This window comes from Vibrio sp. 10N.286.51.B11 (assembly GCF_041469245.1).
GTDB lineage: Bacteria > Pseudomonadota > Gammaproteobacteria > Enterobacterales > Vibrionaceae > Vibrio > Vibrio crassostreae_C.
This window is the reverse complement of sequence record NZ_JBFRKI010000043.1, coordinates 1-107,939: the sequence shown is the minus strand read 5'-3', so window position 1 is coordinate 107,939 and position 107,939 is coordinate 1. Positions and strand designations below refer to the sequence as shown.

At 44.0% G+C, this 107,939-nt stretch carries 90 protein-coding genes, 2 tRNA genes and 2 pseudogenes; 44 read left to right on the top strand and 50 right to left on the bottom strand.

Annotation, left to right across the window (positions count from 1 at the left end):
- Positions 1 to 8,623 (bottom strand): hypothetical protein (locus AB4154_RS20810; RefSeq protein WP_372124017.1); only part of this gene is annotated, 8,623 nt, incomplete at its 3' end.
- Between the two features lie 258 nt (positions 8,624 to 8,881).
- Between AB4154_RS20810 and AB4154_RS20805 the strand changes: the two genes are divergently transcribed.
- The 3 genes from AB4154_RS20805 (at position 8,882) to AB4154_RS20795 (ending at position 12,408) form a co-directional block, all read left to right on the top strand.
- Complete coding sequence (locus AB4154_RS20805) at positions 8,882 to 9,853, top strand: peptidoglycan DD-metalloendopeptidase family protein (RefSeq protein WP_372124015.1); 972 nt, start codon at positions 8,882 to 8,884, stop codon at positions 9,851 to 9,853.
- Between the two features lie 311 nt (positions 9,854 to 10,164).
- Positions 10,165 to 11,100, top strand: a complete 936-nt coding sequence (gene ylqF, locus AB4154_RS20800; protein WP_009845440.1) for a ribosome biogenesis GTPase YlqF — start codon at positions 10,165 to 10,167, stop codon at positions 11,098 to 11,100.
- Between the two features lie 282 nt (positions 11,101 to 11,382).
- Positions 11,383 to 12,408, top strand: a complete 1,026-nt coding sequence (locus AB4154_RS20795) for a GGDEF domain-containing protein (protein ID WP_017070587.1) — start codon at positions 11,383 to 11,385, stop codon at positions 12,406 to 12,408.
- A 169-nt stretch (positions 12,409 to 12,577) separates the two neighbouring features.
- Here the strand turns inward: AB4154_RS20795 and AB4154_RS20790 are convergent, their stop codons facing one another.
- Positions 12,578 to 13,123, bottom strand: a complete 546-nt coding sequence (locus tag AB4154_RS20790) for an N-acetyltransferase (protein WP_017062600.1) — start codon at positions 13,121 to 13,123, stop codon at positions 12,578 to 12,580.
- A gap of 166 nt (positions 13,124 to 13,289) precedes the next feature.
- On the opposite strand from AB4154_RS20790, the gene AB4154_RS20785 reads away from it, so the two are divergent.
- Together AB4154_RS20785 and AB4154_RS20780 are read left to right on the top strand one after the other, a co-directional pair.
- Positions 13,290 to 14,432 carry a fatty acid desaturase gene (locus tag AB4154_RS20785; protein ID WP_137002044.1) on the top strand — a complete coding sequence of 381 codons (1,143 nt, stop codon included), beginning with the start codon at positions 13,290 to 13,292 and terminating at the stop codon, positions 14,430 to 14,432.
- A 239-nt stretch (positions 14,433 to 14,671) separates the two neighbouring features.
- A complete protein-coding gene (locus AB4154_RS20780) occupies positions 14,672 to 14,962 on the top strand; it encodes a putative quinol monooxygenase (RefSeq protein WP_372124013.1) in 291 nt (96 codons plus the stop codon).
- Between the two features lie 231 nt (positions 14,963 to 15,193).
- Here the strand turns inward: AB4154_RS20780 and manA are convergent, their stop codons facing one another.
- The 4 genes from manA to mngA all read right to left on the bottom strand — a co-directional run bounded on the left by manA (position 15,194) and on the right by mngA (position 22,406).
- Positions 15,194 to 16,381, bottom strand: coding sequence for a mannose-6-phosphate isomerase, class I (gene manA, locus AB4154_RS20775; RefSeq protein WP_017070588.1), 1,188 nt, complete (start codon positions 16,379 to 16,381; stop codon positions 15,194 to 15,196).
- Positions 16,382 to 16,383: 2 nt separating this feature from the next.
- Positions 16,384 to 17,550, bottom strand: a complete 1,167-nt coding sequence (locus AB4154_RS20770) for a glycerate kinase (RefSeq protein ID WP_102320779.1) — start codon at positions 17,548 to 17,550, stop codon at positions 16,384 to 16,386.
- A gap of 45 nt (positions 17,551 to 17,595) precedes the next feature.
- The gene (gene mngB / locus AB4154_RS20765) at positions 17,596 to 20,235 is read right to left on the bottom strand and encodes a mannosylglycerate hydrolase (protein WP_372124011.1); all 2,640 of its coding nucleotides are present in this window, start codon (positions 20,233 to 20,235) and stop codon (positions 17,596 to 17,598) included.
- 236 nt (positions 20,236 to 20,471) lie between these two features.
- Positions 20,472 to 22,406 (bottom strand): PTS 2-O-a-mannosyl-D-glycerate transporter subunit IIABC, encoded by a 1,935-nt coding sequence (gene mngA / locus AB4154_RS20760; protein ID WP_017070591.1) that lies wholly within the window; start codon positions 22,404 to 22,406, stop codon positions 20,472 to 20,474.
- 318 nt (positions 22,407 to 22,724) lie between these two features.
- Between mngA and AB4154_RS20755 the strand changes: the two genes are divergently transcribed.
- From AB4154_RS20755 to dcuC, 4 genes are all read left to right on the top strand, one after another.
- Entirely contained in the window at positions 22,725 to 23,441 is a 717-nt protein-coding gene (locus AB4154_RS20755) for a GntR family transcriptional regulator (RefSeq protein WP_009845448.1), read from the top strand.
- Between the two features lie 232 nt (positions 23,442 to 23,673).
- Complete coding sequence (locus AB4154_RS20750; RefSeq protein WP_080582262.1) at positions 23,674 to 23,874, top strand: hypothetical protein; 201 nt, start codon at positions 23,674 to 23,676, stop codon at positions 23,872 to 23,874.
- 23 nt (positions 23,875 to 23,897) lie between these two features.
- The gene (locus AB4154_RS20745; RefSeq protein ID WP_133151380.1) at positions 23,898 to 24,149 is read left to right on the top strand and encodes a hypothetical protein; all 252 of its coding nucleotides are present in this window, start codon (positions 23,898 to 23,900) and stop codon (positions 24,147 to 24,149) included.
- Positions 24,150 to 24,526: 377 nt separating this feature from the next.
- The gene (dcuC, locus tag AB4154_RS20740) at positions 24,527 to 25,894 is read left to right on the top strand and encodes an anaerobic C4-dicarboxylate transporter DcuC (protein WP_017062608.1); all 1,368 of its coding nucleotides are present in this window, start codon (positions 24,527 to 24,529) and stop codon (positions 25,892 to 25,894) included.
- Between the two features lie 202 nt (positions 25,895 to 26,096).
- Here dcuC and AB4154_RS20735 read toward each other — a convergent pair whose 3' ends face one another.
- Positions 26,097 to 26,729 (bottom strand): response regulator, encoded by a 633-nt coding sequence (locus AB4154_RS20735; protein WP_017062609.1) that lies wholly within the window; start codon positions 26,727 to 26,729, stop codon positions 26,097 to 26,099.
- The gene (gene narQ, locus AB4154_RS20730) at positions 26,716 to 28,446 is read right to left on the bottom strand and encodes a nitrate/nitrite two-component system sensor histidine kinase NarQ (protein ID WP_372124010.1); all 1,731 of its coding nucleotides are present in this window, start codon (positions 28,444 to 28,446) and stop codon (positions 26,716 to 26,718) included. Before narQ ends, AB4154_RS20735 begins: the two co-directional genes overlap by 14 nt.
- Before the next feature lie 253 nt (positions 28,447 to 28,699).
- Between narQ and napF the strand changes: the two genes are divergently transcribed.
- From napF to AB4154_RS20700, 6 genes are all read left to right on the top strand, one after another.
- Positions 28,700 to 29,179, top strand: coding sequence for a ferredoxin-type protein NapF (napF, locus tag AB4154_RS20725; RefSeq protein ID WP_017067052.1), 480 nt, complete (start codon positions 28,700 to 28,702; stop codon positions 29,177 to 29,179).
- Between the two features lie 23 nt (positions 29,180 to 29,202).
- Positions 29,203 to 29,508, top strand: coding sequence for a chaperone NapD (locus AB4154_RS20720; protein ID WP_008219286.1), 306 nt, complete (start codon positions 29,203 to 29,205; stop codon positions 29,506 to 29,508).
- The gene (gene napA, locus AB4154_RS20715; protein ID WP_017062613.1) at positions 29,505 to 31,994 is read left to right on the top strand and encodes a periplasmic nitrate reductase subunit alpha; all 2,490 of its coding nucleotides are present in this window, start codon (positions 29,505 to 29,507) and stop codon (positions 31,992 to 31,994) included. The genes AB4154_RS20720 and napA overlap by 4 nt, the downstream gene beginning before the upstream one ends.
- 125 nt (positions 31,995 to 32,119) lie before the next feature.
- Positions 32,120 to 32,581 carry a nitrate reductase cytochrome c-type subunit gene (locus tag AB4154_RS20710; RefSeq protein ID WP_017062614.1) on the top strand — a complete coding sequence of 154 codons (462 nt, stop codon included), beginning with the start codon at positions 32,120 to 32,122 and terminating at the stop codon, positions 32,579 to 32,581.
- A 29-nt stretch (positions 32,582 to 32,610) separates the two neighbouring features.
- On the top strand, positions 32,611 to 33,192 hold the full coding sequence (locus tag AB4154_RS20705) for a NapC/NirT family cytochrome c (RefSeq protein WP_009845456.1): 582 nt from the start codon (positions 32,611 to 32,613) through the stop codon (positions 33,190 to 33,192).
- A gap of 11 nt (positions 33,193 to 33,203) precedes the next feature.
- Entirely contained in the window at positions 33,204 to 33,341 is a 138-nt protein-coding gene (locus tag AB4154_RS20700) for a TIGR02808 family protein (protein ID WP_010430103.1), read from the top strand.
- Between the two features lie 127 nt (positions 33,342 to 33,468).
- On the opposite strand, the gene phaC is transcribed toward AB4154_RS20700, so the two are convergent.
- From phaC to AB4154_RS20675, 5 genes are all read right to left on the bottom strand, one after another.
- Positions 33,469 to 35,295: a class I poly(R)-hydroxyalkanoic acid synthase gene (phaC, locus tag AB4154_RS20695; RefSeq protein ID WP_017072236.1), complete on the bottom strand. Its 1,827-nt coding sequence runs from the start codon at positions 35,293 to 35,295 to the stop codon at positions 33,469 to 33,471.
- 75 nt (positions 35,296 to 35,370) lie between these two features.
- Positions 35,371 to 35,718: a phasin family protein gene (locus tag AB4154_RS20690; protein ID WP_017062616.1), complete on the bottom strand. Its 348-nt coding sequence runs from the start codon at positions 35,716 to 35,718 to the stop codon at positions 35,371 to 35,373.
- A 130-nt stretch (positions 35,719 to 35,848) separates the two neighbouring features.
- Entirely contained in the window at positions 35,849 to 37,060 is a 1,212-nt protein-coding gene (locus AB4154_RS20685) for an acetyl-CoA C-acetyltransferase (RefSeq protein WP_029236542.1), read from the bottom strand.
- Positions 37,061 to 37,086: 26 nt separating this feature from the next.
- The gene (locus tag AB4154_RS20680) at positions 37,087 to 37,827 is read right to left on the bottom strand and encodes an SDR family oxidoreductase (RefSeq protein WP_017062618.1); all 741 of its coding nucleotides are present in this window, start codon (positions 37,825 to 37,827) and stop codon (positions 37,087 to 37,089) included.
- 529 nt (positions 37,828 to 38,356) lie between these two features.
- Positions 38,357 to 39,040 carry an SH3 domain-containing protein gene (locus AB4154_RS20675; RefSeq protein ID WP_017072234.1) on the bottom strand — a complete coding sequence of 228 codons (684 nt, stop codon included), beginning with the start codon at positions 39,038 to 39,040 and terminating at the stop codon, positions 38,357 to 38,359.
- Positions 39,041 to 39,136: 96 nt separating this feature from the next.
- Between AB4154_RS20675 and AB4154_RS20670 the strand changes: the two genes are divergently transcribed.
- Together AB4154_RS20670 and AB4154_RS20665 are read left to right on the top strand one after the other, a co-directional pair.
- Entirely contained in the window at positions 39,137 to 39,712 is a 576-nt protein-coding gene (locus AB4154_RS20670; protein WP_102394558.1) for a hypothetical protein, read from the top strand.
- A gap of 269 nt (positions 39,713 to 39,981) precedes the next feature.
- Positions 39,982 to 40,224, top strand: coding sequence for a hypothetical protein (locus AB4154_RS20665; RefSeq protein ID WP_017062621.1), 243 nt, complete (start codon positions 39,982 to 39,984; stop codon positions 40,222 to 40,224).
- 169 nt (positions 40,225 to 40,393) lie between these two features.
- Here the strand turns inward: AB4154_RS20665 and AB4154_RS20660 are convergent, their stop codons facing one another.
- Entirely contained in the window at positions 40,394 to 40,852 is a 459-nt protein-coding gene (locus tag AB4154_RS20660) for an Lrp/AsnC family transcriptional regulator (RefSeq protein WP_017062622.1), read from the bottom strand.
- A 149-nt stretch (positions 40,853 to 41,001) separates the two neighbouring features.
- On the opposite strand from AB4154_RS20660, the gene AB4154_RS20655 reads away from it, so the two are divergent.
- Positions 41,002 to 41,931: a DMT family transporter gene (locus AB4154_RS20655; protein ID WP_017064490.1), complete on the top strand. Its 930-nt coding sequence runs from the start codon at positions 41,002 to 41,004 to the stop codon at positions 41,929 to 41,931.
- A 158-nt stretch (positions 41,932 to 42,089) separates the two neighbouring features.
- The gene (locus tag AB4154_RS20650; protein ID WP_017062624.1) at positions 42,090 to 42,554 is read left to right on the top strand and encodes a hypothetical protein; all 465 of its coding nucleotides are present in this window, start codon (positions 42,090 to 42,092) and stop codon (positions 42,552 to 42,554) included.
- A 48-nt stretch (positions 42,555 to 42,602) separates the two neighbouring features.
- Here AB4154_RS20650 and AB4154_RS20645 read toward each other — a convergent pair whose 3' ends face one another.
- From AB4154_RS20645 to AB4154_RS20620, 6 genes are all read right to left on the bottom strand, one after another.
- Positions 42,603 to 43,976 carry a HAMP domain-containing sensor histidine kinase gene (locus tag AB4154_RS20645; protein WP_017062625.1) on the bottom strand — a complete coding sequence of 458 codons (1,374 nt, stop codon included), beginning with the start codon at positions 43,974 to 43,976 and terminating at the stop codon, positions 42,603 to 42,605.
- Positions 43,977 to 44,042: 66 nt separating this feature from the next.
- On the bottom strand, positions 44,043 to 44,774 hold the full coding sequence (locus AB4154_RS20640; protein WP_017067448.1) for a response regulator transcription factor: 732 nt from the start codon (positions 44,772 to 44,774) through the stop codon (positions 44,043 to 44,045).
- Between the two features lie 81 nt (positions 44,775 to 44,855).
- Entirely contained in the window at positions 44,856 to 45,536 is a 681-nt protein-coding gene (locus tag AB4154_RS20635) for a spondin domain-containing protein (RefSeq protein WP_017072230.1), read from the bottom strand.
- A gap of 9 nt (positions 45,537 to 45,545) precedes the next feature.
- Entirely contained in the window at positions 45,546 to 46,229 is a 684-nt protein-coding gene (locus AB4154_RS20630) for a spondin domain-containing protein (RefSeq protein ID WP_065583911.1), read from the bottom strand.
- Complete coding sequence (locus tag AB4154_RS20625; RefSeq protein WP_017067451.1) at positions 46,222 to 46,362, bottom strand: hypothetical protein; 141 nt, start codon at positions 46,360 to 46,362, stop codon at positions 46,222 to 46,224. Before AB4154_RS20625 ends, AB4154_RS20630 begins: the two co-directional genes overlap by 8 nt.
- A 266-nt stretch (positions 46,363 to 46,628) precedes the next feature.
- The gene (locus AB4154_RS20620; RefSeq protein ID WP_017062629.1) at positions 46,629 to 46,970 is read right to left on the bottom strand and encodes a YggL family protein; all 342 of its coding nucleotides are present in this window, start codon (positions 46,968 to 46,970) and stop codon (positions 46,629 to 46,631) included.
- Between the two features lie 254 nt (positions 46,971 to 47,224).
- Here AB4154_RS20620 and AB4154_RS20615 point away from each other — a divergent pair, with 254 nt between their 5' ends.
- Positions 47,225 to 49,252: a PhoX family phosphatase gene (locus tag AB4154_RS20615; protein WP_372124007.1), complete on the top strand. Its 2,028-nt coding sequence runs from the start codon at positions 47,225 to 47,227 to the stop codon at positions 49,250 to 49,252.
- 256 nt (positions 49,253 to 49,508) lie between these two features.
- Here the strand turns inward: AB4154_RS20615 and AB4154_RS20610 are convergent, their stop codons facing one another.
- From AB4154_RS20610 to AB4154_RS20600, 3 genes are all read right to left on the bottom strand, one after another.
- Entirely contained in the window at positions 49,509 to 50,129 is a 621-nt protein-coding gene (locus AB4154_RS20610; protein WP_017064486.1) for a LysE family translocator, read from the bottom strand.
- Between the two features lie 164 nt (positions 50,130 to 50,293).
- Entirely contained in the window at positions 50,294 to 51,580 is a 1,287-nt protein-coding gene (locus tag AB4154_RS20605; protein ID WP_017062632.1) for a DEAD/DEAH box helicase, read from the bottom strand.
- Positions 51,581 to 51,762: 182 nt separating this feature from the next.
- Positions 51,763 to 52,746, bottom strand: coding sequence for a GTP-binding protein (locus AB4154_RS20600; protein WP_017069160.1), 984 nt, complete (start codon positions 52,744 to 52,746; stop codon positions 51,763 to 51,765).
- Between the two features lie 552 nt (positions 52,747 to 53,298).
- On the opposite strand from AB4154_RS20600, the gene clcA reads away from it, so the two are divergent.
- A complete protein-coding gene (clcA, locus tag AB4154_RS20595; RefSeq protein ID WP_017064484.1) occupies positions 53,299 to 54,705 on the top strand; it encodes a H(+)/Cl(-) exchange transporter ClcA in 1,407 nt (468 codons plus the stop codon).
- Positions 54,706 to 54,911: 206 nt separating this feature from the next.
- Complete coding sequence (locus AB4154_RS20590) at positions 54,912 to 55,892, top strand: TDT family transporter (protein WP_104216296.1); 981 nt, start codon at positions 54,912 to 54,914, stop codon at positions 55,890 to 55,892.
- A 158-nt stretch (positions 55,893 to 56,050) separates the two neighbouring features.
- On the opposite strand, the gene hmpA is transcribed toward AB4154_RS20590, so the two are convergent.
- Positions 56,051 to 57,247 carry an NO-inducible flavohemoprotein gene (hmpA, locus tag AB4154_RS20585; protein ID WP_065583915.1) on the bottom strand — a complete coding sequence of 399 codons (1,197 nt, stop codon included), beginning with the start codon at positions 57,245 to 57,247 and terminating at the stop codon, positions 56,051 to 56,053.
- A gap of 369 nt (positions 57,248 to 57,616) precedes the next feature.
- Here hmpA and norR point away from each other — a divergent pair, with 369 nt between their 5' ends.
- Together norR and AB4154_RS20575 are read left to right on the top strand one after the other, a co-directional pair.
- Complete coding sequence (gene norR / locus AB4154_RS20580; protein ID WP_017062637.1) at positions 57,617 to 59,209, top strand: nitric oxide reductase transcriptional regulator NorR; 1,593 nt, start codon at positions 57,617 to 57,619, stop codon at positions 59,207 to 59,209.
- 89 nt (positions 59,210 to 59,298) lie between these two features.
- Entirely contained in the window at positions 59,299 to 59,658 is a 360-nt protein-coding gene (locus tag AB4154_RS20575; protein WP_372124005.1) for a glutaredoxin family protein, read from the top strand.
- Between the two features lie 109 nt (positions 59,659 to 59,767).
- On the opposite strand, the gene AB4154_RS20570 is transcribed toward AB4154_RS20575, so the two are convergent.
- On the bottom strand, positions 59,768 to 60,403 hold the full coding sequence (locus tag AB4154_RS20570; protein WP_029235219.1) for an OmpA family protein: 636 nt from the start codon (positions 60,401 to 60,403) through the stop codon (positions 59,768 to 59,770).
- 258 nt (positions 60,404 to 60,661) lie between these two features.
- Between AB4154_RS20570 and AB4154_RS20565 the strand changes: the two genes are divergently transcribed.
- The 6 genes from AB4154_RS20565 (at position 60,662) to AB4154_RS20540 (ending at position 66,275) form a co-directional block, all read left to right on the top strand.
- Complete coding sequence (locus AB4154_RS20565; RefSeq protein WP_017062641.1) at positions 60,662 to 61,288, top strand: thioredoxin domain-containing protein; 627 nt, start codon at positions 60,662 to 60,664, stop codon at positions 61,286 to 61,288.
- Positions 61,289 to 61,364: 76 nt separating this feature from the next.
- Entirely contained in the window at positions 61,365 to 61,838 is a 474-nt protein-coding gene (locus AB4154_RS20560; protein ID WP_017062642.1) for an FKBP-type peptidyl-prolyl cis-trans isomerase, read from the top strand.
- Between the two features lie 188 nt (positions 61,839 to 62,026).
- Positions 62,027 to 62,617, top strand: coding sequence for a TetR/AcrR family transcriptional regulator (locus tag AB4154_RS20555; protein ID WP_017062643.1), 591 nt, complete (start codon positions 62,027 to 62,029; stop codon positions 62,615 to 62,617).
- A 143-nt stretch (positions 62,618 to 62,760) separates the two neighbouring features.
- On the top strand, positions 62,761 to 63,792 hold the full coding sequence (locus tag AB4154_RS20550; protein ID WP_372124003.1) for an NADP-dependent oxidoreductase: 1,032 nt from the start codon (positions 62,761 to 62,763) through the stop codon (positions 63,790 to 63,792).
- A gap of 35 nt (positions 63,793 to 63,827) precedes the next feature.
- The gene (locus AB4154_RS20545; RefSeq protein ID WP_050634257.1) at positions 63,828 to 64,448 is read left to right on the top strand and encodes a glutathione S-transferase family protein; all 621 of its coding nucleotides are present in this window, start codon (positions 63,828 to 63,830) and stop codon (positions 64,446 to 64,448) included.
- Between the two features lie 150 nt (positions 64,449 to 64,598).
- A complete protein-coding gene (locus AB4154_RS20540; protein ID WP_017062646.1) occupies positions 64,599 to 66,275 on the top strand; it encodes an RluA family pseudouridine synthase in 1,677 nt (558 codons plus the stop codon).
- A 166-nt stretch (positions 66,276 to 66,441) separates the two neighbouring features.
- Here the strand turns inward: AB4154_RS20540 and AB4154_RS20535 are convergent, their stop codons facing one another.
- From AB4154_RS20535 to AB4154_RS20525, 3 genes are all read right to left on the bottom strand, one after another.
- Positions 66,442 to 66,735: a YkgJ family cysteine cluster protein gene (locus AB4154_RS20535; protein ID WP_080582263.1), complete on the bottom strand. Its 294-nt coding sequence runs from the start codon at positions 66,733 to 66,735 to the stop codon at positions 66,442 to 66,444.
- Between the two features lie 175 nt (positions 66,736 to 66,910).
- A complete protein-coding gene (locus AB4154_RS20530) occupies positions 66,911 to 68,095 on the bottom strand; it encodes a serine hydrolase (RefSeq protein WP_372124001.1) in 1,185 nt (394 codons plus the stop codon).
- Positions 68,096 to 68,273: 178 nt separating this feature from the next.
- Positions 68,274 to 68,861 carry a DUF4136 domain-containing protein gene (locus AB4154_RS20525; protein ID WP_017064475.1) on the bottom strand — a complete coding sequence of 196 codons (588 nt, stop codon included), beginning with the start codon at positions 68,859 to 68,861 and terminating at the stop codon, positions 68,274 to 68,276.
- A 268-nt stretch (positions 68,862 to 69,129) separates the two neighbouring features.
- Between AB4154_RS20525 and AB4154_RS20520 the strand changes: the two genes are divergently transcribed.
- Positions 69,130 to 69,384 (top strand): YgjV family protein, encoded by a 255-nt coding sequence (locus AB4154_RS20520; RefSeq protein WP_017068159.1) that lies wholly within the window; start codon positions 69,130 to 69,132, stop codon positions 69,382 to 69,384.
- A gap of 135 nt (positions 69,385 to 69,519) precedes the next feature.
- On the opposite strand, the gene AB4154_RS20515 is transcribed toward AB4154_RS20520, so the two are convergent.
- Positions 69,520 to 70,983: a diguanylate cyclase domain-containing protein gene (locus tag AB4154_RS20515; protein ID WP_372123999.1), complete on the bottom strand. Its 1,464-nt coding sequence runs from the start codon at positions 70,981 to 70,983 to the stop codon at positions 69,520 to 69,522.
- A gap of 294 nt (positions 70,984 to 71,277) precedes the next feature.
- On the bottom strand, positions 71,278 to 74,445 hold the full coding sequence (locus AB4154_RS20510; RefSeq protein WP_372123998.1) for a chitinase C-terminal domain-containing protein: 3,168 nt from the start codon (positions 74,443 to 74,445) through the stop codon (positions 71,278 to 71,280).
- A gap of 476 nt (positions 74,446 to 74,921) precedes the next feature.
- Between AB4154_RS20510 and AB4154_RS20505 the strand changes: the two genes are divergently transcribed.
- The gene (locus tag AB4154_RS20505; RefSeq protein WP_372123996.1) at positions 74,922 to 76,508 is read left to right on the top strand and encodes a BCCT family transporter; all 1,587 of its coding nucleotides are present in this window, start codon (positions 74,922 to 74,924) and stop codon (positions 76,506 to 76,508) included.
- A gap of 128 nt (positions 76,509 to 76,636) precedes the next feature.
- On the opposite strand, the gene AB4154_RS20500 is transcribed toward AB4154_RS20505, so the two are convergent.
- Complete coding sequence (locus AB4154_RS20500) at positions 76,637 to 76,999, bottom strand: RidA family protein (protein ID WP_372123994.1); 363 nt, start codon at positions 76,997 to 76,999, stop codon at positions 76,637 to 76,639.
- Between the two features lie 281 nt (positions 77,000 to 77,280).
- Between AB4154_RS20500 and AB4154_RS20495 the strand changes: the two genes are divergently transcribed.
- Complete coding sequence (locus AB4154_RS20495; RefSeq protein WP_017064470.1) at positions 77,281 to 77,727, top strand: DUF417 family protein; 447 nt, start codon at positions 77,281 to 77,283, stop codon at positions 77,725 to 77,727.
- A gap of 115 nt (positions 77,728 to 77,842) precedes the next feature.
- Here the strand turns inward: AB4154_RS20495 and AB4154_RS20490 are convergent, their stop codons facing one another.
- The 6 genes from AB4154_RS20490 to AB4154_RS20465 form a co-directional block, all read right to left on the bottom strand.
- Entirely contained in the window at positions 77,843 to 78,361 is a 519-nt protein-coding gene (locus tag AB4154_RS20490) for a GNAT family N-acetyltransferase (RefSeq protein ID WP_017062656.1), read from the bottom strand.
- A gap of 69 nt (positions 78,362 to 78,430) precedes the next feature.
- The gene (locus AB4154_RS20485; RefSeq protein ID WP_017062657.1) at positions 78,431 to 78,895 is read right to left on the bottom strand and encodes an acyltransferase; all 465 of its coding nucleotides are present in this window, start codon (positions 78,893 to 78,895) and stop codon (positions 78,431 to 78,433) included.
- 118 nt (positions 78,896 to 79,013) lie between these two features.
- Positions 79,014 to 79,163, bottom strand: a complete 150-nt coding sequence (locus AB4154_RS20480; RefSeq protein WP_017062658.1) for a hypothetical protein — start codon at positions 79,161 to 79,163, stop codon at positions 79,014 to 79,016.
- Positions 79,164 to 79,257: 94 nt separating this feature from the next.
- Positions 79,258 to 79,614 (bottom strand): hypothetical protein, encoded by a 357-nt coding sequence (locus tag AB4154_RS20475; protein ID WP_017062659.1) that lies wholly within the window; start codon positions 79,612 to 79,614, stop codon positions 79,258 to 79,260.
- Between the two features lie 213 nt (positions 79,615 to 79,827).
- A complete protein-coding gene (locus AB4154_RS20470) occupies positions 79,828 to 81,075 on the bottom strand; it encodes a RidA family protein (RefSeq protein WP_017064467.1) in 1,248 nt (415 codons plus the stop codon).
- 569 nt (positions 81,076 to 81,644) lie between these two features.
- Entirely contained in the window at positions 81,645 to 82,529 is an 885-nt protein-coding gene (locus AB4154_RS20465; RefSeq protein ID WP_017067592.1) for an AraC family transcriptional regulator, read from the bottom strand.
- Positions 82,530 to 82,722: 193 nt separating this feature from the next.
- Here AB4154_RS20465 and AB4154_RS20460 point away from each other — a divergent pair, with 193 nt between their 5' ends.
- The 6 genes from AB4154_RS20460 to AB4154_RS20435 all read left to right on the top strand — a co-directional run bounded on the left by AB4154_RS20460 (position 82,723) and on the right by AB4154_RS20435 (position 88,664).
- On the top strand, positions 82,723 to 83,871 hold the full coding sequence (locus tag AB4154_RS20460) for an iron-containing alcohol dehydrogenase (protein WP_048615371.1): 1,149 nt from the start codon (positions 82,723 to 82,725) through the stop codon (positions 83,869 to 83,871).
- A 225-nt stretch (positions 83,872 to 84,096) separates the two neighbouring features.
- Positions 84,097 to 84,843, top strand: a complete 747-nt coding sequence (locus AB4154_RS20455; protein ID WP_029224268.1) for an amino acid ABC transporter ATP-binding protein — start codon at positions 84,097 to 84,099, stop codon at positions 84,841 to 84,843.
- Positions 84,843 to 85,640, top strand: a complete 798-nt coding sequence (locus AB4154_RS20450; RefSeq protein ID WP_372123992.1) for an amino acid ABC transporter permease — start codon at positions 84,843 to 84,845, stop codon at positions 85,638 to 85,640. Before AB4154_RS20455 ends, AB4154_RS20450 begins: the two co-directional genes overlap by 1 nt.
- Before the next feature lie 12 nt (positions 85,641 to 85,652).
- Positions 85,653 to 86,462 carry a transporter substrate-binding domain-containing protein gene (locus AB4154_RS20445; RefSeq protein ID WP_017067595.1) on the top strand — a complete coding sequence of 270 codons (810 nt, stop codon included), beginning with the start codon at positions 85,653 to 85,655 and terminating at the stop codon, positions 86,460 to 86,462.
- A gap of 138 nt (positions 86,463 to 86,600) precedes the next feature.
- On the top strand, positions 86,601 to 87,527 hold the full coding sequence (locus AB4154_RS20440; RefSeq protein ID WP_102428564.1) for an amino acid ABC transporter permease: 927 nt from the start codon (positions 86,601 to 86,603) through the stop codon (positions 87,525 to 87,527).
- Between the two features lie 192 nt (positions 87,528 to 87,719).
- Positions 87,720 to 88,664 carry an ADP-ribosylglycohydrolase family protein gene (locus AB4154_RS20435; protein ID WP_017071527.1) on the top strand — a complete coding sequence of 315 codons (945 nt, stop codon included), beginning with the start codon at positions 87,720 to 87,722 and terminating at the stop codon, positions 88,662 to 88,664.
- A gap of 63 nt (positions 88,665 to 88,727) precedes the next feature.
- Here AB4154_RS20435 and AB4154_RS20430 read toward each other — a convergent pair.
- A pseudogene (locus tag AB4154_RS20430) lies at positions 88,728 to 89,509 on the bottom strand (LysR family transcriptional regulator).
- Between the two features lie 102 nt (positions 89,510 to 89,611).
- Here AB4154_RS20430 and AB4154_RS20425 point away from each other — a divergent pair.
- A pseudogene (locus AB4154_RS20425) lies at positions 89,612 to 90,216 on the top strand (LysE family translocator).
- A gap of 68 nt (positions 90,217 to 90,284) precedes the next feature.
- On the opposite strand, the gene AB4154_RS20420 reads toward AB4154_RS20425, so the two are convergent.
- The 6 genes from AB4154_RS20420 to AB4154_RS20395 form a co-directional block, all read right to left on the bottom strand.
- On the bottom strand, positions 90,285 to 91,472 hold the full coding sequence (locus AB4154_RS20420; RefSeq protein ID WP_102333476.1) for a DUF1501 domain-containing protein: 1,188 nt from the start codon (positions 91,470 to 91,472) through the stop codon (positions 90,285 to 90,287).
- A gap of 8 nt (positions 91,473 to 91,480) precedes the next feature.
- On the bottom strand, positions 91,481 to 92,842 hold the full coding sequence (locus tag AB4154_RS20415) for a DUF1800 family protein (protein ID WP_372123990.1): 1,362 nt from the start codon (positions 92,840 to 92,842) through the stop codon (positions 91,481 to 91,483).
- 140 nt (positions 92,843 to 92,982) lie between these two features.
- Positions 92,983 to 93,414: a GNAT family N-acetyltransferase gene (locus tag AB4154_RS20410; RefSeq protein ID WP_372123988.1), complete on the bottom strand. Its 432-nt coding sequence runs from the start codon at positions 93,412 to 93,414 to the stop codon at positions 92,983 to 92,985.
- A 93-nt stretch (positions 93,415 to 93,507) separates the two neighbouring features.
- A complete protein-coding gene (locus tag AB4154_RS20405) occupies positions 93,508 to 94,002 on the bottom strand; it encodes a GNAT family N-acetyltransferase (protein WP_017081498.1) in 495 nt (164 codons plus the stop codon).
- Between the two features lie 71 nt (positions 94,003 to 94,073).
- Positions 94,074 to 94,412, bottom strand: a complete 339-nt coding sequence (locus AB4154_RS20400; protein WP_004731484.1) for a zinc ribbon domain-containing protein YjdM — start codon at positions 94,410 to 94,412, stop codon at positions 94,074 to 94,076.
- 178 nt (positions 94,413 to 94,590) lie between these two features.
- Complete coding sequence (locus AB4154_RS20395) at positions 94,591 to 95,754, bottom strand: threonine/serine exporter family protein (protein WP_004731486.1); 1,164 nt, start codon at positions 95,752 to 95,754, stop codon at positions 94,591 to 94,593.
- 525 nt (positions 95,755 to 96,279) lie between these two features.
- Between AB4154_RS20395 and AB4154_RS20390 the strand changes: the two genes are divergently transcribed.
- The 3 genes from AB4154_RS20390 (at position 96,280) to AB4154_RS20380 (ending at position 97,049) form a co-directional block, all read left to right on the top strand.
- A tRNA-Gly gene (locus AB4154_RS20390) sits at positions 96,280 to 96,354 on the top strand.
- Positions 96,355 to 96,392: 38 nt separating this feature from the next.
- A tRNA-Gly gene (locus AB4154_RS20385) sits at positions 96,393 to 96,467 on the top strand.
- Between the two features lie 324 nt (positions 96,468 to 96,791).
- Entirely contained in the window at positions 96,792 to 97,049 is a 258-nt protein-coding gene (locus tag AB4154_RS20380) for a hypothetical protein (RefSeq protein WP_372123986.1), read from the top strand.
- A gap of 161 nt (positions 97,050 to 97,210) precedes the next feature.
- Here AB4154_RS20380 and AB4154_RS20375 read toward each other — a convergent pair whose 3' ends face one another.
- The 6 genes from AB4154_RS20375 to AB4154_RS20350 all read right to left on the bottom strand — a co-directional run bounded on the left by AB4154_RS20375 (position 97,211) and on the right by AB4154_RS20350 (position 105,386).
- Positions 97,211 to 97,696 (bottom strand): hypothetical protein, encoded by a 486-nt coding sequence (locus AB4154_RS20375; RefSeq protein WP_372123984.1) that lies wholly within the window; start codon positions 97,694 to 97,696, stop codon positions 97,211 to 97,213.
- A 112-nt stretch (positions 97,697 to 97,808) separates the two neighbouring features.
- Positions 97,809 to 98,381: a cupredoxin family protein gene (locus AB4154_RS20370; protein WP_372123982.1), complete on the bottom strand. Its 573-nt coding sequence runs from the start codon at positions 98,379 to 98,381 to the stop codon at positions 97,809 to 97,811.
- Positions 98,382 to 98,485: 104 nt separating this feature from the next.
- Entirely contained in the window at positions 98,486 to 101,629 is a 3,144-nt protein-coding gene (locus tag AB4154_RS20365; RefSeq protein ID WP_372123980.1) for an efflux RND transporter permease subunit, read from the bottom strand.
- Positions 101,626 to 103,368: an efflux RND transporter periplasmic adaptor subunit gene (locus tag AB4154_RS20360; RefSeq protein WP_372123978.1), complete on the bottom strand. Its 1,743-nt coding sequence runs from the start codon at positions 103,366 to 103,368 to the stop codon at positions 101,626 to 101,628. The genes AB4154_RS20365 and AB4154_RS20360 overlap by 4 nt, the downstream gene beginning before the upstream one ends.
- 11 nt (positions 103,369 to 103,379) lie before the next feature.
- Positions 103,380 to 104,822, bottom strand: coding sequence for a TolC family protein (locus AB4154_RS20355; protein WP_372124019.1), 1,443 nt, complete (start codon positions 104,820 to 104,822; stop codon positions 103,380 to 103,382).
- Between the two features lie 99 nt (positions 104,823 to 104,921).
- Entirely contained in the window at positions 104,922 to 105,386 is a 465-nt protein-coding gene (locus tag AB4154_RS20350) for a hypothetical protein (RefSeq protein ID WP_017102898.1), read from the bottom strand.
- Positions 105,387 to 105,619: 233 nt separating this feature from the next.
- On the opposite strand from AB4154_RS20350, the gene AB4154_RS20345 reads away from it, so the two are divergent.
- Positions 105,620 to 107,939 (top strand): VCBS domain-containing protein (locus AB4154_RS20345; protein ID WP_372123976.1); only part of this gene is annotated, 2,320 nt, incomplete at its 3' end.

Sequence of the window (107,939 nt, the reverse complement as noted above, 5' to 3'; positions counted from 1 at the left end):
GACCAGAGACGTCTAACGTCGCGTTCCATTTACCCAATGCAGCCACTGTCGTGGTTTGCGTGACTTCTTTATTGTCCGTATCGACCGCTTTGATGGTCAATGTGTCGGTGGTTTCGAAGCGTGTGCTATTACCACTGACTGCAACGCTTGCAGCGCCCGCTTCGTTAACATCACTGATAGCTTCAACGGTTAAGGTTGGGGTCATCGCTAGCGCTTTGCTAGAAGTGAATGCCTCACCGGTATTGCCCGTTGCATCACTAAAGCCTTGCAGCGTTAACGCCACACTCTTCACCGAATCCGCAACCGACGCTACTTCTGCTGTACCCACCCATTGGGTTTGAGTACCCGATTGGGCTGTCCAGTTGATCGCCGCTGTACCCAGCGCCGAACCCGTTGGCGTTGTGACGCCTTTGTCGAATGTAGCGGTAACTGTCACGCTCTCACCCGCCGCTGCGTGCGTCGGGTTAATCGACGTTTGGCTGTCGTCCACCGTTGGCTTAGTTTGCGTCAACGTAAATGTCGTCTCCGCTTCTGCTGCTGGCGCATTCAACTTGTTTGTTCCGTTAACCGTCACTCTAATGGTGCCATCTTTAAGACCAGACACGTCGAGCTTTGAACTCCAATCACCGTCAGCGTTTGGATTTGGATTTGGGTTTACGGTTACTTCGCTCCCTTCCGAGTCCCTTGCCTTAATCGTAAAACTATCACCGATTTCAAAGCGTTTACTGCCGCCACTGACTGTAACGTTAGCAACACCCTCTCCGTTAACATCACTGATAGCTTCAACAGTTAACGTTGGCGTGATTGGCAATTCATATGACGTGTTATCCTCGCCCACATTGCCTACTAGATCTTTATATTGGCTCACCACTAAGCCAACACCGAGATCTGGTACGTTCGGGACTTTCACGGTTCCGGTCCAAACTTTCTTATTTTCAGTATCAGCAATCATAGTAATATTGTTCGCGCCTAATGTAGCCTTGGCCTCTTGCAACTCTTTGTCAAACTTAAGCTCAACTTGAACATCCTTACCGATTTCTTGATAAGTAGGATCAAACGTCACTTTGGTCAGCGTTGGCAGTACACCCTCGACCCCCATAACTAAACTATCCCCTTTTCCGGGGATAGTATTTACGCTTTCGTAACTATTATCACCGACCCGTATGGTTATGTTTTTATCTTGTTTTTCAGGCGCTCTGTAATTGACCGTCCAAGTTATGTTGTCTGTTGTACTCCATGATGCTTGCTTCAGCGCGCCTATATCATTGTCATCATCTGCTTTAATTTCGACATCTGAAAATTCAAACTTATTAACCTCTTCAGTAAAGGTAAATGAAATAGGAATTTCGACTCCACCAGCCAAAGGCATTAACGCTATCGTTGATATTGTTAACTCAGGAATACTTGCAGCTTCAACTTTTGCATTTAGTGACTTCTCGGTCTTGTGTTCAACTAAATCGTCTGCTGTTACCGTTATTAGATAATCGCCAGGAGATAAAAGATAACGTATCAAGTAAGGGTCACCGTCTTTGATAGGTTCTTCAATTAACTGTGGGGTTACCGGGGCATCGGTACCATTGTTTGCAGTAGAATTAACACTGCTTAGATTTTTATCGAAGACGTATGCTCTTACATCCAAATAATATTGCCCTTCCTCCGGAATCATCGAATCCTGAGTACTGGTGATACTTGAAATGACCGGTGCTTGGTAATCAACAATGGATGCGATGCCTTCAGCATCGTAAGTCTTGTTGAGCACATTAAAGTCAGTAATAACTCGCCCGATAGAATCGGTTACGGTTACTTTTTGCATATACTCAGCTTGAGCATCGATATCAAAAGTCATCGTATCTGAAGCTGTTGAAGAGGCTATTTTCCCAGAAAACTTAATCGTGTTACCTGAAACTGGAACCAAATCTATAGCATAGGAAGCAGCCTTTACATCCTCTCCCTCTTCAGAGGTAATGGTGAACGCTTGGCTATCATTAGTAAAAGCAAGCTTACCCCCTTGTAAACTCGTTATTCCATCAAAAGCCAAATCAATAGTTGGTATCCTAATGTCAATATCAATCGTCTTATTTTGAGTCCAACCTACATTGTCAGTTGCTTCGACATTGACTCGTATCGAATTCAACTCTTCTAACTCAGTTTTTGGAAGATCAAAATAAAGGTGTGAATTGTCGCCAATGTCATCTTTATCAAATACATATTTAGGATTAACTATTGTGTACTTAACCTTTGCTATACCGCTACCTTCATCCCACACAGAAAACTGAAATCTAACTAAGCTAGAATCATCCGGAGATTCATTGAGGGATACAGTGTCGTCAACATTTGGTAGGCTATTATCGACCATTACGCTGACTTCATCGCTTATAGACTCTCCCCATACATCAATAATTTGAATTTTAGGCTTGATAAATTGACCATCTAGTTTGTCATCTAATGGCGCGGTAAACGTCGAGCAAGAATAGTCATCCTCACACTTAGTGAAAGGGCCAAAGTTCTCTGGGTTATCATTCAAATTATATGACGCACCATCTAGAGTTGCGACGACATTTTCAAGATCAGAATTTTGTCCAACCTTCACCTTGAATTTCATTTCAAGGGTCTCACCTCGAATAATAGTATCTTCAGCAGGGCTGGTAATAGCGATTTCTAAATCGCCTTGGGCTGGAAGCAATAATTCTAACGCATGATCCGAACCTAAGTTTCCGGCGACATCAGACAAGTTCTTAATCGTGTATAAGTGCTGTAACGCCCCCGGAGAGAGGATATCGGCATACAACTCTCTATACGTACATGTCGTTATACCCAATTTAGAGCTACAACTATTTGGTTCAAAAGACACATTTAATCGATTTCTTACCAATAACGGTTCGTTACCATCACTAATATCCACACCAGAAAGATTGTCTTTGAAGCTCAATGTTAAGCTCAGAACTTTCTTACCTTCGGCGTTCAAACCAACGTCATTGCCAGTAAATTGATATGTGTCTTGTTCAACCGTAGGGGCATCGATATCCATCATATTAAAGCTGAATTTATTGACTGTTTCAGTATCATTCGTTCCTACTGTTTTCGTTATCAAAACCACAGGTGAAACAGACATATTCACATCAGTTGTAATGCTACACTTATAATTTTCTTGAGGATTAGTTATAACACCTGAATAAGCATTGTTCGAACCATCTTCCGGCACACCGTCTGAGGTGTAATTCTCTCTAACCCAACATTCTAATGTTTTTGCTTTTACCTCACCCGCAGGGCCAAATTCAACATTAAGGGTACTTCCCGATATATGACTTTGGAAGTCAGTCGGTTTTACGATTGACAGAGCAACACCTTGACGTTGCACATTGATACTTTCTGACCGTTCGGAAACAGGCCTTTCTTGTTCAGAGCTATAGCGAACGTTATTATATACTTTGAATTCCAACTGATAGGCACCATCTTCCGTTAGATCTGCCTCTGTCAACCTAGCTTCCCAAAGGCCACCTTTCTGAGAAAATGAGATATTGTTGGTTTGTTCCCCATATTTATAAGTACCTTCAACTAGCGGGATCCCGCTCTCATCTTCAGCATCAATACTTATAATTACAGGTTCAACACGAGTAATTTGTATCTGGCCACCAGAAGAAACTGGCGTGCCATCTTCATATGTGAAAGTAGCCGAGTTAATAGTGGGCTTTGAGTTTTGAACTTTAACCACATAATCTATGCTTGTCGTATTTCCTCTAATGTCGGAACCACCTAATCTGATTGTGCGAGTCGCACTATCGCCATCGCTTTCGCCTCCTAAAGGAATCTTCATATCTTCACCAACTAAGGTGCTTGCATCAGAGGGGTTTTCTTTGAAAGTCCAATACTCTAATGTTTCTTTGTTAACACCCTCTGACGATGGTGTTCCCCTGTCATTTAAGTCTTGAGCAGAAAGGTTGAATACATAATTACCAAGATAGAAACTTTCCGGATCAAACCCATTTAACTTTAGTGATGGCCCTTCACGATCTAGCAGAACAGTTCTAATTTCTGTTTTAGATTCAAATCCATATTCGTCTACAGCTTTAAGGTACAGGTTCGCCTTTTTGTCTTCGCTAATTACGATAGCGTCACTTTGTGTTTCTGTAATTACGATATCAAAAGGCTGCGTTGGATCTTTGGGGTCAATTGAACGTATTGCAGCCACTTGATCTTGTTGCCAAAGTTCAACTTTAGATACATCAGAATCGTCAGATACTGACGTAAGCTTCACCGTAAAGTTGGTACCAAGAACATAGCTTTCGCCGGAGTTTGTATCTATTACCCACGGGTCAGCAAGTTCAATTACTGGCCCCACATTGTCGACTAAGAATTCAAATTCACCACTGTGTGTACCTGATGGAAAAGAACTGTCTGTTGCTGTTACGTAAAAGAAGTTTTTCTCATTATATTTAAATGCTTCGGCAACTAGTCTCACCTCTACGTTAGGCTGTATGCCTAATAGATACGGCTCAGTACTCTCTTCAGGTGCGGTTTCATAATGCTGTAAAGTAAAACGCCTTCCAGACTCTGGCTTCATATCGACTTCAACCAAACTCCCTGGACTTAAGCTCCAAGTAATATCAGGAACCCAGGTAGTATTGCCACCTAAGTGGTTAGTAATTTTAGAGCCGTTTACTACCGGACCTTTGGAATCAAGTAACACACTAAATTGAGGGGCATTAGTCGTCTGACGGTTAACTATATTAGACAGTTTGTCTTCAGCATTAACATATACCGTCCAATTACCATCTTCTGGACTAATTATATTACCTTGGCTGCTACACTTGTCTCCAGAGCACAGTTTTACCTTAAAATCATCCTCTGTATTGCTCGAAAAATGCGAGTTAGCGTCATATTCATTGGTAGCACCTGTTGCCGGGTTATAAAAAGTTAACCCTCGCTCGTCCAATTTATCTCCTACAATATCGTCAATTTTGAAAGTGAGTTCTTGGACATAATTAGTATTCAAATAGACATTTTCGTCAATTGGGTCACCATTACCATCTCTCGGGGGGATATAAGTCGCTAAAGGATAATCATTATCCACATATAAGGTTTCTATATGTGGATCCTCCCCATTGTAACCATAGCTATTTCCATGCTCATCCATTGCACTCGTTATAAGCTCAAACTTGGCAATATCTGTGAGATTTGAAGACTCGGTATTAAGGGTAAATAAATACTCCTTTTTATAACTATCACCATCTGACTCTCGAATATTTAGGTCAAGTGGGGTTCCCGTATTCGGTTCAGTTTTCTCATACCACATAGTAACAAAAGATGGCTGGTTGCCTTCTTCCACAACAATGCCAGACGGATCTTCCAAAAGAATCCGCGAATCTAAAACACCAGCAACGTAATGTTTATTTCCAACCCATGTTTCTCGGCCATTTTCGATACTTAACGAAGGTTGAGGCGGTGATTTATCAATACTTTCGCCATCACCGTCTATAATTTGTTCGCCATCTAGGCTTGGGTTCGCCATTGATATTTGGTCGGCATATCTCTGAGCTAAGTTAGCTTCAACACCATACTTTTTAGTCATAATGTTATAGTACGATTGCGCTAAGTCATTACGGTAAGACTTTGAGTTAAACTCATATGAATCTAGAACTATTTTTTTACCCCCACTACCGACACCGTTAGCTTGGCCATCGTATTGCAAGTCATCATAGATAGCTGAAGCAAAATCAACAGAGTTACTTAATAGCATACCGTTTATTTGGGTGATGTCGTAAATTGCTTCGACTAAAAACCTATGAATATAATTATTAGGTAGTTTTTCCGGAATAGCACCTTTCAACATTTCATTCGTTGCATACGAAACGATCGTTGGGTCGAAGCCAAAGAATGAATCGCTTCCACCAGCGAGAGCATATTGTACGTCGTCTAAAATTCGTGCGGCATTCTCAGGAGTCTTATTTCCCGCTTCAACTTGATTCCATTGAGAGTCAAACAGTCCGGTTTGGTATGTTGCAAGTTCAGTAATATAAAAAGTCTTAGAACCATTAAGTTTAAAATAGGCTCCTATATTAGCGCTATTTAAGTTCACTTGTTCTGATTGTGTGCCTGGATCACTCTCCCACTTGTAGTAATGCGGTTGCGTATTACTATCAATACCGATTAATCTAACTCGCATAAAGTCGTAGTTAACTACATCGGTTGTTGTTTCACATCCAGCAACATCTAGTGCTTTATTAGTTCCATTACTTTCTAGGTGTTGAATCGTGGTGCATCTTCCTAGCGACGTGAACTCTCCCTTCGAGTTTAATCCCTCCAATTGAACACTAGCTCCGATAAATGGAGTAACAATCGTCATTGTCGGCAAATCGAAACTACTACGAAAATAGACTTCTTGCTCAGCACTTTCATTTTCAGACTCGTCAATAGTTTGAATCACTAGTTTTTGACTGCTGTTCTCGGATGTAGAATCGAAGTTGTCACCAAGTATTTCTTTTACAAAGGGAACATAATAGATGACCTCATTTACGTGCCCTTCAGTATCAGAGATAGCTTCGTGAGGTATATTGGCGGCAGAGGCTACGGTGTCGGTTACCTTCTGAAGCACGTAGCTATTATCGTTGTTTGCGCTTACTAAATACTTAACAACTAGCTTAAGTTTGTCGGCACTAGATCCTAATCCCATATCCCCGTTGCCATCTGAGACTCTGATACGAACATATGGAATTTTGTTATCTTTGAGGGCGTTGACATTAAAGTCACTAAAATCGACATCTGGAATTGAGCTTAAAATCCCCTTGCTCGCGTAAATGTAATCAATTTTCAAATAATCACGAGTGGACTGAACCGTTTCTGATGTGTAGGTGTCTTGCGTATAAACATCTTCTTTAGTTACTCGCTCCCCATCAACACTAACATTGACATAATTCATTGGAGCATTCTCTGGATAGCTAATCACTTGCGCCGGCGCTTGGTCATCACGAACGACTTCGTGAACTTTCTTACCAATATTCCCATTGCTATCGGTGGCTTTAATTTCAAATGTTGTTATTGATACAAATTCATCGGTTGAATATTTTTTGCTGAATTCACAGTAGGTACCAGAACAAGCAACACTGTCATCTAAACCTCCTTTAAATGAAACAGTTACCGAATCAATTTCTTGTGATTCTTCTTTTACAGTACCTTTAAGCACATACTCTTTTGCACTGTTGTTTATAGAACTAGCCGAAGTTACGTCAATTACCGGCGCATTGTTGTCCCATTCAAAGTTGATATAGTGGCCAACATCTCGCCCTTGAACTAATTCGTTGCCTAACACATCAGTCGTATAAAAAACCAAACGTGCCGCAGTGACATTTGAGAGTTCCGTATCCGAATCAACTTCTACCGCGTCAATGGCTTTTGTGTCTACACTTACTTTAATACTTGTTTCTCTAAGACCAGATTCAAAGCCGTCGAACTCCAAGAAACAAAACTCACTATCCGAAGTTTGTTCATCGTCACACTGACTCTCGAGAGACCAGACACCGTCCAGTTGGTATTCAAGGTACGCTGAAACACCTTGAACACCAATTTCATCATTGAGCTTAATATCCACTTTATCGAGACCTGCCAATACATCACTGTCTGTTCTAGACACTGTAGGCGCTTCGGTATCAATTTCGGTTTCATCGCGAGGAGGGATCACACCGCCAGTACCGCTATTGGTGCCTTGGTCATTAATCTTACGGCTAAACTCAACATAGTCGTCTGCGTCTGTTCCTGAAATATTTAAGTTAGGATCATTGACGACAATTAGAACATGCTGTGCCAAATCGTTAGTGTAAATATCACTAGAGACTTTTTGTTGACCGAAGGTTAAAGGGGTTACCCCTCCCGACACAGTACTTATTTCCAGCCCATCAAGAAGACCATCGGCAATGACATCTCGATATTGGATATCAGCCAAATGCATCGATGTGTAAATATTACTCTGAGTATCACCGTATTTTTGAATTAGGTCGTACGAATAAGAAGAATAAGCGGTTAACAAAGCACCATATTGGTGACCGGATGTAGCAAAACTACTTTGACCACCTTTGGTTATGTCTATCGGTGTAGTTTCATTGACATCGAAACCATACATATCATTAATGCTATTTAATGCTTCTGAGATAGCAGTAGAGCCTGACACTCCCTTGCCTACTTTGTATTGAGTTAAACCTGAAACTATGTTGGTTAAAGGGGTCAACATTAAGCTTTTATCTTGGCCTTCCTTATAGTTAATCATGGCTTCTAAACGGAGAGTTTTACCATTACTAACGGACACTGTGTCGTTAGTCAGTGGATCAGTATAACTGCCCTCTTTTGCGACGATGATAAGTGGCATCGATGAAGACTCGAATTCGACCTTGTAGTCGCCAAAAGCATCAGAAGTCGTGCTAGCTAACTTCCTGCCTAGGTTCCCATCTTTGTATTCAAATACCTCGATTTTCGCACCACTAACAGGAGCGTCAAAAACGTTACCTGAGATGCTCCCGGTATTTCTTGCTGGCGGTGTATTATCACCACCACCTTCCCCACCACCACATGCGCTCAAGATAAGCGACGTAACAATAAGACCTAATATTGATTTCAGCGTGTTTTTAGTGAACATAGTTTTCTGGCAAAGTATATTTTTCCGCGATTATATTATCGTCCAAGATTTTCTCAACGTGACGAAATGACTAGTTGCGAAGTACAATTTCGCTAAATTAAAAGGTGAAAAGTTTGTTTTTTATCACCGTAAAAAAACAGCCTATACTTTTAACTAGTCATTAAGCAGGAATTAAATAAAATAACATGAAAAAAAAACAAATAAATATTATGATCCAATCCTTACTTTTGTCCATTCACTAAAACTTATTGATAATTTATGTATTTGAAGAAAAATCACCATTTGAGTTTTAACGCCTTAACATATGGTTTTTTTATGGTTTTTTTGATCACTGCCGTAGCTATGGCCTTAGGTCATTTCCGCTCAAGTACTCAAAAAAAACAAATTATTAAGATTACAGAACCCCAACACCACCTAACCACAACACCTACACCTACACCTACACCTAGATCCGCAATGGTCTCAGGGGTTGTTAAATACTCTTTTATCAGTTCCATATTGTCTTCAGGTCTAACAAACGATGAATTAAAATCTTTGTTGAATTTATTAGGTGATAATTTTGACATTATAAAATCGGTTAATAATGGTGATAAATTTTCAATAAGGACACAATATGACGGTTCTAATACAGAATATGTTAGTGCTTTTTACTATTTAGGTAGTGACGTAGAGTTTTTTGCCATGAGAGGGGCTGATGATAATATTTACAATGAGAATGGATATAAGTTAAATAATGACTATGTATTCCCTCTTCCTCAGCATTTTCGCGTAAGTTCACCGTTCAATTTAAGCAGAAAACACCCAATAACGAACCGCATTGCCCCCCACTTTGGAACAGATTACGCAACACCAATAGGTACAAAGGTTCATTCATTGTCAGATGGCATCGTTTTGAAGTCCCGGTATAACCGTTTTGCAGGTAACTACTTAACCATAAAACACACTGATGGAAACTATGCGCGCTACCTTCATCTTTCAGAAAGACATGTCTTAGCTGGGGAATACATCACTAAAGGTCAGATAATCGGTCTTACTGGGAATTCAGGCCGAACAACTGGACCTCACTTGCATTTAGAGCTTTCGGTTGCTGGAGTACCAGTTAACTTCGAACAATATATCAACGCAGACAAAAGCTACAACGACCAATTTATATACATTGCTCAAGCTGAACGTAAGCAGCTAATAAAAAGCCTAGCTCAATCTGTACAATCAAACCAACCTCCAACATAGAGTTCCCCTAGTAATATTCGATTTGCCTTTGAGGCAAACCAAGCAAATACTCGCATTATTTATCTCTGAATAGGAGACTCAGATAACGCGTTGTCTCACTAACTCATTTCAAGTTGTTAGCAGTTGAATCAAAGGCTTAGCCGCATAAGTACCGCGTTCTAAATTGTAACTTAATAGTCAATTTCAATTGAACTCCCAAGAATCTTTGCGCAAATGTCTTTTTCTGTAGTTCTTCTAGGCGATATAGCGCTTTACACGCCCTATCGAACCCTTACAATGTGCAGCAAATATATTTATCAAGGTTTATCTCTATGTCTATTCAATGGTTTCCGGGTCACATGCATAAAGCCCGTAAAGAAATCGAAGAAGTTATCCCACAAGTTGATGTGATCATCGAAGTACTGGACGCTCGTATCCCGTTCAGTAGTGAAAACCCAATGATCTCTTCACTGCGCGGCGATAAGCCTTGTGTAAAAGTGTTAAACAAGCGCGATCTTGCAGACCCTGAGCTAACTGAGCGTTGGATTGAGCACTTCGAAAAAGAGCAAGGTGTTAAGGCTATTGCGATTACCACCAGCGCTAAAGAAGAAGTTAACCACGTTATGGAGCTAGTGCGTAAACTGGCACCGCACCGTGAACAGATGGGCAAGAATATTCGTACAATGATCATGGGCATCCCGAACGTGGGTAAATCGACCATTATCAATTGCTTGGCTGGACGTACGATCGCGGTTACTGGTAACCAACCTGCGGTAACTCGTCGTCAACAACGTATCAACCTGCAGAATGGCGTGATCCTTTCAGACACTCCAGGAATCCTTTGGCCTAAAGTAGAAAACCCACACAGTGGCTTCCGCTTGGCTGCAACAGGTGCTGTAAAAGATACAGCAATGGAATACGATGAAGTGGCATTCTACACAGTAGAATACCTAGCAAAGCAGTACCCTAACCTTTTGCAAGAGCGTTACCAAATTGAAGAGCTGCCAGAGTCTGACATCGAATTGATGGAAGCAATTGGTCGTAAGCGTGGTGCACTTCGTGCCGGTGGTCATATCGACATTCACAAATGTTCAGAAATCCTGCTTCACGAATTGCGTAATGGCACTTTAGGTAAGGTAACGCTTGAGTTGCCAGAAATGATCACACAAGAGCTGATCGAAGTTGAAGAAGCGGCTGCGCTGAAAGCGGAACAACAGATTAAGAAAAAAGAAGAGCGTCGTAAGCGTTACCTGAAGAACAAGCGTTAATCGCGATTAGTTTTTATAATCTGCTTTAATTTCTGTTTACCACTCTTACACCAGCCTCTAGATATTCACGCTCTATCGATAATAGAGCGTGAATATTGCCCGCTACCGTTTGTTGATCTAGCTAACATACTGACAAATCTATAGAAATGGTCGTTTACAATCCCAAAGACTGTGACATACTACGCAAATTATTGTGTATCAATCTCGGCTAATTTCTCAATGCGCTCTTATTCTGGGTTCAAGAATCAAAGATTTAAAACCTATTTCGATAATGAAATTTATTTGCCGTACATAAATTTCATCTACATCCCTATCTCAATATTCTGTGCTTTTATCGTCACCGACTACATCCACTTTGGTAGCGAGTGCATTACGCCTATCATTTTCCGAGTCATACTTTTTTTATTGATGATGGCCGCCGCCAGATACTGTATTACAAACAAACCCAACGTTTTGGAACTCGTAGAAAGTGCCTTCCTTGTAATTAGCTCACTTTTCTTGGTCTATGTCGGTCGACTAGCCATCGAGCTGAACAACTTCGATTACCAAGGTGGCATCATTTTAGTGATGATCTACATTGGTACGTTTTCAAGATTGTCAGCCAGATACAGTATATCTACGCTGTCGTTTATCTTTTTGGCTTATCTCATCGGCCTTGCGCCACTGCTTTATGAAGCGGAGCCAGAGCATGAAATAGAAACAATTTCCGTTTATATCTCGGCTTACATCCTAATCTCAGCGGCCTGTGTTAGACGTGACCTGGAAGTACACAAACGTTTCGCTCAATCCGAGCAACTCCGCAAACAAGCGATTCAGCTTCGCAAGCAATCTAATATGTTCGAGGCCCTTTCCTATCAAGACGCACTAACGGGCTGCTACAACCGCCTTTATCTTCATCAGGTGATAGAACCGAGCATAGACCGTCAGCGATCCATTACATCGCTCATGATAGATATTGATCATTTCAAATCGATTAACGACACCTACGGCCATCAAATGGGTGACATGGTGATTAAAGAACTGGCCGATGAGATTCAAAAACGACTACCGACTAGCAGTAACTGCTTTCGATACGGCGGTGAAGAGTTTTTGGTGCTGGTCCAAGGAGAAACCGAGGCTTCAATTGAATCGCTGGTTAATGCCCTTTTAGAATCCCCTACTCGCCTTAGATTAGAAGTAACAATTTCAATCGGTGTGAAACATGCCCCTCAAGCCCTTGGTTCTGTCGAGCAGCTTATCGACGACGCTGACCAAGCACTCTACATTTCGAAAAAAGGCGGTAGGAATAAGATCACATGGTGTGATTAATCGCCCAATATTTCACGCATCTTTGCGAATCATTAAAACGACCACTAATTCAATCAAAAAAGCCCCGAGCAACTTAATACTCGGGGCTTTTGTCTTTGTTCTTCTGCTTTAAAATAGCTTCGTTAAGAACCTGCTACTCAGCAAAAAAACAGTATTCAACAAGAATCGACTAAGAATACACAACGCTCGCTGTTTTCTGTTCAAGTTCAACGGGAGAGCTCCAAGAAATCACTTTTTCATTCACTTGGCTGCCACATGGTGCGTTCCAAACTTGCTCTAGTTCTTCTTTGCCACCAATCGCCTGATAAAAAGCAATCGCTTGGTGGTTCTCAGACATCACCTCTAGGTAAAGCCCTGAGTCCGAATAGTATTGCTGCAACCACTTCGACAATTCAGACAACAGACGCTTGCCTACACCTCGTCCACGATAATTATTATCTACATGTAACGCATCGATGAACGTACCACGCTCAAAGTTGTGATTACCGAACGCGCAGACAAAACCAACCAGTAAACCGCCTTCCTCAAGCAATAAAACATGTTGGTTGAAAGGAGGATTAATCAAACGAGTCTGCCAAATAACAGATCTGTCCTCCAAAACATCATGTTCTAGGTAATCATCAGCAAGAATGCCACGGTAATATAGCTTCCAGCTATCCGCGTGTAATTGGGCAATCCGCTCATAATCTTTATATTCAGCTACCTTAATTTCCATTTATTAGCCCTTAGTACTTCCATTTATGACTTGCTACTACATTTCACACTACCTTTATACAATATTTAAGCAAAACATACTAATACACGTTTACACTTTCAATATTGACTTACACGTGTACGCTGATATTCTAGCGCACAGATGTAAGCCCAATGGAAATTTGCTAATGAATAGTGCCGACAAACAATCTACAAAAAAGCCGCCATTAATCTGGCTCAATATTTTTGTGTTCTCTTTTAGTATGCTGCTTGCTGTTGTAGCGGCTCCCGTTTATGGCTACTTTTTTGGCTATGGCATGGAGCACTGGATATGGCTAGCAATCTGCTTTACGTTCTGTAACCTTTCAATCACGACAGGTTATCACCGCTTATGGTCACATAAAGCGTTTGAAGCGCATTCAAGCCTAAGATTCCTGTTTGCATTAGGTGGTGCATTTGCCCTGCAGAACAGCGCGCTACACTGGTCTTCTGATCACCGTGTTCACCACAAGCATGTCGATAACAACGACAAAGACCCATACTCTGCAAAACGTGGATTTTGGTACTCACACATTGGCTGGATGGTTCGTAATTACAGCACCTCAATGTACGAAAACTACGAAAACTGCCGTGACCTTAAAAAAGATAAGATTGTTATGTGGCAGCACAAGCACTATGTTCTGTTAGCATTACTAATGAATTTCGGTGTTCCTATCGCTTTAGGCGTGATTTACGGTGACGTGATTGGCATGTTGTTAATCGTAGGTGCAGTTCGTTTGGTACTTAACCACCACACAACATTCTTTATTAACTCTCTTGCTCACATCTGGGGTAGCCAACCTTTTACTGACAAAAACACAGCGCGTGATAACGGTGTGTTAGCAGTACTCACTTTCGGCGAAGGCTACCACAACTTCCACCACATCTTTGAGAACGACTACCGTAACGGCATCTACTGGTGGCAATACGATCCAACAAAATGGTTGATTAAGAGTGCTTCGTTGATGGGACTGGCAAGTAAGCTTAAGAAAACCCCTCAAGCTCGTATTGAGAAAGCTGAAGCGTCAATGTTACTTAAACGCACTCAGCAAAAAATCATGCATCGTGCCGACAAGCAACAAATCGCAGAGAAGCTTCAACAAGAGTTTGATGCTCTAGTATCAAACATGAACGAATATTACGAAGTTAAAAAACAGCTACTTGAAAGCAAGCGCGAAGACGTTGTGAAGAAGTACGAACACTCTGTTCTTAAGGTTCGTTATCAGCAAATCAAAATGAATTTCGAACAACAGAAGAAAAATTGGGCAATGACGGTTGAGCAATACGCTTAAGGTAAGACAGTACGCTTAACACCCCAGTAACAACACAGTTTGATTCTTATTCAAAAGCCCTCATATTGCTATGAGGGCTTTTTTTAATAAGCATAACCTACTCGGCTCTGGCCCTATGCTCTCGAGTTTGAATTGTGGATGGTAAGAACCATAGTTATTGGATTTCAGAACTCTTTCTTCATTCTGAATTTATACTTATATTACTTAAACTTACCGAGTTTAAAGCGAAGGAATTGAAAATGAGCAAACTGACTATTATTGCAACGATCGTCTCTAAAGAAGACAAAACTGAGCTTGTAAAAGCTGAGATGATTAAATTGATCGATAAAACCCGTGTTGAAGACGGCTGTATTAACTACGATCTGCACCAAGATAACAGTAACCCTGCTCACTTCGTTTTTCATGAGAACTGGGAGTCTGAAGTTCATCTAGATAAACACTTAGCGAGCCAACACATCGCTGACTACATGGCTGCGACTGAAGGTTGTATTGAAACCTTTGTGCTTAATAAAATGACGCACATTGCCTAACCAGTCACTCAGTACTAATTCAATAAAAAGCCCTGCTCTGATCGCAGGGTTTGTCTTTTCTACAAGCTTATATCTGCTCATTCTAATAATGAAAAAACCCGCCAGAGTAGCGGGTATGGTCAATAATCATGACTGTCAAAGACAGATAGGTAACAACCATCAATCCAATATTGAGTACCACTTTACAGTGGCACTCTGACATTTCTTTTGCTGATCGCTAGCACGGGGGCACTAGTTAAAAGCACGAGCCAAAATGCCATTCCCTTGATATTGGTAAACACTTGAATTACTACTTACAAAGACCGATTCTCCGGGCTTAAGAGAAACTGACCGCCCTTCTGAAGTGACGGTCGCCTCTCCTTCCACACAGAACAAGATCTCCGCGCTACGTAGATACTGTGACTTGCTCTCATCAGTCGCAGACAAGATATCAAAGCCAAAGTCATCCACTGGAATCGGATAACTCATCTTGCCCTCTTTCAATACAGGCTTAAGGCGGATATCTTCTGGCTTAATCGGCTCAAAGATTGTGTTGTCGATAAGCTCAGGGACATCGATATATTTGGGAGTGAGACCGGCACGCAGCACATTGTCTGAGTTTGCCATAATCTCTAAACCCGTACCTTGAACATAAGCATGTGGGGTTTCTGCGAACAGGAACATCGCTTCACCGGGCGCCAGCTCAACCGTGTTAAGCATTAATGGCGCAAATAAGCCAATATCACCTGGATAATGCTGTTTGAATTCGATGCTGTATTGAAGAGCTTCACGCCCCATGACCGTTTTGGCTGGTCGCGCATGTGCAGCATAAAGCTCATTAAGCGCAGACGCTTTGCGGTCACCTTCAAGAGACATAATGGCGCTAAAGAACGACTTCAAAGAATCACTGTCGGCATTGGCTTTTAGTACATTAAGCTCAATCGCTAACGAAGGAATATCCGCTTCTTCGAACAAGGCAATAATGTCGTCGATTGGACGAAAGCCATTCATCGCTTTGTAGAAGGTCAACGCATAAACCAACTCAGGTTTATGGTTTGGATCTTTGTAGTTGCGATTAGACGCATTCAAAGGGATACCAAGTGCATTCTCACGCTCAAAACCTAATTCTGATTTTCGCTTGTTCGGGTGAACCTGAATCGATAACGGTGTTTCAGCGGCCAACACCTTAAACAAGAAAGGCAATTCACCGAAACGAGCCGCCGTGTATCCGCCTAAGACATCGATTTTGTTTTCATCAATCATGTGAGAAAGCGATTCACCGGTATCGCCTACCTTTGAACAACCATTTGGATGAGCACCCATCCAAATTTCTGCTTGAGGTTCCTGGTTTGGGTTCACAATACCAAACAATTGGTTAATGGAGTCTTTGCTTCCCCATGCGTAGTTTTGAATAACGTTGTCGAGTTTAAATAGAGACATAATTACTTCTCATTAAAAATCTGGCTACCAAGCTTGAGCGTGGCGGCGATATTACGGGCAGTGCGAGTCAGGTTTTGATTCGCTTCTGATAAAACTTGGTCTAAAGACTGAGGTGAACGTACGGTTCCAAATAAGCTAGACATTGAGCCGTAAAGTTTTTCAACGTCTTGCCCCAAAGAGCCCGCAATTCCAATGGTTGGAATACTCAACTTTTGAGCTCGCTGAGCGATGCCGAAAGGTGTTTTACCTTGCAGGGTTTGGTTGTCCATCTGCCCCTCTCCGGTCACGACCAGTGAAGCACCTTCAAGAACCTTATCTGCATCCAAGGCATCTAATACCATCTCAATACCCGCTTTAATTTGGATATTGAATGCAAGACTTAACCCCAGAGGTGTACCACCAGCAGCACCAAATCCAGCTGTGTCGCGATGATTAGTACCCGTATGTGCTTGAGCGATATCGGCAAAGTGCCCGATCGCAGTATCAAGTTGTTCAACTTGAGCTTTTGATGCGCCTTTTTGCGGACCAAACACAGTACTGGCTCCGCTTTCGCCACATAATGGATTATTCACATCACACGCGACCACGAACGTCACTTCTTTGCATCTAGGGTGCAGTCCTTCAAGATCGATGCTTGCTAACCGGCTTAATTCGGCGCCGCCACCAGATAGCTCGTTGCCTTGCTTGTCTAATAACTTGCCTCCCAACGCTTGTAAGATGCCAGCACCTGCATCATTGGTTGCGCTGCCGCCCAAACCAATAATGATTTGTTCAACACCTTGATCTAGTGCATCTTTGATCAATAGCCCAGTACCAAACGAAGATGCGGTTAACGGTGCTCTTTCTTCTACGGTTAATAGGTCTAAACCCGATGCTTGAGCAAATTCCACCAAGGCAGTTTTTACGTTGGCGCCATCAACAGTCTGTTCCAACGAAGCCCAATAAGCCGTACATTCACGCCCGATTGGATCCGTCGTGTGCAGCCGTTGCTTCTTACCATTGAGCGCCTCTAGCAACACGTCTACCGTGCCTTCTCCGCCATCGGCGAGTGGCATTTTCACAAACTCTGCGTAAGGGAAAACATCGGCAAATCCACGCTCAATGCAAGACGCAACTTGATGAGCGTCGAGTGATTCTTTAAATGAATCAGGGGCAATTACAATTTTCATTGTCGTTCACCATTCCCGCCCACCAAGGTGAGCGGGTTATCGAAATTAGAATTTGATTTGGAATGTTTTTGCTTGGCAAGGTGCTATCTGGCCGAACTCTTCAGATGCTACATCACCTTCGCGTACGCGCTCGTCCATGCTTGTCTCTTTCCAGCTTGAAACCGCTTGAGTAAAAGAGATTGAATCCGATACTGAACCCGATTCTGCCGGGTTGTAGACACGCATGATCAGTGCATCTTCGTCTTCCGCTTTCTTCAGCACACTCAACACCGCGCCTGATTGTTGCTTAGACAGAAGGCTAAAACTCATAGGTAGGTTCTGCTCACCCACGTTGAGCTTCATCGCGTTGTAAGGGATCTTGTTGTAGCATTCGATTTGAGTGACATTGTCACGTGCTTGCGCCATGATGTTCGCGTCAATATGGTTACCAGAGAAACCGCACAACGTGAATTCACACACTAACTTACCGCGCACTTGCGAATCTGGTGTCGGAATCTTGATGCCTGATGGACGGCCTGGGCGAAGCAATAGCTCTTCTTTACCCAACACGCCGATACCACGGAACAGTGTCAGTGCGAAGGTATCTCGGTTTTCGTCACCTTGAGATGCAATCACCTCAAATTCACGTAGACCATTCGACATAATCGCCATGCCCGCTTTGCCGTTTTCTAATGCAGCGAAGTTCATCAGTTGGTAAACCGGAACCGGTGCTTCTTTCCACTTCTCTTCTTCCCAAACCGCCATAGCAGGGTCATTGGTTGGTCGAGTAATACAACCGAACTGGTTGTCTGCAACCACAGTTTCAGAAACGAATGGCGTTGGTACTAAGACACGTACACGGTGGTCGTCGGCTTGGTTGTCTAGTTCCATACGTACTTCAATGCGGCGAGAACCTTGCTTCAATACCACTTGGCATTGCGCTTCAACGAATCCGTTTTGACCCGTGCGTTCTTCACGCTCTGCAAGGTTTGCAGGTACGTTCATTCGGAAAGCGATGTTCGCTACCGATTGGAAGCCTTGGTGGTCAATCGATGTTTCGACTGGGAACTCGTCTGAATACAGTAACCATTCTTGACGAGATGGAGAGTAATCGTACTCATCACCGTCATCAGAACCGTCTTCCAAACGAAGTACTTGGTCGAATACTTGCTCTGTCTCTTTATCGAAAATAGTCAGAGTACCGTTGTCGTTTACATTGATTCGGTAGTACTCGTTCTCTAGTAAGTAGTCTTTTTGTTCTGCAACTTTTACTGCACCCTTCTCGTTACCTTGGATGTGTAACGTGGTGAAGCCCATCGCTGGCACAGCGCGTTTGATTTGAATATCAAACTCCATGAACGGGTCGTAGTTACCGTAATGAACGATTTGACGGTCTACTTTACCTGGGTCAATTTGGCGCTTGTCTTGGATGAAGTACTCAACTGGGTTTTCGTTTTCATCAAAGATAGAGAACTCTTGAGCACGGATAGTGATCGTCGTGTTAACCACTTCTTCACGCTCGTATGGTGAAAGGTTGAACATCGCCAGTTTGTCGCAACCTTCGCGATCCGGCATATGGTCAACAATCTTACGCTTGTAGAAATGAATCAGGTTGGTTGCCATGTCGTCCGCGAGGATGTAGCGGTTTAGGATTTCAGCGTGAACCTTGTCTGAACAGCAGCAACCAATCGAGTCATGAGCGTGGTTCTTCATGCTCTCTTTCCACATTTTCTCAATCAAACCGTGGTGATATTCAAAGCCTAATGTCCAAGCGATAGACGCTAGCGGTTCTAAGATATTTACAATCTTGTTTTCGATTTCTGCGTGGATCAGTTTGATATCCATACGCGTAGAAGAGATCGTACGGTGAACACGCATGTATTTACCGTCGTTGAACTCGCCTTTAATTGTGTCGAGTTGGTCGCGCGCCGCTTCTACTTTCTCGAACACTTCTTCGTAACGGCTCATTGAGAATTCACGATCTGGGTAGATTTCGCGAAGCTTGTCCATTACTTCAAAGATGTCTTTTTGAATCGGCATTTGGTCGTGGCCGTTCGGTAGCAAGATATCTTTAGTCACCGATGGCTTTTCTAGCACTGGGAAGTACTTATCTAAACGAGCACGCAAGCCTTCTTCGTCTTGTGGAAGGTATTTACCAATCGCGTAACCTAGCGGAAGCACTTGTGCCGTCACTTCACTGCCGTCATTAGACTGCCATAAGAATTCTGTTTTGTTGGTGCCATGACGCTCTGAACAACCACGCCAGAACATTGCACGCGTGATGTCGAAACCGTTGTAGATCATCGGCAGCTGCGAGCTCATGCTGAATGAATCTGGTAGGTAACCAATCTTCATTGCATCGCCAAACTTCATGCAGTCACGAATGCCATACATCATGTTACGTACAATTGACTCACCAGAAACTTGCATTGTGTCGGTTTGAGAATACCAAGGGCCAATAATAAGCTTGCCCGCTTCAACCAATGCTTTTACGCGTTCTGTGTTTTCTGGTTTTATTGCAAAGTAATCTTCTAGAACGGCGGTTTGACCATCTAGAACGTAGTATTTGTATTCTGGATCGCTTTCCAGACGGTTCATGATTTCTTCCATGTTGTTCACAAGAAGAATACGAGACTCTTCTGTTGTGAAATACCATTCACGATCCCAGTGCATGTGAGGAGTAATGTGTACGCGTGATGTAGTCATAATCATTTACCTAAATGTGTCGCTTCGAGTAAAACTAAAGTTCGAACCCAAATACGACTAAATTAAATTTTTTCAAGGGGTTAAAATTGGCTGCCACTAAATTTAGGGTGCAGAAAACCACGCCCAGAATCTGTGTGAATAAAACCGTTAGGAGCACAGGTATTTAGGACAGCCAGTTGTTTGTTATTTTTTATATATTGATTTCGCAGTGAGTTAGGAGCTAACTCAAAATTCAGTTAGTTCTGTGTTGCAGTACTTGCTTCAAACTTACCCTTTTTTACAGCGTGACCACGCCACATCAGAAGAGTAATGGTTGAAATCACTGTGCCGACAATCGCAGCACCGAACCAGATTGCAGCAGCAGAGAATGCGCCCAAACCAGAATCGTGTAACAAGAAGATAGAGAAGATACCTGCGCCCGGAGTGGATAGACCAATACCTGCCGCACCCACCATTGCACCTGTTACTACAGAGCCTAGTAAGAATGAGCCGATTACACGGATTGGATCTTCAATCGCCATTGGGATTGCACCTTCAGTAATACCCGCAAGACCAAGTAGCCATGTAGATTTACCGGTTTCAATCTCAAAGTCTTTGAATAAGCGTGGAGCAATCATGGTAGAAGCCGTTACCGTGAACGCCGATACCATTTTTACTGAGCCAAAGATTGCGTAAGGACCATAAACACCGTTTGCCATTGCACCTAAACAGAATGCGTAAGCAGCTTTGTTTACCGGACCACCTAGGTCGAATGATACAAACAGACCTAAAATTGCACCCAATAACAACGCATTGGTGCCTGACATACCGTTCAACCAGTCCGTTAAACCTTGGTTTAAGAACGCAACAGGTTTACCGATAACAAACAGCATCAAGCTACCCGCTACCAAAGTACCAATCACCGGGTAAAGGTAGAAAGTAAGGAAGCCGTTAAATGCAGGGCCTAAGCGAACATGCTCTTTCACCCAGCGCATCACGTAACCCGCAATCAAACCACCAACAACACCGCCTAGGAAACCTGAACCAATGATGTTTGCAGCAATACCCGCAGCAAAACCAGGACCAAGTGCCGGTTTGTCGGCTAATGAGTAAGCAGTGTAAGCTGCCAGTACTGGCACCATTAATGTACCTAATAGGCCGCCACCTAATTTACGATACATCCACAGCCAAGAATCTTTTGTTGCGTAAAGCTCTTGCAGGTCAAAAATTTGCGCGATAAGAACAGCAACCGCAAGAACAGTACCACCAGCAACGATAAGAGGAACTGCGTAAGAAATACCAGAAAGCAGCGCTTGTTTAAGCTCAGTTTTCAGTGGCAGTTTTTTCGGTTTGTCATCAGTAGCCACTGTGCGTTCTGCACCGTTACCTTTTTTCGACTCTTCAATCGCTTCATTTAGAATGCGTTCACCGTGTTTAATCGGTTCTGCAACTGGCGTTTCAACACGAGGGATTCCGTTAAAACGATCCACTTCTTTAATCGCGACTTCAGCAGCAAAAACACACGCCACAGCATTGTTTAATTGCTCAGCCGTCAAACGATCTTCAATGCCATTTGCGCCCTGCTTTTCAACATGAACCTTGTAGCCAAGCTTTTTGCCCGCTTTTTCAAGGTATTCTGCAGCCATATAGGTGTGAGCAATGCCTGCAGGGCAAGCAGTAACACATACAATTGTCGGCGCATTTGTATCTAAGTTGTCTTGTTTTTCTTCTTGCTGATTATCGCCATCAAGAAGCGCGAAGATTTCATCAGCGGTTGTTGCTTTTAATACTGCTTCACGAACATCGTCATCAACCAATGTGGTTGTCAGTTCGGTCAGCAGGTGCATGTGGGTAGAACCCGCTTCTGCATTTGGAATGGCAATTAGGAAGATAAGATTCACATCTTCGTCTTCATCTAGGCCTTTCCATTTCATGTCTTCTTTCAATGTTGCAACAGCGAAACCAGCTTCTTTAACCGCGTCAGTCTTGCCGTGCGGTACTGCTAGGCCTTCGCCAAGCGCTGTCGGGCCTTGCTCTTCACGAGCAAATACTGCATCAAGATACTCTTGTTTGTTGTGCAGTTTGCCTTGCTGATTCAGTTGGTCAGCAAGTGCGTAAATCGCTTCTTCTCGACTGCTAAACGTAGTTTGCAGATTTACGAGCGACTTATTCGTTAGAGTAGTAAGTTTCATAACCTTTGTCCCATAGTCACAGATTAGTACGACAGTCGTCCCTGTCGACGAGATGAATAATACAACCTCAAGACATTTAATCCGTGATCACGATCTCACCAATACATATTTGTATTTAATTTGTATTTAAAACTGTATTGGTAAATCCTTTAAGAAAGCTTGTTATGTATCGTTTAATTTGTATTATATGTACTACAAAACGCCGATACGATGCTCACACTAACCTTTAAAGCAAAGCTTATATAGAGCAAATTTACGTATTTAAGGTACAGGTTGTTAATCAAAGTCTAGTTGTCCTAGCGCACAAATGAGGCAAAAATGGCAAGACTCCCTATGTATCGCCAAATCGCCGATGCAATAAGAGAAAAGATCAGTTCTGGAGAATATAAAGTTGGAGAAGCACTCCCAACGGAAGCGCAATTGCGTGAAGTATTCTCGGTAAGCCGCGTAACGGTTAGGCAAGCACTGAAACTACTGATCGAAAACGATGAGCTTGAAAGCGTTCAAGGCAGCGGCACTTACGTAAAAGAGAACAAGATCAATTACGACATCTACAAACAGTCGAGCTTTCAAGAAAAGTGGGCGCATTTGGATGTGGTTACACACAGTGAAGTTCTGGCCTTCGAAATGAAGCCGTGTTCTTTGGCGATGTCTGAACATTTAGATATCAAAGAAGGCGAATTGGTTTTCTACGTAAAACGTGTTCGTTTCATAGACAACAATCCAATCACGGTTGAAGAAACTTGGTTACCTGTTGCTCTATTCCCAGATCTCACCTATCAAGTGATGCAGACATCAAAATACGACTTTATTGAGAACACCAAAGGCATGGTGATTGATCGAAGTGAGCAGGAATTGGTACCGATTCTTCCGCCTGAAGACGTTGCTAAACAGTTAGGTATTGACCCAGCTCAGCCTATCATTGAAAAACGTACTCGCGGTTACCTCGCCAATAACACTGTATTTGAATACAGCCGCAACTACTTCACGTCTAACGATTACCGATTCACTTTGGTCGCAAGACGCCAGAGATAATGCTCATCAGCGAGTTTCGATAATAGCAAAATGACCAACACAGAGAGCGCCTTGTTCTCTGTGTTTCTATGCTGTTAACTCAATCATAAAACCAACTTTCCTACCCAAATATTCCTAAACCAATATCAAGTAACCTCACGAAAGATCATTCACATTCATTTAAATACTGTTCTGGCGCTTTGACCATAAACTAAGCGCCAAATTACAAGAACAACAGTCGACAGGAATGTAGATGAATACCAAACAACTTGAGGACGCTGTAAGTGAAGTGAGCTTATTCAATCAGCACCTCCACTTAATCCAATCCGTGCATACCATTCCGACCCCAAAAATGAATTGGGAGTCGATTGCGATGGAACCTGCGCCGACAATGCCAACGGTTCGATTCGATCACTGTCTACTCATCAGACTAACACTTAGTTCGTCGTGTTAAATCACTTTATATACAAAACCATTATGTCGAAACACACTATCTCACGAACATCGCACCCATTAGCAAATACAATTTCATACACACGATTCCTACCAAAGCTACCTTTAGTTCTAATCGCTTTCTCTATGCCCCTATTCGCAGAAGAAGTTGAAGAAGTGGTACTCGAGGACGAAGTCGTATTAAATGAAGGTTCTGAGTTAAACGAAGAAGCTGAAGAATCGCCTTATTATAACTTGTGTTTTAGCGCTTACTTATGGGAAGTAAGTAGGCGTTAAACATAAGTAATCTTTAAATGTAAGTAAGCTTAAAAGCTAAGATTCTCACCTCTTTACTCCGATAAATACCCACTTCGTTACACGTTTCCTTCCAAAGTACAAAAAATACTCGCGATTTATAAAATAACACCACCATATGCAAATAGAACAACCAAAGGTGATCCAAGTTATATTCTAACAAGCCACAAAATTTGTTTATTAACATCTAAACAACAGTAGTTATTCACGATTTACAACCACAATTAACATCGAAAAAAATGTTTGTCTTAGATCATATCAACCTCAACTATGCCTCGTGCCACAGTGCAGTTTTCTGTACATTCATTGTCATATTCTGAAACACTTTCTTATATTTTTTAAACTTTGTGGAGATTTCTATGTTAGAGCTCTTGATCGGATTAGTGATTACTATTGCTGTTGGTTACTTTATTGTAAAAGGCTATAAAGCGGCGGGTGTATTACTAACTGCTGGCCTTGCCCTACTTCTTATCACCGGCCTTATTGGTCACACAGTCTTACCAGCTAAGGTAGCTTCAACAGGTAACATGGTTACCGACTCACTAGAATTTGTTAAATACATGCTTCAGTACCGCGGGGGCGGCCTAGGCATGCAAATCATGCTTCTTTGTGGTTTTGCTTCTTACATGACGCACATTGGTGCTAACAACGTGGTAGTGAAACAGTTCTCTAAACCGCTTGCTGCGATCAAATCTCCCTATGTACTTCTTGTTGCGGCTTACATCGTAGCGTGTCTGATGTCTCTAGCAGTAAGTTCTGCAACGGGTCTTGGTGTGCTATTGATGGCAACCCTATTCCCAATGATGACGGCAATGGGTATTTCTCGCCCAGCGGCAGTTGCAGTTTGTGCGTCACCTGCAGCCATCATTCTTTCACCAACGTCTGGTGATGTGGTTATCGCGGCAGAAAAATCAGGCATGTCTCTTGATGTGTTTGCTGTTCAAACGGTACTGCCTGTTTCTATCTGTGCGATCATCGTGATGGCGGGTGCGGCTTTCTTCTGGAACAAATACCTAGATAAGAAAGAAAACACACCAATGGAAAAAGTAGACGTTTCTGAAATCGAAACAACGGCGCCGGCTTTCTACGCTGCACTTCCATTCCTACCTATCATCGGCGTTTTCCTATTCAACGGTCGTACGATTCCAGGGCTTTCACTTGATATCTACACTATTGTGGTAGGTTCTATCTTCGTAGGCGCAGTTATCGATTACGTTGTTAAGAAGTTTGACGGCGAGAAAACACTAGAAGATCTAGACTCTTGCTACCAAGGCATGGCTGACGCGTTCAAAGGCGTGGTAATGCTGTTGGTTGCGGCGGGCGTATTTGCTCAAGGTCTAATGTCTATCGGTGCAATTGATAACCTAATCGGTCTTGCCGAATCTGCAGGCGCAGGCGGCATCGCATTGATGCTTATCCTCACAGGTCTAACGGTTGCTGCGGCAATTGCGACAGGTTCAGGTAATGCACCTTTCTATGCATTCGTAGAACTGGCTCCATCATTAGCGGCGAAAATGGGCTTGAACCCAGCGTTCCTAATCATCCCAATGCTTCAAGCATCGAACCTAGGTCGTACAATTTCACCAGTATCTGGCGTAATCGTAGCGACTTCTGGTATGGGTAAAATCAGCCCATTTGAAGTCGTAAAACGTACGTCTGTACCCGTAATCTGTGGTCTTATTACGGTTATCTTCGGTACGCTTGTATTGGTTCCAATGTCGGCGTAAGCCTTAAGTTTCTAATCTCAAAGAACGAAGAACAAACGAACACCAATACTGAATATAAAATGCGTAAACAAAAAGGCGCTGAACTTAATAAGTTCAGCGCCTTTTTTAATGTCACTTTCTCAACATCGTTAAAACTATCGAGACATGTACAAAATGTATAAACAGTCAGGCTTGAAATAGTGTTATCTCAAAGGAACAAGCCCTACTTCATTTCACCATAGCGTTCTAGATACAGAACCGTTGCAGCGGTACGGGAAGGCACTTGCAGCTTTTTCAACAAGCTTTTCATATGTACCTTAACTGTCGATTCAGAAATAAACAGGTGATCGGCGATCTGCTTATTACGGTAACCTTTCGCGACTTCTTGAAGGATCTGCATTTCACGTTCAGTCAGTTGTTCGAAGATATCATTGCGGCTTCCAGCATCATTTAGGTAACGAGCAACCACACTGCTGTAAGCCTTGTCACCGCTGTGTGCTTGCTTAAGCAGTTCAATTAACTCATCGGGTTCAGTGTCTTTCAACAAGTAGCCATCAGCGCCTGCTTTTACAATCGCTTCAATGTCTGCAGGGCTATCAGAAACCGTTAGAATAACAATGTTTGCGCTAGAACCGTCAGTGCGAAGTGCTTTCAAGGTATCTAAACCAGACATGCCCTTCATATTGAGATCCAAAAGGATCAAATCAGGTTCTTCTTCATGAGCAAGAGCAACCGCTTCAGTGCCGTTACTTGCTTCTGCAATCACTTCGAATTCGTCTTCAAAGCTCAGTAATTGGCTTATACCTCTGCGCATCAATGGATGATCATCAACCAGCATTACTTTACAAATCGTCAACTTTAACTTCCTTCAAACTTTTATATTTCAATATGACTGTACAGCCTTCACCTTGCGCCGCTTCAATCGTCAAGTCGCCATTCAGTCTTGCCGCACGCTCCTGCATAATGCTCATCCCGTAGTGGTTCACCTTGGAACTACTTGAGTCAAAGCCATCTCCATTATCTTTTATCACGACTAATACTTCACCGTCCTCATCGATACAGCATACATCTATCAAGTCGGCATTGGCGTGTTTTATTGCATTTATTGTTGCTTCACGAATCAATTGAAGCAAGTGAACCTGACTATGCGCATCAAGCTCGATCGATGAGAGATTATTAGTGAGGTTAATCTTCGCATCGGTTCTCTCGCTGAGCGCCTCAAGCATGGTACTTAAGGCGTCTCCAAAGTTGCCCTCTTTAATGGTCAACCTAAATGTGGTGAGTAGCTCTCTTAACTGGGTATAAGCGTCGGCTAAGCCGTTTCCGATCTCAGACGCGATTTGTTCAGATTGCTCTCGGTGCTGTTGCTCTGGCAGTTTGCCAATCACACGCTTTAATAGTGTAACTTGAATTTTCAAGTACGACAGTGATTGAGCCAATGAATCGTGGAGTTCACGTGCAATCGTGGCACGCTCTTCCATGATAATAAGCTGTTCAGCTTTCTTTTGAGCACGATTGTAGTAGATCGCTCTCGATAGCAGTTGAATGAAGCTTTCGATCAGAGCTTTAGTTGAGTGCCCGTGGTGATATGAACAGTATAAATAGCCGAGAATAAGTTCGTTATCGTCGAGTTTCATCTCGAACTTTTCGTAGTCTAAATTCGAATCGTAACCTTCATCCATAATCAATGAACGGCCTGAGTTATCGACAATCTCGAGCCTCAGTGATCCAATCCCTTCCAAGCTCACGAGATGCTGCAAGATAGCTCGGAAGTTTTCAGGAGCAATACGCGTCACCGTGAGCTCTTGTGACGAGTTATAAAGTGCCTGCAGCGACTGGTTCGCATTTTGCAACTCAATCGTCTTTGCATCCACCACATCTTCAAGGTTTCGATAAAGCACGCCTAAATCTTTGGCCATCGAGTTGAAGGTTTTGGTCAAAATGCCCATTTCGTTGTTACTGGTCACCTTGAGTTCTACCTCGAAGTCGCTGTTTTTGATTCTTTGGCTCGCACCGACAAGAGCATGTAGCGGTTTAACAACCTGTTTACGTACAAAGTGAACAACAAAAAGAGATATGACCAGAATCCCACCAAAGCCGATACCACCAGCCCACGCTAACTTTATTAACTTGTCTTCAGAGAACTCTTGCAGCTTATAAACGAAGCCATCGATTTCAGCCACGAAGTTTTCAACCAACACGAGATAGTGATCGCGCTCTTCGCTATTCAAGACCTGTTTTAGCTCATGCCAACGGCCGATAATTAAATAGTAATCTTCTGTGATGTCTGTCGGAACATTCCAACTGACCAAATTAGTCATGGATGGCGAGTAAAGAGAACTTTCGAATTCACGAATATGAGATTCATAATCGACAGATTCTATTTGAATATCATGGGCTAAACGGTAGCTTTGCATTCGCATTGAACCGGCCACGTTAACCGCTTCCGCATCATTCAAACTTGAAGCCAAAGTAAAGATGGCAAAGCCAGTCGTAGCAACCGACAACAGCAGTATAGAGAGCAAAGATTTTGCTATCGTACTTGTCACAGATGAAACCGGTTTCATAAGCAAAAGTGCCTTCCTATTGATAAATGACTTGCCAGCGATATCGTATTGTCACACATCAAAAATCATAGCTCCATTCAATATGTGATCACTCGCTCCGTAATTTATTGATCTAAGACAATATATGCCCCCAATTAGCCCTTAGGGGGTATTTATACAATTGTTTCTAAAACTACACTACTTGTGAGGACTCATTACAAGATATTAATAGAATAATGACCTACAATTACAACATCTTAGTAACATCTATAGGTATCTAGTGGTAGATCTATCAAAACGCCGTCTTTTTTCTAGACGAAAAGTTGACTCAAGCCAGATTCGTTTGCCTTGGATTGACAGCCTAGAAAGCTTTACAGATGACTGTACTCGCTGCGGTAAATGCATCGAGAGTTGTGAGACTAAGATAATCATTGTAGGCGATGGTGGTTTTCCCACTGTAGATTTCTCTATTGATGAGTGTACGTTCTGCTATCAATGTGCAGATGTTTGTCCCGAACCCATTTTTAAGCCAAAGCAAGGAGAGCCTTGGCAAGCAAAAGCACAAATCTCTGATAAGTGTTTAGCGCAACAAAATGTTGAATGCCGAAGCTGTGGTGACATGTGTGAACCTATGGCCATTCAATTTCAACTTAGAGCAGGCAGTGTTGCTCTACCAAAAATCAAGTTAGATGAGTGTAGCGGTTGTGGCGCCTGCGTAGCAATTTGCCCTACTTCGGCTATTCTTGTGAGTAATGCATAAAACAAAAATAACGAGAGCAATTTATGGCACTAAATGAAGTGCATATATCAAGTTTAGTCGTGCATGTGAGCCCTGAGCATCTAAATGAGATCAAAGCGGAGATCGAGCAATTCGATAACGCTGAAATCTACGGAGATAGCCCTGAAGGCAAAATCATCGTGGTCCTAGAAACTGAAAACCAAGGTTTTGTAACGGACACCATCGAAGCAATAAACAACATTAAGAACGTTTTGGGGACAGCTTTGGTTTATCACCAAATCGAAACTGGACTCGACGAAACGGATTTAGAAACTGGAAGCAACAATTCTCAACTTGAGGGTGAAGTATGAAAATGACAAGACGTGCGTTTGTGAAAGCAAACGCAGCTGCATCAGCGGCAGCCGTTGCAGGTGTAACTCTACCGGCAACAGCAACCAACCTGATTGCTAGCTCTGATCAAACAAAAATCACGTGGGATAAAGCGCCTTGTCGTTTTTGTGGTACGGGCTGTTCGGTACTAGTAGGTACTCAAAACGGCAAAGTGGTTGCGACTCAAGGTGACCCAGAAGCACCGGTAAACAAAGGCCTCAACTGTATCAAAGGCTACTTCCTTTCAAAAATCATGTACGGCAAAGACCGTCTAGAACAACCTCTTCTTCGTATGAAAGATGGCGAGTTCCATAAAGATGGTGATTTCGCACCCGTATCTTGGGACAAAGCGTTCGACGTGATGGCTGAGAAATGGAAAGCTTCACTGAAGAAGAACGGTCCAACAGGTGTTGGTATGTTCGGTTCAGGCCAATGGACAGTAATGGAAGGCTACGCAGCCGTTAAGATGATGAAAGCGGGTTTCCGTTCAAACAACATAGATCCAAACGCTCGTCACTGTATGGCTTCTGCTGTAGTAGGCTTCATGCGCACTTTCGGTATTGATGAGCCAATGGGTTGTTACGATGACTTTGAACACGCAGACGCATTCGTACTGTGGGGTTCAAACATGGCAGAAATGCACCCAGTACTATGGACTCGTATTACAGACCGTCGTCTAAGCCACCCACACGTTAAAGTAAACGTACTGTCTACTTACTACCACCGTTCTTTCGAGCTTGCAGACACGGGTTACATCTTCAACCCTCAGTCTGACCTTGCGATCGCAAACTTCATCGCAAACTACATCATCCAAAACGATGCGGTTAACTGGGACTTCGTGAACAAGCACACGAACTTCAAGCAAGCAACGACAGACATCGGTTACGGTCTGCGTGACGATGATCCACTACAGAAAGCAGCCGCAAACCCTAACTCAGGCGAAATGACTGCTATCTCTTTCGAAGACTACAAAGCGTCTGTTGCTGAATACACAGTTGAGAAAGCGTCTGAAATGTCAGGTGTATCTCAAGAAGACCTTATCAAGCTGGCTAAGCAATATGCCGATCCAAACATCAAAGTAATGTCACTTTGGACTATGGGTATGAACCAACATACTCGTGGCGTATGGATGAACAGCCTTGTGTACAACATCCACCTTCTTACAGGTAAGATTTCTACTCCAGGTAACAGCCCATTCTCACTAACTGGCCAACCGTCAGCGTGTGGTACAGCGCGTGAAGTTGGTACATTCGCTCACCGTTTACCTGCCGATATGGTGGTTGCTAACCCTAAACACCGTAAAATTGCAGAAGATATCTGGAAACTTCCAGAAGGCACCATTCCACCGGTACCCGGCGCTCACGCTGTTCTTCAAGACCGTATGTTGAAAGACGGTAAAATCAACGCTTACTGGGTAATGTGTAACAACAACATGCAAGCGGGTCCAAACATCAACACTGAACGTCTGCCAGGTTACCGTAACCCAGATAACTTCATTGTATGTTCTGACCCGTACCCAACGGCAACAGCTCAAGCGGCTGACCTCATCCTTCCAACAGCAATGTGGATTGAGAAAGAAGGCGCTTACGGTAACGCAGAGCGTCGTACACAAGCATGGTACCAACAAGTGAAAACTGTAGGTGAAGCTAAGTCTGACCTATGGCAAATCATGGAATTCTCTAAGCGCTTCACTATTGAAGAAGTTTGGGGTGAAGAACTGGTTGCGAAAATGCCTGAGTACCGTGGCAAAACCATGTACGACGTGCTTTACAAAAACGGCAACGTTGATGCATTCCCACTGTCTGAAGCTCAAGAGCTTAACGACGATGCACAAGCTCAAGGTTTCTACGTTCAAAAAGGTCTATTCGAAGAATACGCAGCCTTTGGTCGCGGCCACGGTCACGATTTAGCACCATACGATCGCTACCACCAAGTTCGTGGTCTACGTTGGCCTGTTGTTGACGGTAAAGAGACACTATGGCGCTTTAAAGAAGGTTCAGATCCATATGCTAAGAAAGGTTCTGATTGGGACTTCTACGGCAAACCAGATGGTAAAGCACTGATCATCAATGCACCATACGAAGCGCCACCTGAAGTACCAAACGATGAATACGATATGTGGCTATGTACAGGTCGTGTTCTTGAGCACTGGCACACAGGTACTATGACTCGTCGTGTACCAGAACTTTACAAAGCAGTACCGGATGCACTTTGTTACATCCACCCTGCTGATGCTAAAGCTCGTGGTCTTCGCCGTGGTGATGAAGTTCTTATCGAAAACAAACGTGGTGAAGTACGCGTTCGTGTTGAAACTCGTGGTCGTAACCGTCCACCACAAGGCTTGGTATTCGTACCATTCTTTGATGCAAGAATTCTGATCAACAAGTTGATCTTGGATGCAACGGATCCTCTGTCTAAACAGACGGATTACAAGAAGTGTCCAGTTAAGATCACTAAGGTCGCTTAAGGACAATATGTTCTTACCACTTAGCTCGTAGATCTGACGTTTTTAATATTGCGACTGCTTTTTTCGTTACTTTTTGAAAGAAGTAGTCCACTCAAAGAATTAGCCTTTAGGCGGAGAAATTAACCATGAAAAAACTGATTACTGCCCTACTATCAGCTGGTCTTTTGCTAGCTGGTGCAGTTCAAGCTGAAGCTGAACTGGATAACCCAGGCGGCATTGGTGGCGTAGAATCTCTACGTGGTGCAAGTGAACTTGAAGCAACTCGCGCAGCAGATGACTTCAAAAAGTTCCCTCGTGACCAAGTACTTGAGAGTGACTACGTATACCAACCACCTCTAGTGCCTCATACTATTCGTAGCTATGAAGTTTCTCTTAACGCTAACAAGTGTCTTTCTTGCCACAGCTGGAAAAACGCAAAAGAAATGGGTGCTACTAAAGTGAGTGTAACTCACTACATGAACCGTGAAGATGCGGTACTTGCAGACGTATCACCTCGTCGTTACTTCTGTCTACAGTGTCACGTACCTCAAGCTAATGCTAAGCCACTAGTTGAGAACGAGTTCAAACCTGTAGATTCACTGCGTTAATCGTAGCCGGACTGTAAGAGAGGCTATATATGATAAAATTACTTAAAGCGTTTTGGAAAAGACTTGCGACACCAAGCAAAGCAGCCGTAGGCGTTGTTTTGTTCTTGGGTTTCTCGGGTGGTCTTTTGTTCTGGGGTGCATTCAACACGGGTATGGAGGCAACCAACACGGAAGAATTCTGTTCTGGCTGTCACGCACCTATCGTTGCTGAAATCCAAGAGACAATTCACTACTCTAACCGTTCTGGTGTTCGTGCTATCTGTTCAGACTGTCACGTTCCTCATGAATGGACAGATAAAATTGTTCGTAAGGTTCAAGCATCTAAAGAGCTATACGCACACTTTATTGCGAAAACCATCAATACTGAAGAAAAGTTCAAAGCACGTCGTGCTCACCTAGCGGAACGCGAATGGGCTCGATTGAAGAAGAACGATTCACTTGAGTGTCGTAACTGTCACCAGTTCGATTACATGGACTTCTCAGAGCAGAGCCCCCGTAGTGCGAAACAACACTCGACTGCGCTAGCTTCTGGTGAAAAAACGTGTGTAGACTGTCACAAAGGTATTGCACACAAACTACCAGACATGCACGGCGTTGAAGGCTGGCAATAAGGAGCGATTGAATGAGTACTTTAGAAAGCGTAATTTGGCACATCCTAGGTTACAGCGCTATGCCAGTTATCATTCTTGGTGGCTTTGCAGGTGTTGCAGCCGTATCTCTTTGGATTTTATCTATGGGTAAAGACAAAGAAATCGATTAACAATCGAGATTCCATCAACTTCTACCAGATAATTCTGATATGAGTTGATACGAAAAAGCCACTGATTTCAGTGGCTTTTTTATTATCTGACGTTGTGTATCTTTATAATTGAATGTGACTTAACGCCCTAAGCTTCGTTTTCTGGTGCTTCTTTCTCTGCGGTCTCTTTATCAACCTGCTCTTGATCGACAATCGGCAGCACCTGTTTTACATAGTTGCCTGGCGCTTTGCCAATCACAGGATTAAGCTCTGAGCCTTGATTGAAAGGTTCGATTTTTTCGTCAGTTTCAAAACCTTGTAGCCACTGATTCCAGTGTGTCCACCAAGACCCCTCATTATGAGTCGCATTAGTTAGCCACTCATCCGCCGAGTCGTCTAGGTTGTCATTCAGCCAGAACCCGTACTTCTTCTTATCTGGATGGTTAACAATACCCGCGATATGACCAGATTCACCAAGCACGAACGTCTTGTTGCCACCGGTATTCAAGGCACCACGGTAAGTCCCCTGCCAAAGCGCGATATGATCTTCTTTCGCTGAAATGAAGTAGCTTGGTATTTTTATCTTATTGAGATCAATCCAGACACCGCCTACTTTCACGCCTTTGTCTTGAACAAGTTTATTCTCAAGGTAAAGCTCACGCAGCAAGAAATTATGGCATTTAGCTGCAACGTTAGTGCTGTCACTGTTCCAGTACAACAGATCAAACTCCATTGGGCTGCTGCCTTTTAGGTAGTTATCAATGTAGTAGTTCCAGTACAGGCTGTTTTCACGAAGCAAACTGAATGTCACGCTTAATGAACGACCATCCATGAATCCTTTAGCATCGTTCTGTTTCTCAATGGCGTTAATGATCGTTTCATTGATATATGCGCCAACCTCTCCCGGCTGAGAGAAGTCTAATAGAGTCGTAAAAAAGGTCGCAGTTTTAATGCGTTTCTTCATTCTTTTAGCAGCATAGTAAGCGACCGTTGAAGCGAGAACAGTACCACCAATGCAGTAACCTGCAGCATTGATTTGCTCTTTACCCGTGATATCTTCAATTGCCGTCACGGCTTTCGCTACGCCTTCCGTGACATAGTCACCGAACTCTAAGTCTTTTTGCGCTTCACCTGGGTTGCGCCAAGACATCATGAAGACGCTGTGCCCTTGCTCAAGCAACCAACGAACCATTGAGTTCTTTTCACGAAGGTCGAGAATGTAGTACTTATTGATGAATGGAGGAACGATCAACAAAGGCGTGGCGTTCACCTGAGGTGTTTTTGGGTAGTATTGAATAAGCTCGAACAGATCATTTTGAAAAACGACATCACCTTCCGTGTTCGCAACATCAACACCTAATCGGAAGGCATTATTGTTGGTCATACGGATCTTGAGGATATCCGCGCTCGCTTCAACGTCAGCTTGTAGCTGCTCTAGCCCATCTAGCAAGTTCTCACCATTGCGCTCAAGCGTTAGCTTCATCAACTCTGGGTTAGTCGCAATGAAGTTACTAGGAGAAAGAGCATTGATAGCCTGACGTGAAAAGAACGCCACACGTTCCTTGGTTTTCTCGTCTATGCCTTCGATTGAATTAATGGTGTCTATATAGCTTTTGCTGAATAACAAATAAGACTGCTTGATAAAGCTGTAAAACGGGTCATTTTTCCACGCTTCATCAATAAAGCGTTTATCACTGCGCTCTTCAGTAATGACGCTTTCGGTATTACCCATCAGTGCGGCATTTTGCCAAATCTTAAGTTGCTGTTCCCACCACTGGGATTGTAACTGAAGGAGAACGGCGGGTTGGTTAGCGGCTTGCTCGAAGATTTTTGACGCATCATCAAAATTCAACTCTTGCATCGCTTGGTTTAGGGGAGATTGCGCGGCTTCCTTGTTTTGTTCAAAGTTTTCCCACCATTGCTGGTTTGTTTGTTGAAGTTTAACAAGGTAGTCCGAAAAGAAGTGTTGAAACATAACATGACTCCAATAATCGGAAAATCGCCACCGAGCCTCACAGTAAACACTGTGCTGACTCGATGGCGATTTTATTTATGCAGGTGTAACTGTTTTCAAGTTTTCAGTTGTTAGTGTTTCAACATCTTCTTTGAACTCTTTTGCAGCAGCTTGCATTTTTGAGCTATCACTCATCATCTGTTGAGACAATTGAGTTAGCGCTGCTAGTTGCTGGCTGTTGAACGCCGTTAGGCTAGTCACGTCTTTGATTTCAGTCACTGCTTTCATTTGCGCAAGACCCATGTTCGTGTAAGTCTGCATTGCATTCATTTGCAGTTCTGTCATCGTTTGGACGTTCTTTGCAACCAACTTGTTGAACTTTAAGTACGGTTCAAATTGCTTTTCAGTTTGGTCAGTAATTGTTTTGAAAATATCCGTGTACATAAGTAACTCCTGATGAATACATAGTTTAATAAATTTGTGTCACTATCGTTTCAGCCAACGCTCATCGATTAACTCGCGATGCTTTGAAAAGCTGATCCGATATTTAAGCTTGCTACCGATATATCAGGCTCTAACCTTCAATACCTTTTAGCAAAACAGCGGTTCCCATTCCCCCACCCACACAGAGTGAAGCAACGCCATAAGTCGTTTTCTGTTCAAGCATTTCATGGATGAGTGAAACAATAATTCGATTGCCTGAAGCACCTAAAGGATGGCCAAGCGCGATTGCACCACCATTCACATTGACCTTTGGCTTGAACTCATCAAGCGGTAAGTCATGCTGCTCTGACAATTGGTACATTACGCCAAGAGCTTGTGCTGCAAACGCTTCATTCAATTCAAACAAATCTACTTCTTCTAGAGTGAGATTCGCCTTATCAAGCGTTTTAGAAACGGCTTCTACTGGGCCTAAACCCATAATCTTTGGATCTAATCCAGACTGTGCGTAGCTCGTTAGCTCTACCAGTGGTGTCAGTCCGTATTTCGCTACTGCACTCTCTGAGGCTAAGATGATTGCACTCGCGCCATCATTGATGCCCGAAGCGTTACCTGCCGTAACAGACCCTTCACGGTCAAAAGCTGGACGAAGCTTTTGCAGACCTTCGAATGTCGCGTCTGACTTCGGATACTCATCGGTATCAAAAGTGACGGTTTGTCTGCGCTGCTTAACTTCTACAGGCACGATTTGCTCGTTAAACTTACCCGCCTCAATCGCAGCAACGGCTTTTTGTTGGCTTTCTAAGGCATAGTTATCTTGAGCTAGGCGCGAAATATTCAACGTGTTCGCGATATTTTCAGCGGTCATGCCCATGTGGTAGTGATTAAACGCATCGGTTAAGCCATCACCAACCAGTAAGTCTTTCATTGAGATGTCACCCATTTTGTGACCATTACGAACGCTCGCTGGTACCACAAAAGGAATTTGTGACATCACTTCAACGCCAGCAGCAATAACCACTTCAGCATCTTGTGCTTTGATGTGCGCCGCTGCGTCCATCACTGATTTCATTCCGCTGCCGCAAATCATGTTCACGCCGTATGCTGGTGTTTCCTCAGGAAGCCCTGCATAGATGGAAGCCTGACGAGCAACCCCCATGCCTTGACCTGCCGAAATCACGTTGCCGACGATTACTTCATCAATCGCATCTAACGAAAGATCGACAGACTCAAGTGCACCTTTGATCGCAACGCCAGCCAGTTCACCCGCAGATACGTTTTTTAGCGACCCGGTAAATGCACCAATAGGAGTGCGCTTAGCCGCAACAATAAATACTTTTTCCATCATTCCAACCCCTTCAGTTTCGCCAATTACTGCATGTACAAGCCGCCATTCACAGACAATGTTTCGCCTGTAATGTACGCGCCAGATTCACTCGCTAAAAAGCCCACTGCGTCTGCAATTTCAACAGGTGTTGCTAAGCGTTTCATCGGAATTTGGTTCTTGATTGAATCCAGTACTTCAGGCTTCATTTGCTCAACCATAGGAGTTGCTGTGTAGCCAGGGGCAATCACGTTCACGGTTACGCCGCTACGAGCGCCTTCTGCAGCCAAAGCTTTAGAAAAACCAATCATTCCAGCTTTCGCTGCTGAGTAGTTAGTCTGTCCAAATTGACCTTTAAGACCATTGACGGAAGAGATGTTGATGACACGGCAGTTACCCTTTTCACACATAGGAGCGAACAAAGGTTGAGTCACGTTGAACAAACTGTTTAAGTTCGTTTCAATCACATCTTTCCACGCTTCGGCATCCATCTTTTTAAAGACGCTATCACGTGTAATACCTGCGTTATTGACCAGCACATCCACCGTGCCTTCTTCTTCTAACAACTTGCTTAAGCTCAGCGCACATTCCGCAGTATTGGTAACATCTAATTCAAACAATCTCACTTGATCTTCGGTGAATTGTTTTTCGTTAAACCAATCCAAGGCACATTGGTAATTTCCAGTAAAATAAGTCGCGATAACACGATAGCCGTCTGCAACTAATTTAGAGGAAATTGCTGAGCCGATACCGCCTTTTGACCCTGTAATTAAAGCAAGCTTTTTCATTAATGGTTCCATCCCTTACAAGCAATTAAATAACAATGATGTTAATAAGATAATGTCTTAGTTGATAATTAAACTTTACGTTTTGCTTTAATTAAACCCTACAACTCAAAATCAAAAATTATTATTACAAATATAAAATATTTTCGTATTATGATTAAAAACTAGACTTGCATCCCAAAACCAATGAAATGTTACGATTATGTAAATCAACGCAAGACTCTGATATTAATAAGGTTTGTTTAATTTTACTTTTATCACCAAGCAGATAAGCCTTTGTTAATACGAGATAAATCTATATCTCTCAGCTTGTTTCAAGAATAATGCAATGTGGGAATTTGAAATGATTGATCACGAGAATAATAACAAAACTCTTATTAGCCATTAATAAATGGTTCCTAATGATTCTATATAACCTTCGATATAATTAACGTTCTAAATGGGAAAGATGAACATTATGGATAGACAAAAAAGCCCACTCAACCTATGAGTGGGCTTTAGTAAATAGCATTATTAAATAGAGCGTGGGATCTTACTTCGTAAATATTTCATTTGTATTTACATCAAGATAAATTTTGTTTTCAAGGGACAACCCACCACAATAAATAAAATATACATCTCGATTGCTGTACTTAACAGATTTCACCCATCCGCCTAATTCTTCAAAATCACTTGGGGCACACTCCCCCTCAGAGATCAGTTTAGCCACCGAATTACGGAATTTTTCTTGATGGATCTTGAGATCATCAGACTTAACCAAATAGGAATCCAATATCTCTTTGCTTTCTTTTTCCGAAATAATGACTTCATCATTCGATAAGCCTGACATAGAGACCCATTCCGCCGTCTGTGGGCCGCCATCTTTAAGGACAATATAGTCTGAGATACGAGCCCATTCTCCCTGTTTCTCGAGTACCTCCACCTTTTCCCCTTTGTAGAGGTAATCCGTTATCAAGCCATCAATTTCAGGTTGCTCGACCACTTCTAGCTTTCTCTCCAAAACGTAAAATTCCGTCTGCTCTGGTTCAGGCTGAAGATCCATGATGGGTACGAGGTCAGATTCAGATTGCTCGGTAGCTTCTAACGCCGGCTCTTCCGTTTTCTCTTGTGGGATTGGGTCTTTATTCATGACTAAGAAGTAGTATGCCGCTCCTCCCCCTCCGCCCAATATCAACAACACAAGTAAAGCGATCAGCGCTTTTTTCATCAAATCCACCAGCTCTTCCGTTATAGGTATGTCTCAAGTGTACATCAACTCATGCTGCTGCTCATCTATACTCTCAATAGAGCGCACGGTAAGTAGAGGAAAGTCATGAGTTTTTGGGGGAAAGTTATCATTGTAAGCGTAACTTTGAGTGCCAATGTCGCTCTAGCGAATCATTGTGACCGTGAAAACTGGCAAACACTGTTGGATCGTCAGCTCTCTTTTGAAGGTCGCTATAGTCAGTACACCAAAGAGTTCAACCAAGTTCTTTCAACCTATGAGTCACAGACATTGTTATCTAAACACTTTAATGAAAAGCAGATCATTGAGCTTTGGGCAAAGTACGAAGAAAGGTTTAATGTGCAGCTCAATAGTCATATGAATACCGCGTATGACGTCTCCGAGGTTTTGCTACAACAGGCGTATGTTGTGTCTAGTGAACTTGAAGGCGCTGACTCTCTAGCGTATTCATGGCAAGCCGTCGCCAAACACTGCACCAAAGCAAGACTCCCGCGCCAGGCAGAAAGCGCAAAGGTGCACGTACAAAGCTCACAATCACTCTCCCGAGATCTCCATACACTCAGTGAAAAATTCCGTCAGCTGTCTTCAAAATACCGCAGAGAAGCGACGATGATTGATGAAGCGCGCCACATAAACCAACCAGCAAACGATGCATCAAACTGAAATCACCATTAGATTCTCTCACTCGTTCGACTGGACTTTTCCGATAAATATGCTCAATCCCATTCATAATATTCTAAGAACTCGTTAATCAAAGCTTTATCAATAGGTTGTAAAAGTAATGTGCTATCTATCAACAATGAAGTTCAATTTCCGACCAATGCAAGCGATTATGTGAGATATTCATCACAAAATAGATTTACAAACGCCAGAAAATTGTTATCATGAATCTTCATATAACTTAATAACAAGAAACATTTTGGCTAGGTAATATGCAAAAGACTATGGCTTTCAACTGCTTGAGTAACACGGAATGGACTGCAGAGATAAGAGGTAAACTTTTATCTGTAGCTAAACACATGGAAGAGTTCGGTTCAGTAAGTGAGCTAGAGCTATGTAAGATATTTGGAGAGACAATTTGGAATGACGGCGTGGATTACCATTCACATGCTTTTTCATTCAGAATTAATGCACAAACTGGGGATTGTTCAATCTCTAACTTTAAGTATCACTAAGTTTTGCACCTATCATATACGGAGTACCTTTCACGAGGTGCTCCGTTTTTTATTGCCTGAAGCCTGACACTTAATGGATGATTTTTGATATTGACCGCGCTTCTACTTCAGGAGTAAACCATTTCGTTTTCAGCTCATTCTGCCTTCGTGTTACTGCTCAGAGTTTGGCTTAATCGGTATAAATTGGCAGTGGTGCATTGCCTTTTACTTGTCTTATCGCAAGGTGGGTATGAATATCTTTGACGTTAGAGAGCCTTTGAAGTTTTCTTGTAAATGCCTCGTAGGCCATCAAGTTCGGGCTAACCACTTCTAGCAAATAGTCATAAGCCCCAGATACAACGTGGCAACTGATCACCTCTTCCATCTCTACAACAGCCGCCTCAAACTTATCTATCGACACTTCTTGGTGGTTGTTTAGGCTCACCTCAACAAACACACTCATTGCGATGCCGACTTGTTCTCGTGACAAGCTCACACGATAACCGTCAATAATGCCCTTTTCTTCTAGCCTTTTGACTCGTCTTGCACAAGGCGAAGGTGATAAACCCACTTCATCAGCAAGTTCAGCCGTGGTTAACCTGCCATCTTTTTGTAGCAGTTCGAGAAGATGTCTATCAATTCTATCCATAGTAAATGCCAAACATTAGTTAAATCCGTTAATTATTTGGTGAATATTAGCAGAAATCATCAACGATAGTTCAAGTTAGGCCAAAACTTGCCAACCTGTGGCACAACAACTGTTCCATAATGAGTCATCACCCACTCTCCTTCAATATTATGAATCTTGGCTACTTATCTATTACTGTCACCCTACTCATTTGGGCGAGCTTTTTCCTGTCTCTTAAAGGCGGCGCAAATTCAGATTTAACACCTGCCGATATCGCTCTCACAAGATTTCTCATACCGGCTTTGGTGTTATTGCCTTTGATGTGGAAAGCACGCAGCGCAATTGCCGTCGTCCCTAAACGGTATCTAACGGGTATGTTTGTCGGTAGCGGATTGCCTTATCTGCTTGTTGCGGGAACGGCCATGCAGTTTGTTCCGGTCTCACATGGCAGTGCTCTTGTTCCGGGCACGCTCCCTCTGTTCGTCACAGGAATTGCGGTACTCTTTTTTAAGCAACCACTCAGCCGACACCGTGTTGTTGGTTTAGGTTTGGTTTTACTCGGTATACTGTTGTTTTTAGGAAGTAGCTTAAGCAGCTTCAACTTTGAATACACCAAAGGTCATTTATTGTTTTTATGCGGAAGCTTAATGTGGGCGATGTTCACCATCTCAGCCCGTGTCGCTAATCTTAATGCGTTAGTCAGTGCCGGTTTTATTTCTCTCTGTTCTACTTTGCTTTTACTCGTCCTAATTCTGACTGGAACCCTCCCAAGCCACCTAATGGACACACCAATCGCTAATTGGCCCTTCACGGAGCTTGCCGTTCATTCAACAGTGCAAGGCGTTGGGGCGGGTTTAATCGCTGCGTTCACTTACCTTTATGCGGTTAATACCTTAGGGGCTGAACGCTCTGCCGCTTTTGGCAGTGCAACACCCGCAGTGGCGACCTTGTTGGCGATCCCACTATTCAACGAGATTCCTGATGCGATGACTTGGCTCGCCCTTGGTTCTATTTGCATCGGCAGTTTGGTCGCGAGCAACATATTCATGAGAAACGACCAGTCGATGCAGTACCAACCGCCAAGCCACAGCAAAGCCTGATACTGCGTTCAAACCTAAATACAGTTCCCCTAAGCATCGATTTTAGGGCTTGTAGTACACAGATAAGCCCACAAACGTAGGCTTATCTAAAATCTGCTTTTTCTGAGCTCGCTTCTCCATTAAACTGTCCGACCTTTTTGCAGATCCAAGAGAACACCATGCAACGCGACTACACCTTAAATTGCTTAATCACCATGCCTCGCCATGAACTAGAAGAATTTAGTTTAAGAATGATTCATCGCCTTGTACCTGAAGATGCAATGACGGAATTGTTTACGTTCGAGCAAGAAGAAGTCACCAGCGAAGAACGCATGCAATCAGCGAAATTTGACGCAATGCTTCGAATGACAGCTATCGCGCTTGGTGAAGTAAACCTAGCCTTCTCAGAGTCGGATAACTCGCAACAGAACATCGAGCGAATGACTCGCCTACTGCTTTGGCACTTCTACTCAATTTCTTTCAACCTTGAAGAAGCAATCGCAATCGAAGTGCACTGTGAGAAAGTAGAAAAGATCTTAAAGAACGCACCTAAAGATGCGTTTGGCTGGGTTAAAGAATTAACTGAGCTACTTCACTTCTACGCGAAAGTGAACGAAGGCAACGAAGACAGTAAAGACGCTTAACGTTAGTTCTACGTAAGTATACATCGAGCTAAACGAAGGCAGACAGAGCTATACCGAAGGCAAATAAAAGCTTTGCTGAAAGGAGTTCTCTGCCTTTGTTGTTTCTAGCACGCTGTGATGTAACATCAGTATCGACTGCGCGATCTTGGTTCCTATTCCCAAAGAACCATTCGGCGCTTCCAGTTCAACCTCATTATGAATCACCACCTTCACCCGTTTGGAATCCGCTTCAAAACCAACATCTAACGACACCACAGTGCCACTTGGGCTATGCCTCAATGCATTATCTAACAGATTCAAAATCAACCTCTCAAGCAGATCACTGTCACCCACAGCCTTGATTCCAATAGGCATATTAATGTTCAACTCAACATTTTTATGGCGATATTTGCTTTGTATCGTTTCTAAGCATTCGCTCATCAGCCCATTGAAATCGATTGAAGCGTATTGATATGTGGGTACCGGGTTATCTTTCTTGGCGCTATCTAACAGCGAATGGAGCTGTTCAGATAACTTGTTGCCATTGCGATATGCCACATCTATGAGTGGATCCGAATGTGGGTTTTGAATCCTCCACGTTTCTAGATACCCCAATACACTCGACAATGGCGTTTTCAAATCATGACTGAGCTGTAATAAGCTTTGTCTTCGATGTGACGACTGATATTCAAGTTGCAAAAATTGCTGTTGAATGTGCTTCGCCATCAACTGATACGAGCGTGCAATCGGCACCAATTCTGGTACTTGATGAATGAAGTTCGGGTCCAATCGAAAATCTTGCTCTGCTTGTTGTTGCAGCTTGTTTGTAACTTCTTCGATAGGGTTTAAGAGGCTGCGCTTCACGAGCAGGTAAGCCCCAATCGCAAAACCTAAGATAGAGATCAGCATAAGTCCTGCTAGCGCCATATAAGGTGTGTCGACTTGCGAATTAGCAATCACGGTATGGCGATTACTGCCAATCAACACATACAGATACCCAACTGTTGAACCCAACTCTTCAATCGCAGCAACGGAAAACACCTTACGAGAATCAGGATTGATAGGGTCTTCGCCAAGAATCGGATAAGGCTCGTCATTTAAAAATTGTCTAATGGGTGCTAAGTCTATCTGGCTTGCCAACACAGTGCCTTCTGGCGCAGCGTGCGTCGTGATATTTCCTTGGCTGTCGAGAAAATAAATGTCGAAATCGGGACCAATCAACATCAAGGTATGAAATATGGATTTAAGGGCTTTGGGGTTGTAGTCAGTCCCTATCATCAGAGGGTTATCATCGCGCATATGAACCGCGAGCTCTTTGTGTAAGCTCTGCTTAGTTCTTTGTTCTATGGTCTCTTTTTGCCAATTATAGGTATAAGCAATCACCACACTCACGAGCAGAAACCACAAACTGGTGAACAACACTAAACGCGATTTGAAACTCATGTTCTCTCCTCGATGGCTCTTAGGTCTTACTGGCCTTTTAGTAAACTTCGGACGCGACACATAGGCCTAAGCTTTCGACTCAAACTTATAACCAACACCCCAAACGGTTTTAATGAAATCATCATCACTATTCGGCATCGCAAGCTTGGTTCTTAGACGGTTGACTGTGCTACACACGGTATGGTGATAGCCAGAGTGATGAGTATTCCAAACATGATCGAGCAGCTCGTCTTTGCTATACACACGCCCCGGGCGGGTTGCTAAGAAATGAAGTAAGGTAAACTCGGTAGCTGTCAGCGGTACGTCTTGGTTATTGAGTGACACCTGATGGCGTTCAGGTTGAATAGTGAGCACACCAAAATTCATAATCGATTCTGCTGTCACAACCTCTTGAGTCGCTGATTCGACATGGCTTAAACGGCGAAGCACGTTCCTCACTCTTGCTTGAAACTCGAGAACGCTGAAAGGTTTCGTTATGTAGTCATCAACACCGGCTTCTAAGCCTGACACCTTATCTAACTCAGCGTCTCTTGCGGTTAGCATGAGTACTGGCGTCCAATCCTCTTGCTGACGCAACATTCGACAGAAATCGAGTCCGTCACCGTCTGGTAAGCCACGATCCAGTACGATCAAATCGAAATGACCCTCTTTATAGAGCGCCTGAGCCTTTTCAATCACATTAGCTCTGATTACGTTATGCCCTTGGAACTTAAGATGCATCTGCACCAGTTCAGCCAAGTCATCATCGTCTTCAACCAACAATATGTTTGCCATCAAATTTACCGCAGCACTATTCATGATCCCTGCTCTATTCTGAGTCCGCCCACCTTTCAATTGACCGGAACAGAGCAGGAATTCTTTCATCGTGCTTTCAACCTGTTACTGAGTTCGAGTAATGGTGATTCTTGCACCGGGGTTAAGGAAACGATGATTTGCACTTAAAGTAGAAGTCGTAAGGCCATCATCTTGGCTGATTACGCCAGAGTGAAAACTCACTATATCGGTGTCGTCTCGTGTGGTATTAAAACCTTCACCACCGCCTGCTGGTCCCGGAATGGTTGCAGCAAGCTCATCGTTCAGCTCAGTTCCCGAATCCCAAACATTCATGTTCATGGTAAAGGTATCACCCACCGCTAATGACTTGAGCGATAATCCGGATTCGCCGACAAACGCATCATTGGTGTTCACCAACATGGAAGCAACTGAGATATACCCTTCTTGATTTGGGTCGACACGAATCGACACCGTGTCTTGCTCACCTGAAAGAATCAGTCCATTGCCTGAGATGCCTTGATAAACATTGGCGTCACTGTCACTGAGCGCAAGCAATTGTGCATTACTACCCCCTTCCGCCAAGTATTCCAGATCGACAGAGGCACTTTGCCCAACTTCAAACAGATCAAAATTCGTATTGTGAGTCAACACCGCGAGTGGTGACATTGGTTGATTGGGGGTGAGGTTAGTAACACTCACATCATAGCGATAGTAATCGTCGTCATCGTCCGGACAACCCGCTAACACAGCTACTGATGCAGCGATAAATAGAATTCTAGCTTTCATACATCCCCCTTACTTCACAACAATGGTGATAGTTGCAACAGGGTTTAACCATCGATGGCTACTGCTATCGAGGTCACTGATGCCGCCCGCCGCATCACCATCACCAATGTTACCTGGATGAATATGAACCTTAGCGTTTGATACTGCCGTTTCTACACCTGTGCCACCAGCGCCAAAGGTAATGAATGGAGGGTTCGGCATACTGCCCGCCAGCTCATCATTGGCTTCTGTGCCTGCGTCATAACCATTTAGAGTCGCTTTGTAGGTGCCCGCTTGAGTTGGGATCTTCCAGCTATCTAGACCAACAAAGCCGTCGTTTGTCGGCAGCAACATTGCACCCAATGATAGGTACTCTAAATCACCAGTACTGATATCAAACGTAGTTGCGACGCCTGGATTGAGGATGCCGGCCGCTGGGTTCTCAACCACCACGCCTCCCGCGTTGGCAATGACACCAGATAAACCTGAAATATCGCCACCTTCGGCCATGGACTCTAGTTCCGAAGAAGCCGTTTCACCCGTTCTAAACATGAACAAGCTTGAGTCATGAGCCGCCGCTAAGATAGGCGTAAAGTAGATCCCTTTCGTTGCATTAGTGACAGTGACTTCAAGCTCAGCAGCCTGAACTTGAGCCGCTCCGAAGGCCAACATAGCCGAGCTGATCACTAAGCTGATTTGAGTACGTTTATTCATTTTGATTCCATCCTTTATCGAGTCCTATCGTTGCCAACAAAACGAATAACAGCGATATACCGTTACCTTTGCCAGAACGAACTGTGGTGTTGTTGACTCTAAGAATGACGATCAAATCTATCAGCAACTTCATTGAATTCTCATAAAACTCTCACAAGTTTATCCAAACTTATTACTGCAAATAAAAATAGCGATAAAGTACTAATATTTAATCGAAAAATATCAATTTATCATTTACGTCAGAAGGGATAGAAAAGAAGATAAAGAATAGAAATGGAACGAATAAAACGCAAAAAGGCCGAATCGATTTAACGATTCGGCCTTTATTCTAGCGTACTGTTGTTACTCTTTCCTAAGCCGTATTTGGCCTTTCAATCGAGCTAACAACACAACATCAAATTAGAACGCGTAGTTTGCGTCAATCAGTTCGCTAACTTCCACTTTGCTTACTTCAGCACGAGCTTCAAGCCATTGAGCAACTTGCAGTTGTTCTGCTTCTGTTACTGAACGGTAGCGCTCAATTGAGCATAAGAAACCTTCAAACAGCTCAAGGCCGCCGCCACCAAAGCACAGACCGATGCTGTCGATGAAATCAATGAACTCATCAATGAACACATCGTATTGATCAAAATCAGTAATCGATGTCTTGCAGCTTACTTCAAAACCCAGAATCGCGAATTCACCTAGGTATAGCTTTTTGCGTAGGCGACGATTTTTGTTTTCGATTTTATCTAATTTCATAACTGCCTCTCTTTTCGTTTGATAAAGCATTTATACACAGTTCCACATCAATCCCCAAGAGTTTTGTATTACACAAGGGTGTTAATGGCAAAAATCGTGCTACAGAAACAAAACCTTAATCAAATCTATAAAAATCTGTCACTTAACTGCTTCACGATTAGTCACACATTGACCCAACTTATTAACCAATTAGTTAGTAGGTGGGTAAGTCATGAATAACGAATAATAAAATCAGCCAATAGGAAGCAGTAAAGATGAGCAAGGAAACATTTGATAGCACTCGTTTTAATAAGAGCAAAAACAAACCCTTCGAAGAAGTTTTAGATGCGAACCTTTCAAGAAGAAATGTTCTCAAAGGCGGTTTAGGCATCAGTGCAATGACGGCGTTTGGTGCTTTTGGTTTAGCAGGCCACAGCACAGCGCACGCGGCGACAGCATCATCTAGCGCACCGCAAAAAAGCACTGCTACACTTGCATTCGAATCGGTTAAAGGCTCACTGACAGACAGTGTCGTTGTGCCAAAAGGCTATACAGCACAAGTATTGGTTCCTTGGGGTACTCCACTTAACAAGCAAGGCAATGCTTGGTTAAAAGATGGAACCAACAACGCACAAGATCAAGCAAACTCACTGGGCATGCACCACGACGGCATGCACTTCTTCCCGCTTAATGGCAACAGCAACGACGGTTTGTTGGTGATTAATCACGAATACATCGACCAAAAAGCACTGCACGCTAATGGTCCTACATACGATGAAGGCAACCGCCCTAGCCTTGATGAAGTACGTAAAGAGATCAACGCACACGGCGTGAGTGTGGTTCGTGTAAAACTTGAAGGCAACCAATGGGTGATGGTCGATAACGATCCTCTGAACCGCCGCTACACAGGCGCGACCGTAATGGATCTGTCTGGTCCTGTTGCACACAGTGAATTTACCAAAACCAAGTTCTCACAAGACGGCAGCCAAGCTCGTGGCACGTTGAACAACTGTGGTAATGGCTACACACCATGGGGCACTTACCTAACGTGTGAAGAAAACTGGCCGGGTTATTTCGTTAACAAAGGCGAGACAACACCAGCGCAAGAACGTATTGGTATCGCTACCGACAAAACACGTTACGGTTGGGACACGCTTTCTGGTGACAAACAAGAACGCCTAGACGAATTTGCTCGCTTTGACGTAACACCAACAGGTGAGTCAGCAATGGACGATTACCGTAACGAAGCACACGGTCACGGCTACATTGTTGAAATCGACCCATACACAGCAAACTCTCGCGCTAAGAAACGTTCTGCACTGGGTTGTTTCCGTCACGAAGGCTGTACGTTTGGTAAGTTGACCGAAGGCGAGCCGATCGTATTCTACTCTGGTCACGATTCTCGTTTTGAATACCTATACAAATTCGTTTCTGAAGAGAAATGGGACCCGCGTGACGCAGAGCCGAGTAATCGCCTAAGTGCGGGTGACAAGTACATGGATAAAGGCACGCTGTATGTGGCTAAGTTCAACGATGACGGTTCAGGTACGTGGCTACCACTAACGTTGGGCAGCAAGACTACAAACGGCGGCAAGCTAGGTGATTCATTTGACTCTCAAGCAGCGCTTATCATCAATACAGCGGGCGCTGCCGACCTTGTTGGTGCAACGCCAATGGATCGCCCTGAATGGTGCTCTGTTGACCCAATGACGGGTACGGCTTACCTAACGCTGACTAATAACAACAAGCGTAAAGAAGCGAACTCTGCGAACCCTCGCGTAGACAACAAGTTCGGTCATGTTATCCGTTGGGATGAAGGCAAAACGGCAAGCGAGTTCGATTGGGATATCTTCGTATTTGGTTCACCAGCAGTGGAAGACAAGTCTATTAACCGCTCTGGTCTAACAGACATGAACCAGTTCGCGAGCCCTGACGGCTTAGCGTTTGATGCTCGTGGCATCTTGTGGATTCAGACAGATAACGGCGCAGACGAAGTAACTGGCTACACCAATGACCAAATGCTGGCAGTGGTTCCATCTCAGTTAACGGATGACAACGGCAACAGTGCGGTGATTGATGCAAACAACCAAGCACAGCTTAAACGCTTCTTTGTGGGTCCAAACGGTTGTGAAGTGACTGGCTTTACCATCAGCCCAGATTTCAAGTCACTGTTTGTGAACATTCAACACCCGGCAAACTGGCCATCGTCTGAAGATGCAACCGCACAAACTCAAGGCAAAGTCCGCCCAAGAGCATCTACGGTTGTGATTCGTCGAGAAGACGGCGGTGAAATCGCGGTTTAAATATACAACGCAGGCTAAGATCAGAAACATTTCTGTTATCTAGTCTCTGTTCGTTAGCTAAGTAAAATCAAAAAGAGCGATAAGGCCAAATGCCCTATCGCTCTTTTTATATTCTATGCATTCTTCGGTTTAAGTAAGAATCCGAATTTTCAAAACTCACCGTAATCCTAAGTCGTCATCATCCCACGTACGCGTCACCCTCGAGAAGGAGGAACGACTGAGTCGGGGATCTCTGCTCGTTGTAGGCTAACCAGAATTAGCTCACGAACAACCAAACACCAACGCCCATCATCAACGTACCTGCAATGCGGTTCATCAACTTAACATTGTCGGCTTTGCCCAGCATATGCTTTAAGCTCTTTCCGCCTGTCGCGTATAAGGTCATGCAAACAAACTCAGAAACCAGAATGATTGACACGAGAATGAACAACTGCGGTGCTAAGTCTTTATTGCTGTTAATAAAAGGAGGCAGCAAAGAAATCATAAACGCCCAGCCTTTTGGGTTCGCAATTGCAGTGACAAAACCTTGAACCACCAAGTCCCAATCATTGCTGACTTTTGTTGTTTGGTTGTCAGTACTGATCGCCAGTTTGCCTCTCGAACGCCACATCTGAACGCCTAAATAAAACAGGTAACCCGCACCAACAAATTTAAAGCCCGTAAATAGCCATGGGTAATTCAACATGATCGAAGCGATACCCAATACCGCGGCAATAGAAACCACAGCGACACCAGCCAGTTCACCGATCATCATCCATAATGTACGCTTGTATCCAACACTCATTCCAAGTGTCAACGCCAAAGTCATACACATACCGGGCGTGATTGACACGAAGAAAAACGTGGGAATAAAAGCCCAAAGTAGTGCGCTATCCATATTATTACCTTATCGACTTGTTTTTATTTATTAGTTCTTGTTTCTTGATCGGGCTTGAAATGAAGCGAGGTTGAAACGAAGCAGTAATGACAATAAACAATATTGCGATCAATACAAACAAAAAGAGCCACATAACAGTGGCTCTTTTCAATCACCAACCGTAATTACTTACGACGGTTTTTAATTCGCTTCATCATAGTCAAACGACGTTCAGCGCTTGCTTGATCTTGTGGCTCTTCGTTCGCGTTGTTCTTACGACCCTGACGGTTTTTGTAAGCCGATTTAGTGTTCAGCTTCTCGATGTAAGCATCACGTTTCTTCGGTTCATAACCCGGTTGTTCAACACGACGAATGCGCTGTTGAATCAGTTTTTCAACTTGAACGACAGTCAGCTCTTCTTCGCGGTTAACGAAAGAGACAGCGTGACCTTGCTTACCTGCACGACCTGTACGGCCAATACGGTGAACATAGTCTTCTGCTAGGAAAGGCATGTCGTAGTTAATTACGTGTGGTAAGTCTTCGATATCAAGACCACGAGCCGCAACGTCGGTTGCTACCATTACACGCGCTTTACCTTCTTTAAAATCGTCTAGAGCACGACGACGAGCACTTTGCGCTTTATCACCGTGACACAGTACTGCTTTAATGCCATCTAGCTTAAGCTCTTTAACTACATCGTTCGCTGTTTCTTTGTAGTTAACAAAAACAAGCACTTGGCGCCAGTTTTTACGACCAATCAGCTCAGAAAGCAGTTCTGTTTTACGCTCTTGATCCACTGGGTAAACCACGTGGCCGACAGTAGCAGCCGTTGAGTTTTCGCGCTCAACACTAATACGTTTTGGTTTACGCAGAATATCAACAGACAGTTGGTTTAACTGAGTAGAAGTCGTTGCAGAGAACATCATGATTTGCGGTGATGTTTCTACATCCAACATGATCTTACGAACGGCATTGATAAAGCCCATATCAAGGATACGGTCAGCTTCATCAAATACTAGAAATTCTAGGTTAGCAATAGACACGTTACCCGCTTCTAAGTGCTCTTCTAAACGGCCAGGTGTTGCAACCAAAATATCCACACCCAGTTCTAGTTGACGAACTTGTGAAGACATCTTGTTACCACCGTAAACCGCAGAAACACTTAGATCTGTGTATTTAACGTAGTCTTTAATGTTTTGAGCGATCTGCGCAGCAAGCTCACGAGTTGGAGCAAGAATAAGGCCGCGAGCCGTTCCTCTAGACGCCTTTTTACCGCTGTTCAAAAGGTGTTGGATAACAGGCAATGAAAATGCCGCTGTTTTACCCGTACCGGTTTGAGCAGTAGCAAAAATATCATGGCCTTTACGAGCCATTGGAATCGCTTTTTGTTGAATTGGAGTGAGTTTTTCATAACCACACTCAGTCAACGCTTTGACTAATTCAGGAGCAAAACCTTGAGAGGAAAATGACATTGTTACGGGTTCCTTAAGCAGACAGCCTACATTCTTATTTCAGCCGAGCACTATAAAGTAATTAGAGTGATTTATCTCACATTTATCGTGATATAACGCAAACTTTCTCATTTAATCTGGTGTTTATCCCGCCTTCAACGAGGTAAACACCAAGATCCTTGGTTCAAACAGCAAAAACAGGGCTATTTGATGCCACACAGCTTGAGTAGAATCTGCTCGAGATCGCCCCATGGCATGAGCTGCGAGTCGATCACTTCCAGTCGAGATTCAAAGCCATCAAGCGTAATTTCGTTCACAGACACGACTTGATTCGCCACATTGAATGCGTAGCAACCTTGGTCGGTGTTCACGACAGCTTTTACACGCTCGGCCGTTAGATCTGACAACATAGAGAATAGCGCATCGAAGTCGAACTTATGCTCTGCGCCAAACAACCAACCACAACTGAAATAGCCCTGTCCTTTATTCTCTTTACGGATGAAAGCTTCACCAGGAGGAAGTTGGAATTGAGGCTCTTGTTCAGCGTGATCGTGATGATGCGCTTCAATATGAGATGAAGCACTGCCGTATACTCTTTCAATGTCTAACACTTCCAATGGCACTTCACCATCGTGAATTAGCTTATGGAAGACTTTTGCTGGCGTTTGATCCGTCACCCAATCATTGAACACATCGATGTCTTCAGAATGAACAAGGTCAACCTTAGTACCAAGAATCACATCTGCACTATTTAGTTGATCATTAAAATTCTGATTCGAGGTGTACTTTTCATTAGACAGATTTCGTGGGTCAACCAAACCAAGCGTCGCTTTTAAATCGACATATGGTGTGTACTGATCGGAAGTCAGTGTCGCTATAACCTGTTTAGGGTGACCAAGCCCTGTCGGCTCAATCAATAAACGGTCTGGCTTTTGGCGAAGTAAGGCATTAATACCCACTGACATAGGCACGCCCGCAGTACAGCACATGCATCCACCCGGCACTTCTTTAATCAAAGCGCCTTGATCTGTCATCAATGCACCGTCAATGCCGATTTCCCCGAATTCATTAACCAGAACAGCCCAGTTTTCATTCTCAGGTTTATTTTTTAGCAGGTTCAAGATGGCTGTCGTTTTACCAACACCCAAGAAACCCGTAATGATGTTTGTAGGAACTTTTTTAGTCATATCAGTTCTCCTTTTTAAGGGAGTATATACTCAATCACCAAAAAGTTGACCCCAATCGATTGTTTACACTGAGATTCGTTAATAGAGGTTGGCGCGAAAATAATCAGAAGAGATAAAGCAGTAGAAGCGGAATGAGGAAATGGGATGCTCCAGACGAACTAAAGGCGTACTTACTCAGTACGCCTCACCCTCGTTACTCAATCGTGAGTTCGCGAATCAGGAAGCCTTAAATATCGACCTGAACATTTAACGAGGAACTAAAACTTTGTTTCTGAATCCATCCAAATTGTGTGTAAAACCTCACTTCTCCTTGCGGTTCGTTATGTTGCTTTACGATTTAACTATGGTTCATTTTTGGGGATATTCAAGCCGCCGCCAGAGAATCGATCAAAACTGTGACGGTGATTCCACTATTGACCATAGATTCCATTTATGTAACACGCACATTCCATAAATGAAATTCAACTTTTCATCTTTGTTGCTATAGGATATGCAGAGGAAGCGTATAATTTAATGCAACCCCGCCTTAACTCATTCAGGAAACTTATTTCTATGACCAGAAGAGAGAAAATTAAGCAGTCCTTATTAGCCAAAATGCCAAGGGATGCTATCAATCAATTTCTCTCAAGAGATAAGACCCCAGCCTCCGTTCTCTTTCTTTCTTGTATTGTGGGTGTACTTGCGGGCGTTGTGGGTACTTATTTCGAAGTTGCGGTTCATTTCATCACAGAAACTCGTACCGATTGGCTGAAAGATGAAATCGGTAGCCATTTACCATTGTGGCTTGCTGCTTTCCTTATTAGTGCGGCATTTGCCTTTATTGGCTATTTCCTCGTTCACCGATTTGCTCCAGAAGCTGCTGGCTCAGGTATCCCTGAAATCGAAGGTGCAATGGACGGCATGCGTCCTGTTCGATGGTGGAGAGTATTACCCGTAAAATTCTTTGGCGGCATGGGCGCGTTAGGCTCTGGTATGGTTTTAGGCCGCGAAGGGCCAACCGTTCAAATGGGCGGCAGTATTGGTCGCATGGTCACCGATATCTTTCGAGTCAAAGATGATGACACTCGCCACTCACTGTTGGCTTCAGGTGCCGCTGGTGGCTTAGCCGCCGCATTCAACGCACCACTGGCAGGCATCATGTTTGTAGTCGAGGAGATGAGACCGCAGTTTCGCTACTCACTCATATCAATCAAAGCCGTCATCATCTCAGCAGTTTCAGCCAACATTGTATTTCGTTCTATCAATGGCCAATCTGCCGTTATCACAATGCCTCAGTACCAGCCGCCTGAACTCGACGCACTTTGGTTATTCTTATTATTAGGTGTGTTGTTCGGCCTGTTTGGTGTGATTTTCAATAAACTGATTACGCTTTCCCAAGACCTGTTTGTGGCGATCCACAAGAATGACCGTAAACGCTACTTGATGACAGGCACCCTACTTGGCGGTTGCTTTGGCTTGTTGCTCCTTTATATACCTGAATTAACTGGTGGTGGTATTGGTATCATCCCGAACATCACGAATGGCAGCTACAGCGCCAATGTGTTGTTGTTGATTTTCTTAGGCCGAGTCCTCACTACCCTGCTTTGTTTCGGCTCTGGTGCGCCAGGCGGTATCTTTGCACCAATGCTTGCGCTAGGAACACTCTTTGGTTATGCGTTCGGGCTTATCGCAGCGGCATTCTTTCCCGAACTGAATATTGAACCGGGTATGTTTGCAATTGCTGGCATGGGAGCATTATTTGCCGCCACCGTGCGAGCGCCTATCACTGGCATACTGTTGGTTATCGAAATGACCAATAACTACTACCTGATCCTGCCGTTGATCATCACCTGCTTAGGTGCGGTAATCATTGCTCAAATGTTAGGTGGGCAGCCAATTTACAGTCAACTGCTTAACCGTACGCTGAAAAACGAAAAACTAAGACAACAAGATCTCCCTCAACAAGAGGAAGTACGTTAATTACAAATGACTCATGAAACAAAAGCACACATTCAACGTGCTTAATCTCCCGATTCCGTATCAAAATCAAAAAAGCAAACGTTAAACTTGGTATCATCCACTCAAAATTAGTTGAGTGCCCTCAAAATCTATTGATGGAAGACCTACACACTCTAACTAAGGCAAATAGTCCAATATTCTGTAATTAACTAAGTCGGAGCAAGTCGTTGAACTGGAGAAGATTAACCCAAGTAAAAAATGTGCCGCCATCTCAGGCGTCTTTAGCACTTGGCGTTATTGGGTTAGGACAAGCTTGGGCGTTATATATCCCGGGCATTGGTGAGATAATTCGTCCCTACCTCGCTGCATTCGGCGCGCTATTATTGCTGCCTGTTTTACTGCGCTATTTAACGAGCTTTAATACCTTCCTTAATGATATTCGCCACCCGTTAAGCGGAAGCTTGATGGCACCAATGAGCATGGCTTTACTGATTCTGTGCGACTATTTAGCCGAGATATCGCCAGCTATCGCCTACCCAGTTTGGTTCTGCGCGCTATTGCTGCACTTTACCATGATGGTGTTGTTCTTCAGTTTTCAGATCATCAACTTCAAAATGTCGAACATTGTACCGAGTTGGTTTCTGTATCCGGTCGGTTTGATCAGCAGTTCCTTAGCTGGCACACAGTTCGGGCACACCGTATTTTCAGAAACACTTGCGGTCACTTGTATTGGTATCTATTTCCTTATGTTGCCAGTGGTGTTGTACCGCTTGGTGTTCGAAGGCAATCTTCCTCGCCGAGCAAGACCAACACTCGCTATCATGGCAGCTCCGGTTAACTTATCTTTAGCCGCTTACTTGGTTAACTTCGACAACCCAGACCCGATTCTAACAGGTGCATTGGCGGGCATTGCCATCACCATGACTTTGTTGATTTACTTGTGTTACATCCGCCTGATGCGTTTGAAGTTCCAACCTTCGATTGCTGCCGTCACCTTCCCATCTGTGATCAGCGCTATTGCCATGCATCGTCTAACTACATTTTTCGGCGCGGAATACCCACAATGGTATTGGCTACACAAGTTTGGTTTCTTTGAGCTAACCATCGCCACCATTCTAGTGATTTGGGTTGCCGGTGGTTACGTAAAAATGTACTGGCCTGAGTTTTTCGATTCCGACTACATGTCCAAGAAGATGAAACGTTCTTAGATAGAAGCGAAAAGATCTTAGCTGAACCATCGTGTTCTGCAGTAGTCGATGATGTCAGACAAAACCAACCAAACCCAAAAAGGCCTCACACTGTGAGGCCTTTGAATAGGCAAGGTATTAATAGTTCAGGCGAGTGTTACTAGAAATGCCGAGACCTATTAGAAGTTAGCGTGAGGGCCGAATACTTCGTAGTGAACGCGTGAACGGTCAACTTTCATTGCATCTAGCTGCTCTACGATGTTCTTCATGAAACCAACAGGACCACAGATGTAGAAATCGCTCTCTTCAAAGCCTTTAGTATCAGAGATAGACGCTAGATCCATTTGACCTTGATGCGTGTTTTCACATGCAGATTCATCTTTGTTCATGTACCACGTTTTCGCTTCCCAACCTTTGTCGGCAACAATATCTTTAACACGAGTCGTGAAAGAGTGTTGGCCTACGTTCTCACAAGCGTGAAGGTAAAGTACTGGCTCGTTTTTATCTTCCGTGTTTAGGAACTCAAGCATAGACTGCATTGGCGTTACACCAACACCTGCAGAGATAAGTGTTACTGGCTTGCTGCGCTCTTGATACATGAAGTCACCCGCTGGTGCGTATAGGCTAACCTCATCACCAACAGCAACCTTATCGTGTAGGTGGTTAGATACAACGCCTTGTGTCTCTTGGCCTTGTCCTTCACGTTTAACAGAAATACGGTATTGCTTGCCGTTTGGCTTATCAGACAGTGAGTATTGACGAATCTCGCTGTATTGAGAGCCTTCTGGTTTCACTTCGATACCGATGTATTGACCTGGTGTGTAATCCAGAACTTCACCGCCGTCTTTTGGCTGAAGGATAAAACTTGTTACTAGCGCTGACTCTTCGATTTTGTCTGCAATCACAAACGCACGCGCTGCTTCCCAACCACCAACAGCTTGCTTACGCTGTAGGTAAAGTTCAGCTTCACGATCGATGAATACTTGCGCCAAGAATAGGTAAGCGGCTGTCCATGCTTCTTCCACTTCTGGAGTAAAGGCGTCAGCAGCTAGTTCACGTAATGTCTCAATCAGGTGCAAACCAACAATTTGGTAGTGCTCTGGTTGAATGTTAAAGCTTGTGTGTTTCTGAGCAATACGTTCAACGGCAGTTGTTAACGCTGCTAGATTTTCAATGTTCTTTGCATATGCCGCGATAGCTTCAAACAGTGCTACGCCTTGGCGACCTGTTCTTTGGTGAGTCATATTGAAGATATCTTTCAACTCAGGGTTATGCGTGAACATACGTTGATAAAAATGCTGAGTTAAAGCTGGGCCTGCGCTCTCAAGTAGAGGAATAGTAGATTTGATGATTTCGATATGTGCATTGTTAAGCATGAATTTACTCCGAACACTGAGCCTTATGACCTATATGTCATTTTGACTACTAAAAATTAAGAATGACTTATCGATTTTCTGAAACCTTAGTTATTTTTAGAAACTGAGTTATTTTGACTCGTTTTCATTTCAAAAAATCGCGAAACCTGATTAATACAACCTGATTGATTGAGATCAAGAATAGTCTGTTTAATCAGCGCTATAATTGGGCTTCTCTGTATCTTCTGCACAATCAGTGCCAACTTTATCAATCCCCCGTCATTACTGGTTTTCTTCTCAAAACTCATCTTATAAAAATGTCAAAAAGACCTTTTTTTTAAGTCAATAAGACTCTATTATGTAGATAAACACACACAGTTAGAGTTTTTTATGCAAGATATCTCCGCATCTACCCTCATGGAAATGACCATTGGCCTCGCAAGTGGTGTCAACGATCAAGATCGTTTCAATCGCCTGATCGATGCCATTCGCAAAACCATAACGTGTGATTGTGTCGCGCTTTTAAGCCTTCAAGGCGACACGCTAGTACCTATCGCAATGCAAGGGCTCAGCCGAGATACGTTCGGTCGTCGCTTTATCATTTCAGAACACCCACGGTTTGAAGAGATCTGCGCGTCTCGCTCTCCTGTTCGTTTCGATGCTGACAGCTCCTTACCCGATCCTTTCGATGGTTTGCTTATTGACCATGATGGCGATTTACCAATGCATGCTTGTATGGGCTTGCCTTTGCTATTTGGCGATAAGCTCTTAGGTATTCTGACTCTAGACAGCTTGAAACCTGATGTCTTCGCGAATATTCCGGCGCGTAACCTTGAAGTACTGGCAGCTATTGCAGCCTCAACCATGCAGATGGCACTGACCTTCTCGCAACTTGAGCATCAAGCAAAACAGTCAAAGCAATTACTCGAAGAATTGAACGTAGAAGCGTGGGAACGTGACGGCGGTGAGTTGATTGGTAACAGTGACACCATGGTCGCGCTTAAGAACGACATCGCTGTTGTAGCTCCATCTGAGTTTAATATCTTGATTCATGGTGACACCGGGGTTGGTAAAGAGCTTGTGGCTCGCACCCTGCACCACCAATCTCAACGTAAACGTAACCCACTCGTCTACGTAAACTGTGCTGCAATTTCTGAAAACTTAGTAGAGAGTGAACTGTTTGGTCACGTTCGTGGCGCGTTCACTGGCGCAGACAAAAACCGCTTAGGTAAATTTGCTTTAGCCGATGGTGGCACACTGTTCCTTGATGAGATTGGTGAATTGCCTTTGGCCGCTCAAAGTAAGCTCCTACGTGCGCTGCAAAACAACGAAATCCAACCGGTTGGCCAAGACAACATTCAAACCATTGATGTGCGAGTATTGGCAGCGACAAACCGAGATCTAAAACAAGAAGTTGAAGACGGTCGATTCAGAGCCGATTTGTACCACCGATTGAGTGTGTATCCTATCGCGGTGCCAGCACTGAAAGATCGTGGTGACGACATCAGCCTATTAGCGGGTTTCTTCTTAGAACAAGCGCGTCGTAAGCTTGGTATCAACCAAGTTAAGTTCCGCTCCGACGTTCTTTCTTTCCTAAACCGTTATGGTTGGCCGGGTAACGTGCGTGAACTTGAGCATGTGATCAGTCGTTCCGCATTGAAAGCGTTAGCGCGCAGCACCAATAAAAACCTGGTGACAATCACTAAGGAAGATTGTGGTCCTCTAGACCAAGATCAGCCAATTGCGACGACTCAGGTGAAAAACACACCATTATCGACACCAACGATCGACCTTTCTGCAGGGCTACGTGGTGCAACGGACGATTTTCAACGCAGTATCATTACTGAGGTGTTGGAAGATGCCAACTTTAACTGGGCACAAGCAGGGCGAGTTCTGAAAACAGACCGAGCAAATCTGACTCGACTGTCTAAGCGTTTAGGGCTAAATGTGGCTAAGTCTCATACGATCGAACGGACAAAATAGATATTAGCGGTTTGTTGCGAGCATCTGACAAAACTTGTGTATATAATGCTGCAAATTGTAACGCTAATTTTAAATATGTAGAGAGAGTTATGAAGTTTATCCGTTGGTTATTAGGTCGTGTCATCTTGTTATTGAATTTTGTTTTCAGCCCACGTGGTGTGAAGCGTTCTCAAGAAGAACAAAGCAAAGTAAATGAGCAAGCAAAAACGCACACGTTATACCAATTCGAAGCGTGCCCATTTTGTGTGAAAGTGCGCCGCGCGATGAAACGTCAGTCGGTTCAATTTGAACTTCGTGATGCAAAAAACAACGAGCAACACCGTGCTGAGCTTGAAGCTGGCGGCGGTCGTGTGAAAGTGCCTTGTCTACGTATCGAAAAAGACGGTAAAACTGAGTGGATGTACGAATCTTCAGATATCGTGACTTACTTAGAAAAGCAGTTTGCATAAGCAATAAAGCAACAAAAGTCAGATACAAAAAATCCCTCGAATGTGAGGGATTTTTTATGTCTATTATTTGGCGTTAATCGCTTCAAATTGGGCGCGAAAGTTCAAACGACTACTTCGTGACAATCAGCATCAATTCAACACGGCGGTTACACGCCTTGCCTTGCGCAGAAGCGTTCGTACAAGCTGGAACATACTCACCGAAGCCACGAGTATAGATGGAACGACTTGATACGTAGTTACTCTCTAATCGAGCCTTCACTTCTTTTGCTCGCTGCTCTGAAAGCGGATCATTGATTCGATCTGTGCCCGTGTTATCGGTGTGCCCTTCAATCACCACATCAATATCTTGGCGTTGAGCAAGGTAGCTGCCTAGCGTATCTAGCCATTGATTATACGCTGGCTCAGGGAATGCTGAACCTGTTTTAAAGTTCACGTGCTGCTCAAGCTTTACCATCACATGGTTACCCGGCAACACTTCAAAATCGATGCGGTTTTGTCTTAAAAAGACTTCCAGTGGGTCGTTAGTCGAAACGCCACGTCCGTAGTTGGTCGTGATGGTTCTGTGTTGATGAGTGCTACTCTGGATAGAGTACCCACGATTGCTTGCTACATGAGTCGTTTGAACCACACCCCATTCAGGATGCATCAAGTCGTAATCGGTTTGTGGTGCAGTCTCTAGCATGTCACCGCCAAGTAAGTCAGTTGGTGACGTGGCTTCACACCCAGCCAAAGCTATGCTTAACATTATCGCTAAATATCTCATTACTTCACCAACCACTCATGCAGATAAACCATTCACTAATGTCTATATCGGCACCGAGGGAAAAACTTTAGACGAAAAGAAAGCAGAACCCAAAAAAGTGCTGTTGATCACAGTTAACCGTCTACTAGCTTGTCTTCAGCCGCTAGTTCGAACTGTTTGCATTTATTTACCTTATAATTGTTTTCCAATTCGTACTAAATAGTTAGAATCTCACGACTTCTCAACGCTAGAGCAAACATTATGTTTAAACCATTTACTAAATTCATCACAGCACTCGCTGCCGTACTCATTATCGCGGGTTGTAGTGAAACAGACGAGCCACAAAAAGGCGTTCAATACGAAGCGCTTCCTACTGCTCTAACAGAATTTAACTTGTCTCCGATCACTGAAATCTTCTCTCTTAACTGTGGTCACTGCCGTCAAATGGAAAGTGCCATTCCAGAGATTGAATCTCTAACAGACCAAACTATTGGCAAGATGCACGTGACGTTCAACGAAAGCGCTCAAATCAGCGCAATGATCTACTACACAGCAGTGATGCAGCTTGATGCGACGCCTGACCACGCATTCATGGACGACCTATTTGGTGCCGTTCAAATGGGTGCAGATGCAACACCTGAGCAGCGTCAACAAGCACTAGAGACAGCGTTTACTTCTCGTGGTTTGGTTAGCCCATACCAGCTGAATAAAGAACAGCAAGTCGCTCTTTTCGACTACGTTAAGCAAGCAGAAGAGATCTCAGTAAAAGGTCAGATCAACTCAGTACCAACCTTTATCATCAACGGTAAATACCAAGTACTAACAGCAGGTCACCAAGACGTTGCTGGCATTGCAAAAACGATCAACTACCTTTTGACTCAACCATAATCACGGCTTTAGTCAACTGATTAACACATTTTGTATTAACTACGAAATTCAGCACTCAATATAAATAGGTTTTACTATGTCTAAATTTGTCATCCCGGTCATTGTCTTTCTTTTGGCGGGTTTCATGATTTACCGTACTTGGACGAATCATAAGTCTGGCGGAGAAAACTTCGAACAAGGCCAACAATTTCTAATTGAAAACGGCACTAAAGAAGGCGTGATTACGACTGAAAGCGGTCTTCAATACCTTGTTCTTGAAGAAGGTACAGGCACAGAGCACCCAACTAAGAACAGCAAAGTAACGGTTCACTACCACGGTACGCTAATCGACGGCACTGTTTTCGACAGCTCTGTTGAGCGCGGCGAGCCAATCTCATTTGCTCTTAAGCAAGTAATTAAAGGCTGGCAAGAAGGTTTGACTTACATGGTTGAAGGCCAAAAAGTTCGTCTATTTATTCCAAGCACTCTAGCTTACGGTAAAGGCGGTTCAGGCCCTATCCCACCATCATCGACTCTGATTTTTGATGTAGAACTCATCTCTATCAAATAATCGAAGTGATTGATTTAAGCCCCAACATACGCGCTATGTCGGGGCTTTTTTATACCTGAACATTTGAAGCCTCTTTAGATATTGAGCTATTTAGCTATTGAGCTATTTAGCTACTGTAACAACGACCAAATATACCCTCGAAAACCGACCACTAGACGACTGGTCTAATTTAACTTATAGTACCGCCCATGAACGAAAAAACGAATGACACACGCCTGCATGTTTTAGATGTTGGCTACCAATTAATAGTGAACAACGGCTTTAACGGCGTTGGCTTATCGCAATTGCTTAAAGAAGCGGACGTGCCGAAAGGGTCGTTTTACCACTACTTTAAATCGAAAGAGCAATTTGGCGAGGCTCTGATCCAGCACTATTTTGAGACCTACATCAGCAGAGTTGAAACTATTTTGGTTCATGGTGAAGGCAACCATTACCAGAGAATTGTCAGTTATTTCACTCGATGGTCACAGATTGAAAACGGCACCTGCAATGCTCATAAATGCTTGGTCGTTAAACTCAGCGCGGAAGTTTCTGATCTTTCTGATCCTATGCGCCAAGCGCTATTAAAGGGTGCAGAAAAAGTGACGAATACCATCGAACAGTGCATTGTCGGCGGTATTGAAGATGGCTCCATAAAGGTTGAAGAGAGCCAAGAAGCAGCTCAGAACCTATACTCAATGTGGTTAGGCGCCAGCTTATTGAGCAAGCTGAGCCAAAGCTCACATAGCTTACAGTCAGCTTTGAGCCTTACCGAACGAATTTTAAAAGGTGAAAGCTAATAACGCGCAGCGCGCTTTATTGGCTTTAACTTAAAAAAATCACCCGCCCTCTTATCAATTTGATGACGGCGGGATTTTTAGACAACAAGACTAGACGACTGGTCTAATTCTAAATGTATAAAATACACAATTAAGGACATCCAATGACTCAACAAGACAATCGCCGAATCGTATTGGCTTCTCGCCCAGTTGGCGCACCGACTCAAGACAACTTCCGTTTAGAGACAATAGCTGCGCCAAGCATCAAAGACGGCGAGATGTTACTTCGCTCAGTTTACCTTTCTCTAGACCCATACATGCGTGGTCGTATGAGCGATGCTAAATCCTACGCAGATCCCGTTGCGATTGATGAAGTGATGGTAGGCGCAACCGTATGTCAGGTTGAAGAATCAAACCACGCTGATTACGAAATTGGCGAGTGGGTACTGGCTTACACAGGTTGGCAAGATCTTGGTGTGTCTAACGGTGAAGGCCTTATCAAACTAGGTAAAGAACCAACGCAACCTTCTTACGCGCTTGGCATCATGGGTATGCCTGGTTTTACTGCTTACATGGGCTTGCTTGATATCGGCCAACCTAAAGAAGGCGACACGCTAGTCGTTGCAGCAGCAACAGGTGCTGTAGGCGCAACCGTTGGACAAATCGGCAAACTAAAAGGTTGTCGTGTTATCGGCGTTGCAGGCGGTCAAGAGAAGTGCCAATACGCGAAAGAGGTTCTTGGCTTTGATGAATGTATTGACCACAAAGCTGACGACTTCGCAGAGCAACTGGCTAAAGCGTGTGACAACGGCATCGATGTTTACTTTGAAAACGTTGGGGGCAAAGTATTCGATGCAGTAATGCCTCTACTTAACACAGGTGCTCGTATTCCTGTGTGTGGTCTTATTTCTCAATACAATGCGACTTCACTGCCTGAAGGCCCAGATCGCATGTCTAGCTTGATGGGTATGTTGCTGGTTAAACGAATTAAGATGCAAGGTTTCATCATCTTTGATGACTACGCGCACCGTTACAACGAGTTTGCTGTTCAAATGACAGAATGGTTGTCTCAAGGCAAGATGCACTATCGTGAGCACCTGGTTGAAGGTCTAGAAAATGCGCCACAAGCATTCATGGGCCTATTGGAAGGTCAGAACTTCGGTAAGCTTGTTATCAAAACGAACGAAGCTAAATAAATTCAATAAACTGAACCCGTTAACTAGGTAGAATCATGATTACTTTGCATCACCTGAATAAGTCGCGCTCAAAGCGCATCATCTGGCTATTGGAAGAGCTTGGGGTAGATTACCAAATCAAACCCTACCAACGAGACAGTGTCACTTTTCTTGCACCACCAGAACTCAAATCCATTCACCCATTGGGTAAATCTCCTGTCATTGAAGACGATGGCGTCGTGATCACTGAATCTGGTGCTATCACGGAATACCTAATCGACAAATACGGTCAGGGTAAGTTCGCACCTACACGCGGCACCGCAGACTACGTGGAATATTCACAGTGGTTACACTTCGCTGAGAGTTCAGGTATTTTGCCAATGTTACTTAAGATCTTTGTGATGAAAGACGGCTGCGAAACTAACTTCCTAGGCGGTTATGCAGACGACGAAAACCAAAAGATCCTCACTTACGTGAATAATGCACTTGAAGGTAAAACCTACTTGGTTGCAGACACACTAACAGGTGCAGATTTTATGATGTCGTTCATCGTAGAAATCGTGGGTAACTTTGGTGCAACTGCGCTTTACCCTAACATCGCTAAATACGGTGAACTTTTAAAGAGCCACCCTGCTTACCAAAAAGCTGAGCAAGTAGAGCTAGAACACTCGAACTGATCGAGTTTCACTCAAACACGTGCTTGCTAGAGTAAACACAAGAAACTAAATGAAGCCAAAGCCGATTTATCTTCTGCTTTGGCTTCTCATTTGTCTTCATTTCGACAACAATACCGAACTCTAACTGAACAGCCATAGAGTTTGATCTTAATGCCAACAAACCTCGCTCAATACACACCTCTGCACCTAGCAAACACGAATGTCGATTTAGCGCTACCGACTCGTTTTACGTTTCCGTATTACTATACCCCGCACCCTGTGTGTGAATTCGCTATGCTGCAGCTTCAGCAATCACTTGTCGACTGTGGTGTGAATGAAACCTCGCAAGGTAATCTCTACGCTGTGCTTCTTGTTCAGAATCCAACCACACAAGGGTTAGGTTACCTTTCTGCGTTTTCAGGCTTGCAGTTAGATCCGGCTTTGGTCTCTCAGTTAAACAACATTCACTTTGTTCCACCAGCCTTCGATTCAAAACAGTTTCAATCTCAAAACAGTGCGAACCTTGCTCGACAATTGCAGCTCTCGGACGACATTGAAAAGCTGCAACAGTCGCACAATCTAGACACATTATTGGCCGAGCTTGAAGGGTTAAAAATCGAATCAGCAAAAGCTATCGAAGCCTTTCAGTTAGCAATGGCCGCAAACAAAGCTCAGCGTAACGAACTCAGAGAACAAGCCAATCAAGAAAAAGCATTAGGGAATCTAGAGTCAGCGGCGAATTTGCTCAAACAACTGGGCAATCAAAGTAGCCAAGAGAAACGTGACCTAAAAGCACTTCGTATTGAGTGGAAACAGAAGATCGCAGAGCGCCAATCACAAATTGATTTGATTGAAAGCGAACTGAAAAACCGTAAGCAAGATCACCAAGCAGTTTCACAACAGTTGGAAACTCAACGCCTCTCTCACTATCGCTTTATCAATCAAGCCAAGCAATCTAAGAATTTACTCGAGTTGCTCGATGGTAAAGACGCGCTTGAAGGCTCTGGTGACTGCTGCCTACCTAAGTTGCTTAACTTTGCGTTTGAACACGGGTTCAAGCCGTTAGCATTATCTGAGTTTTGGTGGGGATTACCGCCTACAGACATCATTCGACAACACGCAAACCTCTACCCTGTTTGTCAGAGTAAAAGCTTTGAGATCCTCGAACACCAGTTAAGTGGCATAGAGCTAGAAGATAACCCGCTTATCGTGAACCCTGCGGTTGGTAAGTCTTTTAATATTGTTTATGAAGACGATGAAATCGTAGTCGTCAATAAGCCTGAAGAGTTCTTGTCGGTTCCCGGTAAGTTCATCGAAGATTCAGTTTATACCCGCATAAAAGCGCGTTACCCGGATGCGACTGGTCCTTTGATTATCCATAGGTTGGATATGTCGACGTCAGGTTTGTTGATCTTGGCGCTCACGGCGGAATCAAACAAGCATATTCAGAAGCAGTTCATTAATAGAACCGTAGAGAAACGCTACACCGCTTTGTTAGATGGCGAGATAACGGGCGAATCTGGCAATATCAGCCTTCCTTTGCGCGGCGACATCACGGACAGACCAAGACAACTGGTTTGTCACCAACACGGCCGAAATGCAGAGACCCATTGGCAAGTGGTTAGCACTCACAATGGCAAAACCAAGGTTCACTTGTACCCTAAAACAGGGCGAACCCACCAGCTGCGAGTGCACTGTGCTCATCCATTAGGGCTTGGTGTACCTATTCGTGGTGACGACTTATACGGATACAAACGCGAGCGCTTACACCTGCACGCTGGCTACTTAAAGTTGATTCACCCGACAACCGGTGAATGGATGGAGTTTGAAGTGCCTTCCGAGTTCTAAACTCTAACTTATCGAGCTAAGACTCTTATCTCACTCAATATTTGATCTCATAAAACGCATCAAGGTTCTACAACTGCTTAAGGTATAGAACCCTGATATTTAATTTTAATGTGATTATCACAGTTCATTAGCGTACTTTAGTTACTGAGTTCAATACTGCAGACGCCTAGCCCATCACATCTTTGCGCTGGTCAACACATTCGAAAGAGCCCATTTCGAACTCGCGACAGATCCATGGTCGGTTTTCGTAGATAGTACACATCAGTGTTTCTCTATCTACCGCAGAACACCAGCCGTCGTCTAAGCGCTTCATGGTTTCACCGCCCCATTCATCATAAGCGATGTGCTCTTCAGGTACGCCCGTATCTGTGATGATCATAACCTCTAAACGACAACAGCATGCCTGACAATTTGCACAGGTTACTTCGGGTTCGGTTACGTTCTTTATATCTATCGTCATAAGTGACTACACTGCTAAATTTTGCGTATAGTAATCGAAACCGCCCGCTACGGCTAATAAAGATAGTGCGGCGCGGCGTTTTCATTGATGTAGAAATAACAAAGGGCGCTGTGATTCACTCACAACACCCATAATATTTCGACTTTTCAGCGCGGCTTATCGCCACAGGCTCTATTTAGAACAGGCTCGCGAAGAACAGCTTAACGTAGTCTATTAAACGTTTGAACAAACCGCCCTGTTCAACCGCTTCAAGCGCGATCAAAGGCTGAGTTTGAACATCTTCGCCATCAACGGTGTAATGAACCACACCTAGAGTTTGACCTTCTGCAATTGGCGCTTTCAGTTCAGAGTTAAGCTCGATAGATGCAGTCAGCTTTTTACTGTCTGACTTAGGCAACGTAATGAACGTGTCTTCTGCCACACCTAATTTCAATGTGTCTTGCTCACCAAACCATACCTTCTCTTCAGCCACTTGATCGCCGCCTTTATGCGGGTTTAGTGTATCGAAGAAACGGAAACCGTAGCTCAACAGCTGTTTGCTGTCTGATTCACGGCTCTTAACGCTTGATGCGCCCATCACAACCGCGATAAGTCTCATCTCACTTTGTGTCGCTGAACTCGCCAAACTGTAGCCAGCACCAGAGGTGTAGCCCGTTTTCATGCCATCAACGGTTAAGCTTCTATCACGCAACAAGCCATTACGGTTATGTTGAGTGATGCCGTTGTAACTGAAAGAGCGTTCGCTGTATAAGCCATACACATCCGGTAAATCACGAATAATGGCACGACCGAGTAACGCGATATCGTAAGGAGTCGAATAGAGGTCGTCTGCATCCAAACCATGTGCATTGGCAAAATGGGTGTTTTCTAGCTTCAGAGAGGTAGCCCAAGAGTTCATCAGGTCAACGAATGCATCTTGTGAGCCTGCAACATGCTCTGCAATCGCAACGCTAGCATCATTACCGGATTGAATAATCAAGCCACGATAAAGATCCATCATTGCTACATCGGTGTTTACTTCGATGAACATTTTTGAAGAGTCTGGGAAGTTCTTCGCCCACGCGTTCTCACTGATTCGTACCTGATCATCAGCAGAGATGTTGCCTCGCTTCATCTCTTGACCTGCCACATAGCTGGTCATCAGTTTGGTCAAGCTTGCTGGGTTTAACTTCGTATGTGCGTTTTTTTCTACCAGCACATCACCAGAATTAAAATCAATTAACACATACCCTTTTGCGCCTAGGCTAGGTGGGCTTGGTACTATAGAAGGTGCTGCGATAGCTGCATTACTTACCATCGCGGCGTTACTTACAATGAATATACTTAATAGAGGGAGAGAGTATTTGGAAAACAGTTTCATTGAATCAAACCTAAGTTAACGTTTTGAGCAGTATAGACAAATGCTAGCAAAAGAAGCGCGAACTTTACGTTGCTTTACGTATTTGTACCATTCGTTACAAATAAAAAAGTATAATCTGCGATCTGACCATATTTTCCACAACTAATATTTACTCCACGAATGCATTCAACGCCTAATGCTATCGCTCAGGCATGCGTCTAAATAACATTTCAACAAAGCCAGTAATACGCTGTTTGCTCTCGCTTGGCTCTAAATCAGGTTGGATGCCAGACTGTGCTAATGCTTGCCATTGTACGACCTCTGAGTTAGGTACGAAAAACGCAATGTACAACGACCCTTTCTCCGCGACTTTACCTTCACCATCGTAAAATGGCACACCAGTAGATAGCTTAATCGCATCGAAGATAGACTCATCGTTCAGTTCCGATTCTTCCGCTAATCCAAAGCCTACAACAACATCACCGACACCATCCTGCTTTAACTGATAACCTTTACTTGAGAGCTGTTCTTGAATCGAATCACGCACTAAATCGGTTACCACGGTTTCATCGTATTTTTGAGAAAGGTAAACCTTTTCTGACTCAGGGTGCCAGGAGTACGTCATCACGCCGTGTTTCATGAAACCAAAGTCACCGCTAGTGACCACACCATAATTGTGTGTGGGTGGTATTTCTTGCGTAGAGCATGCGGTCAGCCCAATAGCCATCAAAGCCAATAGTGCTGCTTTTTTTATGCTTTTTGTTGCACAAATGGATCGTTTTATCATTCGAGGCTTCCTTACCTATATAAGAATAACTATCAATTCAACCTCCAACATAAATAGTAATTATGTTAATAGAAAGGTCATTAAACGTTTGCGTAATCGCTAACCTTCACCTCTGTCTGTTTTGGGGGTTTAATCACAAAAACAGAGTTGGTATAGTTCTCCCCGTTAAACAAAACCAGACCATTCGAGGCACGGAGCTTCCTCAATCATCTCATGAAGAGAAGAATTGGTACCGACAAAGTATCGGCAAATTTAAGAGGGTCAAACAATGGAATTCAATATGGTTGAAATTTTAGGTTACGCTGCGTCTATTATGGTCGCAATTTCATTAACAATGAAAGATATCGTTCGTCTGCGTGTCCTTAACTTTATTGGCTGTGCACTCTTCACAGCATACGGCATCATGATTGACGCATGGCCAGTTGCAGCCACCAACGGCTTTATCGCTTGTGTAAACATCTACTTCCTTGCAAAAATGCAAAAGGAAAAAAAAACGGAAGCGATGAAAGCAGCGAAAGCTTAAATTAACGATTAGCCTTTCAAATAATTCTGAAAAAGCCCAAATAGAGCGATCTATTTGGGCTTTTTTGTGTTTGTCGTTCTCAAGAGCTCGATTTGTGTGAACAAAACTTTTCAATTCAATGAGGCTTTCAACCGATCACATGTAAGCAACGTGATATTCGTTCTCTCGATACGCTTGAGTGTTGTTACGTCCACTCTCTTTTGCTTGATAAAGCGCTTTGTCGGCTTTATCGATAGCGGTTTCAATGTCAGTCAGTGCTTGAGCATGGCAACAACCAGCGCTGATTGTTACTGGCGACACTAAGCCTTGAAGTTGCTCAACACATAACCGTAACGCCTCTGATAATTCGAATAACTCATGTTCATCACAATCAAACGTCACCAAAATAAACTCTTCACCGCCATAGCGTGCAATCAAACGACGACGGTTAACAAATCTCTTCAGTGATTTTGCGACCTCACAGATAACCCTATCGCCTTGAGCATGACCATATTGATCGTTCACCCGCTTGAAATGGTCAATATCCAGCAAAATGACACCGACATTTGTTAGCGGATAAGGCGACCTTTGAGTAATTTTCAGTTTTAGCTGTTCGATAAAACTCCGTCGACGAGGAAGCCCAGTAAGGTAATCGAGGCTTGCCACATCCAAGATTCTAAGATGACGATGCCGCAGGTAAAGCACCAACACGACAATAATGCTCAACAAACTTACAACCAAAGCCATCAAGCTAATAAACAATAGGCTATGATTTCGATTAAGCTCTTGCTCTAAGATACCTGCAGAAATGACCCAATTAAGATAAGGGTAAAACTTATAGAAGATTTTTTTGTTGGTCGTGCCACTATCACTGGAAATCGAGTAACTGAATTGACCTTCTGGTTTGGTGGCGATTCGATCAATAAGCAGTTCAGACGAGTAGCCTATTAAGGATTTCAATGATTTGTGCTCATAATCTGGATGAAGCACTAAGTTACCCTGCAGATCGACAATGTACACATATCCGCTATCACCAAACGCATACTTTCTAAGTTTATCTTTTAAACCTTCAAGATCGACCAAATACATCAATTCTTCTTTATAGGTCGTCGCAACCAAAGTATTACCACTCGGTAGCCTCATCGAATAAGCGACTTTGGCTCTGCGGCTTATCTCATGAGGGTTAGCGTGAAAGTACTCGATCATGCCAGAGTCAATAGTGAGCTGTTTTTGGATATGAGTAAGATGCCCACGCTTCTGACCTTGCAAGAATGGATGGTAGAGATGGACGCCTTGGGGTGACATCAAATAGATATAACCCGATTGTCCAATATGCAATTCACGGGCAATTTGGCTTACCTGTTCAACTTCTTGTTCTGGCGTGGTATGCCATACATGAGACGCAACGGTATCCGTAATTCCTTTAAGATATGTCTTTATCGCCTCATTAACTGTGGTGTCGACAATATCGTAACTCGCGTTCACAATCGTACGAAAAAACAGTTGGTTAGATTCCAACAATGACCTTTCAGTTCGATTAAATTGAAAGGCAGAAAGAATCATCGACACGACGGCGAGCGCAATTGAAAAATTAAGAATGTATTTACGTCTGACTTTCAAGATTACCCCGTAGATTTATAATTTCAGGTAACGCTGTGACTTCTCTTATATACAGACTGTTTTATATCATGTTTTTATTTTTTACTGAACGAGTGTCGATATTTTTAAGGGTTTCTATACGTAATCTGTGACTTATAACCAAAACGCCGAACTGGATTCAGTTCGGCTTTTTGATTTTATGTCTAGATTGATTACTTAATTGATACTAATTCCTGATAAATAGACTTAAAAGCATTTGTGTTTATTACCTATTACTACACTCTATTGTCTATAAATAGTTTGCTTAGCATTAAATTAAGAACAAACTTGAGTCCAGCTACCATCGCTACCCGGTTCAGAACTTGTCCACCAGTTTGCTTGGTAAACACTACCGTTGTGAACCACCCGGTCTCCTGTGTTTGCATGGCTTGGGTTACCTGCCCAATCTTTCTGAGGTAAGTCTGGGTAAACCGCTAAACCTGCCGTATCACATGTACCTGGATTGGTGCCACCATCGCCAGGGTTACCGCCACCTGAACTGATATCACCTAATGGTAGATCTGGCTGCTCGAAGCTAAACGCGTAATCAACGCCACCGACATTCACCGCGTAGTTAGCAGGGCCAGAAATTGGCAAGTAATACACCATGTCTAACTCATACACACCGCCAGCAGGAAGCTCTTCCCATGTCGGCAACGTAAACGCCACTCGGTGCATGGTTCCATCTAGTCCACCGATGTTATCCGCGCGAGTATGACCTGAAGCAATCACGGTCAAACCACCACCCGATTGATCTTTCGCGTTATCAGGTGCAGATACTGGGATATCGAATTGGAACTCAGTTCCACCCGGAAGAGCTTGCCCTGTGTTGTTCGTGAACGTGATCTTAGGGTTGATTGGGTAGTTTTGGTCACCGACTTTGAAGCCACCAACCGATACCGCGATATCTAGCGCTTCTGTTGGAATAGCACCCGTCGCTACTTTGTTTCCATATGGTGTTGCAGACTTAAACTTCTCGTAGATAGCTTTCGTCATGGTGTTACCCATGTGGAACTCACCGTTACCGCTGTTACACGCTTGCTCAGTCGTATCGATAGAGCTTCGGTTGCCATTCGCATCGAGAACATAACAGTTATAATCCCCTGCTAGTTCCCAGAACATAATGCCGCCGATCTCTTTGTCGATAACGTAGTCCGCTTTCACGTCGATAGACTGTTTATCTTCTGTTGAAAGGAATACGCCCTTCTCTGCGTTCCACAACCAAGGTGCAACCGCCACACTGTCGTAGTTTCTCGTGTAAGTGCCCGTTAGAACATCTGAAGGATCATTCACAGGATCAAGCTTGTAAGCTTCAGCGTAAGAGCCCCAAATACCCTTCTCTAGGTTCTTCGCGTGCCACATAGGGTTAGAACCCGCGCCCATTTCGTTACCTTTTGGATCGGTATCGTGCCACATGTTGTCGATACCAATAGCGCCATGGCCACAGTTGTTTTTCTCGCCTTCACCCGTACCCGCTGAACATTCAGATTGGTTTGGCAGTGCTGCTCGGCCCCAAAGACCATTCTCAGCACCCGTTACGCCTTGCCAACCACGAGTGTAGTAAGGCACACCGATGTTAATACGGCCTGCTGGCATAGAACCACGGAAGTAATGGTAAGCCCAATCCGTGTTCAGATAACCAATACCACCGTAAGCCGCCGTGTCGTATACGTTCCACTGCGCTAGCTCTGAATCTTTACCCGTATCAAACAAGGCTGCGTTATGACCTACGTGATCGTTCCACGCACCGTGAAGGTCGTAAGACATGATGTTTACGTAATCGAGGTACTTGGTTACATCGAATGTTTCCATACCGCGTAATAGGTAACCAGAAGAAGGCGCTGCGATCGTTAACATGTAGTGATTGCCATCTTGCGCAGACGCCGCATCGAGCTTCTCACGTAGCACTTTCATCAACACTTGGTACGACGCCCACAGGTATTGACGACGCGGCTCCATGAAGTCTTTGTCGTATGGGTTACCTGCGCCAGCCATAGAAGTTGGGTATTCGTAATCGATATCTAGACCATCGAACTGGTACTTACGCAGCATTTCGACCGCTGAAGTCGCGAATGTTTCGATACCTTGATGGTTGATAGAACCATCAGCATTGGTCGTCATGGTGTAGAAACCACCATCAGCCACGCGGCTGCCATCAGTCGCGAAGTGACCGCCTGTTTCAGCCCAACCACCGATTGAGATTAACGTTTTCACGCCGTGTTTTTTCTTCGCTGTCGCTAATGCACCGAAGTGACCTTTGAAGCCTAATGCCGGATCAACTTCCACACCCGGCCACTCTTTACCAACCGCTGCGTTATTTGGATCGTTTACATCACCGACGTTTACTTTGCCATCTGAACCGATGCTCACGAAAGCGTAGTTAATGTGTGTGAGTTGTTCCCAAGGAATATCATTTACTAGGTAAGCAGCTTGTGGGTCATCCCCTGCACGCCAACTTGTGAAGTAACCAATGACACGACGGGGATGGTCTGCACCCATTTTCTCACGGCCTTCATCATCGTAAATTGTACAGTAAGGAACATCGACACCTTGAGTTTGATATAAGCCATCAGGGCGACATGTGCTCACTGTTGGAGCGCCGTTCACGGTCAAAGATGCCAACGCAGAATCTGCAGTCGCACCTTGGTCGTCTGTTGCTTTCGCGTAAACCGCTAAAGAACCCGCTTGAGTTGTTGTGTAATCTAACGTGTAAGGGCTCGTTGCAGCAGTTCCCACAAGAGCACCCGCTACGTAGAAATCAACCTTATCAACCGTGCCATCGCTATCTGCTGCCGTTGCTGTCAGTGTGACTACACCACCAACATCAACAGATGACACTGAAAGTGCAACTGAAACTGTCGGTGCTTCATTCCCTGGTTGTGCTGAATCAACAGAAACAGAAACCGCACTTGCAACACTTGCTGCGCCTTCATTATCCGTTGCAACAACAGAAACCTGATGATTACCCGACGTTGCAGCCCAAGTCGCTTCGAAAGGTGCCGCTGTGACTACCGCAACAGATGCGCCATCAACAAAGAACTCAACCGAAGCCACACTGCCATCAGAATCTAGTGCTGTTGCACTCAATACAACATTATCGCCTTCAGTAATCACGTCAGAAGCAGAGGGTGCCGTTAATGAAGCCGTTGGTACTTCATTTGGCGTACCGCCACCTCCGCCACCACTACACACATCAATCTTTTTCCATTGTGCATAGTCACCCTCAAATTGGCTCGGGTTGTTATTTTGATTCCAGTAATTCGCTGAGTACGCGCTGCCGTCATGTGAAACCTGATCACCACCGGTGTACACCGTGGCGGAATCCCACGCTTCTAACGTTGAACAATCCACAGCCGCGTAGCTGTTGAACGCCATTAAGCATGACGCGGTGAGAGTACTGAGTGTAAAAACCTTCTTGGCCACTCTTCCTTGGTTTAGGTGCATGTTAGCTGTCCCTTAAGTTATTGTTTCAAGATGCTTAATTTAAGTGTCATATTTCTCATCACTTAAATCTCTTCGCAAAACAACTGTAGGTAACAGTGCCAATTTAACACCTAAAATATTCGATATTTATAAAATGACTCGCATTAATTTGTTTATAGCATGCAATGAGTCGACACTTATTTTGCACGAACAACTAATATTAAATTTATTTCGGTACGCTAAAAAATATCGCCTAATTCGTATCCTTAATTACAAAACTCTATTCATATCTGCTTTATTTGTTCGTTCTGAAATTTCGTTTTAAAACTAACCAAAAGGGATTGATTTCGCCGTAGAACTGATTTCTTTTCTAAATTTGCCCACTTTTTCTTAACAATTGTGGTAGTATCGCGGATTTTTTTGACGAACCTCACATTTCCAATGCAAGTGTGGGAGAAATACATAGGCTCGAAAGAGCCAAATATAGCGAAGAAATAATGTCCAACTTGACGCAAGTCGCCAACGAAAACATCAACGCAGAATCTACTTCTATCGATTTCAATAAAGCTCAATCTTTGGGTGAAAAACTGGAACTCGGAAACCCAGTCTTTTGGCTTAGTGGCAGTTTTTTAACCCTCTTTGTCATCCTCGCTTTCACCAACGCCTCCGTGTTGTCCGAACTTGTAAACATCGGCTTTAGTTATTCAACTAAGTGGTTCGGTGCTTTCTGGCAAGTCCTACTACTTCTCAACTTCATTATCGGTTTAGTGCTTGCACTAGGTCGCACCGGCCACGTTCGCTTAGGAACGCTTGCCCTACCTGAAATGACCACCTTTAAATGGATGTCTATCGTCCTATGTACGCTGCTAGCCGGCGGTGGTGTGTTCTGGGCAGCCGCAGAGCCTATCGCTCACTTTGTTTCAGCTCCGCCACTGTATGGCAACGCAGATCCTCAAGCGATGGCGTTCAATGCTCTATCACAATCTTTCATGCACTGGGGTTTCCTTGCATGGGCAATCTTAGGTGGTTTGTCTTCCATCGTGTTAATGCACTTGCATTACGACAAAGGCCTTCCTCTTAAGCCTCGCACTCTGCTTTACCCAGTACTTGGCGACAAAGCGATTAACAGTTGGGTTGGTAACGTTGTCGACGCATGCAGCATCGTGGCTGTAGCCGCAGGTACTATCGGCCCTATCGGCTTCCTTGGCCTACAAATCAGCTACGCACTGAGCGAACTGTTTGGCATTTCAGACAGCTTTGCAACTCAAAGTGTTGTTATTATCTTTGCTATCGCAATGTACACGCTTTCTGCTTTGAGCGGCGTGAACAAAGGTATCCAACTGGTAAGCCGTTACAACATCATCTTGTCTGTGTGTCTAATCGGCTACATCCTTCTTGTTGGCCCAACGAGCTTCATCGTTGATGGCTACCTGCAAGGTATGGGCGAAATGGTTGATAACTTCATCCCAATGGCGCTATACCGCCAAGATACAGCATGGCTAGGTGGCTGGACTGTGTTCTTCTGGGGTTGGTTCTTAGGTTATGGCCCAATGATGGCGATCTTCATTGCTCGTATCTCACGTGGCCGTACTATTCGCCAAATGATCGTTTCTATTAGCATCGTTGCACCGCTTGTAACGTGTTTCTGGTTCAGCATCGTTGGTGGTAGTGGTCTAGCGTTTGAATTAGAGAACCCAGGTGTGATTTCTAGTGCGTTCGAAGGCTTCAACCTTCCGGCGGTTCTTCTAGCAATTACCGCGCAACTGCCGTTCCCAACTCTGATTGCAATTCTGTTCCTGATCCTGACGACCACGTTCATCGTGACAACAGGTGACTCAATGACTTACACCATCAGTGTGGTAATGACGGGTACGACAGAGCCAAACGCAGCGGTACGTACTTTCTGGGGTATCATCATGGGTGCGGTAGCGATCGCACTTATCTCAATGGGTTCAGGCGGCATCTCCGCTCTACAGTCGTTCATTGTAATCACAGCGGTTCCGGTATCGTTTATCTTGCTCCCGTGTCTATGGCACGCGCCGAAGATCGCGAAGCAGATGGCAAGAGATCAAGGTATCGCTTAATACCTGACCCGATTTAGTTTCGGGTAGCGTAGAACACTAAAAAGCCACTCAAGTGATTCACCTGAGTGGCTTTGTTTTATCTGTTCGTTACTTCTATCTACGAAGCTTATTTCAACCGATAGTTCGGCTTATTGAAACTTTTCACCCGCAGCAACCATAAACGACATCTCAACCAGTAGCTCAGGATTAGCAAGTTCTGCTTTCACGCATGCACGGCTTGGCGCGCAGCCTTCAGGGAACCACGCATCCCAAACTTCATTGAGTGCATCAAAGTTAGCGAAATCCGTGAGATAAATAGTCACTGACAATACGCGAGATTTGTCGCTGTCTACCAAACTCATCATTTCTTCGGCTTGTTCGAAGATTTGCTGAACCTGACTCTTAATTCCTGCTGTTGTATCCGTCTCTGCCACTTCCACAAAGCTTGCAATACCGTTAAAAACAGTTACATCAGACCAACGTTTGGTCGGGTTAATTCTATGAATTTTCACTGGTTATACTCTTCTTATAATTAGGGTGAACATCAGCGTAATCTAATCCAAATCGCGAATATTGAAAACAAAAATTGGAAAACTCGCGGTACCTTTTGAACAGCACTATCGCTTCCCCATTGCTTTGGTTCTCAACATCACTAGCCTTTAAGCCCCTATCGAGACAATAAGTCGCCACGTGTCAAATCTCTAGATAAATATATTAATTATTATTCTCAATGCGAAATTTAATCTGAACTCTTGCGGTCATATTCAAGGATTTTATTAAATGGAGTACTTTTATGCATGTTCAAACCTATGATTTAAAACAGAGTAATGTGGGATATAACCTTGGAGTGGTTGGAGTAGCATTAGTGCTCGCTTGGATTGGAATTTATAAGTTTACGCCAACTGAAGCGATGCTCATTGAACCGCTAATCGCGAATCATCCTGCAATGAACTGGCTTTACAATCTGTTCTCAGTACAAGCTGTGTCTAACATGGTGGGTGGCGCGGAGATCATCGTCGCGATTGGATTGATCGTTGGATTTAAGAAGCCGACAGTAGCTTTCTACTCAGGCATTGCTGCATCGGCTATCTTTGTTGTGACACTTAGCTTCCTGGTTACAACGCCAAACGCTTGGAAAGTATCGGATGGCATCTTAGTCACTAACTTCTTCCTAGTGAAAGATATCCTGTTTTTGGCTATCGCGATTAGCGTAATCGAACATAACAAACCTCAGAAGTAACCGTAAATCTAGAAGTGGCCAAACCTAGAAGTAACCTTAAACCTTTAAATAAAAAGACTCGAAGCTGGCTAGAAGGACGCTGCCAGCTTCTAATGTATAAGGCACTGATAGTCACCTAGTCAGCTAAAACCTTACGATAAAAATTAGCATCTTGATGTTCTCCTTTAAACACCGCGTAGCTCTCAACATACTCGACCAATTCAAAACCGGTATTGGATAAGATTTTGTTGGAACCGATATTGCCCACTAACGCATAGGCATCAACATATTTAAGGTTGGTCTGTTCCTCCAAATAGAGTAGAAACTGCTTTACTGCGTTAGACGCAATGCCTTTTGAAGCAAAGGAACGACCTACTCGATACCCTAGCTCTCCACTATGGGCGATCTGGTCGATATCGCGGATGTTGATTCTTCCACAGACAGTGCCATTGGCATCTTTGATCAACATAGGAATCATCTCACCATTCTCGTATTCAGTTAGAAAGCTGGTGATTTGCTCGGTCACACCTGCATTTGAATAGAAGCTATCACCCCTAACTGGAATAAATTGCTCAAACCACTCTCGATTTTCGACCTCAAAATCCAAAAGCGCACTCGCGTCATTCGGTTGAAGTAAGTGTAAAAATACATCCATGACAAATACTCTAATGTTTCCCTAAAAAGCCGCACCTTATGATTCATGAACCACGGCTTATTAATACGGTTACGGTAAACCTCTCAATTTCTTGGCTGGGTTACCTGCGTAGATACCTTTTTCGGTGATGTCTTTCGTTACCACACTGCCCGCGCCGATTACTGCACCTTCGCAAATGCTGACAGACAGAACCGTAGCGTTAGAACCGATCGTGACGTTGTCAGCTATCAAGGTACGCCCCCAACTTTCAGGATTAGGATCTGGCTTGCCCTCTTTGAATAAGTCGTTGGCAAACATGACTCCGTGACCAACAAAGCAGTCACTTCCAATGGTCACATACTCACAGATAAAGGTGTGAGATTGAATCTTGCTTCTCGCACCTATCACGGTGTTCTTTTGAATCTCAACAAAGGGGCCAACGAACACATCATCTTTAAGCTCACAGCCATAAACGTTACTTGGCTCGATGATAGTGACATTCTCGCCACAGGTAATATCAGTAATCTGTGACTTTAATACTCTTGGACTTGCCATACTTCACTTCCTCTCGACATTAGCGTCACAATTCAACCTAAGAGATTGTGCCGTAAGCATTAAAGTGCAGCAAATAGACATGTTGAGAGTTGGCAATGGATCAGAAATTCTGCATAAATTAAAACAGTCCCACCAGCACAACTGACAACAGCACCCCACCGATAAAACTTGGGGCGTGGAATGGCTGAGCTTTAGATCTAACGTACTCTTTTTGAAGGTCTTCTTGGTAAGTTTTAACGGCGAGTTCTTTTACGTAGTTATTTTGCATAATAAGCTCCTTCTTAATCAGTAAGAGAAGCTTAAGACTTCAAGTTAGGTTGAGGTAAAGCAAAAAATCAGATTAATTGAACACTTTATTTTTGTTACTCGAGGATTACCCTGAACACATCGTTATTCACGCCGCCAACATCTACTAACTCTCCCGGTTTCATTAGAAGCGAGGTGTTAAGCTGTCGTGTTGAACGTGGCTCTTTTGTTTCTCGAATCACTAACATATCGACAAAATAGCCAGAGTCTTTCTTTGATATTGAGCCCGAAAACGTAACGCTTTCAACCCTATCGGCAAGGACTGAATTGAATGTTTTATCCTCTAAAACACCTGCGGCGATGGATGTATCACCATAAAATAGCGTGATGGTTGTTGGGTCGGGTACCAACTCTTGATTGGACGAACACCCTATTAGGGTAAGGCATAGCAGTAAAATGGCTCGAAATTGCATAAACTGGTTTTCTTTATTACGTTAAGCGTCTGTTTTTCATATTAAAACACTTCAACCTTATAAATACCATGTTTACGGGATAAGCTTAGGTGTGTCGCTTCGATGGACTTGAGTAATGAAGTGAACGGATCAGATCTCGGCCTGTTGAGTTTGCTCCCTATTTGGAAGCTAAACCGAGATCTGATCGATATTATCGAGAAGGGTTCAATTGATTTATGCAACAACGTCTTGTGGAGGTGTCCCTTCACAGTTAGAAACGACAGCATCAATTTGTACTAAAGCATTCATTGGGATTTCTGAAACCCCTACTACCGTTCTTGCAGGCAGCTCAGCATTAAAGAATGTGGTGTAGACTTCGTTTACCACATCAATATCTGAAATATCCTTAAGTTGAATATTAATTTTCACCGTATCGTCCATGCTATGGTCAACGCTTTCAATTATCGCCTTAATATTGTTTAAACATTGTTCCGCTTGTTCTTTTACCCCGCCAGCAACGATTTCATTTGTTTTCGGATCTAAAGGTAATTGGGCTGAAATATGATTGTAGTGAGAGAAAGCAACAGTATGCGAATAAGGCATGAATGGTGCAGAAACAGTATTATTGGTTTCAATAACCAGTAAGCGAGTGTCTTCTGGTAATTGCGGCGGTGTACCGTCGCCATGTGAAATGGATGTATCAATTTGAATTAAAGCACCCATTGGTAATTCAGCTGCGTTAACAACAGTACGAGCAGGAACGTAGCTTGGGAAGAATTTAGCACATACTTCATTTACCACTTCCGCATCTGCGATATTTTTTAGGTAGATAGTCGTTTTAACCACATCATTCATGACGTGTCCGATGCTTTCTAAAATAGCTTTAATGTTTGATAGACATTGCGCTGTTTGCGCTTTGATACCACCATCAACCAACTCACCTGTGGCTACATCTATAGGCAACTGAGCTGAAAGATTGTTGTAGTGAGAAAAGGCTGCAGTCTGCGTAGACACAGCACTTTGAGGTGCGTTATCCGTATTTCTTGAGACCTTAATTAGCGCGCAAGGAGCTTGTGGTTTAGTGCCTTCACCGTTAGAAATGAGAGCATCCATTTGAACCAGCGCATCGCTGCTTGGCAGTGCAGTGACACCCACGACAGTGCGTGTTGGAAGGCTGTTGTGGAAGAAGTTTTTGTAAACTTCATCAATAGCATCGATATCAGAAATATTCTTAACGAAAACATTAATCTTCACGACATCATCCATAACATGGTCGATGCTTTCAACAATCGCTTTAATATTATTCAAACATTGTGCTGCTTGATCTTTAATATCACCGATGACTATTTCACCCGTTTTAGGGTCAATCGGAAGTTGAGCAGAAAAGTTATTATAATGAGAAAAAGCGACCGTTTGTGTAGATACAGAATTAATTGGTGCGTTTTCAGTGTTTCTTGAAATTTTAATGATATCGCTACTCATCGGTATTATCCTTTAAATAAAATAGGTATACGTATTTATATTTAACAATCGTATTTGGAAGAATGATTAAAGTAGCGCCATGTTAAGTGAATTATTTTAGGGTAAACGTGATATCCATCAGACTCTCAGTTGACTATAAATCAGCAAGTTACAGAATAATTAGTCATCAAACGACTAATTATCCGTCGTACTAGGCTTTATCAACTGCTAAATTATCTTTAATTTTAAGTCTATTCAATAATCCTGAATACTCTCTCTGATAGTACGGTGAGTAATTCCAGAATTTTAGATAATATTTGATAGGTTGTTCACACTAAAACTTCGTTAATAGCTAAGTTAGTGAGTTTCTCCCCTATACCTGTGCATAAACTCTTAGGCTATTTAATTAATTATTTTCGAGAGCTTATTTTATATAAGTACGTTAATAATATATTCGAGAATCAAATACCTACAATCTGACAATGCCTATGATTAGATACATTTACTCATATAATTCAACAAATATGAGCAATCGTCACCATAGCTTTTGGCATTATAGCTCTCAACACATAGTTTCGTTGAAAGAAGAACTAAACCGCTCTTGGAGTAGTATTGAAGTGGCGCTTAAATTCGCGGCTAAATTGAGATGGGCTGGAGTAACCGACTCGACGTGCAGCATCACTAATACGAAGGCCTTCTAGTTGAATCAGCTCTTTGGCTTTATTAAGTCTAACCTTTTTCAAGTATTGAAGAGGTGATTCAAAGGTGACATTACGGAATGCATTGTGGAAGGCAGACACGCTCATGTTGGCTTCGTCAGCAAGCGATTGAACGGTGATGGTTTGGTCGTACTCTTCATGCACTTTAGACAGCGCTTTGGCAACACGTGCGTAATGGCCATCATGATGAGCTAAATCAAACAGCACACGCCCTTCTGAACCGGTTAATGCGCGGTAGACAATCTCCGTTACCATGGCATCGCCCAATATGTTGGCCTCAATGTCGCAATGCAGCGTTTTCACCAATCGGGTAAAGCTCTCTAGCATTTGCTCTTCCATTGGCGTCGATTCTAAGCCACTCGAGTTCTGTTTGTGCTTGTTGCAGTAGCTCTCTAAGAAGCCTTGATCTTCGAGCTTTTTGACTAAGCTATGCAAGCGTTGAGAATCAATGCTAATCGACAAGCCAAGCAATGGTTCACCATTAACAGGCAAGGCTTCGCACTCTAACGGCATTGGCACACCCACCACAAGATAATCACCTGCAGCGTAAGTCACTGGCCTTTCGCCAATGTAGATGTTCTTTTTACCCTGTCCGAGCATGATAATGCCAGACTGGTAAGTAAATGGCTGACGCTGATTCCCTCCACTGCTTCTATACAACCACACGCCGCTAATTTCAGTTTCTCTGATCCCTTCGAGATCATCCCAACCTTTGTGTTCTACATATGACTGTAACAACTGAGCGAGTGTTTTCATAAGTGGCGACTTTCCATTCCAAGTGCTAAGAGTAAGTAAGCTAAAGCAGAGGAAGAATATCAAGTTTGTAGAAATAGGCAATTTATTTGGAGGAACAGCTCTTCATTGACCTAGATTACTGTACTAATATGCAAATATAGAAATTGAGCAATAAACCAAAATAACAAATTTCGCTTTACACAAGGAATCTCTGATGCAATTTACTTACGTTAACCCTACTGTTATCCATTTCGGCCAAGGCCAAATCAACGCTATCAGCCAAGCGGTTGATACTTCGAAGAAAGTACTGGTCATCTATGGTGGCGGTTCAATCAAGAGCAACGGTGTTTACGACCAAGTTGTAGAATCTTTGAAAGATCACTCTTGGATCGAGTTCTCTGGCGTTGAAGCAAACCCTACCAAAGAGACGCTAGACAAAGCAGTCGCTCTTGTTAAAGAAGAAAACGTAGAATTCATTATCGCTGTTGGCGGTGGTTCAGTAATCGACGGCTCTAAGTACGTTGCTGCAGCGGCTAAATATGACGGCGACGGTTGGGACATCCTAACGGGCAAACACCAAGTAACTGAAGCGACGCCAATCGGTGCGGTACTGACACTTCCTGCGACAGGTTCTGAATCTAACATGGGTGCGGTAATCACGCGTAAAGCGACTCAAGAGAAGCTTGCTTTCCTTAACCCTGCAGTACAGCCTAAGTTTGCGGTTATGGACCCAGATGTAATGAAGTCTCTACCTGAGCGCCAATTGATCAACGGTTTAGTTGATGCGTGGGTACACGTGTGTGAGCAATACATCACGATGCCAACAGACGCGATGGTTCAAGACGGTTACGCGGAAACACTGCTTAAGAACCTACTTGTACTGGGTAAGCAATACGACGAGCGTGACAACGACGCATGGCGTGCAAACCTAATGTGGACAGCAAACCAAGCGCTTAACGGCCTAATTGGTACGGGTGTTCCTCAAGATTGGGCAACTCACATGATTGGCCACGAATTCACAGCACTATGGCACGTAGACCACGCACGTTCGCTTGCGATTGTTCAACCTTCACTACTTCGTAACCAAATCGAAGCAAAACGTGGCAAGCTAGAGCAAATGGGTCGTAACGTATTTGGCCTAGAAGCGGGTGCTGATTTAGCAGAACGCACAATCGCTGCAATCGAAGCGTTCTACCACAGCCTAGACGTAGCAACCATGTTTGACGGCTACGAAACAAACAAAGCAACGGCGATTGACAATGTTGTCGCTCAACTTGAATCACACGGCTACCTACAACTTGGTGAGAATCAAGCAATCACGCCAGAGAAAACACGTGAGATTCTAGAGTCTGCGATTCACTAAGAATCGGGAAAATAGAGAGAAAGTAAAGATAGTGGTCATACAACGATGAATTTTCACATCTGACTGAACCCATTACTTTTTTCTTTCGTACAACAGAAGCAGCGTTCATTTTGAGCGCTGCTTTTTAATTTGCCCTACAAGATGCTATTAAATTCTCATAAGTCCCTAATTTTATGTGCAATCATATTTCTATATTGTTAAGGTAAACCTGTCTCTTTACTAGGTATGAACAACGATTTGAACAATCTCAAGGAAATGGTTAAGTTTAAGTCACTTAACAAGTGGTATGGTGATTTTCATGCCCTAAAGGGTATCGATTTAAATATTGAACAAGGAGAGATAGTGGTGATTTGCGGGCCGTCTGGTTCGGGTAAATCAACCTTGATCCGTTGCATCAATCAGCTAGAACCTTTCGAAAGTGGCGAACTTTCCGTGCTAGAACAAGTGCTCCCGAGTAAGTTCAACACACCGGGCCAAGTCGGAATGGTGTTTCAGCACTTTCATTTATTCCCCCATCTTACCGTGCTTGAGAACCTTACTCTTTCTCCAATTCGTACGCTTAAAAAAAGCAAACAAGAAGCCGAAAAGATAGCAATGCACTATCTCGAGCGTGTGCACATTGCAGAACAAGCCAACAAATACCCAGTGCAACTTTCTGGCGGCCAGCAACAACGTGTGGCTATCGCCCGTTCTCTGTGTATGAAGCCGGAATTACTCTTGTTCGATGAACCCACTTCAGCGCTTGATCCGGAGATGATCAACGAAGTACTCGATGTGATGGTTGAACTGGCGAGCGAAGGCATCACCATGGTGTGTGTCACCCACGAAATGGGCTTTGCAAAACAAGTGGCCGACCGCGTTATCTTCATGGATGAAGGACAAATTGTGGAATCGAATACCCCACAAGCGCTCTTTGAAAACCCTCAACATGAACGTACTCAAGCGTTCCTAAATCAGATCCTGACTTATTGATGTTGATTCGAATTATTAAACCCGCCCTATCTGCTTTGGTACAGATTGTTGTACTGGTGGCTGCTGTTGTTTGGATTCTCGACTCTGGTGCACAAGCCATGGGATACAGCTGGCAATGGGAGCGTGTGCCGGACTATATTGCTTTCTATGAAGATGGTGAATGGTGGCCTGCAGAATTAGTTGAAGGGCTACTAGTTACCATCAATATCTCTTTGATTTCTTTGGTTGCAACGCTGGTGATTGGCTTAACCACAGCCCTATTGCGAAACTCCAATTCGGTGGTTGGACGCACCTTAGCCACCAGCTATGTTGAGTTGATTCGTAACACGCCGTTATTAGTACAAATTTATTTGCTCTATTTTGTATTTGGCCCCGTATTAGGGCTCGATCGCTTTAGTACTGCCGTTTTAGCCTTGGCACTTTTCCAAGGCGCTTACACCGCCGAGATATTTCGTGCTGGTTTAAATGGTATTGCGAGAGGACAATTTGAAGCAGCTCAATCCTTGGGCTTATCAAAGACCTATACTTACTGGGATGTGATTCTTCCTCAGGTGGTGCAACGCACCTTGCCACCTTTGACCAATGAAGTGATCTCTCTTATTAAAAACTCTTCAATTGTGAGTGTCATGGCTATCTTTGACCTAACAACCGAAGCCAGAAACATAGTTTCTGAAACCGCGATGCCATTTGAGATTTGGTTCTCTGTGGCGATCATTTACCTTGCACTTACACTTTCACTTTCTGCCGTTGCAGCTTGGCTTGAGCATAAGCTCGGAGCTAACTGGCGAACACAATAAGGATTTATCAGCATGAAGCTATTTAAAACCGCAATTACAGCCCTACTTGCGCTTGCCGTCAGTTTGCCTGCACTTGCTTCTGAAACGCCTAACCTAGACAAAATAAACGAACGTGGCTCTCTACGCGTTGGTATGTCGACATTTGTTCCTTGGGCGATGCGTAACAAACAAGGCGATCTTGTTGGCTTTGAAATCGATGTAGCAAAACGTCTTGCTGAAGATTCTGGCTGGAAAGTTGAATTCGTACCGACGGCATGGGATGGCATTATTCCTTCTCTACTTTCGAACAAGTTTGATGTAATCATTGGCGGTATGTCTATCACTGAAGCTCGCGCTAAAAGCGTATTGTTCACTGAACCTTACTCGCACTCTGGCGTTCAACTGGCAGCGAATAAAGAGCTAGCAGAAGGTTTTACACAAATCTCTGATTTTGATTCTCGCCGTGTAAAAATTGCAGCGCGTCGTGGTGCATTCACAGTGCAAGTAGCTCGTGAAACCTTCCCTAAAGCGAAAGTTCTACAGTTCGATGACGATGCTCAAGCATTCCAAGAAGTATTAAACGGCAACGCACACGCGGTTATCGCGTCTAGCCCGAAACCAGAACACGAAGCGATTAAAAACGCAGACACGCTATTTATTCCATTCGAAGAACGCCTATCAAAAGGTAATGAAGCATTTGCAGTTCGCCTAGGTGAAACTGACAAGACAGAATTCTTCAACGAATGGATCAAAGCACGTACTGAAGACGGTTGGTTGAAAGAGCGTTACGAGTACTGGTTCTCTACTCTAGATTGGCAAGACCAGATTGCTCAAGGTCAGTAATCAACTGCCAATTAGACGCTAAAGAACCAATCAAGGCAGTACCTTGCTGGTACTGTCTTTTAAGAAACACCCGAGATAGCTATAAACTCATAGCCACTCTCACAGCATATTAATTATCATTGTTTAAACAGGAATGACGTGAGTAGTACTAGCGCATTATCAACGCCCAAGCCCAACCTTCACACGAAGCCTTGGTATCAACGCCTCAATCTATTAGATGGAGTGTTGTTTGCGATCATTTTCGCGTTCGCAGGTTGGCTTTATTATCGTTCCGCTGTTGGTATTAACTACCATTGGCGCTGGGAAGATGCGTTTACCCTGATTTTCATTCCGCCTTCTCAAGGCAATATTCCTTACTTTTTCCAAGGCTTGATCGCGACACTGCGCTTGAGTGTTTGGAGTATGGTTTTAGCACTCTCTTTTGGCACATTACTTGGCGTTGCTAGGCACTCTAAAATTGCTTTCTTTCGTACGCCTGCACTGATTTTTATCCAACTGGTTCGAAATATTCCACCACTGGTTTTTGTCTTCATATTCTATTTCTTCGTTTCTAACCAACTGATTCCATTACTTGGTTTAGAAAGTATCTTACGTGAACACAACGGCGAGATTAACGCTGTTCAAGCCTTTCTGTTTGGTCCTGCTAACCTTTGGGAAAACTTGGCGTCTGGTGTTATCTGTATTGGTTTGCTCTCTTCGGCTTACATCGCAGAAGTGATTCGAGCTGGCTTAGAAAGTATTCCTAAAGGGCAATGGGAAGCGGCCGATTCACTCGGCTTATCGGCGTTGTCTAAGTATCGATTTGTGGTTGGCCCGCAAGTATTAACGGCCATCACACCGCCATTGGCTGGCCAAGCAATCTCTTTGGTTAAAGACACGTCGATTGTGTCTCTGATTTCTATCCAAGAGATGACTTTCGTTGGTACTGAAATGGCAAACTCGTCAGGTTTGATCTTCGAGATCTGGCTGATTGTAGGCTTCGTATATTTTGCTTTATGCTTTGTGCTTTCGCGTCTGTTCAAAGTGATTGAGCAACGTTCTAGTGCTTACCTTAACCATCAGTAACGTCATTAATAAGAAGTACCGACTCGCCCAGCTATTCATCACCCTTACCCATTTCACCTGATTGGTTTAAGTTATTGATCAGTCAGGATTTATTCCTTCATATTTCTTCTTAGAAACACAGCAAAATGCTCGGCTAATCACTATACTTAACGTATCGAACTACGTTGATTCATCTCAAGGACATCGCTCAACATGGACAATCATAAAGAAAGAGCTTTTTACGCCGTTGTCGGCGCATTAGTTGGAGACGCTGCTTCAATGGGGCTGCACTGGCTATATGACCAAGAGAGGATCTTACACGTAGCAGGTTTTGAGCCAGAATTTCGCTCACCGAATCAGTTCGATTATCAAGACAAGGGCTACTTTGCTCACCAAGGAAAAACCGCAGGTGAACAATCACAGTATGGTGCTCAGCTATTGGCGATGGTCGACAGTTTAGTCGACAACCAACAGTACGATGAAGCGAGCTACATCAAGCACTTCCGATTCTGGTTTGATTTTGGTGGTAGTTGGCGAGGCTATATTGATAAAGCGACTCGTATGAGCTTGTTGAACATCCATCAATTAGAATTGGCAAATGCCCCGATTACTGCCTGTGGCGCGGATGATACACAGCTCCCCGCAGTCTCAAAGATCATTCCATTAGTGGCGTGTATTTACACCTCTCACACCTTACCTGCAATGGTAGAGAGTGCGGTACGAGTCACTAATAATAATGATAAAGCGGTAGAGTGGGCACAAGCCATCACCCTACTGATTCAAGCCGCGATACAAGGCAATTCACCATTACAATCAGTAGAGATGGTACGACAAACCTGCAGCAAGTTTATACACGATCAAATCGATGAAGCCCTCTCAGCGCCTGAGCTTTCAATAACAGATGCCGCGAAAAAGTTCGGGTTGCATTGCGAATTGAGTGCCGCGTTCCCGCTGCTGATTCGCATCATTGCTGGCGCTCAGAGCTTTAAACAAGGTATCCGCGACAACATTTTATGTGGGGGCGATAGCTGCGGGCGTGCAATTGTAATTGGCGCAGTATTAGCGGCGTGTTTCTACGAGGAAGATGGAGGCATTCCAACCGAATGGCTAAAACAAGTCGAACTCAATGGCGGTGTGCTGTCTTTGCCTATTGAGTGATTTCCACAACAACGAACTAGAGCCTGACATAAGACAAGCACACTTCTAGGTCGGATGTCGTTCCTATAAAGTTGGAACACACTGCGATAACTCATTCTTCAGCCAAACAACAAACGGGCTTTCTGGCTCTTCATGGTTGCTATCTTGCGTGAGCAATATGTACTGGTGACCAGAAGGTACGAAGCCAAACGGCGCGATCAAGTTACCTCTTTCAAGATCGTCGGCGACAAGTGGATAAGACCCAAGCGCTATGCCTAACCCATCGACAGCCGCCTGAAAGCAAAAGTAGAAGTGTGCAAATGTTTGGTTCGCTCGAGCTTTTGACCACTCTCCACCATTAACTTTATCTATAGTGATAGCACCCCAATGACTCCAAGCATCTGGCCGTGTACTGCTGTGCAGTAATTTCACATCATCTAAGTTATCTTTTACCTGCTGCCAATAACCCGGGGAACACACAGGGCCTACCCACTCTTCAACTAGCGGTATCTGTTCGTAACGCTCGGTTAATTTAAAGTCATCTCGGCGAATCGCCATATCGAGCCCTGTCGCATTCAAGTTCACAGGTCCACCAGCAGTCGACAATCGAACATCAATTCCGGATTCGTTATAGAAATCACCGAGTCGAGGCATTAACCAACGCATGGTCAATGTGGGTTCGCATGAAACTTCCAACGCTTGATGATTCAGCTGATTAAGCTTATGGACTCCAGTCTCCAAGGCTTGGAACGCTTGCTCTGCTTACTCACCGCGCCATGTGTGATATTGAGTTTATCCGCCGCTTCACTGTAACTACTCGAATGCGCTGCTACGTGGAAAATATGAAATGCTTTCAAATGTCTCATGTGTGATTTTTTCTCACAGATAGGTGGAATTCATTTCGATTATAGGCAGCAATAAAAAACCATACAATGCTGGCTCATCAAATATAAAGAGTTGGAGTCATTATGGAGTGGTTAAGCCTAGCAGTATTGGGACTATTGATTGTTATCAGCCCAGGCGCTGATTTCGTTTTAGTTTTGAAAAACAGTGTCAATCAAGGAAGACAAGCAGGGATTTGGACTGCAATCGGTGTGAGTTTAGCGATTTGTGTTCACATCAGTTATTCAATGCTTGGGATCAGTTACTTAATCTCACAGAATGAGCAGCTGTTTGACATGATTAGATACGCAGGTGCAACCTACCTTATTTATCTAGGGCTAAAGGTATCTTGAGTGCGGACAACAAGCTTGCACCTATCGAAGATGCAAAGCACCAGTGTTTGGAGCTATTTAGCCCAAGGCTTCTTGTGTAACGTGCTCAACCCAAAACCATGTTGTTCTTTTTGAGCATCTTCAGCCAAGTCATCTCACCTGATGCAGAAAACCAGCATGTCGCGCTCGGCTATGGGCTTTACATGATCGTTCTTCACGGTTTATGGTTTGGCGTTGTCGCTATGCTGTTTACTTCGAATACATTGCAAAAGCATCTATTGAGAGCAAAGAAAAGGCTTAATCAAGCATGTGGATTTGGCTTAGTGACGTTCGGAGCACTGTTGGCGATTAAATCGTAAACAAGCGAGTCACAAATAGAGAGCGATTCAAACGACTGAATCGCATCTAACTGGGTCTTGGTAAACCTCTAGACAAGATTCATCGGTCTAATATCGGCACTATCAGGGAAGATAGCGTTGAGTTGTTTCACTTCTATCGATAAATGTCGGTTGAGCACACCCTTGATAACCGAACGCATATCAGTCGTTGGACTAAGGTCTCGGCCTTCATATAGCTGGCTTTGGCTCAAGCCCGGCCAATTGGTAATAACCTTACCCCCCGCTCCTTTCAACGATGGCAGCGCACCACCCGCAACAAACATGACGTTGCCAGTGCCGTGGTCGGTGCCTTTGGTGCCGTTTTCTTTTGCTGTTCGACCAAATTCACTGGCCGCGATGATCACTGTCTTCTGCCAACGATCACCTAGTGAAGCTTTGAGAGCCGCTAACCCAACATCCAAAGTTTTAAGCTGATTACTCAACCGTCCATTTACGTTGCCTTGATTGGCGTGAGTGTCCCACCCACCGAGTTCTAACGCTGCGATGTTTGGTCCGTTATCAGCCGACAATATGTCGCCTGTTTTACCCATCAATGATTTAAACTGTTTGCCGACACCTTGGTCGCCTACCAGTTGATCTATCTTCATGACACTTTCAAAGTTTGAAGACAGCATTTGGTCACTTTGAAACAACTCTTCCAGCAGTTCCGTTTGTTTATCACGTGTTTTTAAGCGGTTTGGGTACCAACTTGCAACGGTCGATTCGCCCTGCATGATGAGTGGTAAGCCCGAATCAATCGCTATTCCATCGTATTTTTCTGAGCTCAACGTGAGTAAACGGTTAATCCACCCTACGGTGTTAAACGGGTCGGAAGTGCCATTCTCCAATATCTTCTGTCCATCAAAATGTGAGCGCTCGCGATAAGCGGTTGAACAAGCGTGTACAAAGCTGAGTTCGTTACTCTCATACCATTGATGGCATTGCTTTAGGGATGGGTGAAGCCCAAAGAAATCATCCAACTTCACTAGCTGTTCAGGTTTTAATCCGATGTTGGGTCTCAAATTAGAGTAATCCGGATCGGCATGCGGCACTACAACATTTAAACCATCCATCGCGCCACGCAGTGATACCCAAATGAAGATATTGTCTGAACCTGTTTTGGCAAAGCTTGGAAATGGCAGCATCGCACTGACGCCAACAGCCGCCGCAATACCCATGAACTGGCGGCGGTTAATACTATGTGGCGCTTTATTCTGAGAACAATCTGACTTTTTCATACCCACTCCTAACGATATTGAAACTGCGGACTTAGCCACAACAGGGAAAGTTGCATTGCAGCGCTGTCGGCTTTGTTCAATACAATTTGGGTGTGTTCATCAATAGCATCGCCATATAAACCCGCGATCACTTTATCCACTACCGCTTTCGGCTTAACTCCTGACGCTTTAGCCGATTTTATTGCAGCAGACGCAAGCCTATTCGCAACTTGCATACGTTGAGTCAACGCCGAAGGGCTATTGTAGTCTCTGTCTTGATCCGACCAGCCTGCAGGTGAACCCGGTTTAAAAGGAGGCTGCCCTAAATTGTTGAGTGCATTGAATGCCTGTTTCTCGTTTAAAGAAATATCGGCACTACGAAGAACGGCAAACAGCCACTCCTTCGGCGGTCTAAAACGATTAGGGTTAGGTTTATTCGCCTCAGCGCTGTTCAATAACAAGCGATAGATAGGCAGTAAATCTCCCTCGCCTTTCAGATATTCAGCAACCATTTGCTCTGAGAGTTCTTTAGGTATGTCGCCAATGAAATGCTGGCAAAGCTTATCAACCAAGTGCGCAGCAGTGTCTTTGTGGGTCGCTAAGGTTTTTAAACACGACTCTCCTTGCGAGACCCCGGATTGAGAATAGGACTTTCCAAGCAGTGTGATACTTCCTGGCTCATGCAGATTATTAGCGTATCGAAAACCAGCATCAGGAGATTTGAATTTAATGCCCCAGCCTGAAATGCCTTTTGCTAAAGCAATAACATCTTGCTGAGTATAAGAACCGTCAACGCCAAGAGTGTGAAGTTCTAAGATCTCACGAGCGAGGTTCTCATTGAGCCCCTTATTACGGCGCTTTCCGACTTTTGAATTGGGACCAATCGAGAGTTGATTATCGAGATACAGAAGCATCGCAGGATGTTTAGAAGAAGCCATCAGCATCTCGCCAAAGTTACCATTCCAATGCTGGCGAACCACATCGTTTTCAATGCTGGCGGCCAAGGGCATCAGTTTTCGATTATCGACCGAGATGGCGAAGTGATTGCTCCAAAACTGAATGATGCGCTCTTGAAAACCATAAGGAGTTTCAACACTTTGTAGGTGGCGAGCTTGAGCTTGTTGTCGATACTGCGTTCGAAGAAAAGACTGCGCTTCTTTCTTCGTGGCTTGCATCTGTTGTTCGTCACCCTTGGCCTTCATTCGTTGTACACGATTCTCTCCTACTTTAATCAGAGTAGATTCAGTACTCGGTAAGTCTTGTATAGCTTGGTGAACGAATGGCTTTTTATCCAACTGTTCTACAGGAGAATAATAGGTTGTTTGACCTAGTTTTGGCCCAAAGCCAAACCTTTGTTCACCCACGATTTTTGAAGTCGGGTAATAATTCATTGCACACTCCCTTACGCTCGATCTTTTCTAAGTGTAATCGCTTAGTCATCAAGCATAGGGAGCTTTACAAGGTTTTACGTTAGATAAGTGTCAGGTGCCTATCAAGTTACCGACACGGTGTGATCATTTTGAATGAGTGTCTATTCACGCCACATATAGACAAACTGATCGTTTTGCGAGGTGATTTCGAAGCCAAACCTTAAATACAACTCCCCAACTCGATTACCTTGTAAATAACACAACTCCACAGGCTTATTGAGTTTGGCTGCTTGAGCTAAGCAATCCGTTAAAACTTGGCTGCCAATACCTTTGCCATGATATTCAGGCAGTAGAAAGAATCGGCAAAAATAGAAGTGCTCGCCTTTGTCTTGCAACAACACACTACCAATCGCTTTACCTTGATATTCAATGATTTCAGGGCGTTCTTCTGCCCACTCTTCGGCGTGTATATCTCGTTGAATTTGTTCATCCCAGCCAAATACGGCCTTGATTGGTTCAAACTCAACGGCCTTCTTAAGCTCGAACAGAAATTCATAATCTGATGACTGAGCAGGTCTTGTTGAATACTTCAAAATACCTCCAACAATAATTGGCTATGGCTTCATTTTCGTTTAAACCGGGACATAGTAACCCCGATCAAACCAAAAGATGCCACGCTTAAATGTTCATTTTGGTTCTAGTTGGTAACGTAAGACTTCGTGTTTATCTTGCTCTGAATAAAAGGTACTCAGGAATTGTCCACCGCACTTCTCAATGACCTTTTGCGAAGCTATATTGCCCCTCTCACACGTAATAATAGCGCTTTCGGACAATACGTACCGTTGAACCCAAGACAACATATGACTTGCGATACCCCGCCCTCTCGCTTGTGGCAAAGTCTCGTAGCCGATATGTCCGATGACATCGTGAATGTACGGACTGGTGCCATGACGAACTCTTATCACTCCAAGAATACGTCCAGACTCGAAACAAAAATAAGTAGAAGCAGGCGTCCACCCTTCTGGCAAACCCCCACCTTTTGAATAAGCAATTCGTCTTTCTAAATAGGCATCACTGCCATCAGAAATGCCCGTGTAAATATCTAACCCATCTTCAACACAGGCGTTCACATAGTGATGAAAGGCAGTTGAATGCGAAAGAGCAGCTTTAACCATGTCCATATGATGTTAATTCTCCGCCGGTTTTACGCTATTTAGTTCAGTAGCAACTCGCAATTTTGACCGATTATCGACTATTGCTTCTTAACGTACTTCGCCGTAACCAACATTTCACCGCCACCATCCAACTTGCAATCTAGCTGGTGATCTTTGCCTTCGTTGATGCGTCGAATCACGGCTTTAGTGCCGATTTTCAGTACGCTAGAACTGCCTTTAATTTTTAGATCTTTAATGAAGGTAACTTTATCGCCACTTTCCAATACAACGCCATTCACGTCCTTAACACGCGCAGCTTCTCTTTCTAAACGTTCTTCTTCCGGATTCCACTCATAGGCACACTCAGGGCAGATTAGGTTGTTTTGGTCTGGGTAGACATATTCAGATTGGCATTGCGGACAAGGAGGTAAGGACATACGTTAATACTTCATTTAAATAGAATTTGTTCCATTTTAATGGCTCTTGTCAGGCTTAGCGAGCATAAATCTAACAAGTTTTACGGAGAGCTAATTGTCTTAAAAAAGAGCAGTACCTAGAACGAACAAACACAGCCGCTAAGCTGTGTTTGTTTAAAGGTTTGAAAAGCGGAACGGCTTAACGTTCGACTTTTGGTGAGTAAATCGAGTAAGCGGTGATTTGCCCTGCCACGATTGCAGAGAACATGAATAACGCCGACAAACCAATACTCGGGATAGGCAGAATCGATTGTTCAAACACCGATTGGCTGGCACTCACTAATACTCGGCTACCCGGAACCAAGATGATGATCCCTTGCACGATATAAATAGAGCCCGTGAGCTCCATCTTTTTAGCAATCCAAGTTCCGTACAAAGTAATAAGAACCGTCGTAACCCAAGTACCGACAACCCAACCACTATCAAAACCTAGATAGAACGGGCCCCACATACCGAGAACCGCTACTGGTAAACCAAGTAAGATGTCTTTAGGTCGCGCATTGAACATCACACCGATAGAAACAGAGATCAGCACCAAGCCAGATATGTGCATCCACATCGGTACCGCATTGGTATAGTCGATGGAGACCGCTTGTCCCCATATCGCTTCACCGATGTTGAGCCCCATGATAATCCCGACAAACAGCTTAATCAGGGTTAAGGCGCTCTGCCCTAGCAAGCTGGTACCAGAAACCAAGTCATTAAACGCCAAACATTCTAATGCGTTAGCTATGGATAACCCGGGGACAAACAAGACAATCGAGGCGATACACAACGCCCACACCGGAATCGGCAACCCTGTGCTCGCCAGAAACGCCACGAAGATACCGGTTAGCAGTGCCGAGATGAACTCAACCGCGATAGCACGACGTGAATGAAGAACTTGCTGACATACCCACACCATCAAACCCAATAACGCAGAAAAGCCCACCGCTTCCAACGTACTGCCCACCAGCATCAAATAAGCAGGCGGAATACCCATATTGGCAAGTGCAGTCACAAATTTTGAGTAACCGACAGGTTCTGGTACAGGCTCACTGCTTGGCTGGTTAATACGAATGATCGTATTGGCCAACAAACTCAGGTTAATTGACGCAGGCTTTAGACGCTTAAGAATAACGGCGTTGTTATCGTCTGGAAATTGATAGTTAATCGCAGTTGGCGTTGCTTGGATCATCACATCCACACCATGCTTTTTTGCATAGAATTGAGTGTATTTCTCTAGCTTGTAAGGAGCACAGCCACTGCGGTGAAGAGTGTCACCAATTTCAACAATTTTGTTAATTCGGAACTGAGAAGGCATGGGAATTTTAGGGGAGACAAAATGTGCGGCAAATGTACCAAACGATAGACGGAATGACGAGACTTTTGCGTAAATTATCAACTCAACTCGTTACTTTTTTCTTCGAACGCTTAAAGGTGCGTATAACTCTACTCATTTGGGATTAGTTTCCTGAATACTTCGACTGGTTGGTAAGTTAAATTTATGCATCCATATTGTTATTAATGGACGCCAAAACACGATTAAAAATCAGTTTATGTTAACACTCCAAATTCCTTAATTTTCATGAGATTTATGACAACTAAGCACCACTAAAGCGTGTTTATAAATTGACTCGGATTTATCGCAAAAAGCAGCATGACATCTACTAATATTTCTCGCCCTCCTTTTAACGAGATTTTAGTCACGTTTTATTCACTCTGAAAGCGCCGAACATGATGGAAAAACTAGCGGAGTGGTGGTTATGCGAGCACTTAGAATAAAAATGAAAGAAAAAGGTTTCGTTTTCAGTTAGATGTGGCATTATCAAACTCGTTAAGACGATGTGCGTGCATCGTATAATGGCTATTACCTCAGCCTTCCAAGCTGATGATGCGGGTTCGATTCCCGCTGCACGCTCCAAGTCTCTTAACGCCTCAGTCTGACTCATAAGACAGTGTGCGTGCATCGTATAATGGCTATTACCTCAGCCTTCCAAGCTGATGATGCGGGTTCGATTCCCGCTGCACGCTCCAACTTCTCCTTAAGCTTCATTACGCACTTTCTTCCAGCGACACCCTATTCAAAAATTTTCGCCGTTTGCTAAGTCCATAATCATTAAATCTATACTGACTAAACTTATTTTATTTAAGCTTAGATTGACGAATCAACGCTAAGTGACCAACCAAAGCTATTAACTCCTTAAATTGCTTCGTATTTCTGACACCTATCCAAATCACACATTGCAGTTCAGCTTTTAATGATTTTCAAAATTGTTCCAATTTAATAATCTTGGTCAATATCTGCAAAAATCATTGTGGTAATGTGCGCGCATTAGCAACAACCCACAAATAATAAAAATGCTTAAAATCAATGAGTTAACAATTAACATCGAAGCAATTAATGTCGCGTTAGCAAAAGTTGAAAATGCCAATAAAATTCAGCTAGATACATTGAAAGGTTATGTGAACAGCGAGCCTGAACAGGCTGTACTGGCTTTTCGATCGCTGAATGAAGCAGAGTCAATCGACGACAAGTTTAAAAAGATCATGGCAGAGCTACCGCACCTAAGCGGCGAAGCACACCACCTGCTTGAAACTTCTATCTTGCTACAGTGATTCTAACTACAGATAAGCCTCAGCCAATACAAGTTAGTTCATGTATTCCTGAACAGGTTGAGACTTATCTTTAACTGGTCATAATGTTTAACCAATGACTTAGCGGTCACACAAGGCTGTGCTGATAGGTTGAAATGAATTGGTGATGTAAGGCCCTCGCATTACTCCCAGAAGTTCCACCACTTTTTGCTGTTTTCTTCACGCTGCTGTTGGCCTTTCTCTGACCCTTTTCCTTCTTCTTTACGCTCTTGTTCCGCTTTCTTGTCTTTCTGCTTTTCTAATCCCGACTTTTCTTCGTCATTATCTATATCATCTTCAAGCTTTTCTTTCTTATCTTTGAGCTTCTCTTTACTCTCTTCGAGGGCTTCTTTCTCGTCTTCCAAATCGTCGAGTTCTTTATCTAGTTTCTGCTTATCTTTTTTGTTCTTACTTTTTTTCGCTTTCTTATTTTTCTCTTCGATCATTGAATCAAGCTGCTTCTCACGATCATCAATTTCGCCTTCAACTTTTTTAGCCTCAGCGAGCGTTTTCACTTCTTCTAAATCGGGCTTACCTTTACCAGCCCACTCAGGTTTAGCAGCAACGCTGTGGGTCGACCACGTTATTAAAGCACCCGTTACTGCAAGTACTAGAACTGTCTTATTCATCCTTAAACTCCTATTCCTATAGTCTTTTAAAGCTAATACCTAACTAGCACTAAAACAAGGTAGCCATACCTAGCATTCATCCCTTTGAACTAGATATGGCTTGTGTATCATCTTATAGCGTTAACGACTTCACCATACCTGCTTCAGCGTGACCAGGAATATTACACGCGAGCTCTACGTTATTATCACCATGGAAATGCCACAGCAATTGCTTCGCTTTGCCCGGCTTAACTGTAACTGTGCTGCCCGAATCATGTGCGTGATTACCCATGTTTTTCATCATTTCACGATGCTCTAGTTGCTCTGCGGCAGAACCAATTGAGAATTCGTGATCGATCTTGCCTGTGTTCATCACAACGAACTGCACCACATCGTTCGGCTCAATTTCGACCTTGTTCTTAAAGGTAATTTTCATATCGTCACTTAGTAAAACATGAACCACTTTATCCGGTTTTGCACCCGTCGCAGGCATGCCTACTTCAGACATACCGTCCATGTTCATCATCATTGAATGATCCATCTTTCCACCTTTCATCATGCTGTGACTCATCTTCGAGTGGTCCATTTCTCCGCTCTTCATCATCGAGTGTTCCATATTTGAATGGCCACCAGCTGAATGATCCATTGCAGCAAATGCTGTTGAAGCGGTGATTGTTAAAGCGATAGTAATTAGTGTCTTTTTCATGGTCGTTCCTTAAATATATTCTGTTTGTTTTGTTGGTTTCACATGTTCATGTAATGCGCCCTTACCTCTCTGTTTTTGGTAAGTAAGGGCTAATAGTCAATACGTTATTTGTTTGTCTCGTTTTGGCTATGCGTAATCTCACGCTGTTTCCAGAGCTTAAAGATTGCAGGCAACACCAGTAGGGTAAGCAACAATGCAGACGCCATTCCGCCTATCATTGGCGCAGCAATTCGCTGCATCACTTCTGAGCCCGTACCTTCGCCGTACATAATTGGAATGAGGCCAATGATCACCGTAAGCACCGTCATCATCACTGGGCGAACTCGAAGCCCTGCCCCCTCACGAATGGCATCGGTTAAATCAGTAAGTTGAAGTTTTTGTTGGTTCTGTTCGGCATCGAGTTTTTTGTAATGCCACGCCTGGTTGAGGTAGACCAACATGATCACACCTATCTCGACAGCTACCCCGGCAAGCGCGATAAAGCCCACACCCACCGCAATGGAGAAGTTATAATTGAGGACATGCATCAGCCATAAACCACCCACCATCGCGAGTGGCAATGTCAGCATGATCATCATCACTTCACCGACACGGCGGAAGCTCAAATACAGCAGCAACATAATGATGGCAATGGTGATAGGCACGACCACACTTAAGCGATCTTTGGCGCGTTCCATGTACTCGTATTGACCAGACCAAGCCAGTGAGTAACCCGCAGGCAAAACAATTTGATCTGTAACGACTTTTTGTGCCTCTGCCACATAAGAACCAAGGTCGCGACCTTCGATGTCAACGAACACCCAACCATTAGGACGCGCGTTCTCCGTCTTAATCATTGGTGGTCCATCTTCATAGCGAATATCTGCAACATCAGACAAAGCAATTCGCGCTCCATTTGGTGTCACTAACGGCAGGTTCTGCAACTTAACGACAGAATCACGATAGCTTTGTGGGTAACGGACATTGATTGGGTAACGCTCTAGCCCCTCAACGGTTTCGCCCACGTTCATGCCACCAACCGCAGTCGAAATAACCTGTTGCACTTCTTTAATGCTCAAGCCATATCGCGCAGCAGAACGACGTTTGATGTCTATCGTCACATAACGACCACCCGCAACACGCTCAGCGTAGACAGAAGCCGTACCACTCACGCTATTGAGGATGGGTTCAAGTTGAAAGCCAATATCCTCAATCACGCTCAGATCTGGGCCTGCGATTTTGATACCAATTGGCGTTTTAATACCGGTCGCCAACATGTCGATACGCGTTTTGATTGGCATGACCCAAGCGTTGGTCAAACCGGGGAATTGAATCAGATCATCAAACTCTTTACGCAGAGACTCAGTGGTGACACCGTCACGCCACTGATCTCGTGGTTTAAGCTGAATCACGGTTTCAATCATGGTCAGTGGCGCAGGATCGGTTGCTGTCTCTGCTCGACCAATTTTGCCCCACGTGGTTTCGACTTCTGGAATGGTTTTAATAAGCTTATTGGTTTGTTGCAACAACTCACGAGCCTTACCTATTGAGATGCCCGGATACGTGGTTGGCATGTACATCAAATCCCCTTCGTCCAAAGGAGGGATGAACTCGCTGCCAAGCTTACTGGTTGGGTAATAAGCAGATGCCATTAAGCCAAGTGCGATAACAATCATCACCTTTGGATATTTTAGGCTGAGGTTCAGAAGCGGTTTGTACATCGCCACTAGGCTACGGTTTACTGGGTTTTTATGTTCAGGTAGCACGTTGCCGCGAATGAAATAACCCATTAACACAGGCACAAGCGTGATAGCCAAACCCGCCGCTGCGGCCATCGCATACGTCTTGGTAAATGCAAGTGGCGAGAACATCTTTCCCTCTTGCCCTTCTAGCGCGAACACAGGCACAAAACTCAAGGTAATGATTATCAAAGAGAAGAACAGCGGTGCGCCAACTTCTTCTGCTGCCTTACCAATCACCTGCCAACGGTTTTTGTCAGTGAGCGGAGTCCGTTCAATGTGTTTATGAACGTTCTCGATCATCACGATGGCACCATCCACCATGGCGCCAATCGCAATCGCTATACCGCCAAGAGACATGATATTGGCGTTAATACCCTGCCAATGCATCACAATGAATGCACCCAAGATACCAACAGGCAGGCTTAGTGCGATAACCAGTGATGAGCGGATATGGAACAAGAACAGCGCACACACCACGGCGACCACGATGAATTCTTCAGCCAGCTTCTTCCAAAGGTTTTCAACGGCTGAATCTATCAAAGTAGAGCGGTCATAAGTCGCGACAATCTCGACACCATCAGGTAAGCCAGCTTGCAGTTCAGCGAGCTTGGATTTCACCGAGTCGATCACTTCACTGGCATTTTCACCAAAGCGCATCACGATAACGCCGCCAACCGCCTCGCCCTCACCATTGAGTTCCGAGATACCACGACGCATTTGTGGGCCAAGGTTAATATCGGCAATGTCGCCCAATAACAAAGGAGTACCTTTGTCAGTCACTTTTAGCGGCAAAGATTGAATGTCTTCAATGCTTGTCAGGTAACCGGTCGTACGAACCATGTGTTCGGCTTCGGCAATCTCAACAACAGACGCTCCTGTTTCTTGATTACCATCTTGGATTGCCTTGTTGACTTGCTGAAGCGTCAGGTCATATGCACGTAACTTGGCAGGATCAATCTGTACTTGGTACTGCTTCACCATGCCGCCAACGGTCGCAACTTCAGACACGCCTTCTACGGTTTGCAATTCATACTTCAAGAACCAATCTTGCAAACTGCGAAGTTCCGCTAAGTCATGCTGACCAGTTTTATCTTGCAACACGTAGCTGTAAACCCAGCCCACACCGGTTGCATCTGGCCCTAGTGTTGGCTTGGCACTCGATGGCAAGTTAGGTGCAACTTGGCTTAAGTACTCCAACACTCGTGAACGTGCCCAGTACATATCAGTATCGTCATTGAAGATGATATAGACATAGGAATCACCAAAGAACGAGTAGCCACGAACCGTTTCAGCACCCGGTACAGCTAACATGGCGGTGGTTAATGGATAAGTCACCTGATCCTCGACCACCTGTGGGGCTTGACCCGGATAACTGGTTTTGATGATTACCTGAACATCTGACAAATCAGGAATGGCATCGACAGGTGTATTTTTAACGCTGTATAAACCGCCAAATACGATGGCGACAGTGGCAACCAGCACTAAGAAACGGTTGCTAATAGACCAGCGAATAATTGCATTGATCATAGTTCGCCCTCACCCGTGCTATTCGTCGGTTCGAGAGATTTGAGCACATAATCAGAACCTTGCTTCGCCACTAGAAACCGAATGGTTTGACCCTCGGAAAACTCAGATAAATCAAGGTCATCACTGGCTTGGAAATTCATTTCACCCGCTTTCCAATTCCACTCAGGGACTGGCTGATGTTTTACGGTGATCATGCCAAAATCTGCCATCAACATAGTGATGTCACCCGTTACCCAAACTTCGCCAGCGATCTTGTGTTTGTTCACCTTGTAATCCACAACCTCGTACTGCCCTGACTCTGTCTTTCTCATCTCAAAGTCAATTGCCTTACCACGTTGCACGTCACTCATGTCCAAGCCTTCCACAAAGGTGAAATTCATCACCATGCCCGGCCAATCCCATTCTGGAACAGGCTGATGGTTAATCGTCACCATACGGCTGCCTTGCATAACATCGGAAATTTCACCGTTTGCCCATACGGTTTCCGCTTCTTCCTCAACACCATTGATGCGTGACAGATCAGCTGATTGGCTCGATTCAGAATCCAACATGAAGTGTGCAGAAGTGACAATACTCTCACCTTGCTCTAGCCCTTGAAGCACCTCTATTTTTTCGCCAGCTTCACGACCAACCTCAATACGAGCAGAGCGATACTTGCCAGAACCTTCTGACATCACCACTCGAGTCATACCACCGGAGTGAATCACCGAAGATCTTGGGATAGTAAGAACCGCTTCATCACTAATGGGTTTCAGCGCAATATTTGCAAACATATTTGGCTTAAGCTCGCCATGGGGATTGGAGAACTTCAAACGAACGCGCAAGGTTCGAGTTTTCGGGTCCAGAATTGGGTAGACATAATCGACGTTGCCCTGCCACTCCTTACCGGGAATCGCATCCAGTGTCATTTCGGCATTGCTGCCTGATGAGATCCAGTGTGCTTGGCGCTCAAACACCTCAGCATCAACCCATACCTCGCCTAATGGGCCAGCACTGATCACCGCTTGTGCAGGTGAAAGATAACCACCTTCTCGAATATTCAGGCTAGCGATGACACCATCGGCTGGCGCTTTGATTTCGATGGTTTGCGAGGCTTTCCCTTTACGAGCGATGGATCGTATCTGCGCTTTATCTACACCTAGGGTGACCAAGCGTTCAGTCGAGCCCTTGATCAAACCTTTACGACCCGTTTTATAAGCACTGATCAACTCTTCTTGTGCTTTAACAAGCTCTGGAGAATAGAGTGTGAAAAGTACATCACCTTTGTTTACCTTCTCACCCACTGCGTTGATGTAGAGCTTCTCAACCCAACCAGCTGCTCTTACGTTGGTTTGCCACAATGTACTTTCATCGAACGCCACATAACCCACGGTTTCAATGCGCGGTGATAGCGCTTCTCGTGTGACTTGTGCGGTTTTCACGCCAAGGTTATTTTCCACGGAAGAATCAATAAACACGGTTCCGGGCTTATCTTTAGCTCCGCCGTTCACATCGTCTGCATACACAGGGATAAGATCCATCCCCATTGGCGACTTGCCCGGCTTATCACGCTGATAATTTGGGTCCATCGGAGCTACCCAATACAAAGGCTCATCGCTGGCCTGTTTACTTACATCTGCGCCTGTACTCGTTGCCATTGCTGACATGTTATGTGTTGGATTAATTAGAAAATGGTTCACACCAAAACCCAATGCACCACCGACCAATAAAGCGATTGTTGCTACTTTTACTGTACTCATTGTCTATTCCCTTATTGATTGGCTGTGTGTTTAGTTGCGCTTGAGCTGAGTTGTGGTTGGTTTACTTGGTATTCAAAGCCACTGACTAACGCCGCCAGTTTGCTGTTAACGATGTTGAGGTCGGTGATCAAACGTTGTTGCTCTAACTTAAGCGCCAGCTCGTCTGTCGTTGCTAAAATGACATCGTTGAACTGAGCGGTATTGTTTTGATAGCCCCTTTCAACCGCGCTGATTCGAGCTGCAGTTTGAGGAAGCAAGGACGTTTGATAGCGATCTAATCGCTGGATCAGATTTGATCTGTCCACCAGCAATGCGTTCACTTGCGCGTTCATTTGGGAAAGTAAGGTGTCTTTTTGAGATTTAGCCGCACCAACTTGATACTGAGCAGCCGATAAGTTTTTATCTTGTCGATTCCCCGTAAACAGCGGGATGTCGACTGTCAGATAAGCACTCACCAGATCAGAAGCTGGTTCACCTGCCATGTTATTGGCTTGACGGTGTGCATACATCACTTCCACCCCAAACTGCGGGGTATAAGCTTGCTCGGCTAACTCAACCTGAGTTTGATTGGAGGAAATACTGACATCGGAGATCTTAATCAAAGGATGGTCAGTCAGTAGCTGGTAGTGCTTGGTTGAATCGATATTGGTCGCTAATTTGCTTTCCAACAACGACCAATCGATTTGGTTAGTTGCATTCAGTGTGCCCAGAGAATCAAGAGCCTGAGATCCTAGCCAATCAGAACCCAACCATTCAGAAAGCTGAGAGATTAAACGACGCTGAATTTGCTGATTAGCTTGTAGCTTTTCATCAAGCTTGCTCACTTGAAGCTGAGCATTAAGCAGATCTTGCGCTTCACTTTTACCAATCGAGTAGTTGGTTTGTACATAGTTTTCAAGCTCAACCAACAAACGACGATTTTGACGAATCACCGACTCAGCCTTTTGCTGATAACCTAACTCAAGCCAAAGCTGCGTCATGCTATTCGCAACCGTCAATTCTCTTGCTTGCACCTGCAAAGCTAAAGCATCTGCCTGTTGGCCTGCCTTTTTCTGTTGGAGGTTAAGCGTATCGCCACGCTCAAACTGCTGCATCAACCCTACCGATATATTAGTCATCGGGTCTTCGTCGAATTGAAAGCTATCGACAGGCAAACCACCAAATCCAACTTTCAATTTCGGGTCCATTAAGGTCGAGCTGGCAATGCCCGTTTCTCGCATCGCTTGAGACAGAGCAAAGTACTGTTTGCGATTTCCATCTTCGCTTAAAGCAATCTCAATCAGTGTATTGAGTTGCTGCGTCGAGCTTGCTTGGTCATGTGCTGAAATGTGTTGAGCATTTGAAGCTGACGCCGTGGTAGCCGCGAGCGTAGCACTTGAAAACAAGGCCATAGGCAAGGCAGCAGCAACCACTAAGCTCGTGTTCATGACAAACACAGAGGTTGTTGGTTTCATATTCACAATGAATGTCCATATCTAGCGCTAATTAGCGCATAAAAAAGAATGGCTTATCAGGTTTATCTAACTGATAGAGCTGTATTTTTAGATATAGATTTATGCGGAAGGTGGGCGTAGCAAAGATTGAGCGCGTGCGACTTTCTGGCCAATAGTGACCGATTGAAAACGAGCTAATGAAAAGGAAAGTTGATCAACGGCTTGAACAGCCTGAATTGGATAGGGACTTGCAGAACACATTGAGGCACAGCAATCGGCACTCGAACAATGGTTACCCATCATCGGACTGCCGTCTTCGCTCATTGAAGACATATCGAATTGAGCCATCAAAGCATGAGCACTCATGTTAGAGTCTTCAGGGTGTACTTCTTCACTCATCACATGACACCCCGCCATTGAATCATTAACCGAAGTATCGCTGTGGTAACAAGCCGACTTGCTCGACCCCATTTCCATCATCATTACTTCAGTCATCAAGGCTGAGGAGCTTGAGGCATAGCTAGACATCAACATCGCAATGATGCTGAAAACAATAATCCAAGTTTTTCGGAATGTGTTTGTCATAGCTTACCTTTGAATTTACACCGCAACTATAAACGTTACCCTTAGGGTAAGGTCAATGCCATTGTGCCGATATTTGCCTGACCTTTGAAAAAGTATTCATCCTCTCTTTCATCAAAATGAGATAATTCTTCGACTTTGCAGTTTTTTCTTTAAAAATTATCCAATTAGCTAGCGAAACCTCTATCTGTGTATTTTACTTAAGATAGTGCAACCACGATTCACGGATGATAAAAATGGCTAACAAAAAAAACGTCGAAGCAAACAAGAAAAATACAGAAATCAAAAATAAGAAAAGTAACAAGCTAGAACAAAAGAAACCAACACAAAAAAAGAAGCGCAGACTGCATTCACATCTAAAAGTGAATATCCCACTTTTTCAGTCACTCATGATGATTTTGCCATCATTGGCTAAACACGCTGCTGCGGAAAGTATAGACAATTCCAGCGACGCTGCAGATCAAGTAACCGCAAATAACGTGACCGAAAAAGATGTCACCGATGACCATAGCAAGGCGGACTCATCAGCGGTTGCTCTCCAAGAAGCTCAGACGAGTGACAGCGACGTAAACTCCACCTTAAGTGCAAGTCATGCCGCCCATGGTTCGAGCTCTCACTTGGTTCCTTCTCATCATTTGTCGACGCTTTCTCACCCGCAAGTCCATTACATTCCTTCGGTATCGATGCCGACTATCTCCTCAGGGAGTAACGGTCAGCCGACTCATTCGAATGCGCCTACGACGCCCGCTTTACCCGTCACCTTTATGCCAGAAGTCATAAAAGGTACGTACGGAGAGCTTCATGTTGATGCAAATGGTCAATACACATTCGTATTGAATCCAAATTCTCCTCAATACATCCTGTTAAACCAGCACCAACCAGGTACTGATCATTTTGCGTTACATCTATCTAATGGCTCGAGCATCATTGTTCAGATACCGGTAACAGGTAAGCAAGACACGCCAAATATTTCTGGAGACTTAACAGGTGTCGTAACAGAAGATCACAATATTGATTCACAAGGCTTGTTACATGCGAACGGCAAAATCGATGTCATAGACCCTGACCAAAATGAAAGTTCGGTTACGCCGGAAGTTATCTCAGGTAAATATGGTTCATTAACTATCGATGCTGATGGACATTGGCAGTATCAGGTTGATAACTCGCTCTCTAATGTTCAAGCTTTAACCGCAGCCACTTCACTGCATGAAAGTTTCACAATTCACACCAAAGATGGCACACCGCAAACGATCGATATGACGATTGGCGGAAACGACGACAATGCCGTAATTACGGGTGTGGATGCTGGCACGTTAACTGAAGATTTAACGACACAAGTTCAAGGGCAGCTTTCGGTAACGGACTCTGATCTTGGAGAGGACCACTTTCAAGCCTCACAAGTGACTAGTAATTTCGGTACGCTAAGCATCACCAAAGACGGTGCGTGGACATACAGTTTAGACAACAATAACCCAGTAGTTCAAAGACTTGGCCAAGGTTCAACTGCGACAGACATCGTCACTGTTCACTCAGCTGATGGCACAGCGCATCAAGTTATGGTTACGATTAATGGCACCAACGACCATGCGGTAATCACGAGTAGTACAGCAAATTCACCAAGTTCGTTTTTGGCTATCGGGAAAAGTAATGGCTCAAGCCAAGTTACTGAAGATAAAAACCTAACGGTTTCGGGCCAACTCAACATCACCGATATCGACTCAAAAGAGGCGCATTTTTCTAATTCCGACCTCAAGGGGACACTGGGTACTTTACACCTTAAAGACAATGGCGATTGGAGCTACGACCTAGATAATAAAAACCCAAAAGTACAGGCTCTTGGTCAAGGCTCTGCGACAACAGACATCATAACCATCCACTCCGCCGACGGCACTCCTCATCAAATTGCAATTACCGTTAACGGCACCAATGATAAAGCCGTGATAAGCGGAACCAGTGCCGGCGTGGTAACCGAAGAGTCCCAACTTCAGGCCTCGGGCACACTTGCGGTAACGGATGTGGATACCGGTGAAGCGCACTTCGCTACTTCATCCACAGGAAGTACCGATATTGCAGGCTCGTTTGGTACGCTTCATCTGACTGATACTGGCTCTTGGACGTACGATCTTGATAATACAAATCCTAACGTTCAAGCATTGGGCAAAGGAGCAACCGCTACCGACACCATCACCGTTCATTCTGCTGACGGTACACCGCATCAAGTGACTATTACTGTAAATGGCACTAATGACAAAGCTACTGTCAGCAGTGCGACCGTTGCTATCGATGAAACCGACAAAGCAGTAACGACTTCAGGAACATTAACCAGCAACGATGTCGATAATCCAGATAACGCATTCACACCGGATTCGATTACTGGCACCAACGGCAACCTCACCATTGGTGCTAATGGCCAATGGACATTCACCGCGAGCAGCGCGTTTAATCAATTAAACGTCGGCGATAAAGTCGAAGAGACCTTCACGGTATCGTCGGTTGATGGCACAGCGTCAACGATCAAAGTGACAATTAATGGCACCAACGACGCCGCTACTGTCA

Bases quoted from the DNA above. Each gene is read 5' to 3' on its own strand.
- AB4154_RS20805 (WP_372124015.1), top strand. From the start codon at position 8,882: ATGTATTTGAAGAAAAATCACCATTTGAGTTTTAACGCCTTAACATAT.
- ylqF (WP_009845440.1), top strand. From the start codon at position 10,165: ATGTCTATTCAATGGTTTCCGGGTCACATGCATAAAGCCCGTAAAGAA.
- AB4154_RS20790 (WP_017062600.1), bottom strand. From the start codon at position 13,123: ATGGAAATTAAGGTAGCTGAATATAAAGATTATGAGCGGATTGCCCAA.
- AB4154_RS20785 (WP_137002044.1), top strand. From the start codon at position 13,290: ATGAATAGTGCCGACAAACAATCTACAAAAAAGCCGCCATTAATCTGG.
- AB4154_RS20780 (WP_372124013.1), top strand. From the start codon at position 14,672: ATGAGCAAACTGACTATTATTGCAACGATCGTCTCTAAAGAAGACAAA.
- manA (WP_017070588.1), bottom strand. From the start codon at position 16,381: ATGTCTCTATTTAAACTCGACAACGTTATTCAAAACTACGCATGGGGA.
- AB4154_RS20770 (WP_102320779.1), bottom strand. From the start codon at position 17,550: ATGAAAATTGTAATTGCCCCTGATTCATTTAAAGAATCACTCGACGCT.
- mngB (WP_372124011.1), bottom strand. From the start codon at position 20,235: ATGACTACATCACGCGTACACATTACTCCTCACATGCACTGGGATCGT.
- mngA (WP_017070591.1), bottom strand. From the start codon at position 22,406: ATGAAACTTACTACTCTAACGAATAAGTCGCTCGTAAATCTGCAAACT.
- AB4154_RS20755 (WP_009845448.1), top strand. From the start codon at position 22,725: ATGGCAAGACTCCCTATGTATCGCCAAATCGCCGATGCAATAAGAGAA.
- AB4154_RS20750 (WP_080582262.1), top strand. From the start codon at position 23,674: ATGAATACCAAACAACTTGAGGACGCTGTAAGTGAAGTGAGCTTATTC.
- AB4154_RS20745 (WP_133151380.1), top strand. From the start codon at position 23,898: ATGTCGAAACACACTATCTCACGAACATCGCACCCATTAGCAAATACA.
- dcuC (WP_017062608.1), top strand. From the start codon at position 24,527: ATGTTAGAGCTCTTGATCGGATTAGTGATTACTATTGCTGTTGGTTAC.
- AB4154_RS20720 (WP_008219286.1), top strand. From the start codon at position 29,203: ATGGCACTAAATGAAGTGCATATATCAAGTTTAGTCGTGCATGTGAGC.
- napA (WP_017062613.1), top strand. From the start codon at position 29,505: ATGAAAATGACAAGACGTGCGTTTGTGAAAGCAAACGCAGCTGCATCA.
- AB4154_RS20710 (WP_017062614.1), top strand. From the start codon at position 32,120: ATGAAAAAACTGATTACTGCCCTACTATCAGCTGGTCTTTTGCTAGCT.
- AB4154_RS20705 (WP_009845456.1), top strand. From the start codon at position 32,611: ATGATAAAATTACTTAAAGCGTTTTGGAAAAGACTTGCGACACCAAGC.
- AB4154_RS20700 (WP_010430103.1), top strand. From the start codon at position 33,204: ATGAGTACTTTAGAAAGCGTAATTTGGCACATCCTAGGTTACAGCGCT.
- phaC (WP_017072236.1), bottom strand. From the start codon at position 35,295: ATGTTTCAACACTTCTTTTCGGACTACCTTGTTAAACTTCAACAAACA.
- AB4154_RS20690 (WP_017062616.1), bottom strand. From the start codon at position 35,718: ATGTACACGGATATTTTCAAAACAATTACTGACCAAACTGAAAAGCAA.
- AB4154_RS20685 (WP_029236542.1), bottom strand. From the start codon at position 37,060: ATGGAAAAAGTATTTATTGTTGCGGCTAAGCGCACTCCTATTGGTGCA.
- AB4154_RS20680 (WP_017062618.1), bottom strand. From the start codon at position 37,827: ATGAAAAAGCTTGCTTTAATTACAGGGTCAAAAGGCGGTATCGGCTCA.
- AB4154_RS20670 (WP_102394558.1), top strand. From the start codon at position 39,137: ATGAGTTTTTGGGGGAAAGTTATCATTGTAAGCGTAACTTTGAGTGCC.
- AB4154_RS20665 (WP_017062621.1), top strand. From the start codon at position 39,982: ATGCAAAAGACTATGGCTTTCAACTGCTTGAGTAACACGGAATGGACT.
- AB4154_RS20660 (WP_017062622.1), bottom strand. From the start codon at position 40,852: ATGGATAGAATTGATAGACATCTTCTCGAACTGCTACAAAAAGATGGC.
- AB4154_RS20655 (WP_017064490.1), top strand. From the start codon at position 41,002: ATGAATCTTGGCTACTTATCTATTACTGTCACCCTACTCATTTGGGCG.
- AB4154_RS20650 (WP_017062624.1), top strand. From the start codon at position 42,090: ATGCAACGCGACTACACCTTAAATTGCTTAATCACCATGCCTCGCCAT.
- AB4154_RS20645 (WP_017062625.1), bottom strand. From the start codon at position 43,976: ATGAGTTTCAAATCGCGTTTAGTGTTGTTCACCAGTTTGTGGTTTCTG.
- AB4154_RS20640 (WP_017067448.1), bottom strand. From the start codon at position 44,774: ATGAATAGTGCTGCGGTAAATTTGATGGCAAACATATTGTTGGTTGAA.
- AB4154_RS20635 (WP_017072230.1), bottom strand. From the start codon at position 45,536: ATGAAAGCTAGAATTCTATTTATCGCTGCATCAGTAGCTGTGTTAGCG.
- AB4154_RS20630 (WP_065583911.1), bottom strand. From the start codon at position 46,229: ATGAATAAACGTACTCAAATCAGCTTAGTGATCAGCTCGGCTATGTTG.
- AB4154_RS20625 (WP_017067451.1), bottom strand. From the start codon at position 46,362: ATGAAGTTGCTGATAGATTTGATCGTCATTCTTAGAGTCAACAACACC.
- AB4154_RS20620 (WP_017062629.1), bottom strand. From the start codon at position 46,970: ATGAAATTAGATAAAATCGAAAACAAAAATCGTCGCCTACGCAAAAAG.
- AB4154_RS20615 (WP_372124007.1), top strand. From the start codon at position 47,225: ATGAGCAAGGAAACATTTGATAGCACTCGTTTTAATAAGAGCAAAAAC.
- AB4154_RS20610 (WP_017064486.1), bottom strand. From the start codon at position 50,129: ATGGATAGCGCACTACTTTGGGCTTTTATTCCCACGTTTTTCTTCGTG.
- AB4154_RS20605 (WP_017062632.1), bottom strand. From the start codon at position 51,580: ATGTCATTTTCCTCTCAAGGTTTTGCTCCTGAATTAGTCAAAGCGTTG.
- AB4154_RS20600 (WP_017069160.1), bottom strand. From the start codon at position 52,746: ATGACTAAAAAAGTTCCTACAAACATCATTACGGGTTTCTTGGGTGTT.
- clcA (WP_017064484.1), top strand. From the start codon at position 53,299: ATGACCAGAAGAGAGAAAATTAAGCAGTCCTTATTAGCCAAAATGCCA.
- hmpA (WP_065583915.1), bottom strand. From the start codon at position 57,247: ATGCTTAACAATGCACATATCGAAATCATCAAATCTACTATTCCTCTA.
- norR (WP_017062637.1), top strand. From the start codon at position 57,617: ATGCAAGATATCTCCGCATCTACCCTCATGGAAATGACCATTGGCCTC.
- AB4154_RS20575 (WP_372124005.1), top strand. From the start codon at position 59,299: ATGAAGTTTATCCGTTGGTTATTAGGTCGTGTCATCTTGTTATTGAAT.
- AB4154_RS20570 (WP_029235219.1), bottom strand. From the start codon at position 60,403: ATGTTAAGCATAGCTTTGGCTGGGTGTGAAGCCACGTCACCAACTGAC.
- AB4154_RS20565 (WP_017062641.1), top strand. From the start codon at position 60,662: ATGTTTAAACCATTTACTAAATTCATCACAGCACTCGCTGCCGTACTC.
- AB4154_RS20560 (WP_017062642.1), top strand. From the start codon at position 61,365: ATGTCTAAATTTGTCATCCCGGTCATTGTCTTTCTTTTGGCGGGTTTC.
- AB4154_RS20555 (WP_017062643.1), top strand. From the start codon at position 62,027: ATGAACGAAAAAACGAATGACACACGCCTGCATGTTTTAGATGTTGGC.
- AB4154_RS20550 (WP_372124003.1), top strand. From the start codon at position 62,761: ATGACTCAACAAGACAATCGCCGAATCGTATTGGCTTCTCGCCCAGTT.
- AB4154_RS20545 (WP_050634257.1), top strand. From the start codon at position 63,828: ATGATTACTTTGCATCACCTGAATAAGTCGCGCTCAAAGCGCATCATC.
- AB4154_RS20540 (WP_017062646.1), top strand. From the start codon at position 64,599: ATGCCAACAAACCTCGCTCAATACACACCTCTGCACCTAGCAAACACG.
- AB4154_RS20535 (WP_080582263.1), bottom strand. From the start codon at position 66,735: ATGACGATAGATATAAAGAACGTAACCGAACCCGAAGTAACCTGTGCA.
- AB4154_RS20530 (WP_372124001.1), bottom strand. From the start codon at position 68,095: ATGAAACTGTTTTCCAAATACTCTCTCCCTCTATTAAGTATATTCATT.
- AB4154_RS20525 (WP_017064475.1), bottom strand. From the start codon at position 68,861: ATGATAAAACGATCCATTTGTGCAACAAAAAGCATAAAAAAAGCAGCA.
- AB4154_RS20520 (WP_017068159.1), top strand. From the start codon at position 69,130: ATGGAATTCAATATGGTTGAAATTTTAGGTTACGCTGCGTCTATTATG.
- AB4154_RS20510 (WP_372123998.1), bottom strand. From the start codon at position 74,445: ATGCACCTAAACCAAGGAAGAGTGGCCAAGAAGGTTTTTACACTCAGT.
- AB4154_RS20505 (WP_372123996.1), top strand. From the start codon at position 74,922: ATGTCCAACTTGACGCAAGTCGCCAACGAAAACATCAACGCAGAATCT.
- AB4154_RS20495 (WP_017064470.1), top strand. From the start codon at position 77,281: ATGCATGTTCAAACCTATGATTTAAAACAGAGTAATGTGGGATATAAC.
- AB4154_RS20490 (WP_017062656.1), bottom strand. From the start codon at position 78,361: ATGGATGTATTTTTACACTTACTTCAACCGAATGACGCGAGTGCGCTT.
- AB4154_RS20485 (WP_017062657.1), bottom strand. From the start codon at position 78,895: ATGGCAAGTCCAAGAGTATTAAAGTCACAGATTACTGATATTACCTGT.
- AB4154_RS20480 (WP_017062658.1), bottom strand. From the start codon at position 79,163: ATGCAAAATAACTACGTAAAAGAACTCGCCGTTAAAACTTACCAAGAA.
- AB4154_RS20475 (WP_017062659.1), bottom strand. From the start codon at position 79,614: ATGCAATTTCGAGCCATTTTACTGCTATGCCTTACCCTAATAGGGTGT.
- AB4154_RS20470 (WP_017064467.1), bottom strand. From the start codon at position 81,075: ATGAGTAGCGATATCATTAAAATTTCAAGAAACACTGAAAACGCACCA.
- AB4154_RS20465 (WP_017067592.1), bottom strand. From the start codon at position 82,529: ATGAAAACACTCGCTCAGTTGTTACAGTCATATGTAGAACACAAAGGT.
- AB4154_RS20460 (WP_048615371.1), top strand. From the start codon at position 82,723: ATGCAATTTACTTACGTTAACCCTACTGTTATCCATTTCGGCCAAGGC.
- AB4154_RS20455 (WP_029224268.1), top strand. From the start codon at position 84,097: ATGAACAACGATTTGAACAATCTCAAGGAAATGGTTAAGTTTAAGTCA.
- AB4154_RS20450 (WP_372123992.1), top strand. From the start codon at position 84,843: ATGTTGATTCGAATTATTAAACCCGCCCTATCTGCTTTGGTACAGATT.
- AB4154_RS20445 (WP_017067595.1), top strand. From the start codon at position 85,653: ATGAAGCTATTTAAAACCGCAATTACAGCCCTACTTGCGCTTGCCGTC.
- AB4154_RS20435 (WP_017071527.1), top strand. From the start codon at position 87,720: ATGGACAATCATAAAGAAAGAGCTTTTTACGCCGTTGTCGGCGCATTA.
- AB4154_RS20420 (WP_102333476.1), bottom strand. From the start codon at position 91,472: ATGAAAAAGTCAGATTGTTCTCAGAATAAAGCGCCACATAGTATTAAC.
- AB4154_RS20415 (WP_372123990.1), bottom strand. From the start codon at position 92,842: ATGAATTATTACCCGACTTCAAAAATCGTGGGTGAACAAAGGTTTGGC.
- AB4154_RS20405 (WP_017081498.1), bottom strand. From the start codon at position 94,002: ATGGACATGGTTAAAGCTGCTCTTTCGCATTCAACTGCCTTTCATCAC.
- AB4154_RS20400 (WP_004731484.1), bottom strand. From the start codon at position 94,412: ATGTCCTTACCTCCTTGTCCGCAATGCCAATCTGAATATGTCTACCCA.
- AB4154_RS20395 (WP_004731486.1), bottom strand. From the start codon at position 95,754: ATGCCTTCTCAGTTCCGAATTAACAAAATTGTTGAAATTGGTGACACT.
- AB4154_RS20380 (WP_372123986.1), top strand. From the start codon at position 96,792: ATGCTTAAAATCAATGAGTTAACAATTAACATCGAAGCAATTAATGTC.
- AB4154_RS20375 (WP_372123984.1), bottom strand. From the start codon at position 97,696: ATGAATAAGACAGTTCTAGTACTTGCAGTAACGGGTGCTTTAATAACG.
- AB4154_RS20370 (WP_372123982.1), bottom strand. From the start codon at position 98,381: ATGAAAAAGACACTAATTACTATCGCTTTAACAATCACCGCTTCAACA.
- AB4154_RS20365 (WP_372123980.1), bottom strand. From the start codon at position 101,629: ATGATCAATGCAATTATTCGCTGGTCTATTAGCAACCGTTTCTTAGTG.
- AB4154_RS20360 (WP_372123978.1), bottom strand. From the start codon at position 103,368: ATGAGTACAGTAAAAGTAGCAACAATCGCTTTATTGGTCGGTGGTGCA.
- AB4154_RS20355 (WP_372124019.1), bottom strand. From the start codon at position 104,822: ATGAAACCAACAACCTCTGTGTTTGTCATGAACACGAGCTTAGTGGTT.
- AB4154_RS20350 (WP_017102898.1), bottom strand. From the start codon at position 105,386: ATGACAAACACATTCCGAAAAACTTGGATTATTGTTTTCAGCATCATT.